Below are 87,637 nucleotides of genomic sequence, written 5' to 3'. Positions count from 1 at the left end.
GCCGACAGGCCTGCGTCTGTTCACCTCGCGGCAGTTCTGCCGCCTGGCGGACCTGGACATGCCTGGCGATCCGCAGGGTTATCCGACGGGCCTGGAGTTCGCCGACTACCTGGAAGGGTTCGCGGCTGCCAAGCGGGTGCGCGTGTCGTTCGCCAGCCGGGTGCTGCGTCTGGGCGCCGTCGCCGACGGCTTCGAGGCGATGCTGGACTCCGGCGACGTGCTGCGCTGCCGCAGTGTGATCAACGCCACCGGCTCCAACCAGGCGCCGGTGATACCGGGCTTTGCCCAGGCCCTGGGCGAGCAGGTGGTGCAACTGACGGCTGGACAGTTTCGCGATGCCGGCTGCATGCCCGCCGGGTCGCGCATTGCCGTGGTCGGCGATGGCGCCAGTGGACGCCAGATTGCCTTCGAGCTGGCGGCGCAGCATCGAGTGCTGCTGGCCTGTGGTCGCCAGCGCAAGCTGGTGCCCAACCGGGTCCTGGGCAAGGACGTGTTCTGGTGGCTGGACAAGGCAGGAATATTGTCGGCCCGTCACGACAGCCGGGTGGCCGCGATCATCCGCAAGCGCGACCCGATTCCGGTGGCCAGTGCCAATAACGCGGAGCTGGCGAAGTTGGGCGTGCAGCTAAAAGGCCGCGCCATCGATGCCGATGCGGCTGGCCTGAAGTTCCAGGACCAGAGCCACGAAGCGGTCGAGGCGGTGATCTGGTGCAACGGTTATCGGGAAGACACCAGTTGGCTGGCATTGCCCGGTGCAGACACCTTCGGCGCGCAGATCGGGCAGTTGGGAAAGACCGCGCAGCCGGGCTTTTTCCTGATGGGACGCAAGTGGCTCAGTTGCCGCGCCTCCGAACTCGTCGTGGGCGCCAATAACGATGCCGCCCGCGTCGTCGGCTATGTCCGGGCATATCTGGGCAATTAATCGAAGTTCATCTAAAGGATGAGTTGATCATGATAGGAAAAACGGTTGCCTGGATCGTCAGATCCAGGTTGTGGGTCCTTGTCGCCCTGAGTTTGGCCACCGTGCTGTTCGCCACCCAGGTCAGGAACCTGCAGATCGTCATCAATCCCAACACCATGCTGCCCCAGGCGCACCCGAGCGTGATCGGCACCAACCTGGCCGAAGCGCTGTTCGGCTCCAAGCATGTGGTGGTCATCGGCATCAGTCCGGCAGGCGGCGGCAGCGCGCTGACACCACGGATCCTCGGGACTCTCCAGCAGCTGTCGGAGGAAATCGCCGTGCTGCCCGGGGTCAAGGGACACACCCTGATGAGCGTCACGGCGGCCAAGGCCAGGTCGATCGAAGGCGGTGCCGACGAGATGCGCGTCGATCCGTTGCTGGACACCCCCATCGACGCCGACGCCATTGCACGCCTGCAGGCGCGCCTCGCCGGCAATCCGGTGTACCGCGGCACGCTGGTGGCGGAGGATGACAGCCTGGTGTCGCTGTCGTTCGCCATCCACGCCGACCAGGGCGGCTTCCGCAAGATCATGGACGGCGTGCAGAAGGTCATCGACACCCACCAGGCCAGCGATATCCGGATCACTGCCAGCGGCTCGCCGGTGTTCTTCGCGGCCGTGGAACGCTTCGCCCAGCGCATGGCCATCCTGTTTCCCATCGCCCTGGTGATCATCGGCCTGATCCACCTGGAGGCCTTCCGTACCGTGCAGGGCCTGGTCCTGCCGCTGCTGACCGCGGTGCTCGCGGTGATCTGGGGCCTGGGCATCATGGGCGCGGTGGGGGTGCCGATGGACGCTTTCAACGCGACCACGCCGATCCTGATCCTGGCGGTCGCCGCCGGGCATGCGGTACAGATCCTCAAGCGCTACTACGAGGAATACGACCGCCTCACCCACGGCGGCGCCACGGGTTCGCCGCAGCAGCTCAACGACCGTGCGATCGTCCAATCGCTGAGCCGGGTCGCCCCGGTGATGCTGACCGCCGGCGGAGTGGCGGCGCTGGGCTTCTTCTCCCTGGTGACGTTCGAGATCGCCACCATCCGCACCTTCGGCCTGTTCACCGGGCTGGGCATCCTCAGTGCACTGTTCATCGAGCTGACCTTCATCCCGGCCCTGCGCAGTTACCTGCCGGCGCCGGCGGTCAAGCCGCAGGCGGCCAAGGGGCCACGGGTCTGGGATCGCCTTGCCGACCGGCTGACCTCGCTGATCCTCAAGCGTCGCGGCCTGATCGTCGCGGTGTTCATGGCCACTGCGCTGCTATCGCTGCTCGGCCTGCAGTTCCTCAACAAGGAAAACTCCACCAAGAGCTATTTCGGCAGCGGCCTGGCGGTGTACCAGGATGACGAATTCCTCAATCGCAAGCTGGCCGGTACCAACACCCTCTATGTGGTGTTCCAGGGCGACCAGGTCGACAGCCTGAAGGACCCGCGCACCCTGCGCCTGATCGAAGACACCCAGCGTTTCATCGAAACCCTGCCGGATGTGGGCAAGACCACTTCCATCGTCGATTTCATCAAGCAGATGGGCCAATCGATGAACGAAGGCGATCCGCGCTACTACCGGGTGCCGGACTCCCGGGACATGGTGTCCCAATACCTGCTGCTGTACTCGATGTCGGGCGACCCCACCGATTTCGACGCCTACATCGACTACCAGTACCGCAATGCCAGCCTCATCGTCTGGACCCGCAACGACAGCAGCACCTACGCCGCCGGGCTGGTGGAGGCGATCCGCGGTTACGTGGAAGAGCGCCTGCCGCCTGGCGTCAAGGTGCAGATCGGCGGAAGCGTGCCGCAGTCCTCGGCCCTCAGCGAAACCCTGGTGCACGGCAAGATCATGAACATCCTGCAAATGATGGGGGTGATCTTCCTCGCCGGTGCCCTGGTGTTCCGTTCGCTGGTGGGTGGCCTGTACCTGGTGATCCCGCTGGCGGTCACCGTGCTGGTCAACCTGGGCGTGATGGGCGCCACCGGCATTCCGCTCAATACGCCTAACTCGGTGGCCTCGGCCATGGCCATCGGCATCGGTGCCGACTATGCGATCTACATCCTCTATCGCATGCGCGAGGAACTGCGCCGGCTCGGCGATTTCGACCTGGCCCTGCAGGAAACCATGCGCACGGCCGGCAAGGCGGTGGTCTACGTGGCCACGGCGATCGCCGGCGGCTACTCGGTGCTGATGCTCTCCTTCAACTTCTATATCCACATCTGGTTCGGCTTCCTCATCGTCCTGTCGATGATCGTCAGCGCGCTGTGCGCCCTGGTGTTGATCCCGGCGTTGATGAAGGCCTTCCCGCCCGCGTTCCTCAGAGACCACAGCATGAAGAAGCCCGTGTCCGGAGCCGTCCTGCCCTTGCTGTTGGTGGTTGCCTTCGGCCTGTTCCGGCCCGCCCCGGCCCAGGCCGCCGATGCCGAGCAGATCATGGCGCGCAGCTACCAGGCGACACGCATGGACAGCTCCCTGTCGCAGTCCACCTTCACCCTGACCAATGCCTCCGGCCAGGAGCGGGTGCGCAAGACCTTCGCCGCGACCCGCCTGCAGGACGACGGCACGCACAATCGCCGGGTGATCCGCTTCCTGTCGCCGGGGGATGTGCGCAATACCACCACGCTGATCATCGAAAAGGCCGCGCAGGATGATGTCTGGGTCTATCTGCCGACCTTGAAGAAGGCCCGGCGCCTGGCCAGCAGCAACAACAGCCGCAGCTTCGTCGGCACCGACCTGACCTACGGCGACCTGATCGGCCACAAGCCGCAGGACTGGACCCACCGTCTGCTGCGGGAGGAAAGCCTGGACGGCGTGCCCACCCAGGTGATCGAGTCGCTGCCGAAAACCGCGGAAATCGCCAGCAACAGTGGCTATTCCAAGCGCATCAGCTGGGTCGCCAACGACTCCTTCGTGGCGCTGAAATCGGAGCTGTACGACGCCGGCCAGGCGCTGCAGAAAACCGTGCTGAGCACTGAGCTGAAGCTGGTCGATCCGGCGCGGCAGAAGTACCAGCCCATGCTGGTCACGGTCAGCAATCACCAGACCGGCCACTCCACCAGCGTGCGCATGGACAGCTTCGAAGCCAACGTCGCGGTGAGCGACAACTACTTCAGCAACGGCTACCTCGAACGGCAAGAGTGAATCATGCGCGCCCATCTGCTTGTGTTGCTCGCCAGCCTCGGTGCCGCTCTCGACGCCGTGGCCGAGGCACTGCCGTACGGCGAATGCCGTACGGGCTACTGGTCGTCCAGCCGCAACCTGGACGACCGCGGGGATATCGCCAAGGGTACCTGCCTGGTCAACTGGAACCTCGACCTCGCCGAGCAGTTGCGCCTGGTGCTCGCCGGGCGTGCCGGGGTCGATGACAGCGCCAGGGCAGACGGCTACAGCGGCCGCCTGCGCGAGGGCTACCTCGAGACCGGCAACGATGCCTGGCGCTGGCGGGTAGGGCGGCAGATCATCGCCTGGGGTCGTTCCGACCGGATCAACCCCACCGATTACCTGTCGCCCCGCGATCTGACCCTGCTGGTGCCGGAGGACGACGAACAGCGCATGGGCATCAACGCCCTGCAGGTGCGTCACGACCTCGACGACAGCCTGTCGCTGACCGCAGTGGTGGCGGACTTCGATGCCAACCGCATGCCCACCGGGACCTTGCCGGCCAACCTCGACAAGCGCGACGAGCCCGATGCCCTCGAAGCGGCGCTGAAGCTGGACCACGCCGGCGACAGCCTCGACTGGTCGCTGTCCTGGTTCGATGGCTACGAGCGCGCGCCGCGTTACCAGGCGCTGCTGGCACCGGCGCCGCGCTTCATCAGCGCCTACGAGCGCAAGCGCGCCATCGGTGCGGACTTTGCCTGGGCCACGGGGGACTGGACGGTACGTGGCGAGTTCGCGCACGAGCGGCTGCACCTGGAGTGCTCCGGGTGCCGGGACGAACGGCGCAAGGTCAGCCGGATCGTGGTCGGTGCCGACCGCAACTTCGGCGACTCGGCGAACTTCAACCTGCAGTTGTTCGGAGTCTGGCGCGACTACCGCGAGCCTGCCGACAGCGGCATCCTGCGCCTGGTCGAGGAGGGTACCGACCGCCTCAACTCAGAATTCGGCCGGCGTGACTGGGGGCTGACGAGCAGGGTGTCCGACATGTTCTTCAACGAGCGCTTGAAGCTGGAAATGTCGGCGGTGCTCGACCTGACCGGCAGCAGTTACGTAGTGCGACCACGGGCCAGCTATTCGCTCACTGATTCGGTGAAGCTCGGGGCCGGGGTGGACCACTTTCATGGTGCCCGGCAGAGTTACTTCGGGGTGAGGAAGAAGAACAGCGTGACGTTCGTGGAATTGAGCCTGGTGTTTTGAGGCGGGATGACGCTGTAGCGCAGCGAGCACGACGCGTCCCCTGTGGGAGCGGGTTTACCCGCGATAGCTATGGTGAGTTCACCACTGCAATCGCGGCGGTTCGGCGCTCCGATGAACCCACAGAGGACACGTCGTTATTTTTCAACCTGATTGATGATTGCAGGCCTGGCTACCCGGTGCACCTTCGCGAATCCTGCGCACATTGTCGTTGAGCAGCTTGTAGAAGAAGTTGTGGTACAGCCAGCCCTTCACTCCGTTCAGGTTGGTCTTGTGCTCGCGGTAGAAATCATCCGGCGAGGCGTATAGCCCCAGCTCGCGGGCAATGCCCTCGCGCTGGATGTAGGTGTCGCGGCCGGTCCATTGCACGGCCGGTTCGGCCAGCGACGGGGTGGCCACGGCATAGCCGAGGAAGGCGTGCTGGCAGTTGCTGAACCTGTCCTGTACCGCGCGCAGGTACTGCTGGTCGAGAATCACCCCTTCCAGCACTACCCATTGCCCGTGCAGCTCGACCTCGACCCAGGTGTGGAGGATTTCCCGCGGCGCCATGAAGTACACGAACGCGGTCATCGCGCCTTTCTGCAGGCGCTTGTCGATGGTGAAGGCCCGCAGCCGGCAGGCAATGCCGAGGGCGCGGAGCAGGGCCATCAGCAGGTTGGACTTGGTGTTGCAGTGCCCCAGGCCCTCGGCAAGGATCGCCGAGGCGGGCAGGCTGTCGGCACCCGCGTTGTAACCGAACAGGATCTCGTCGCGGCAGAACTCGTAGACGGCACGGGCCGCCTGTTCCGCTGGCAATTGCCGCCAGCCGCGCGAGTCGATGAGGCGCGTGATCGCCGGTGCGTCGAAGTCGAGTATTTCAGTGCGTTGTAGATAGTCCTGTTGCGTGCGCATGGCAAAGCCTCCGTGTTTTCACCAAGGTTGGACCCTGTAGTTACTTCAGGGTCAAGCACGCTGTGCCTGCATATGCCCGAGGAACTGCCTGACCAACGGCCCGGCGTCGCGACGGTAGGCCATGGCCACTGTACTGACGCAGCCGGGATCGACCAAAGGGATGAACCGCAGCGAAACCGGGGCGATGTCCTGCATGCAGCGAGGCAGCAGCGCCACCCCGAAACCGGCCTGGATCAATTGCAGTTGAGTGGTCTTGCGCGACACCACCCGCGCCGGCCGCGGAAAGAATCCGGCTGCCATGCACAGTTCCGCCGACAGGTAGCTCAGGCCGCCACGCTGGCGATGCGGGATGGAAATGAAAGGCTGGTCCGACAGATCCGCCAGCCGGATGCTGTCGTGATGCGCCAAGGGATGGGTATCGGCGACCGCCAGCAACAGCGGTTCCTGGAACAAGGGCTCGACGCACAGGCCTTCATGCTGGCGTAGCACAGGCAAGCGCAGCAGGCCGATGTCCAGGCGTCCGTCGACCAGTTCTTCAAGCTGGCCCTCCGAGGAAAGCTGGGCTATCTCCATCGATACGCCAGGGTTGTCATGCAAATAGCTGCTGACCTGCTGCAACAAGGCCCCGGTCAATGGCACCGTGCTGGAATGACTCAGGCGCAGGCTGCCGCGCCGTCCCTGGCCGACGGCGCGGGCCAGGTCACTGGCCTTGTCCAGGTCCTGCAGCAGGTTGCGCGCCTTGGGCAGGAACGCCGTACCGGCAGCGGTCAGGCGTGGCAGTCGCGCGGTCCGTTCGAACAACGCGGTATCCAGTTGCTGCTCCAGTTCGCGAATCTGCCGGCTCAGGGCCGACTGGGCGATGTACAGGCGTTCGGCGGCGGCGCTGAAGCTGCCGCTTTCGGCGATTTCCACGAAGTAACGCAGTTGGCGGGTCGAGATCATGAGCTATGCCGTTTCGAGATGGCTAATGGCGATATTGCATATTAGTCGGCATGGCTCCGCACTGGTTAAGGTGCGCTGAAAACCAATCGAAGGTAGTGCCCCAATGCTCGCCGACCTGTTCGCCCAATTGCCGTTCTCCCTGCTCGACTGGCTGCCGATCCTGCTGGGTGTGGCGGCTGCCTACGTGGTCTTCGGCATCGCCGGATTCGGTACTGCGCTGGTGGCCGGCCCGATCCTGATCAACTTCATGCCGTTGTCGCGGATCATCCCGCTGCTGGTGCTGCTGGATTTCGTCGCCGCCTTTGGCAACTGGCTGCCGGCGCGCAAGGCGGTGAACAGGGGCGAGCTGCTGCGCCTGCTGCCGTTCATGGCCCTGGGCTGCACACTGGGCGTGGTGTTCCTGCTCAACCTGCATGCCGATGTGCTGATGCTGCTCATGGGCCTGTTCATCAGCGCCTACGCGCTGTACAGCCTGACGGTGAAGGTCAGGCCGGCGAACCTGGCGGCGGGCTGGTCGGTACCGGCGGGAACCGTGGGCGGGCTGTTCGGCGCGCTGTTCGGCAGTGGCGGCTTTCTTTATGCGCTGTACCTCAATGCCCGGCTGGACTCGACGGAGCAGGTGCGGGCGACCCAAAGCGCACTGATCAGTTGCAGCACGGTGGTGCGCCTGAGCCTGTTCCTGATCGCCGGGGTCTATGCCGACCTGCCGTTGCTGCTGCTGGCGGCGTGCCTGCTGCCGATGATGGTGCTCGGGTTGCGGGTAGGGCGGCGCCTGACCTTGAACATGTCGCGCGAGGCATTCGTGCGCCTGGTGACCTGGCTGGTGCTGGCCAGTGGGGTGGCGCTGATCGGGCGCTGGCTGAGTCAGGTAAACTGGTGACTTTGAGCCGACCCGACCGCCGTCATGATCACCCAGAGCATCATCGTTCCCCGAATGTCCTCCATCCCCGTGCACGAAGCCCGTGCCCGGGCCATCCTGCGCTGGCTGGTGCGCGAGAAGATCGTCGAGGAGGGCCTGAGCACCTGCGGCGGCACCGGCAACCGCATGGCCCATGCCATCGCCGAGGGCGCGTGCAAGGTGGTCGAGCGCCCCGAGCTGTTGCCGTTCGGCAAGCGGATCAACGGCCTGGAGATCATCACCAAGCGCTGCATCTATACGCCGTCGGTGGATTTCCTTGAGGAAGCGGGCTGCCCCGAGTGCCGCCGGGAGATCGGCGAGGCGCTGTTCGAAAGCCTCGAAGAGTGGATGCCAGCGCAGACCGATAACTTCACCTGTCCCGAATGCGGCCATGAAGACGATATAAACGGCTTTCTGTTTCTCCAGCCGTGTGCCTTTTCCAACCTGGGCTTCATCTTCAATGGGTGGGCCGATGCCGGTTTCAAACCGGCCTTCCTCGACGCCTTCGCCGACTGGCTCGACCAGCCGGTAGCCGTGGTGCGTGGAACGCTGTCGGGCAACTGACCGAAGGCCCATCTTTACATTGAGCGAAACGGCGCGCATGAGTATAATGGCGCGCTTCCATTTTTCCCGCCCGGGAGCCCCCGCGATGCTGCGTATCAGCCAAGAAGCCCTGACCTTCGACGACATTCTCCTTGTACCTGGCTATTCCGAGGTACTGCCCAACGAAGTCAGCCTCAAGACCCGTTTGACCCGTGGCATCGAGCTGAACATTCCGTTGGTCTCCGCCGCCATGGATACCGTGACCGAAGCCCGCCTGGCCATTGCCATGGCGCAGGAAGGCGGCATCGGCATCATCCACAAGAACATGACCATCGAGCAGCAGGCCGGCGAAGTCCGCAAGGTCAAGAAGTTCGAGGCCGGCGTGGTCAAGGACCCGATCACCATCGATGCCGAGGCCACCGTGCGTGACCTCTTCGAGCTGACCCGCCTGAACAACATCTCCGGCGTACCGGTGCTGCACAACGGCGACCTGGTCGGCATCGTCACTTCCCGCGACGTGCGTTTCGAAACCCGCCTCGATGCTGCCGTGCGCGACGTGATGACGCCGAAAGAGCGTCTGGTCACCGTGCGCGAAGGCGCCGACAAGAACGAAGTCCGCGAGCTGCTGCACAAGCACCGCCTGGAGAAGGTCCTGATCGTCGATGCCGACTTCAACCTGAAGGGCATGATGACCGTCAAGGACATCGAGAAGGCCAAGGCCTACCCGCTGGCGAGCAAGGACGACCAGGGTCGCCTGCGCGTCGGTGCCGCGGTCGGTACCGGCAAGGACACCGGCGAGCGCGTTGCCGCCCTGGTTGCCGCCGGCGTCGACGTGGTGGTGGTGGACACCGCCCACGGTCACTCCAAGGGCGTTATCGACCGCGTTCGCTGGGTCAAGGAGAACTTCCCGCAAGTGCAGGTGATCGGCGGTAACATCGCCACCGGCGCTGCCGCCAAGGCCCTGGCCGAAGCCGGCGCCGATGCGGTCAAGGTCGGGATCGGCCCGGGCTCCATCTGCACCACCCGTATCGTTGCCGGCGTCGGCGTGCCGCAGATCAGCGCCATCGCCAACGTCGCCGAAGCCCTAGAAGGTACTGGCGTTCCGCTGATCGCCGACGGTGGCATCCGCTTCTCCGGTGACCTGTCCAAGGCCATCGTCGCCGGCGCTTCGTGCGTGATGATGGGCTCGATGTTCGCCGGTACCGAAGAAGCCCCGGGCGAAGTCGAACTGTTCCAGGGGCGCTCCTACAAGGCCTACCGCGGCATGGGTTCGCTGGGCGCAATGGCCCAGGCACAAGGCTCCTCGGACCGCTACTTCCAGGACTCCTCGGCCGGCGCCGAGAAACTGGTACCGGAAGGTATCGAAGGCCGCGTCCCCTACAAGGGCGCACTGGCCGCGATCATCCACCAGCTGATGGGCGGCCTGCGTTCGTCGATGGGCTACACCGGCAGCGCCACCATCGAAGAGATGCGCACCAAGCCCGAGTTCGTGCGCATCACCGGTGCTGGCATGGCCGAGTCCCATGTGCATGACGTACAGATCACCAAGGAAGCGCCAAACTACCGCGTAGGTTGATGCTCCTGGCAACACCGTTCAGCGGGGCTGTTATCGAACAGCCCCGCGTCGTTTCCGATTACCACTGACGAGATTGAGTCATGGCCCTCGACATTCACGCTCACCGCATCCTGATTCTCGACTTCGGTTCCCAGTACACCCAGCTGATCGCCCGCCGCGTGCGCGAAATCGGCGTGTACTGCGAACTGCATCCGTTCGACATGGACGATGAAGCGATTCGTGCTTTCAACCCGCGCGGCATCATCCTCGCCGGCGGTCCTGAGTCGGTCCACGAAGCCAACAGCCCGCGCGCGCCGCAGGCCGTGTTCGACCTGAACGTGCCGGTGCTGGGCATCTGCTACGGCATGCAGACCATGGCCGAGCAGATGGGCGGCAAGGTCGAGGGTTCGGACCTGCGCGAGTTCGGCTACGCCCGTGTCGACGTGGTCGGCAAGAGCCGCCTGCTGGACGGCATCGAGGATCATGTCGATGACGACGGCGTGCTCGGCCTGGACGTATGGATGAGCCACGGTGACAAGGTCACCCGCATGCCGCAGGACTTCCACGTCCTGGCCAGCACTCCGAGCTGCCCGATCGCCGGCATGTTCGACGATGCCCGCGGCTACTACGGTGTGCAGTTCCACCCGGAAGTGACCCACACCAAGCAGGGCGGTCGCATCCTGTCGCGCTTCATCCTCGACATCTGTGGTTGCGAAGCCCTGTGGACCGCCTCGAACATCGTCGAGGACGCCATCGCCCAGGTTCGCGAGCAGGTGGGTTCGGCCAACGTCCTGCTGGGCCTGTCCGGCGGCGTCGACTCCTCGGTGGTCGCCGCGCTGCTGCACCGCGCCATCGGCGACCAGCTGACCTGCGTCTTCGTCGACAACGGCCTGCTGCGCCTGCACGAAGGTGACCAGGTCATGGCCATGTTCAAGGAGAACATGGGCGTCAAGGTCATCCGTGCCGACGCCGAAGCGCAGTTCCTCGGCAACCTGGCCGGCGAGTCCGACCCGGAGAAGAAACGCAAGATCATTGGCCGCACCTTCATCGACGTGTTCGATGCCGAGGCCAGCAAGCTGGAGAACATCCAGTTCCTCGCCCAGGGCACCATCTACCCGGACGTCATCGAATCGGCTGGGGCCAAGAGCGGCAAGGCCCACGTGATCAAGTCGCACCACAACGTCGGTGGCCTGCCGGAGGAAATGAACCTCAAGTTGGTCGAGCCGCTGCGCGAACTGTTCAAGGACGAAGTGCGCAAGATCGGCCTGGAACTGGGCCTGCCGTACGACATGGTCTACCGCCACCCGTTCCCGGGTCCGGGCCTGGGCGTGCGCATCCTCGGTGAAGTGAAGAAGGAATACGCCGACCTGCTGCGTCGTGCCGACCACATCTTCATCGAAGAACTGCGCAAGGCCGACTGGTACCACAAGACCAGCCAGGCTTTCGTGGTGTTCCAGCCGGTCAAATCGGTGGGCGTGGTCGGTGACGGCCGTCGCTACGCCTGGGTCGTCGCCCTGCGCGCCGTCGAGACCGTGGACTTCATGACCGCACGCTGGGCGCACCTGCCGTACGAGCTGCTGGAGACTGTCAGCGGCCGGATCATCAACGAAATCGAAGGGATTTCGCGGGTGACCTACGATGTGTCGAGCAAGCCGCCGGCGACGATTGAGTGGGAATGATCCCGCGTCCGGCATAGACCGGCATCAAGTGGTAAGAAATACCCCGGAAGCCCGCGTAAATGCGGGCTTTCGGCTTTTGGGGGCTGGGAGTTCGGGTAACGTTCTACATCGCCAGATCAGGCCTCAGGTCGCTAGTTACTGAATCGTTATCCCCCGAAACGCCTGAGGGTATCGATGGCACATCGCTTCTATGGCATCTTAGCAGGCACTTACGGCAGCGGAATTAGTAGCATTATGGAAAATGCCCCGTCGGCGGTGCCGCCCAGCTTCGCGGATATCCGCTCCCCGTTCATCGTAGCGGAGCAGGCCGCGCGAACGGCCTTTTTCAGGGCGCTTCGCAGGCAGACAGTCTCCAGGCCTGCGCCAATACTGTCCTCGATTGCATTGAAACCGCGCTGGGCGCACCTCTATTTCCCCTTGCAGGATGACCCCGTACTTGCCTATCAAGTGCGCTTGCCGCTGCACGCCAGTGTTGAGGCGTCTCGTGCCTGGATCAGCCGTGAGCGAAGGGCAGGTCATCAATTGTATGCCGTCGTACATGCCAAGCACGGCATGGTAGGCGCCTACGGTCTTCGGTGCTGGGGAGCGATCGGGTCGTTTCATTTCTGGCTGGGCAAGGCCTTTCGTGGTCGTGGTCATGGCCGCGCAGTTCTCGAACTGGTGCAGCGCAGCGCCGAAGCGCAAGGCATGAAAAGACTCTACAGCTCGGTGCTCGCCGACAACATATCCTCGCTTCGTGTGCTCTCTGCAGCAGGATTTCAGTGCCTGGACTCCGACCGGCAGGTCGGGCTTGCGCAAAGCGGTTGCTGGTATCGGTGCCTGGGAGGCAGCGCACCGATGATGGATGAGGCCGTGCTGCATGAAGAATGGGCGCTGCTGGCGGCGGCAGCCAGACGGGGACGCAACCATGATCCTTATCCGTGAGGCGCAGATAGCGCATCTCGCAGCGCACTGCCGCCGCCGAAAGATCGCCGGATTGTGCGATGCCTTGCGCGGTAGTTATCCCGAGCGATTGACGGCACTGAGCCCGATTGCGTTGTACCGACGGGTACGGCAGGCGGTAGCTCGGGCCGAAGAGTATGGATTGCAAGACAAGGACGATTGGTATCGCTACCTTGAGTTGGCGGTATTGCATGGCTGGGACTTCGATCAGCAACCTGCACTGGCATGGATGCACGAATACCTGATCGAGGAGCGTATCAGCTTGCCCTCCGCACGCTTGGCCAGGTTATGTGATCAACGTACGCAGCAGATCGAGCGCGATGCCCTCAACCGGGAAACCCGAGCCCGTTTCGCTCTGAGGCGCGCGGCGCGCGGGAGGCAGTCGAATGACCGATAGTGCGATACAAGCGTGCCCGCTTGGCGCTGGAGAGGTGGTCGAAGTCTGTGTCGTCGGCGCGGACCGCAAACCGCTGGCCGACATCGCCGTAGAACTGCAGCGGGCTCCTGACCAAGTGCTGCGCTTGTTGACCGGCAGCGATGGCTCGGCGCGTTTCGAGGGGCTGGAGGAGGGCGACTATAGCCTGTCCCTGTTCGAACTCGATCAGGATGCCTGGTCGCTCGCCGAGACTTCGGTTGTGGGCACGGCCGTGCAGGGAAACCCCAAGCCTGCTGCCTGGCAGAATCCTCCACAGGCATCCGTAGCATCTCCGATACGCCATACGATCAGTGCGGGGGAAAGCACGATCAGCCTGTCCGAGTTACATGGGCATTTTGCCCAGACGATCTGGGCCGATCCGGGCAATGAATCGCTGCGCCAAGGGCGTCAGGATATGAATGCATTGTTGCCGGGGGACGAATTGACGATTCCCGCCAGGCGGCGCAAGACGATTGCCGCAAGCATCGGCAAGCGCTATGTCCTGCAGCGCAAAGGCATACCGGCGATCTATCGCCTGCAGGTCCGGTCGGGTGGTCGTCCGGTGGGTCGATGTGCTTACTTGCTGACCGTGGACAAACACCTCGTGCTTGATGGATGGACGGACGATAACGGCGTGCTGGCCACCTGGTTGCCGGCGCAGAGCCGTGAGGGTGTACTGGAGATCCAGTCCAATGGTTACTGGAGTGATCTCACCTTGAGGTTGCGGTTTGGAGGCCTCGGGCCGCTGGAGGACGACCAGGGCGTCGCTCATCGTCTGGCAAATCTGGGGATACTTGTACGCCGTGAAGGAGCGCCATCGGCAGACGAACTGGAGGCAGCGGTACGGACGTTTCAGGGGCTTCAGGGCCTTGAGGTGACCGGGCGTATCGATAGCCTGCTCAGGGAGCGCCTGTATGCGGTGCACGATCAATCGTCGGATGACGTTGGGCAATAGAGGAGCGCTACCGGTTTGGATATATCCGATGAAGACAAAGAGCGTCTAGCCAGGCAACTCCAGCTCAATGGTTTCGTCGCTGGTGGGCTGTTCACACCTATGACGGATTCGACGGACATGGACACGGGGATGGAGGAAGAGGCGCTTGTTCACTCCGGACCCGGTCGGGCAATCGACACCGTCAATGTACCCGTTCCTCTCAGAATCCTGTTCATCGATATCGGTCAGGGTAACGCGACCCTGGTCATCGGGCCTGGCAATGAATCGATTCTGATCGACTGCGGAAGTGTTACAGAGGACGCGATAGCCGACGAACTGGTGATCAATGCCACGAAAGCGATCAACGGTTATCTCGAGAAGGAAAACCATCTCGATTACCTGATCATTTCGCACCCGGACAAGGACCATGTGAACAAGGTCGAGAAGGTGCTGCGCGGCTTCAGCATCGGCAAGGTATTGTGCGGTGGCCGAAACGTATCGAACTACAGCGGAAGCGGCAAAGGCGATCTCGCCGGTTTTCTCAAGGAGATCGACATCAAGCTGGTCGATTGCCTGATCAACGAAGGAGCTCTCTACTCCGAAGCTCCAAACCTGCCCGCTGACCAACGCCTGGTCCAGACCCGAACTCCCGGTTTCGACGTATTCATCGTCTGCGCCAACGCTCCGGTGGCCTCCGGGTCGACCATCAGCACCTTTCTCGAGCTCAACTCGGCAAAGCCGGGGACGGAGGCGAACTGTTCGAGCGTGGTGGTATGCATTCGCTACAAGGATCCCACCTACGACGGCGGCACATATGACCAGGTGCTGGTGTGTGCGGATGCCACCTTCTCGACCGAGTACCAGATTCTGGCGAAGTCGGGCTGGGCAGGTCACCTGCAGTCATTTCTGCTTTCCGGCGGGCATCACGGTAGCGCGGATTCTTTCTCGCCCAGGTTCCTCAGGGAGGTAAATGCTTCGTTCGTACATTTCAGCGCCAATATGCATGGTCGTTTCCGTCATCCGACCTGGGAAGTTGTCCAGCGTATCCTGACGCACTGTCCGAACGTCAAGACCACGACGTGCGAGCTGCACGAAATCGTGATCGGTTGCACCATGGCGGACAAGCCGTCCTCGCACAGCAGCAACTTGATGGAAGCGCCCACGCTGATCATGAGCCTGCTTGAAACGATGGATAAGGACAAAAAGAACGGCGCTACGGTGCTTGCGGAATACGTCAAGAGTCACACCGTGACGCCGTTTTCGCCGGTGTGGTTGCAGGACGTCAGCGTGGAGATCGTCGAGTACGTTGCACACGGCCGGAACCCGAGAATTATTTTTCGTAATCAGTTGCCTTCTACCTATCACGGCAAAGTTCTCGACACGATGCTGGAGGAGCAACGATTGCGTGCCGGTCTGACTTTCACCGACGCTCGTGATTCTGTTGTCTATTGGGACAGCAACCCGACCCACTTCGGACTTATCAGTAGCCTGCTTGGCGCCAATACTGGCGTTCATTGGGAGCTTTCGTTGCACGGCGATGGCCATACGGCGCCTGATATCACCAAGTACTGAATGCGGAGCCGAAAGCGTGGTGACCGGGTATTCGGTCACCCAAACACCGGATCCCCCCGCAACCGCTCCACCGCCATATCCACGAACGCCCGCACCTTCGCCGGCGCCTGTCGCCCCTCCGGATACACCAGGTGTATCGGCAACGGCGGCTCCTCGAAGTCCTCCAGCACCACCTGCAATTCCCCCTCCCGCAACGCCGGCCCGATCTGGTAATGCAGCACTCGGGTCAAACCCCACCCTGAACGCGCCGCATCGATCACCGCCTGGTTGGTATTGCACATCAGCACCGGGTCGATGGAGACTCGCTGTCCTCCGGCAAAGCGCCATTCCGGCAAAGCCCAGGAGCTGTTGGAGGCGACGATGCGGTGGTCCTTCAAGTCGGCGGGGGTTTGCGGTATACCGCGTTTCTCCAGGTAGCCCGGCGCGGCACAGATCACATGCCGTACCGCCCCGACCCGCACCGCGGTCAACCCGGAATCCGGCAGATGCCCGATGCGCACGGCCACATCGAGACCTTCCTCGACGATATTCACCTGGCGGTCGATGAACAGCGTGCGCGCGTGCATGCCCGGGTAGGCATCGAGGTATTCGGTGATGATCGGCAGCACATGCAACTGCCCGAAAAGGATTGGCGCGGTGATCGCGAGGGTGCCGGACGGCTCGCGGTAATGCCCGGCCGCTGCAGCCTCGGCTTCGGCGATATCGCCAAGGATGCGCCGGCAATCGGCGAGATAGCGCGCCCCGGCCTCGGTGGTCTTGACCGAGCGGGTGGTGCGCACCAGCAGCCGGGCACCGACCAGGTCTTCCAGCGCGGCGATGATCCGCGTGACCGCCGGGGCGCTCATATGCACCGCCCGGGCGGTCTTGGCGAAGCTCTCGGTTTCCGCCACCTTGACGAACACCCGCATTGCCAGCCAACGATCCATTGCGCTGTGTTTCCTTCGGTACGGTCGCGTGTCTTGAGTGTCTCCGGCAAGACCCGGGACACGGTCGGGGTGCCCGGGATTATGTGCCATTTCCTGGTCCGGTGTCCGCTTCAGAAACCAAAGTGGCTCAGGCCTGGATGATCGTCCGGCCGCCGGCCCAGCGGCCAGTGGAACCGGCGATCCTCCTCACGGATCGGCTGTTCGTTGATGCTGGCATGCCTGGCACGCATCAGCCCGTCCTCGGCGAACTCCCAGTTCTCGTTGCCGTAGGCGCGGAACCATTGGCCGCTGTCGTCGCGGTATTCGTAGGCGTAGCGCACGGCGATGCGGTTGCCGGTAAAGGCCCAGAGCTCCTTGATCAGGCGGTACTCCAGTTCGCGGTTCCATTTGCGGGTGAGGAAGGCCTCGGCGTCGGCGCGGTTGTTGACGAACTCGGCGCGGTTTCTCCAACGGGTATCCAGGGTGTAGGCCAGGGCGACCTTGGCCGCGTCGCGGCTGTTCCAGCCATCCTCGGCAAGGCGGACTTTTTCGATGGCGCTCTGTTCGGTGAACGGGGGCAGTGGTGGACGAGACATGGCAAGGCTCCTGAAACTGAGTGAATGAGACAAATCAAAGTGCAAGCTGGATCGGGTCCTCGCCGGCAGGTACCGCGCAGCAGACCAGGACTTCATCCTCGCCAACCTTGGCGGCGGGTTCCTTGATGTAGCTGACCGCGCCCTTGAGCAGGCGGGTCTTGCAGGTGCCGCAGTGACCTTCGCGGCAACTGAATTCCGGGGCGAGGCCGCGCGCTTCGGCCAGTTCCAGCAAGGTGCCGGAACCGGGTTCCCAGCGCGCTTCCTTCAATGAATCGATGAAGGTCACCGGTATCGATGTGCTGGCCGGCGCCAGGCCGGGCAGGGCGGTCGGCCGTGGTTCGGTGGAACGCTTGAGCGAGGCCGGCCCGAAGGCTTCGGCATGAATGCGCTCGTCCGCCACGCCGTATCCGCGCAGCCCGTCGTACAGCGACTGGCTGAAGGACGGTGATCCGCACAGGTAGAACGCGTAATCGCCGAACGCCAGGTGACGCGTCAGCAGTGGCATGTCGATCCGGCCGGCGGCGTCGTAATCGAGCCCTTCCTCGGCATCGCGGGTATCGCTGAGCACCCGTACCAGCGTGATGCCAAGCTCGCCCAGTTCCTGGTCGAACGCCCGCTCCTGTTTCGAACGTGCCGCGTAAAACAGCGTGACCGGGCGCATGCGCTGGGTACGCCGGCCTTCGAATGCCAGATGGCGTGCCATCGCCAGCATCGGCGTGATACCAACGCCACCGGCCAGCAGCACCACAGGGCGATCGCCACTGCCGTCGAGGGTGAAGTCGCCAGCCGGAGCCCGGGTTTCCAGGGTATCGCCTTGGTGCAGATGCTCATGCAGCCAGGTCGAGACCAGCCCGTCGCGTTTCACGCTGATGCGGTAGTGGCCGTCGGACGGCGCGGTCGACAGGGTGTAGGTGCGGATCAACGGCTTGTCCGCGCCCGGGATCGACACCCGTATCGGTAGATGCTGGCCTGCCAGGTGCGGCAGCAGGCCGCCGCCGTCCTGCGGTTCCAGGTAATAGGAATTGATCGACGCGCTTTCCCGTACCACCTGCGTCACCCTGAAACGCCGCCATTGGCTGGCGAGCGAGGCAACCCGTAGGCGTTCCTCCGTCCGCTGCCAGTCACCGGTCAACAGCGAGCTTTCGGCTTCGCCCTTGGCCCGGAACGTCCAGCGCAGGGCCAGGCCTGCCGGGCGCCGCACGATGCGCCGGGGCCTGAAGCTCCACAGGCGCTCCGCGCCCTGGAAAGCGGCGATTTCCGGTGACTCGAAGATCACCTCGGCATCGCCGGTCACCTGCAGCACATCGCCGTTTTCGTAGTCAACGAACAACAGCCCGGCCTTGCCGTTCAGATGGATATTGCCGAGGGTGGAAAAGAACAGGTTGCCGTTGAAGTCCGGGATGGTGAGCAGGCCGTCCTCGCCCACACGGACGAAACCGGGCTTGCCGCCGCGATGGGACACATCGACCTGGCGGCGCGCCTCGCGGTCGGCGTAGGTGGCGACGTAGAACGCATCGGCAGACTCGATCAACCGGCGCGCGGCGGCATCGAGTTGCGCAAGCTCCTCTAGCTGCCCCGAAAACGCAGCCTGCGGATCCCGGGCAAAGGAAAAGTCGCGCAACTGGATGTAGCGCGGGCAGTTGCCGAAGCTCTGGTCCACGTCGACCCGAAAGCCGGCGTCGAGACTGGACAACACCCCGTTCATGCGATTGCGCCGCCGGGTATGCAACTCGATGCCCAGCAGGCCGACCGCTGCGCCGTCGTGCATCCCGTGCCCGGCCGGATCCAGAGGGTCCGGTCGGGCCGCGATATCCAGGGTCGTGGGCGAGGGCGAGCTCATGAAGCCGGGCCGGCCTTCGAGTACGGTCGCCCAGGCATCGCCCTCGGCATCCACGCTGCCCAGCACCATGAAGGGCAGCCCGGCATAGAACGCGCGATGCTGGTCGGGCATGAAATCCCGCACCACGCGTTGGCCGACACCTTCCATGCGCTCGGCAACGCCGACTTTCTCCTGGATGAATTTCTCGCCTTCATGCCAGGTGGAGAGCTTTTTCAGGTGCTTGGCCATGTCGATTACTCCCGTGGATTGGGCAGGGGATCAGGCTCTCAGACCGGCCCGGCTCTGGGTGAAGGGCACGAAGCCGGGCAGCGCTTCGAAGCGGTTCAGGAAGGCATTGACGGCGGGGTAGCCGGACAGGTCGACATTGCCCTCCGGGGCCTGGGCCACATAGCTGTAGATCGCTACGTCGGCGATGGTCGGGTGGTCGGCGGCCAGCCAGTCGCGATCGCTGAGGTGCTGCTCCAGGCGTTCGAGCAGCAAATGGGCGCGGGCAATGACTTCCTCGGCGTTGAAGCTGGCGTTGAACACGGTGATCAGGCGTGCGGCGCAGGCACCGTAGGCCAGTTCGCCAGCGGCTACCGACAGCCAGCGCTGCACACGCGCAGCGCCCGGCGCATCTTCCGGCAGCCAGTCGGTGCGCCCGGCTTTCTTCGCCAGGTAGACCAGGATCGCGTTGGAGTCGGCGACCACGATCTCGCCATCTTCCAGCACCGGGATCTGCCCGAACGGGTTCAGGGCGAGGAACTCGGGTGACTTGTGCGCCCCAGCGGCCAGATCCACTTCGACCAGCTCGTGGTGCACGCCCAGCAGCGAAGCGAACAGTACGGCGCGATGGGCATGGCCCGAGAGGGGATGGTGATGAATCTTCATGGTCCGGCTCCTGACTGTAGTTATGCGGGGCGGGGTGATTCCCGATCCGTGATGACAGTGTGGAAGCGGATGCTTTTTGGCGGAATACGCTTTGTTCGCAGTTCTTTATTGCTTCAGGTGGAATAATCCCTCGCGGTGCCTGACCGATGTCATTGCCCTGTCCCGCGCCAAAGTGGGATGATTCGCAATTGCAATCACTTTCCGTGCAGAGTTCGCCACCCGTGTCCCCTCGACTTCTCCTCGCCGAAGACGACCTCAACCTGCGCCAGGACCTGCAGCGCCATTTCCTGCGTCGAGGCTTCGCGGTCCACGCCTGTGAAAACGGCAGCCAGGCGCAGGCTGTCCTTGAGCAGGGCGCATTCGACCTGGTCCTCCTGGACATCATGCTGCCGGGCATCGACGGCCTGAGCCTGCTCGATCAGCTACGCCGCGAGCAGGCCGTGCCGGTGATGCTGATGTCTGCGCTCGGCGCCGAGCAGGACCGCATCAGCGGCTTTACCCGCGGCGCCGACGACTACCTGCCCAAGCCCTTCAGCCTGGCCGAGCTGGATGCCCGGGTCGATGCCCTGCTGCGCCGGGTGGCGCTGGACCGGCGCACGACGGCGAGGGACGCCGTCCGGCTCGACGAGAATGGCCAGGACGTGGTGCATCGAGGTCGCCATGCCGGCCTGACCGCTTCCGAATACCGTCTGCTGGCGACCCTGCGCGCCCATCCCGGCGAGGCGCTGAGCAAGGCCTTCCTCTACCAGACCGTGCTGCATCGCGCCTATACCCGGCTGGACCGCGGCCTCGATGTGCACGTGTGCAACCTGCGACGCAAGCTGGCAGCCATCGGTGCCGTGCATGTGCAGATCCAGTCGGTGCGCAGCCAGGGCTACATCCTGGTGGAGACGGAGCCGTCCTGATGCGCCGCCATCCGCTGCTGTGGAAGCTCGCCCTGCTGCTGGTCGCCTTCTGCCTGCTGCTGACCTGGCTGATCTGGACCTGGGGCCTGTCGGTGGAACGCAGCAGCTACTTTCTCGGCTCGGCAGACCAGGAATACCTGGCGCGTTATGCCGCCGAGGCGGAACAGGCCTGGCGCGAGGGCGGTGCGCAGGGCGCCGAGGCATACCGCCGCACCCTGGCGAGCAGGGAAAATACCTGGGTCGCGCTGGTCGGGGCGGACCTGCAAAGCCTCGGCACCACAGCGTTCAGCGCCGAGGAAGCCAGCCACCTGACCTTCATGCGCAAGCTCGACTGGCCCATGAGCAGGCGCCTGCAGGACGAGTTGCCCTATGTCAGCATCGCCTTTCCCGAGCATCCCGAGACCGGGCGCCTGGTCATCCAGTTGCCGGAGCGCCTGCTGCCCACCGGCCTGACGCCCTGGACGCACCTGGTCACCCATGGCGTGGCGCCCGCGATGCTGGCCGTGCTTCTGGGCCTGCTGCTCTATCGCCTTCTGGTGGCGCCGCTCAATCGCCTGCGTGACCGCGCCGACGCCCTGCGTGCGGACGACCTGGACAGCCCCGGCCTGCCATTGCAGAACCGCCGCGATGAACTCGGCGAACTGGCCCAGGCCTTCGAGCACATGGCCGGGCGCCTGCGCCGCAGCCTGGAGCAGCAGCGCCTGTTGCTGCGCACCCTGTCCCATGAACTGCGCACACCGCTGGCGCGCCTGCGCATCGCCCACGACAGCGTCCTGCCGCCGGAGCAGTTGCGCGAGCGCCTGGTACGGGAAGTGGACGATATGCAGCGGCTGCTGGAAGACACCCTCGACCTGGCCTGGATGGACACGGAGAAGCCGCAACTGCCCAGCGAACCGGTGCAGATGCTCTCGGTGTGGGAAGCCCTGTGCGAAGACTGCTGCTTCGAAAGCGGCTGGGAGCGCGCGCGATTGCCCTGCGACCTGCCAGCCGACTGCTGGATCGAAGGCCATCTGGACAGCGTGGCCCAGGCGTTGGAAAACCTGCTGCGCAATGCAATCCGTCATTCACCGCCTGGTGGCACGGTGAGCTTCAGCGGGCAGCGCGAAGGCGGCTTCTGGCATTTCCAGCTGCGCGACCAGGGGCCTGGCGTGCCGGAGGCTGACCTGCAACGCATCTTCGAGCCTTACCAGCGCCTGGCCGGCAGCGGCGCCGGTTTTGGCCTGGGCCTGGCCATCGCCCGCCGCGCCATCGAATTGCAAGGCGGCCAGCTCTGGGCGAGCAACGCCAACCCGGGGTTGGTCCTGCATCTGCGAATGCCGGCGGCGGAATGTTTAGAAAGTTAATGCGCTTTACTCTCAATTAGCATTCATTATCATTCGTGATCTCTTGCATTCAGCGCCCGTCCCGGAGATCGATGATGTCGCCCCGCGCTTTCCCTAGCATTCCCTTCCTGATGTTGTCCGGTTGCCTGTTGTCCACCGCTGTGCAGGCGGCCAACGAGGCCGATGTGGTCGAGCTGCAGCCGCAGAACGTGGTTGCTACCGCACTGGAGGAAACCAAGCAGGCGCCGGGTGTCTCGGTGATCACTGCCGAGGACATCAAGAAGCGCCCGCCGGCCACCGACCTGTCGCAGATCATCCGCACCATGCCGGGGGTCAACCTGACCGGCAACTCTACCAGCGGCCAGCGCGGCAACAACCGGCAGATCGATATCCGTGGCATGGGCCCGGAAAACACCTTGATCCTGGTCGATGGCAAGCCGGTCGGCAGCCGCAGTTCGGTGCGCTACGGCTGGCGCGGCGAGCGCGATTCCCGGGGCGATACCAACTGGGTGCCGGCCGACCAGGTCGAGCGCATCGAGGTCATACGCGGCCCGGCAGCTGCGCGCTACGGTTCCGGGGCCATGGGCGGGGTGGTGAACATCATCACCAAGCAGGCCGGGGCCGAGACCCACGGCGACGTGACGGTGTACCAGAACTTCCCCAGCCACCGCGACGAAGGCGCCAGCAAGCGCATGACCTTCGGCCTCAACGGGCCGCTCACCGACACTCTCAGCTACCGGGTCTACGGCAATGTGGCCAAGACCGACGCCGACGACTGGGACATCAATGCCGGGCATGAATCCGCGCGCACCGGCAACCAGGCCGGTACCCTGCCGGCGGGTCGCGAAGGCGTGCGCAACAAGGACGTCAACGGCCAGTTGAGCTGGCACCTGACACCGGAGCAGACCCTGGAACTGGAAGCGGGCTTCAGCCGCCAGGGCAACCTCTATACCGGCGATACCCAGAACACCAACTCCAACGCCAACGTGAAGAGCATGCTCGGTCACGAGACCAACATCCTCTACCGGGAAAACTACGCCGTGACCCATCGCGGCGACTGGGACTTCGGCAGCACCATGGCCTACCTGCAATACGAGAAGACCCGCAACCAGCGGATCAACGAAGGCCTGGCCGGCGGCACCGAAGGCATCTTCAGCAACACCGACTTCTACACCTCGACCCTGCGCGACCTGACCGCCCACGGCGAAGTGAACCTGCCGCTGCACGCCCTGCGCGACCAGACCCTGACCCTGGGCGCCGAGTGGAGCCAGCAGAAACTCGACGACCCGAGTGCCAACACCCAGACCACCAGCGAAGGCGGCGCGGTCGGCGGGCTGAGCGGTACGGGGCGGGATACCGGCTCCCAGGCGCAGATCTTCTCGCTGTTCGCCGAGGACAATATCGAGCTGCTGCCCGGCACCATGCTCACTCCGGCGCTGCGTTTCGACCACCACAGCGTGGTCGGCGACAACTGGAGCCCGTCGCTCAACCTGTCCCACGCGCTGACCGATACCCTCACCCTGAAAGCCGGTATCGCCCGGGCCTACAAGGCGCCGAACCTGTACCAGCTGAACCCGGACTACCTGCTCTACAGCCGCGGCCAGGGCTGCTATGGGCAGAGCACCAGCTGCTACCTGCAAGGCAACGCCGACCTGAAGGCCGAGACCAGCGTCAACAAGGAACTGGGCATCGAATTCCAGCAGGACGGCTGGGTCGCCGGCCTGACCTACTTCCGCAACGACTACAGGAACAAGATCGAGTCCGGCCTGAGCCCGGTCGGGCAGGCCAGTGGTGGCACCGGCAGCTATGCCAACGCGGCGATCTACCAGTGGGACAACGTGCCCAAGGCACTGGTCGAAGGCCTGGAAGGCACCCTGACCATCCCGCTGACCGAGCAACTGAAGTGGAGCAACAACTTCACCTGGATGCTGCAATCGAAGAACAAGGAAACCGGCGAGACCCTCTCGGTGACGCCGAAGTACACCCTCAACTCGATGCTCGACTGGCAGGCCACCGACGACCTGTCACTGCAGGCCAGCGTTGCCTGGTACGGCAAGCAGACGCCCAAGAAGTATGACTACCACGGCGACCGGGTCACCGGTAACGCCAACAACCAACTGTCGCCGTATGCACTGGTCGGGCTGAGCGGGACTTACGCCTTCAGCAACAACCTGAGCCTGACCACCGGCGTCGACAACCTGTTCGACAAGCGCCTGTTCCGCGAGGGCAACGCCCAGGGCGTGAACAATATCGACGGGGCCGGCGCGGCAACCTACAACGAGCCGGGCCGGACCTTCTACACCAGCCTGACGGCATCGTTCTGATGAATCTGTCGCCATTGTTTCTTGGCCTGCTGTTGGTAGCCGGCAGCGCTGTGGCACGGCCGGAGCCGGAGCAGAAGATGCAGGCTGCGGTGTTGCAGACGCAGGGCGCGGCGTATCGCTTCAGCACCCTTGATCTTGATTCCGCCGATGGCCAGCGGCATTACCGGTTGTGGGTCGGCAAGCCGGCCCGGCCGGCGCCTGCGGCCGGCTACCCGGTGCTGTGGATGCTCGACGGCAATGCCGCGCTCAGTGCACTGGAGCCGGCAGAACTGGAAAGGCTGGCAGGCGGGCAGGCGCCGCTGCTGGTGGCGGTGGGGTACCGGACCGAGCAGCGCATCGAGCGTACTGCCCGGACCCGGGACTACACGCCATGGGTAGCGGGGCTGGAGGCGCAGGTCGATCCGCTGACCGGGCAGCCCAGTGGCGGCGTGGATGCGTTTCTCGATCTGCTGGTCGGGCGCATGCGGCTGGTGGTGGCCGGGGTGGCGCCGATCGATCCTCGGCGGCAGACATTATGGGGCCATTCCTACGGCGGGCTGGCGGTGCTGCATGCGCTGTTTACCCGGCCGGAGGCGTTCAGTGGCTACGCGGCGGCGAGTCCGTCGTTGTGGTGGCGGGACGGTGCAATCGTGGCCGAGGCCGAGGGTTTGGCCGGGCGCCTGGGCGACGCGCGGCCGAGGTTGCTGCTGATGCGCGGTACCGCCGAGCCGGCCCGGCCGCGTGCTCCGGGCGGCGCGGATAACGAAGGGCCGGCGCGGGCGCTGGTGGCGCAATTGCAGCAAGTGCCGGGGCTGGAGGTGAGTTACCAGCGCTTCGAAGGGCTGAACCATGGGCCGATGCTGCCGGCTTCGTTGCATCGGGTGATCGAAGGGATGTTTCACTAGATTTTTCTGTGCTGCTGAGGGCCTCATCGCCGGCAACGCCGGCTCCCACAGGGTCTGGCGGTGCACGCGATACCTGTGGGAGCCGGCGTTGCCGGCGATGAGGCCCTCAAGAGCAACACACTCCTGCGACAAGTCTTCACTTAATATTTCGCAAATGCGGGTGTATCGTATTCGCCCTTCACGCTGGCCCCTGCTGGCCAGTTGCTGTTTCCGCGAAGCCGAGGTGCCTGTCCCGATGTCCTTTACCCGTCGACAAATGCTCAAGGGCCTGACCGGCCTGGTGGTGGTTGGTCTTGGTGCCGGTGGTGCGGCCCGCTACTGGCTGGGCAAGGTCGAGGACGAGAATGCCGGGCACGACTACGAGCTGATCGCTGCGCCGCTGGACGTGGAACTGGTCCCCGGCTTCAAGACCGAGGCCTGGGCCTTCGGGCCGTCCGCGCCCGGTACCGAACTGCGGGTGCGCCAGGGCACCTGGCTGCGGGTGCGCTTCATCAATCACCTGCCGGTTGAAACCACCATCCACTGGCACGGCATCCGCCTGCCCCTGGAAATGGACGGCGTGCCCTATGTCTCGCAGTTGCCGGTCAAGCCCGGCGAGTTCTTCGACTACAAGTTCCGTGTTCCGGACGCCGGCAGCTACTGGTACCACCCCCACGTCAGCAGCAGCGAGGAACTGGGCCGCGGCCTGGTCGGCCCGCTGATCGTCGAGGAACGCGAGCCCACCGGCTTCAAGCATGAACGCACCCTGAGCCTGAAAACCTGGCACGTGGACGAGCAGGGCGCCTTCCTGCCCTTCAGCATCCCCCGCGAGGCCGCGCGCAACGGCACCGCCGGGCGCTTGATCACCATCAATGGCAAGGCCGACGCCGTGACCGAACTGCCCGCCGGCCAGGTGGTGCGGGTGCGCCTGCTCAACCTGGACAACACCTGGACCTATCGCCTGAACCTCAAGGGCAATTGCGAGGCGATGGTCTATGCGCTGGACGGCAATCCCGTCACCCCGCGGCCGCTGGAAGACGAGTACTGGCTCGGCCCGGGCATGCGCATCTGCCTGGCGATCCGCATTCCCGAGCCCGGCGAGGACATTTCCCTGCGCGATGGTTTCGTCCGTCTCGGCACCCTGCGCTCGGTGGCCAGCGCCGACAAGCCCGGTGACTGGCCGCCCGCGTTGCCGGCCAACCCCATCGCCGAGCCGGACCTGGAGAATGCCGAAAAGCTCAACTTCAATTTCGAATGGGCGGGCAAGGTCTCGGTGAACACCGACAACGGACGCCCGCCGAGCCTCTGGCAGATCAACGGCCAGGCCTGGGACATCACCGACAAGACCTGCGCCGACCGCCCCATCGCCACCTTGCAGAAGGGCAAGAGCTACATCTTCGAGCTGAAGAACATGACCCAGTACCAGCACCCGATCCATCTGCACGGCATGAGCTTCAAGGTGATCGCCTCGAACCGCCGGCAGATCGTCGAGCCCTGGTTCACCGACACCTACCTGCTGGGCAGGAACGAACGTGCCCAAGTGGCGCTGGTGGCGGATAACCCGGGGACCTGGATGTTCCACTGCCATGTCATCGACCACATGGAAACCGGCCTGATGGCCGCGATCGCGGTGGCCTGATGCGACCACGGATCATCGATCGCAGCCGCGACCAGGAATTCATGCGCCTGGCCCTGGAGCTGGCGGCGCAAGGCGCGGCGCTCGGCGAGGTGCCGGTGGGCGCGGTGCTGGTGCAGCACGGGCAGGTACTGGGGCAGGGTTTCAACCGGCCGATCACCGACAGCGACCCCAGTGCCCATGCGGAAATGGTCGCCATTCGTGCCGCGGCCAGGGCAGCGAGCAACTACCGCCTGCCCGGCAGCACCCTGTATGTCACCCTCGAACCCTGCAGCATGTGCGCCGGGCTCATCGTGCATTCACGGGTCGAGCGGGTGGTCTACGGCGCGCTGGAGCCGAAGGCGGGGATCGTGCAGAGCCAAGGGCAGTTCTTCACCCAGGGCTTTCTCAACCATCGGGTGATCTACGAAGGTGGGGTGCTGGCGGAGGAGTGCGGGGCGATTCTCAGCGAGTTCTTCAAGGCGCGCCGCGCAAAGGCCTGATTCAGCGCGTACCCTATGGGGTTTTAACCGCGATTGCGGTGGTGCGGCCACGAGAGTAATCGCGGGTGAACCCGCTCCCACAGGTTTCCTCGGCCAGCCGTAGATTTTGTGTTCGACAGCGTCACAGTGGGAGTCCGTGTCGCTCAGAGCTGAGGACTCTGCTCCGCCGGCTTGTCCTTGTTCACCCCCGGCACATGCAGGTTGCCCTCGGCGACCTGGCCTTCCAGTTGCGGCTGGGTCACCCAGGTGAGGATGTCGTAGTAGCGGCGGATGTTGGCGACGAAATGCACCGGCTCGCCGCCGCGGGCGTAGCCGTACTTGGTCTTGCTGTACCACTTCTTCTGCGCCAGGCGCGGCAGCATTTTCTTCACGTCCAGCCAGCGATTCGGGTTCAGGCCCTCGCGCTCGGCCAGCTTGCGCGCGTCATCCAGGTGGCCGCTGCCGACGTTGTAGGCGGCAAGGGCGAACCAGGTGCGGTCCGGTTCCTTGATCGAGTCGTCGAGCTGGTCCTTCACATAGGTGAAGTACTTGGCGCCGCCGCGGATGCTCTGCACCGGGTCGAGGCGGTTGGACACGCCCATGGCCTGGGCCGTGCGCTGGGTCAGCATCATCAGGCCGCGCACGCCGGTCTTGGAGGTGACCTCCGGTTGCCACATCGATTCCTGGTAGCCGATGGCCGCGAGCAGGCGCCAGTCCACCTGTTCCTGCTTGGCCGAGTTGCGGAAATGCTTTTCGAAACGTGGCAGGCGCTCCTGCAGGTGCTGGGCGAAGGTGTAGGCGCCGACGTAGCCGAGTACATCGACATGGCCGTAATAGCGATCCTTCAGGCGCTGCAGGGTCCCGTTCTTCTCGACCTTGTCGAGGAAGGCGTTGATCTCGTTGAGCAGGCTGGCGTCTTCGCCGGCGGCCACGGCCCAGCGCTGGTCGCGGGCATCGCCCAGGTCGAAGGCGACGCGCACGTTGGGGAAGTACACCTGGTTCATCGCCAGCTCGTTGGAGTCCACCAGGGTCAGGTCGATCTGGCCTTCATCGACCATGCGCAGCAGGTCGACCACTTCTACCTGGTCCGACTCCTCGTATTCCAGGCCGGGGTATTGCTTCTTCAGGTCCGCCAGCTGTTCGGCATGGCTGCTGCCCTTGAGCACCATGATGCGCTTGCCCACCAGGCCGGCGGCATTGGTGGGCCGGGTCTTGCCGTTGCGGTAGATGACCTGCGGGGTGACTTCCAGGTAGGGGTGGGAGAAGCGTGCCTGGGTCTTGCGCTGCTCGCTGCTGACCAGGCCGGCGGCGGCCAGCACCGGGCCGTTGGGCTGGCCGAGCCGGGTGAAGATATCGTCGAGGTTGTCGGCGGTCTCGATCTGCAGTTCGACGCCCAGGTCGTCGGCGAAACGCTTGACCAGCTCGTACTCGAAACCGGTTTCGCCGTTGCGGTCCTGGAAATAGGTGGCCGGGCTGTTGCGGGTTATCACCCGCAATACACCATCCTCCTTGATGCGTTCGAGGGTGCTGGGTTTTTCAACGCAGGCACCGAGCATCAGGAAGAGTCCTAGTGCGACGAGCCATTGGGCGCATCGCTGGCGCAGAACGGAGTGGGCAGACATAAGGTGCAGTATACGCAAAGGGCCTGCCGCGCCATATCTCGACAACAGATGGCTTGTCTGCTATCGCCCGCCGTGCTTGCGACTTTTCACCGCACTTCGGTCCCCCGGCGAAAGCGCCGACACGCCTGGAATGCGCTTGCCGACATGCGGATGGGCACGGATGCAGCGTTTCGGGTGCCTGACGCATCGGTTTAGGCTAGAATGCACGGCCTCCAAGCACACCCCCTTCTTGAGGCTGTCCCGACGATGTTGATCCTGCGCGGCGCTCCTGCCCTTTCTGCCTTTCGCCACGGTAAATTACTCGAGCAACTGAGCCAGAAAGTCCCCGCTGTTAATGGTTTGTACGCTGAATTCGCTCATTTCGCCGAAGTTGACGGCGATCTGACCGCCGACCAACAGCAAGTGCTTGCGCGCCTGCTCAAGTACGGCCCGAGCGTCCCGGTGCAGGAGCCTGCCGGTCGCCTGTTCCTGGTCATGCCGCGTTTCGGCACCATCTCGCCCTGGTCGAGCAAGGCCAGCGACATCGCCCACAACTGCGGCCTGGAAGTCGTTCGTCGCCTGGAGCGCGGCATCGCCTACTACGTTGCCGGTGAACTGAGCGATGCCGACGCCGCCAGCGTCGCCGAGCTGCTGCACGACCGCATGACCCAGATCGTGCTGGGCAGGCTGGAAGAGGCCGCCGGCCTGTTCAGCCACGCCGAGCCCAAGCCGCTGACCGCCGTGGACATCCTCGGTGGCGGTCGCGCCGCGCTGGAAAAGGCCAACGTCGAGCTGGGCCTGGCCCTGGCCGAAGACGAGATCGATTATCTGGTCAATGCCTTCCAGGGCCTCAAGCGCAACCCGCACGACATCGAACTGATGATGTTCGCCCAGGCCAACTCCGAGCACTGCCGTCACAAGATCTTCAACGCCAGTTGGGATATCGACGGCGAGAGCCAGGAAAAAAGCCTGTTCGGCATGATCAAGAACACCTACCAGATGCACAGCGAAGGCGTGCTGTCCGCCTACAAGGACAACGCCTCGGTGATCGTCGGTTCCGTGGCCGGGCGCTTCTTCCCGAACCCTGAAACCCGCCAGTACGGCGCGGTGCAGGAGCCGGTGCACATCCTGATGAAGGTCGAGACCCACAACCACCCGACCGCCATTGCCCCGTTCCCGGGTGCTTCCACCGGCTCCGGCGGCGAGATCCGCGACGAAGGCGCCACCGGCCGCGGTGCCAAGCCAAAGGCCGGCCTGACCGGTTTCACCGTGTCCAACCTGCGCATCCCGGGCTTCGAACAGCCGTGGGAAAAGCCGTACGGCAAGCCCGAGCGCATCGTCGACGCCCTGGACATCATGATCGAAGGGCCGCTGGGCGGCGCCGCGTTCAACAACGAGTTCGGCCGTCCGGCGCTGACCGGTTACTTCCGTACCTTCGAGCAGTCCATCAGCACCCCTCATGGCGACGAAGTGCGCGGCTACCACAAGCCGATCATGCTCGCCGGCGGCATGGGCAACATCCGTGAAGAGCACGTGCAGAAGGGTGAAATCACCGTCGGCGCCAAGCTGATCGTCCTCGGCGGCCCGGCCATGCTGATCGGCCTGGGCGGCGGTGCGGCCTCGTCCATGGCCACCGGCGCCAGCTCCGCCGACCTCGACTTCGCTTCGGTGCAGCGGGAAAACCCGGAAATGGAGCGTCGTTGCCAGGAAGTCATCGACCGTTGCTGGCAACTGGGCGACAAGAACCCGATCGCCTTCATCCATGACGTCGGTGCCGGCGGCATTTCCAACGCCTTCCCCGAGCTGGTCAACGATGGCGGCCGCGGTGGTCGCTTCGAACTGCGCAATGTGCCGAACGACGAGCCGGGCATGGCCCCGCACGAAATCTGGAGCAACGAGTCCCAGGAACGCTACGTGCTGGCCGTCAGCGCGGTCGATTTCGAGCGCTTCCAGGCCATCTGCGAACGCGAGCGCTGCCCGTTCGCGGTGGTCGGCGAGGCCACCGAAGAGCCGCAACTGACCGTTACCGACAGCCACTTCGGCAATACTCCGGTGGACATGCCGCTGGAAGTGCTGCTGGGCAAGCCGCCGCGCATGCACCGTTCGGTCACCCGCGAAGCCGAGCTGGGCGATGATTTCGACCCGTCGAAGCTTGAACTGGCCGACTCCATCGAGCGCGTCCTGCGTCATCCGGCCGTGGCCAGCAAGAGCTTCCTGATCACCATCGGCGACCGCACCATTACCGGCCTGGTCGCTCGCGACCAGATGGTCGGCCCATGGCAGGTCCCGGTGGCCGACTGCGCCGTCACCGCCACCAGCTTCGACGTCTACACCGGCGAATCCATGGCGATGGGCGAGCGCACTCCGCTGGCCCTGCTCGACGCTCCGGCGTCCGGGCGCATGGCGATCGGCGAGACCCTGACCAACATGGCCGCCTCGCGCATCGAGAAACTCTCGGATATCAAGCTGTCGGCCAACTGGATGTCGGCTGCCGGCCACCCGGGTGAAGACGCCCGTCTGTACGACACCGTCAAGGCCGTGGGCATGGAACTCTGCCCCGAGCTGGGCCTGACCATCCCGGTGGGCAAGGACTCCATGTCCATGAAGACCCGCTGGAGCGACGAAGGCGCCGAGAAGACCGTGACCTCGCCGCTGTCGCTGATCGTTACCGGCTTCGCGCCGGTGGTCGATGTGCGCAAGACCCTCACGCCAGAGCTGCGCATGGACAAGGGCGAAACCGACCTGATCCTGATCGACCTGGGCCGCGGGCAGAACCGCATGGGGGCTTCGATCCTCGCCCAGACCCACGGCAAGCTCGGTGCCCAGGCCCCGGACGTCGATGATGCCGAAGACCTGAAAGCCTTCTTCGCCGTGATCCAGGGCCTCAACGCCGATGGTCACCTGCTGGCCTACCACGACCGTTCCGATGGCGGCATGCTGGTCAGCGCCCTGGAAATGGCCTTCGCCGGGCACTGCGGCCTGAACCTGACCCTCGACACCCTGGCCGACAGCCGCGACGACGTCGCCGCCGTGCTGTTCAACGAAGAGCTGGGTGCGGTGATCCAGGTTCGCCAGGACGCCACTCCGGACGTGCTGGCGCAATTCAGCGCCGCCGGCCTGGGCGACTGCGTCGCGGTGATCGGCAAGCCGGTCAACAACGGCGAAGTGGCCATCAGCCTGAACGGCGAGATGCTCTTCGACGGCGACCGTCGCCTGCTGCAACGCGTCTGGGCCGAAACCAGCTACCAGATCCAGCGCCTGCGCGACAACGCCCAGTGTGCCGACCAGGAATTCGACCTGCTGCTGGAAGAAGAAAACCCGGGCCTGAGCGTCAAGCTGGGCTTCGACGTCAACCAGGACATCGCCGCGCCTTATATCAAGAAGGGCGTGCGTCCACAGGTTGCCGTACTGCGCGAGCAGGGCGTCAACGGCCAGGTGGAGATGGCTGCGGCGTTCGACCGCGCCGGCTTCAATGCGATCGACGTGCACATGAGCGATATCCTCGCCGGCCGCGTCGACCTCAACGCGTTCAAGGGCCTGGTGGCCTGCGGTGGCTTCTCCTACGGCGACGTCCTCGGCGCCGGTGAGGGCTGGGCCAAGTCGGCGCTGTTCAACGCCCGCGCCCGCGATGCCTTCCAGGGCTTCTTCGAGCGTACCGACAGCTTCGCCCTCGGCGTGTGCAACGGTTGCCAGATGATGTCCAACCTGCACGAGCTGATCCCGGGCACCGAATACTGGCCGCACTTCGTGCGCAACCGCTCGGAGCAGTTCGAGGCCCGTGTCGCCATGGTCGAGGTACAGAAGTCCAACTCGATCTTCCTGCAGGGCATGGCCGGTTCGCGCATGCCGATCGCCATCGCCCACGGCGAAGGCCATGCCGAGTTCTCCAGCGAGCAAGCCCTGCTCGAAGCCGACCTGTCCGGCTGCGTGGCGCTGCGCTTCGTCGATAACCACGGCAAGGTCACCGAGCGCTACCCGGCCAACCCGAACGGCTCGCCGCGCGGGATCACCGGCCTGACCAGCCGCGACGGTCGCGTCACCATCATGATGCCGCACCCCGAGCGGGTGTTCCGTGCGGTGCAGAACTCCTGGCGTCCGGACGACTGGAGCGAGGACGCCGGCTGGATGCGCATGTTCCGCAATGCGCGGGTCTGGGTGAACTGAGTTGTACAAACTCGCGTTCTTTGTCCCGCCAAGCCACCTCGACACGGTCAAGCAGGCCGTGTTCGAGGCCGGTGGCGGGCGGATCGGCGACTACGACTGCTGTGCCTGGCAGGTGCTGGGCCAGGGCCAGTTCCGCCCGCTGGACGGCGCAACGCCGTTCATCGGGCAGAGCGGGGTGGTCGAGTCGGTGGAGGAATGGCGGGTGGAACTGGTGGTGGCGGACGAGCTGATTCACCAGGTCGTTGGCGCGCTGAAGCACAGCCATCCCTATGAAACCCCGGCCTACGAGGCCTGGAAGCTCGCTGATCTCTGAAGGCTGCACGCGTCCCCTGTGGGAGCGGGTTCACCCGCGATTGCGATGGTGAATTCACTACCGTAATCGCGGGTGAACCCGCTCCCACAGAGGTTAGTGTTGTCCCTTCTTGCTGGTTACATTCGACCCAACGCTAACCTCCCGATCATGCCCCCCGGTCCTGAACAGCCCCAGGTCCACCGAAGCATCCCCATCCTCCAGTCCCATCGCACTCTCCTTGTAGGTCTTCACCAGATCCTCTCCCAACTCCACCGGAGCATTGGACAGATTGGTCCCTACCACCCGCCGGTAATCCCGTCCGCTCAGCGTTTCCTTGCTGACTTGCCCGCTGCCCAGTTCGACCTCACCCTTCGGCGCCCGCAGATCCGCACCCTTCAGGTGTACATCACCCGCGACCTCCAGATTGATCCCGTCTCGCCCGACCAGCCGGCTCGGCTCGGCAATGCTGTCGAGCTTGCGATGATCCACCTTCAGGTCCAGCGTTGGTGAAAAGCCCGGATCGACCTTCTGCACCGCCGACCCGACGCTCTTCTCCGCCTTGGCGCCCAGCGGCCCGCTGAACGACTTCACCGCATTGAGATAGCCCTGGGGATTCTTCTCCTGGCTCAGTCGTGCATCCACCTCGACTTTCAGGCCATTGACCCTATCCATCTGGCTCGCCACCAACAGGTCGCCGCCGATCTGGCCGTCGATGCGCCCGGCGTTCACGCGCACGCCCTTGAGTTGCATATCGTTGAGGCTGTCGAGGCTGAGCCGCTGCCCGGTCAGCTCGCTGTTGAGATGGCGCAGGCTGTCCAGTTGGTCCAGGGCGACCTGTGCCCGGCCGTGCAGGGCCTGCTTGTTATCGGCCTTGACCTCGGCGGGCGTCCTTGAGAACCCGGCACCGACCGTGAGCTTGAGATTGTCGCGTTTTTCCAGGTTCTGCCCCGACTCGGCCAGGACCCCGCCGTTCTCCGCCGAAACGATGATCTCCTTGGCCGAAGCCTTGACCCCTTGCAGGTGAATGGCCTGCTCGCTGCTGTCCTGGCTTTTCAAGGTCAAGGTGTTTTCTGCAGTCAGGACTGCGCCGGTGGCGGTGCTGCTGGTTTCATCCACCCGACCTGTCTCGAAGTGCCCGCCCAGCCCGCCACCGTGGCCGGCGTCGGCTTTCTTGACCAGCACTTCAGCGCCGCCACCGATGTTGCTGCCGGTCGCCCGATGGGTGTCAGTGGCAGCCAGCACGTTCAGCGTACCCTGCGCGTCCAGGACGATATCCGCAGGCTTGGCCTTCGGATCACCAATGCGCGTACCGACCAGGGCCATTTCGCCAGCGGATTTCAACTGCACCACGCCCTCCGTATCGATACTGCCGACCCGCGCCTGGCTGTCGCTGCTGTCGAGCTGCTTGTGGTCGAGATAGCCACGCAGCTCCAGGGCGCTGCCGCCCGGGGTGTTGCCGGCCTTGACCCAGCCGCTGCCGTCGGTCTGGCGCAGGCTGAGGGACTGACGGTCACTGGCCTGGGCGAAGGTCAGGTCGCCACCGGCCTCGACCGTTACCGCGCCCTTGCCGCCATTGAACGCGGTGCCTTCATAGGTCCCGTCGCTGCCCAGCTGGACCTGGATGCCCTGCTGGCCATACAGGCTGCCGGGCTGCGCAGTGATGCTCTGCGTCGTGCTGTCCAGCGAGCCGCCCTTGCCGGACAGGCGCACGGCGATGTCCTTGCCGGTGGCGGTTTCCACCCGCGCGGCGCCGCTGACGTCCAGGCGCTTCACCGTTTCCCGCGTGCTGTCCTGAGCTGCCGCGAATTGATGGTCCTGCACGTCGATCCGCACCTGTCCATTGCTGGCGTTGTACCGGGTGCCGGTGTCGTTCAGGGTGTCGGCCTTGACCTGGATGGCGCCGGCGCCCAGTTCGCTGACCGTGGCCGTTCCCGTGCGGCGGGTTTGCTGGCGGTTGAGATGGTCCAGCGACACGTCCACGCCCAGCGTCGGCGGGGCCAGGGCATCTTCCACCGAGCCTTGCTGGAAGCGCGCGGCCTCATTGCCGGTCCCCAGGTTCTCGATGGGCCGGGTCAGGTCGCGGACCTCCAGGCTCACGCCGGCGCGCCCGCTCCAGTCCTGGTTGCCTTCACGCACCTCGTGGACCTTGGCGGTCGCGCGGTTCTCCACCTGTTGGGCGTCCACCAGCAGCGTGCCACCTGCCTCGACCTTGGCCGCCTCATTGACCAGCGCCGGCGTCTTGATGCGGATATCGCCCGGAGCCTTCAGCTCGCTGGAGAGCGGATCCAGATTGATTTCCTCGCGGGTCTGCCGCTGATGGAAACCCTCGGGGCCGCTGCCGATGCGGTCCATGCCGCCGGTCACGCCGATGCCTCCGCCAACACTTGTGTCGCTGCGCTTGCGGGTCTGCTGGTTGCTCTGCGCGCCAAGGCTGACCTGCTGGCCATCGATCAGAAGGGCGCCCTGGCTGGCGGTGAGCTTCGAACTGTCGATCGCCACCGAGGCCTTGCCGTCGATCGCGATGTTGCCGGCGCTCAGTTGGCTGGGCGTGAGGGTGGTGGTGCTGTCGCTGCTGTCCTTGTGGGTCAGTTGGTAGCCTGCTGCAGCCCGGTACTGTTTCGAGCCCGGTTTGCCATCCGCGGCCTGCTGGGTCTCGCCGGCATTGGCATAGAAGCCGCGCGCCGACTCCTGGCTGGTGTCGAGGCGGGTTTCGCTGGCGGCGCTGATGTTCACGTCCTTCGTCGCCTCCAGTTTCAGGTCGCCGCCGGCCTGCAGTTTTGCGCCGATCACCTTCAGCTCATCGGCGCTGGCCAGGCGCAGGTTGCTGTCGGAGGCGACATCGCTGACCAGCACCGAGCTGCCGCTCTGCTGGCGCTCGCTGCCGTTCTTGATCAGGCCGAAGACCTTGCTGCCGCTGTGCTGGCTGCTACGCGCCGATGTGTCATAGGCAGGCTCGACGTTGAGCGCCGCCTTCTGGCTGACCAGCAGGGCGTCATCCTTGCTGGCGATGCGGCTGCCACTGACCTGGACCTGGTCGGCGACCACGGTCAGGGCGCCGCCGGAAACCACCTGGCTGCCGAGATTGCGGGTGTCGCCGCCCTGGCCGTTGTCGTGCGTGCCGAAGAAGCTGCCGGAAACCAGGTCGCCGCGGTACTGCTTGTTGCTTTCGCTGCGGTCCTGGCGTTCGCTGGTGATGTCCAACTGCGGCGCTTGCAGGGTCATGTCCTTGCCGCTGCGCAGGGTGCTGCCGGCCACACGCATTTCATCGCCGGCCTGCAGCTTCACCTTGCGCCCGGACAGCTCGCTGGGCAATGCGCTCTCGCGGTATTCACGGCTGTCCTTGTCGCCGCGCCAGAGGTGCTTGCGGTGGCGGACGGTTTCGTCGACGCGGACGCTTTCCAGCCCTGCACCGATATCCAGGCGGCCGCCGCTGCGCACGTCGAGGTCGCCGCCGGCCTTGACCTTGGCATTGCGCATCTGCAGGTCGGTGCCGGCCTGCAGGTCGATGCCGCTGCTGGAGGCCAGCTGGCTGCCGAGGTCCTTGCGCGTCGTGGTGGTGCGTTTGCGCTCGTAGGTCTCGGTAGTGACGAACCACCACTTCTTCTCGCGTTGCTCGTTTTCCTGCTTGATCTTCTCGCGGGTCTTGCTGTCGAGGACCAGGCGCTTGCCGGCCCGCCCTTCGACCCTGGTCGCGCTGGCGTCGATGGCGGTAAGGCGCAGGTCGTCCGTGGCGTCGAGTTCCAGCTTGCCCTTGCCGGCATCCAGGCGGCTTTGCCGGCGGGCGTTGCCGCTGATGTCGAGGTCACCGGCCGACTTCACGCTGATACCGTCACGGGCGGTCAGCGACGGCGCGGCGATACGCACCCCGGCGCCTTGGGCGGTGCTGATGATACGAATGCGTCCGGCGCTCATGGCGCCGAACAGGTTGGCGTCGATGCTCCCCGGTGTGCCCGGGAGGTGCTCGACGATCTGCCCGCTGGCGTGATCGATACGGTTGCGACCGGCGATCACGTCGAGGTCGCCCTTGGCATCCAGCAGGCCAGCGCTTTCGATGCGCGGGGCGATCAGGGCCAGCGCGCCTTCGGTAGTGCTTGCGCCGCGGACGCCGACGTTCAGTTCGCCAGCGCCAGTGCGGCTGTCGAGTTCACTCAGGCGCCCGTCCTCGATCATTGGGCGGCCCACCAGCAGCCCGGCCTTGGTGGTGTTGATGAAGCTGCCGCCATTGATGGTGATGCCGTTGGGGTTGGCGAGGATATAGTCCGCGGGGCGTCCAAAGATTTCCTGGGGACCTTCGATCACCGAGGACTTGCGGCTGATCACCTCGTTGAGGATGGTCGAGGCAGCCTGGCCCTGGAACTGCGGGTTGGCCCCCAGTTTTCCCGCGAGCTGCGACTGACCGGCCTCGAGGGCATTGTTCAGCACTACCCCGGGCTGGCCGACGTTGTAGTCGAGGAACTGGTTGTGCGACAGGCCGCTGGCCGAAGGCGCGACGATATCGATCACCGGTACGCCGTTTTGCGGGTTGATCGTCGGGGTGCCAGCGGGGCCGCTGGCAGGTTGCAGGGCCGGGTTGGCGAGGGCGCCAACTGGGGCCAGCAGGCTGGCGGTGATGGCCAGGCGCAGCAGGTTGGGGGTAAAGCAGGGTTGGGCTTGTTTCACGGTGCGGTCTCTCTCGGTGATGAGTCAGAAAACCAGGGTCAATTGCGCGCGCCAGTGGCCGGGCTCGAGGGCGTGGCGGGGCGTGTTGTCGTTGTGCAGGGCGCGCTGGTAGTCGAGACGCAGGCGGGCGTCGGGGCGGCTGAGCTCAAGTCCGGTGGACAGGCCCAGCAGGCGTTGCGAGGGGGCGCCATGGTCGAAGCGGCTCCAGCCGGCGTCGAGTCCGAGGAATGGGCGAATCTCCAGCGGCAGTGCGGTGTTCAGGGGCAGGCTTAGGGTGTTGCGCCAGACGGCGCCGCTGGAATCGGACACACCGCTGTCACGGAAGCCGCGCACGGCGGAGGCGTCGCCAATCGCTATGTGCTCCAGGGCAACGAGCGGATCGGGGCTGAATTGCAAGGCCAATTCGCTATCCCAGCGCCACCGCCGTCCGGGGTTCATGCTTTCGCGGCGCTGCCAGAGCGTGGCGCGGTACTTGCGGAACTGCGGCTCGGGAGAGCGGGAGTTGAACCTTTGCGTGTCGGCACCGAACCAGGTCAGACCCTGGCTGTAGCCGAGGGCGATGCTCCATATGGCATCGTCGCGCCAACTGAGGGTGACGTCGGCATCGACGACCGTGACGGTAGGGCTCTGGAACTTGATCCTGCTATGGGACAGTCGGGTGTCTGCGTGCTTTTGGCCCAGTTGAAGGCTGTAATCGAATTGCAGGGTGTTCAGGTAGCGGAAGGTGTTCTCCAGCTTGACGCTGTACAGGTCGATGCGGCCCTCGGTGACTCGATGCGAGGCGGGGAGTGGTGCTCGGTAGTGCAGGCGGACGGCGTTCAGGCTGAAGGTCCAGGGACCCTGTGGAATGCTGTAGCTCAGGCCAAGCCTATGACTGTTTCCGGGGCTGCCTGGCAGGCTGCTGGTGCTGTACAGCGCGAAAAAGTCGTTCTGTTCCAGGGGGCTGTCGATGCCCAGTTGCAGTCCGTGTTGGCCGCGACCCACCAGGGCATTGCCGTTATTGTCCAGGCTGCCCAGCAGGCGCAGGCGCGAAGTGCGGGCGCGCTGCGAACGGATCACCACGCGCGTCCCTCCGGGCATCGAGCCGGGTTCCAGGTCGGCGCTGAGATCGACGCTCTGCAGGCGGTTCATTTGCCACAGGCCTTGCTCCAGATCACCCAGCTTCAGCGGCTTGCCGAGCAGGTCGGGAAAGGCGCGGGACAGCGACAGGGGCAGGCTCGGGTCATCGAACTCCACCGATTCCACGAAACCTTCGACGATGATGATCTCGAGCGTGCCGTTCTGCGGTGGGCTGGCCAGGTAAGGCCGGCTACCCAGGTAACCCTGGGCGAGGTAAAGCCGGGTGATTCCCTTGAGCAACTCGTTGAGATGTGTCTCGGTCATGCAGGGGGGCAGCAGTGCGTCGAGACGTTGGCGCAGGGTTCGGCTTTTCAGCAGGGTACTTCCGGCCAGCTTCACCGTGCGGATCGGCCAGCAGTGAGCATTTCCGGAAATTGTCGGGGTGGGTTCGTCGGGTGCACCGATCGTTGGAGAGTCCAGCCGGCGCAGTTGTTGCTCGCGCCTGAGCTCGCGGGTTTCCTGCTCCTGCTCGCGCAGCAGTGGCAGCCCCGGGTTGGCCTGGGCAGTGGCGGGTCCTGGCAGCAGGGCGACAAGGATCACGGACGCCAGCAGGCACCTGCGTCCGAATAAACACGGCATGGCACGTCCCTATATTGTTGTTCTAGGACGGAGAGTCGTTATGAGGGAAAGGAATCTAGGGCACGGGGCATCCGTCTGGATGCTGGGGAAGTGCGCGAACTCGGGTGGGAAAAAGGCGGGGTTTGCTGAGGAAATTTCTGAGGGAGGTGAGTCGATAAAAAATCGAAAGTGCGGTGCGGACCCTGTGGGAGCGGGTTCACCCGCGATTGCGATGGCGACCTCGCTACCATAATCGCGGGTGAACCCGCTCCCACAGGGTCCGCGTCGTGCTTGAGATTTTCTTCAGGGCCGGATTTCGATCATGGTGCCGTCCTGCACCAGGTTCCACACTTCGCGCATGTCCGTGTTGCGCATGGCGATGCAGCCTTCGGTCCAGTCCAGGGTGTGGAACACTTCCTCGGGATATTCCCCGCCCAGCGGCGTGCCGTGGATCATGATCATGCCGCCCGGTTGCACACCTTCCCGCCGTGCCTTGGCCGCGTCCGTCACATTCGGATAGGACACGTGGATCGCCAGGTTGTAGCGGTCCGAGACCTTGCGCCAGTCCAGCCAGTAGAAGCCTTCCGGGGTGCGCTTGTCGCCTTCGCGCTCCTTGGCGCCCACGGGTTTCTTGCCGAGGGAGATGCGGTAGGTCTTCAGGGGTTCGCCATTGCTGATCAGCTCCAGGCGGCGCTGCGACTTGATCACCAGGACCTTGTCGATACGGCCCGGCGTGGGGGTTGTGGCGGGAGAAACCAGGGGCGCATCGTCCTTGACTACCGGTTTCCTGATGATGGTCTCGATATAGGCGGCCTGGGACAGCGAGGCAACACTCAGGCAGAAAAGGGCAAGCAACCAGCGCATTGAACGGTATCCCCGGAGAAGCAACTTCATGATTCGAGTGTGGTTGGCGGGGCGAAAGAAGGCGGCAGGCTATGGTTGCGCACCGGATAGTGCTGCTTTTCGCGGTCCCGATAGTAGCATTCTAGTGTGACGCGCACGGTGCGGAAAGCCAGCTCGTCCCACGGGATCTCGTGTTCCTCGAACAGGCGCACTTCGAGACTTTCGACGCCGATGTCGAAATCAAGATCGGCCAGTTCGCCGCGAAAGAACACGTGGACCTGGTTGATATGCGGCAGATCGTAGAGGTGATACAGGGTCAGCTCGCCCAGACGCGCGCAGGCTTCCTCGACGGTTTCCCGACGCGCGGCCTGCTCCATGGTCTCGCCGTTCTCCATGAAACCGGCCGGCAGCGTCCAGTAGCCCTTGCGCGGCTCGATCGCGCGGCGGCACAGCAGCACCCGGCTGCCATGATTGGGCAGCACGCCGGCCACGATATTGGGGTTCTGGTAGTGGATCGCCTGGCAGTGATCGCACACGTAGCGCAGGCGCGAGTCGCCTTCGGGAATACGCTGGGTCACCGGCTTGCCGCACGCACTGCAGTATTTCATGCTTATCTTCCTGTGGGTTGCGGCTATCTTCGCCTCCCGCTCCTGCGCCGGGCAAGGGCGATCGTCAGCGGGGCTTGGGCGCGGGACGGCTTTGGTGCATGATGCAGGACGATTCTGGAACGAGAGAGACCATGCTGGACGAGCTACTTCGCCGTGTGAGCAGTCACACACCGGGCACTTTGGAAACCGATCGTCGTTTTCCCGAGGCCGCGGTGCTGTTGCCCATCACCCGCAGCGAAGAGCCGGAGCTGGTCCTTACGTTGCGCGCCAAGGGCCTGTCCACCCACGGCGGCGAAGTGGCGTTTCCCGGCGGGCGACGCGACCCGGATGACCCTGACCTGGTATTCACCGCACTTCGCGAAGCCGAAGAAGAAATCGGCCTGCCACCGGGGCTGGTCGAGGTGGTCGGGCCGCTCAGCCCGCTGGTGTCCCTGCACGGCCTGAAGGTCACGCCGTATGTCGGGTTGATCCCCGATTACGTCGAATACCGGCCCAACGATGCCGAGATCGCCGCGGTGTTCACCGTTCCGCTGGAGTTCTTCCGCCAGGACCCGCGTGACCACACCCACCGTATCGACTACCAGGGCCGCAGTTGGTACGTGCCCAGCTACCGCTACGGTGAATACAAGATCTGGGGCCTGTCGGCGATCATGATCGTCGAACTGGTCAACCTGCTCTACGACGCGCGGATCAGCCTGCACCAGCCGCCCGAGCGCTTCACTCCACTCTGACGAGCGGGACCACCCGCCGCGCATCTACCGTGAGGATCCACGCATGAAATACCGTCTGGGCGACCTGCGGGTCGAAACCCACCCGCAAAGCTGGGTAGCGCCCAATGCCACGCTGATCGGCAAGATCCGCCTGCAGGCCGGGGCCAGCGTCTGGTTCAATGCGGTCCTGCGCGGCGACAACGAACTGATCGACATCGGCGAGAACAGCAACGTCCAGGACGGCACGGTGATGCACACCGACATGGGTTCGCCGCTGACCATCGGCCAGGGCGTGACCATCGGCCACAATGCCATGCTCCATGGGTGCACGGTGGGCGACTTCAGCCTGATCGGCATCAATGCGGTGATCCTCAACGGCGCCAGGATCGGCAAGCACTGCATCATCGGCGCCAATGCGCTGATCCCGGAAGGCAAGGAAATCCCCGACGGCTCGTTGGTCATGGGCTCGCCGGGCAAGATCGTGCGCGAGCTCACCGAGGCGCAGAAAAAGATGCTCGAAGCCAGCGCCGCCCATTACGTGCACAACGCCCAGCGCTACGCCCGCGACCTCGCGCCGCAGGAGGACTGATGAGCAGTTCAGTGGAAAAACCCGTGGCATCGCCTTGCGTCAGCATCTGTGCGCTGGACGACCACGATATCTGCACCGGCTGCCAGCGTACCGCCACGGAAATCACCCGCTGGGGGCGCATGGACAATGCCGAGCGGCGCCAGGTGCTGGCGCTGTGTCATGAGCGTGCCCTGGCTGCCGGGCTGATCTTCGGCCAGCCTGCCAAGGTCCGCTGATCCCCGGGACTTGGCCGCGCGGGGTCGGTGAAGTACCCTGTGCGGCTTGTCCACCGGTCACCTTCAATGTTCTTTCTCATCGCCTACATCGCCAGCGTGGTGCTGATCAACTACGCCTTCTCCAGTGCACCGCACCTGGATGTCATCTGGTCCGCCTGGGGCGGGCTGGTGTTCGTCCTGCGCGACATGGTGCAGACCCGCTACGGGCATGGCGCGCTGGTGGCCATGCTGGCAGCGCTGGTGCTGTCCTATGTCACTTCCGAGCCGGCCATCGCCCTGGCCAGTGCCACGGCCTTCGCCGTGTCCGAACTGATCGACTGGCTGGTGTTCAGCATCACCAGGCGGCCACTGCACGACCGTTTGTGGATCAGCTCGGCGCTGAGCATTCCCGTCGACACCTTCATCTTCTTCGGCATGATCGGCGCATTGACCCCGGCGGTAGTGGGGACGGCGCTGGCGTCCAAGTTCGCCGGTGTCACCGCCGTGTGGCTGGCGATGGCCTGGCGAGTACGCAAGAACGCAATCGCCAACTGAACCCTGCACTGAACCCTGTGGGAGCTGGCTTGCCAGCGATTTGGCCAGTCCTGACAACATCATTGCTCAAGCCGGCCCTATCGCTGGCAAGCCAGCTCCCACAGGGGTCTATGTCGCACTCCCGATCATTGCTCATGTAAAATACGCCCCTTTCGCTGGCCCGCACCGTGCTGGGGCGGTCCTGGATTTCTCTCCCTGAGGACCTGTGATGACTCGTATCGGAACTCCATTGTCGCCCACCGCGACCCGTGTACTGCTGTGCGGTTGCGGCGAGCTGGGCAAGGAAGTGGTGATCGAGCTGCAACGCCTGGGCGTTGAAGTGATTGCCGTGGACCGCTACGCCAACGCCCCGGCGATGCAGGTGGCGCACCGCAGCCATGTGATCAACATGCTCGACGGCGCTGCCCTGCGCGCGGTGATCGAGGCCGAGAAGCCGCACTACATCGTGCCGGAAATCGAAGCCATCGCCACCGCCACCCTGGTCGAGCTGGAAGCCGAAGGCTTCACCGTGGTGCCGACCGCCCGCGCCGCACAACTGACCATGAACCGCGAAGGCATCCGTCGCCTGGCCGCCGAAGAGCTGGACCTGCCGACCTCGCCGTATCACTTCGCCGACACCTTCGAAGACTACAAGGCCGCCGCCCTGGACCTCGGCTTCCCGTGCGTGGTCAAGCCGGTGATGAGTTCGTCGGGCAAGGGCCAGAGCCTGCTGAAAAGCGCCGACGACCTGCAGAAGGCCTGGGACTACGCCCAGGAAGGCGGCCGTGCCGGCAAGGGCCGGGTGATCATCGAGGGCTTCATCGATTTCGACTACGAAATCACCTTGCTGACCGTTCGCCATATCGGTGGTACCACCTTCTGCGCGCCGGTTGGCCACCGCCAGGAGAAGGGCGACTATCAGGAATCCTGGCAGCCGCAGGCGATGAGTCCGGTGGCCCTGGCCGAATCGGAGCGCGTGGCCAAGGCGGTCACCGAGGCCCTGGGCGGCCGTGGCCTGTTCGGCGTGGAACTGTTCGTCAAGGGCGACCAGGTATGGTTCAGCGAAGTGTCGCCGCGTCCGCACGATACCGGCCTGGTCACCCTGATTTCCCAGGACCTGTCGCAGTTCGCCCTGCACGCACGGGCCATCCTCGGCCTGCCGATCCCGGCGATCCGTCAGTTCGGCCCTTCGGCCTCGGCAGTGATTCTGGTGGAGGGCACGTCGCAGCAGACCGCCTTCGACAACCTCGGCGCGGCCCTGGCCGAGCCGGACACCGCACTGCGTCTGTTCGGCAAGCCGGAAGTCAATGGTCAGCGGCGCATGGGCGTGTGCCTGGCCCGTGACGAGTCGATCGAAGCGGCCCGGGCCAAGGCGACCCGCGCTTCGCAAGCGGTGAACGTCGAGCTGTAAGGCTCAAGCAAACGGGGCGGATCGCAGGGTCCGCCCCGTTTTTCGCTACAGATCCGAGTGCCGGGTTTCCTTCAGGCACAGCACGGCAATCAGGCTCAGCAGGGCCGCCGCCGAAACATAACCCCCCACCCAGCTCAAACCACCCATCACCACCAGTTTCTGCGCGAAGAACGGCGCGGCGGAGGCGCCGACGATGCCGCCCAGGTTGTAGGCCGCCGATGCGCCGGTGTAGCGCACATGGGTCGGGAACAGCTCCGGCAGCAGCGCGCCCATCGGGGCGAAGGTCACACCCATCAGGAACAGCTCGATGGCCAGGAAAAGTGCCACCCCGGCGGTGGAGCCCGAGGTCAGCAGCGGCTCCATGGCGAAGCCCGAGACGATGGCCAGCAGCGCACCGACGATCAGCACCGGCTTGCGCCCGTAACGGTCGCTGAGCCAGGCCGACAGGGGCGTGGCCAGGGCCATGAAGAGCACGGCGAAGCACAGCAGGCCAAGGAAGGTTTCCCGCGTGTAGCCCAGCGTCGATACGCCGTAGCTCAGGGAAAATACCGTGGAGATGTAGAACAGCGCGTAGCACACCACCATGGCCAGCGCGCCCAGCAGCACCGGCAGCCAGTATTGGGCGAACAGTTCGACCACTGGCATTTTCACCCGCTCGTGGCGGGCGATGGCCTTGGCGAAGACCGGGGTTTCTTCGAGCTTCAGGCGCACGTACAGGCCGACGATGACCAGCGCGGCGCTGAGCAGGAACGGAATACGCCAGCCCCAGGCACGGAAGTCCTCGTCGCTGAGGAGCATGGCCAACGCCAGGAACAGGCCGTTGGCGGCAAGGAAGCCGATGGACGGGCCCAGTTGCGGGAACATGCCGAACCAGGCGCGCTTGTTCTTCGGTGCGTTCTCCGTGGCCAGCAGCGCCGCGCCGCCCCATTCGCCGCCAAGGCCCAGGCCCTGGCCGAAGCGCAGCACGCAAAGCAGGATCGGCGCCCAGATGCCGATGCTGTCATGTCCCGGCAGGACCCCGATCAGCGTGGTACACACGCCCATCAGCAGCAGCGAGGCGACCAGTGTCGACTTGCGGCCGATGCGGTCGCCGAAATGGCCGAACAAGGCCGAGCCCAGTGGCCGGGCAAGGAACGCGATACCGAAGGTGAGGAAGGCCGACAGCATTTGTGCCGTGCCCGAGGTCTGCGGAAAGAATACCGGTCCGATCACCAGGGCGGCGGCGGTGGCATACACGTAGAAGTCATAGAACTCGATGGCGGTGCCGATGAAGCTGGCAGTGGCGACACGGGCAGGCGAGTTGCCGGACGGCACGGCGTCCGTCTCGTTGTAGGTGCTGCTGGTTGTCATCTGGTGAACCCCTGACGGTCGAGTGCTCTTCTGGCGACCTTGCCGGGTGAATGGCGAGGGGCCGGAGCGTATTTATAGGTATGACTCGCGTCGCCGAGCATACGCCCTGTCGGGGTGGGGGCGGGCGCGGGCACTGTTCGGGGTGTGAAGCAGTACCGGTAAAGCGCCATGCGGGCGGTGCGCAGTGGCCGCAAAGCGCCGGGTGCGGGTAGCGGGCGCGACGGCAGGGCTGGGTAAGCGTGTGTCGAGTATAGCCAGATTCGATACCGAATGTGTCTGGCTCGTGCGCCAGCGCTGCGGCGGATCAGGCCGCGGGGCGGGTGACGGTCCAGACCAGTATGCGGCTGGCGCGGTTGTCCTCGGTTTCGAGGATTTCCAGGCGATAACGGCCGATCTTCAGGCACACCGCACTGTCCGGAATGCTTTCCAGTGCTTCGGTCACCAGGCCGTTGAGGGTTTTCGGGCCGTCGCTGGGCAGGTGCCAGCCGAGACAGCGGTTCAGTTCGCGGATGGCGACGGCGCCTTCGATCACATAGCGTCCGTCGGCTTGTGGGTGGATATGCGGATTGTCGTGGCGATCCTGTTCCTCGAACTCGCCGACTATCTCTTCAAGGATGTCTTCCAGGGTGACGATGCCCTGCACTTCGCCGTACTCATCAACGACGATGCCCATGCGCCGCTGCTGCTTGTGGAAATTCAGCAACTGCAGTTGCAGCGGGGTGCTTTCCGGGACGAAGTATGGCTCGTAGCAGGCGGCCAGAAGGTTCTTGAAGGTCAGTTCTGCATTGGGCAGCAGGTGGGCGACGTGGCGTATGTTCAGCACCGCCTGGACCTGGTTGATATCACTGTGGAACACCGGCAGGCGCGTGTGCTTGCAGGCGATCAGGCGGGCAGTGATTTCTTCGATGGTCTCGTCGAGGTTGACGCCGTCCACCTCGCTGCGCGGGACCAGGATATGGTTGACCGTGATCTTTTCCAGGGCCAGCAGGCTGGCGGGCAGGGTGCGGGCGTCCGGTTTCTCGCTGTCCTGATCACTATCATCCGGCAGCGAATCGTCGGGCTGGTGGTGGTTGACCACCGCAGGCCTGACCGCGAATGGCCGTACGATCAGGCGGGCGATGCCGTCCAGCAGGCGGGCCAGGGGCTGCAGCAGGTAGAGCGGGAACCTGAGGATCATGCCGAGGCCGATGAACGCCTCCGGATTGCGCCGCGCCAGTTGCCGCGGCAGGTACTCGGCGCAGACCAGCAGGAGCAGGGCGGCACCCAGGCAGCCCAGCCAGAAACCGCGCTCGCCCTGGCAGTGCAGGCCGGCGAGGGCCGCGAGGGCGAGCACCAGCAATTTGCCGAGGGTGGCGCCGAGCACCAGGGCCTGCTCCGGAATGCTGTCGAGGGCTGGATGGCGATCCTGGTCGCGAACCCTGGCCAGGCGCTGGCGTGCACTATCAACCGCACTGAACAGTGCCGACCACAACAAGGCCAGGGCCAGTAGCCCGAATAGCGGAGCCAGCGGCAGAGTGTTCATCGATCGCTCGTCAGATATGCAGGATGAATTCGCGTACCAGCTTGCTGCCGAAGTAGGCCAGCATCAGCAGGCAGAAGCCGGCCAGGGTCCAGCGGATTGCCTTGTGTCCGCGCCAGCCCAGGCGGGTGCGGCCCCACAACAGGACGCCGAACACCACCCAGGCGACGCAGGACAGCAGGGTCTTGTGCACCAGGTGCTGGGCGAACAGGTTGTCCAGGAACAGCCAGCCGGACACCAGCGACAGCGAGAGCAGCCCCCAGCCGGCCCAGAGGAAGCCGAACAGCAGGCTTTCCATGGTCTGCAGCGGCGGGAAGTTGCGGATCAGGCCGGACGGATGCTTGTGCTTGAGCTGGTGATCCTGCACCAGCAGCAACAGCGCCTGGAACACCGCGATGGTGAACAGGCCGTAGGCCAGGATCGACAGGAGGATATGGGCGAGGATGCCGGGCTCTTCGTTGACCAGCGGCACCGTGCCGGACGGCGCGAACTGGGCGATCAGCGCGGTCAGCAGGCCGAGGGGGAAGAGCAGCAGGAGCAGGTTTTCCACCGGGATGCGCAGGCAGGCGATCAGGGTGATGGCGATCACGGCGGTGGCGATCAGGCTCGCGGCGCTGAAGAAGTCCAGGCTCAGGCCCAGGGGGGTAAGCAGTTGCCAGAACAGCGCGGTGCCCTGGGCGAGCACGGCCAGGGCGCCGAGCAGGCCGAGCAGCCGTTTGTCGGCCTTGACACCGCGGGCCAGGCCGGTGCCTTGGAGGATGATCGCGGCGGCGTAAAGGCAGGCGGCAATCAGGTTGGGTAGCAAGCTGGGTGACAAGGGGAGCATAAGTCCTGTTAGGCAAGCCCGAAAGTCGAGGAGTTTGGCATAGAACCCGGCCCCCTAGGAAGCATGGTGGTAGACGGCCGGTGCGCTCCGGTCCTGCACCATGGTGTGCGCTGGCGCGAGTCTTCGCTATAATCGCGCCCCTGTCCGTGCCCACGGCTGGCTAAACCCCGGTTCCACAGAGCCTGAAAGGATCCCCATGTTTGAAAACCTGACCGATCGTCTGTCACAGACGCTGCGCCATGTCACCGGCAAGGCCAAGCTGAACGAAGACAACATCAAAGACACCCTGCGCGAAGTGCGCATGGCGTTGCTCGAGGCCGACGTCGCCCTGCCGGTGGTCAAGGATTTCGTCAACAAGGTCAAGGAACGTGCTGTCGGTACCGAGGTTTCCCGCAGCCTGACCCCGGGTCAGGCCTTCGTGAAGATCGTCCAGGCCGAACTCGAAGAACTGATGGGCGCGGCCAACGAGGACCTGAGCCTGAACGCCGCGCCGCCTGCCGTGGTGCTGATGGCCGGTCTGCAGGGTGCGGGCAAGACCACCACTGCCGGCAAGCTGGCGCGCTTCCTCAAGGAGCGCAAGAAGAAGACCGTCATGGTCGTCTCCGCCGACGTCTATCGCCCTGCGGCGATCAAGCAGCTGGAAACCCTGGCCAACGACATCGGCGTGACCTTCTTCCCGTCCGACATCAGCCAGAAGCCCGTGGCCATCGCCGAAGCGGCGATCCGTGAAGCCAAGCTGAAATTCATCGACGTGGTCATCGTCGACACCGCCGGCCGTCTGCATATCGACGCCGACATGATGACCGAGATCAAGGACCTGCACGCTGCGGTCAAGCCGGTCGAAACGCTGTTCGTGGTCGACGCCATGACCGGCCAGGACGCCGCCAACACGGCCAAGGCCTTCGGCGATGCCCTGCCGCTGACCGGCGTGGTGCTGACCAAGGTCGACGGTGACGCCCGTGGCGGTGCCGCCCTGTCGGTGCGTGCCATCACCGGCAAACCGATCAAGTTCATCGGCATGGGCGAGAAGACCGAGGCCCTGGAGCCGTTCCACCCGGACCGTATCGCCTCGCGCATCCTCGGCATGGGCGACGTGCTCAGCCTGATCGAGCAGGCCGAGCAGAACATCGACAAGGCCAAGGCCGACAAGCTGGCCAAGAAGCTGAAGAAGGGCAAGGGCTTCGATCTCGAGGACTTCCGCGACCAGCTGCAACAAATGAAGAACATGGGCGGCCTCGGCGGCCTGATGGACAAGCTGCCGAGCATCGGCGGGGTCAACCTGGCGCAGATGGGCAACGCCCAGGGTGCGGCCGAGAAGCAGTTCAAGCAGATGGAAGCGATCATCAACTCGATGACCCCGGCCGAGCGCCGTGACCCTGACCTGATCAGCGGTTCGCGCAAGCGCCGGATCGCCATCGGTTCCGGCACCCAGGTGCAGGACATCGGCCGCCTGATCAAGCAGCACAAGCAGATGCAGAAGATGATGAAGAAGTTTTCTGCCAAGGGTGGCATGGCCAAGATGATGCGCGGCCTGGGCGGCATGATGCCCGGCGGCGGCATGCCCAAGCTGTAAACCCGATTCGCGGTGCGGCCTCGATTACCGGGGCCGCGCCCGGAACCCGCCTCGCGGCGGGGACATGGCCATCTCTATGAAGAGTGGCTTCATTGCAGATCTGTATGACAGGCAGGCGTTTGCCAGAAAAAAGGCATTTGCAAAAGCCCGTGTATTCCTTGAGAATATGCGGCCTTTCGGGTACCCGTACCCGTTTGGCCTATAGATTTGCAGCACCGACTACAGGAACGATGTTCACATGGTAACCATCCGTCTTGCCCGTGGCGGCTCCAAAAAGCGCCCATTCTACCACCTCACCGTGACCAACAGCCGCAATGCGCGCGATGGTCGTTTCGTTGAGCGTATCGGCTTCTTCAACCCGATTGCTTCGGGCGCAGAAGTCAAGCTGTCCGTAAACCAGGAGCGTGCCACCTACTGGCTGTCTCAAGGTGCCCAGCCGTCTGAGCGCGTTGCTCAGCTGCTGAAGGAAGCTGCCAAGGCCGCTGCCTGAGCAATATGAACGCGACGCCAGAAAATGCGGACGACCTGATCGTCGTCGGCAAGATTTTTTCGGTACACGGCGTTCGCGGCGAGGTGAAGGTGTTTTCCTTTACCGATCCGATCGACAACCTGTTGCAGTACCGCCACTGGACGCTTCGGCGCGAAGGCGTGGTCAAGCAGGTAGAGCTGGTCAAGGGCCGATCCGGTCAAAAGGATCTGGTCGCCAAGCTCAAGGGGCTGGACGATCGCGACGAAGCACGTCTTCTGAGCGGTTTCGAGATCTGTATCTCGAGAAGCCTTTTGCCCAACCTGGCCAACGACGAGTACTACTGGTACCAGCTCGTGGGCCTGAGTGTCATCAACCAGGACGGACAACTGTTCGGCAAGGTTGATCACCTGTTGGAGACCGGCGCGAACGATGTAATGGTGGTCAAGCCCTGTGCTGGCAGCCTGGATGATCGTGAACGGCTACTGCCTTATACCCGGCAGTGCGTGTTGGCAATCGACCTGGCGGCGAGTGAGATGAGGGTCGAATGGGATGCGGATTTCTAAGCGATGGCGAGCCTGCGCGTAGAAGTCATCACGTTGTTCCCCGAGATGTTCTCGGCCATCAGTGAGTACGGCATTACCAGCCGCGCGGTGAAACAGGGGTTGTTGCAACTGACCTGCTGGAACCCGCGGGACTACACCACGGATCGTCACCACACGGTGGATGATCGGCCTTTTGGCGGTGGTCCGGGCATGGTGATGAAGATCAAGCCTCTGGAAGACGCCCTGGTCGAGGCCAGGCAGGCAACCGGAGGAGCGGCGAAGGTGATCTACCTCTCGCCACAAGGCCGCAAGCTGAACCAGTCGGCGGTCAAGGACCTGGCAACCCATGAATCGTTGATTCTGATTGCCGGTCGTTACGAAGGCATCGACGAGCGCTTTATCGAGGCTCATGTCGATGAAGAGTGGTCGATTGGCGACTATGTACTGTCTGGCGGCGAGCTGCCGGCGATGGTCCTGATCGATGCGGTTACGCGGCTGCTGCCCGGAGCTTTAGGGCATGTGGACTCGGCGGAGGAGGATTCCTTCACCGACGGTCTGCTGGATTGCCCGCACTACACCCGACCCGAGGTGTATGCGGATCAGCGTGTACCCGACGTGTTGCTCAGTGGCAACCATGCACACATCCGGCGTTGGCGTTTGCAGCAGTCCCTTGGGCGGACCTGGGAACGACGCGCCGATCTTCTGGAAAGTCGCTCACTTTCTGGAGAAGAGAAGAAGCTGCTCGAGGAATACATCCGCGAGCGGGACGATAGTTAACGTATCGATGGTAAATCCGTGATTTGCCTTAGGAGCACAAGATGACCAACAAAATCATTCAGCAGATCGAAGCTGAGCAGATGAGCAAAGAGATCCCTACCTTTGCCCCGGGCGACACCATCGTCGTTCAGGTGAAAGTGAAGGAAGGCGATCGTTCCCGTCTGCAGGCGTTCGAAGGCGTTGTAATCGCCAAGCGCAACCGCGGTCTGAACAGCGCATTCACCGTTCGCAAGATCTCCAACGGTGTTGGCGTTGAGCGTACTTTCCAGACCTACAGCCCGCAAATCGACAGCCTGGCCGTGAAACGTCGTGGTGACGTGCGTAAAGCCAAGCTGTACTACCTGCGTGACCTGTCCGGTAAAGCAGCTCGCATCAAGGAAAAACTGGCCTGAGTCCAGTCCGACCTTTGCGAAAGAAAGGGCAGCCCTCGGGCTGCCCTTTTTGCATTCTGAAAGTCTGCGCGGACCCTGTGGGAGCGGGTTTACCCGCGATTGCAAGGGTGGCTGCACTACCGTAATCGCGGGTGAACCCGCTCCCACAGGGTCGCTTCTTGGCTTCGTCGCCATCGACGAGGATAAGCGTCCCATCTCAGTCCCGAGGCTGGATCAACGCCAGCAACGTCCAGCCGGTTCCCGGCCTGGGCTGGCTGTCCGGGCTGAACACATGCACCCAGCCCTGGGCATCCCGGGCGAACAACAGCGTCGCTCGCTCGCCATGCAGGGCCTGATAGGCCTCCCAGCCAAATGCCTCGGTCAGGTGCGTGCTGTACAGCTCGGCGCCCTGGTGCAACTGGTTGGCCAGTTGCACATAGGTCAGTGCCTGGCTGCCCAGGGCCTCGCCACGGTGTTCGTGACTGGCGCGGTGCTTGTCGCTGCGCCTGACCTCAAGGCCGCTGGCCAGAGCGAACAGGCGTTGCGGGCCGAACTCATGACGGAAGCGCATGCACGCCAGTGCATTCAGCTCGCCGGCGGGGGACAGCCCGAGCAGGTGCCCGAGGCCGACCAGATCCAGGTGGACTTCAGCATGTTGTGACGCCGGGTTGCCGAAATAGGTCGGTAGCCCGTCCATGCGCGCCGCGCAGATGTTCTCCCAGCTGGAGTCGGTCAGCAGTACCCGGCAGCCCATCTCCTGCAACGCCTTGCCGATGGCCCGCGCCGGCGGGTTGGCGCCGACGATGAGGAAACCGCTGGGCGCCGGGTCCGCCACTTTCAGCAGGCGCGCCAGGGGACGTGCCGTAGCACTTTGCAGGACCACGGTGCCGATGATCACGGCGAAGGTCAGTGGCACCAGGAGCAGGGCGCCTTCATGCCCGGCTTCATCCAGGCGGATGGCGAAGATCGCCGACACGGCAGCAGCGACTATGCCCCGCGGCGCTACCCAGGCCAGCAAGGCCCGCTCCCGCCAGGTCAGCGGCGATCCCCAGGTCGAAAGGGCGACATTCAGCGGCCGGGCTATCAACTGGATGACCAGCAGCAGAGCCAGCACTGCGGGGCCAAGGCCGAGCAGGGCGTTCAGGTCGAGACGCGCCGCCAGCAGGATGAACAGCCCGGAAATCAGCAGCACGCTGAGGTTTTCCTTGAAATGCAGGATCTGCCGCACATCCACGCCTTTCATATTGGCCAGCCACATACCCATGACCGTGACCGCCAGCAGCCCGGATTCGGCCATGACCTGGTTGGCCGCGACGAAAATCCCCAGCACCGCCGCCAGCGAAGCCAGGTTGTGCAGGTATTCCGGCAGCCATTGTTCGCGCATCACCTGGCCGAGCAACCAGCCACCCGCCGCGCCGAAGGCGCAACCGCAGAACAGCACCCCGGCGAAGGTCTTCAGGCTCTGGCTCAGGCCTTCGTCGGCAGCGCTGGCAATGATGAAGCTGTACACCACCACGGCCAGCAGTGCGCCGATCGGGTCGATGACGATTCCTTCCCAGCGCAGGATATTGGCGATGGTCGCCTTGGGACGCACTACCCGCAGCATGGGTACGATCACCGTCGGCCCGGTGACCAGGGTAAGGGTGCCGAACAGCACCGCCAGCGGCCAGTCGAAACCCAGCAGCCAGTGGGTGGCCAGGGCAATGACGATCCAGGTCGCCAGTGCGCCGAGGGTCACCATGCGCTGCACGACGGCGCCGATGTCGCGCCATTGCGAGAGGTGCAGGGTCAGGCTGCCCTCGAACAGGATCAGTGCCACCGCCAGGGATACCAGCGGCATCAGCAACGGGCCGAACATGGCCTGCGGATCGAGCCAGCCCAGCACCGGACCGACAAGGATGCCGCCAAGCAGGAGAAAGAGGATCGCCGGCAGCTTCAGGCGCCAGGCCAGCCATTGGCAGCCCAGTGCCGCCAGCCCTATGCCGCCAAAGGTCAGCAGGATCTGTTGCTCGCTCATTCGGATTTCCCTATGCCGGCATGGTTATGGAAGACTAGCGGTCTTTCAGCGTTTTCATCCTGTGTTTTCCGAGTTGTCATGCCCGCCATCGACCATCCCCTGATCGACCAGTTTCTCGATGCCTTGTGGCTCGAGAAAGGCCTTTCAGACAACACCCGTGCCTCCTATCGCAGCGACCTGGCCCTGTTCAACGGCTGGTTGCAGGACAAGGGCATCGCCCTGCCAGACGCCGGCCGCGAGCTGATCCTCGATCACCTGGCATGGCGCCTGGACCAGGGATACAAGCCCCGTTCCACGGCGCGTTTCCTCTCCGGTGCGCGTGGTTTCTATCGTTATTTGCTGCGGGAAAAGCTGATAGAGGTCGATCCGACCCTGCAGGTGGACATGCCGCAGTTGGGGCGACCACTGCCCAAGTCCTTGTCCGAAGCGGATGTCGAAGCCCTGTTGCGGGCCCCGGACCTCAGCGAAGCCATCGGCCAGCGCGACCGCGCGATGCTCGAAGTGCTCTACGCCTGTGGCCTGCGGGTGACCGAGCTGGTTAGCCTGACCCTCGACCAGATCAACCTGCGCCAGGGCGTGCTGCGGGTGATGGGCAAGGGCAGCAAGGAGCGCCTGGTGCCCATGGGTGAGGAGGCGGTGCTGTGGATCGAGCGCTACCTGCGCGATGGGCGGGCCGACCTGCTCAATGGGCAGCCCAGTGATGTGCTGTTTCCCAGCCAGCGCGGCGAGCAGATGACTCGCCAGACCTTCTGGCACCGTATCAAGCACCACGCGAAGGTCGCCGGTATCGGCAAGACGCTGTCGCCGCACACCCTGCGCCACGCCTTTGCCACCCACCTGCTCAACCACGGCGCCGACCTGAGGGTGGTGCAGATGCTCCTGGGCCATAGCGATCTCTCCACCACCCAGATCTATACCCATGTCGCCAAGGCCCGCCTACAGGAGCTGCATGCCCGTCATCATCCACGCGGCTAGCCGCTATTCGGCTTCTCGACGGCCCGTGTACAGGGCAGTGAATGTGGTAGTCTTTCAATGTTCACGTCCTGGGCCGGCGAAATCCCCGCGTTTTCAGCACGGGCGTCCCTATTCCGGTCCTATGCAAGGAGTTTTCCCCTCATGCGCTTGATCCAGACCCTCGCGGCCGCCGCCCTGGCGCTGGTCACCTCGTTCGCCGTGGCCGACGAGGCCGACAAGGCGATTCGCGACACGCTGAAGTCGCTGGCTTCCGACATCCCGGTGGAGAGCATCGACAAGAGCCCGTTCAACGGCCTGTACGAAGTCAAGCTGCAGGGCGGTCGGGTCCTGTATGCCAGTGCTGACGGCCAGTATGTGGTGCAGGGCAACCTGTACCAGGTCAAGGACGGCAAGCCGGTGAACCTCACCGAGAAGGCCGAGCGTGCCGGCATCGCCAAGACCATCAACGGCATTCCGACCTCGGACATGGTGGTCTATCCGGCCAAGGGCCAAGCCAAGTCGCATATCACCGTCTTCACCGACACCACCTGCCCGTATTGCCACAAGCTGCACGAGGAAGTCGCCGAGCTGAACAGGCTCGGTGTCGAAGTGCGCTATGTCGCCTTCCCGCGCCAGGGCCTCGGCTCGCCGGGTGATGAACAGCTGCAGGCGGTCTGGTGTTCCAAGGACCGCAACTCGGCCCTCGACAAGATGATCGGCGGCAAGGAAATCAAGGCCGCCAAGTGCGAGAACCCGGTGAGCAAGCAGTTCGCCATGGGTCAGTCGATCGGTGTCAACGGCACCCCGGCCATCGTCCTCGAGGATGGCCAGGTGATCCCGGGCTACCAGCCGGCCAAGCAAGTGGCCGCGCTGGCCCTGGCCGGCGCCAAGTAATGTAATCAATCAGTGGGCCGTCTTCATGGGGAGACGGCTTTTTTCACGGCTGGCCGAGGGGCTGGCCGTTCAATGGGGAGTTCACAGTGAAACCGGTCAAAGTAGGCATCTGTGGGTTGGGGACCGTCGGTGGCGGAACCTTCAATGTACTTAAGCGTAACGCCGAGGAAATCGCCCGCCGCGCCGGGCGTGGAATCGAAGTGGCACAGATTGCCATGCGTTCGCCCAACCCGAACTGCCAGATTACCGGTACCCCCATTACCGCTGACGTGTTCGAGGTAGCGAGCAACCCCGATATCGATATCGTCATTGAACTGATTGGCGGCTACACCGTGGCCCGCGACCTGGTGCTCAAGGCCATCGACAATGGCAAGCACGTGGTCACCGCGAACAAGGCGCTGATCGCGGTGCACGGCAACGAAATATTCGCCCGCGCCCGCGAGAAGGGCGTCATCGTCGCCTTCGAGGCGGCCGTGGCCGGTGGCATCCCGGTGATCAAGGCGATCCGCGAAGGCCTGTCGGCCAACCGCATCAACTGGGTTGCCGGCATCATCAACGGCACCGGCAACTTCATCCTTACCGAGATGCGCGAGAAGGGCCGTACCTTCCCTGACGTGCTGGCCGAAGCCCAGGCCCTGGGTTACGCCGAAGCCGACCCGACCTTCGACGTCGAAGGCATCGATGCCGCGCACAAGCTGACCATCCTCGCGTCCATCGCCTTCGGCATCCCGCTGCAGTTCGACAAGGCCTACACCGAAGGCATCACCCAGCTGACCACCGCCGACGTGAACTACGCCGAAGCCCTGGGCTACCGCATCAAGCACCTCGGCGTTGCACGCAGCACCGCCGCCGGCATCGAGCTGCGGGTACACCCGACGCTGATCCCGGCCGACCGCCTGATCGCCAACGTCAACGGCGTGATGAACGCGGTGATGGTCAACGGCGACGCCGCCGGTTCGACCCTGTTCTACGGTGCCGGCGCCGGCATGGAGCCAACTGCTTCCTCGGTGGTCGCCGACCTGGTGGACGTGGTTCGCGCCATGACTTCCGACCCGGAAAACCGCGTACCGCACCTGGCCTTCCAGCCGGACTCGCTGTCCGCCCACCCGATCCTGCCGATCGAAGCCTGCCAGACCGCGTACTACCTGCGCATCCAGGCCAAGGACCACCCGGGCGTACTGGCCCAGGTGGCGAGCATCCTCTCCGAGCGTGGCATCAACATCGAATCGATCATGCAGAAGGACGTCGAGGAACAGGACGGCCTGGTACCGATGATCCTGCTTACCCACGAGGTGCAGGAGCAGCGCATGAACGATGCCATTGTCGCCCTGGAAGCCCTGCAGGATGTGGTCGGCAAGGTCGTGCGGATCCGCGTCGAACAGCTCAATTAATCGTCTGCGGCGGGCCGAGGCCCGCCGCTTGAATCATAGGTTTGCCCAAATGCGCTATATCAGTACCCGTGGCCAGGCTCCTGCCCTGAATTTCGAAGACGTCCTGCTGGCGGGCCTCGCCAGTGACGGTGGCCTCTACGTTCCGGAAAACCTGCCGCGCTTCACCCAGGAAGAGATCGCTTCCTGGGCCGGCCTGCCGTACCACGAGTTGGCGTTCCGGGTGATGCGTCCGTTCGTTACCGGCAGCATCGCCGATGCCGATTTCAAGAAGATCCTCGAAGAAACCTACGGCGAGTTCGCCCACGCCGCAGTGGCACCGCTGCGCCAGTTGAACAGCAATGAGTGGGTGCTCGAGCTGTTCCACGGTCCGACCCTGGCGTTCAAGGACTTCGCCCTGCAACTGCTCGGCCGCCTGCTGGACCACGTCCTGGCCAAGCGCGGCGAGCGCGTGGTGATCATCGGTGCCACTAGCGGCGACACCGGTTCCGCGGCCATCGAAGGCTGCCGTCGCTGCGACAACGTCGACATCTTCATCCTCCACCCGCACCAGCGTGTGTCGGAAGTGCAGCGCCGCCAGATGACCACCATCATGGGCGAGAACATCCATAACATCGCCATCGAAGGCAACTTCGACGACTGCCAGGAAATGGTCAAGGCCAGCTTCGCCGACCAGGGCTTCCTCAAGGGCACCCGCCTGGTGGCGGTCAACTCGATCAACTGGGCGCGGATCATGGCCCAGATCGTCTACTACTTCCACGCGGCCCTGCAGCTCGGCGGCCCGGCCCGTTCCGTGGCGTTCTCGGTGCCGACCGGCAACTTCGGCGACATCTTCGCCGGCTACCTGGCGCGCAACATGGGCCTGCCGATCAGCCAACTGATCGTCGCCACCAACCGCAACGACATCCTGCACCGCTTCATGAGCGGCAACCAGTACGTCAAGGAAACCCTGCACGCGACCCTGTCGCCGTCCATGGACATCATGGTTTCCTCGAACTTCGAGCGCCTGCTGTTCGACCTGCACGGCCGCAACGGCGCGGCGATCGCCGAGCTGATGGCCAGCTTCAAGCAGGGTGGTGGCTTCAGCGTCGAGCAGGATCGCTGGACCGAAGCGCGCAAGCTGTTCGACTCCCTGGCCGTGGATGACGCACAGACCTGCGAAACCATCGCCGAGGTCTTCGCCCAGACTGGCGAAGTGCTGGACCCGCACACCGCCATTGGCGTCAAGGCCGCCCGCGAATGCCGCCGCAGCCTGGACACCCCGATGGTGGTGCTCGGCACGGCGCATCCGGTCAAATTCCCGGAAGCGGTGGAAAAGGCAGGTGTCGGCAAGGCACTGGAACTGCCAGCGCACCTGGCAGACCTGTTCTCGCGGGAGGAAAAGTGCACCGTACTGGCCAATGACCTGGGCAAGGTCCAGGCCTTCGTAAGCCAGCACGGCAATCGTGGCAAGCCGCTGTAAGCGGTACGCGGTGAAGAGAGCCCGTTCTCAGTGACGGGCTTTTTAATGCGTGAGTGCCGGCGAATCGCTGGCCTCATCACTGCGGTGCAGCGGTCCGGCAAGCCAGCCACACAAGGTGCGGCATTCACAGGACCTGTGGGAGTCCGCCCAGCCTTTCGGGCTGCGCTGTCGTACAGAGAACAGTTCCAAGGCACGACGCGTACCCTGTGGGAGCGGGTTTACCCGCGATTGCTATGGTGAATTCACCTACGTAATCGCGGGTAAACCCGCTCCCACAGGGGCCTTGCAAATCAAAGAGTTATGTCTTGTTCTATGAGCGCTGGCTTGCCAGCGATGAGGCCAAGCGCACAAGGCAGCCATTTCCTGATCTACCGTCAGATCCCCAGTCGGAAATATTCACCGTTCTTTCGGATTTTTCCTATAGGTCGCCTCGCACACTTTCCCTAGAGTCGCAGCTTCGTGCCATCACGGAGGCCTGCCCAATGCATTCGCTCAAGGTCCTGATCCTCGAAGACCATCCCTTTCAGCTCATGGCCCTGCACCAGATGCTCAATGCCAATGGCGTGTTCGATGTGCTTGTCGCCGAGTCGGTTGCGGCGGCCATGCAGATGCTGGAGCGCCGTGGTCCGGTAGACGTGGCGATCTGCGACCTGTACATGGACGGCCCGGACGGCCTGGCGCTGATCCGCTACCTGGCGCAACACCGACTGGCTTCGGCAGTGATCGTGCTCAGCGACGCCGAGCCGGCGCTGCTCGACAACATCGCCGAACTTGCCCCGCAACTGGGCCTGCGCCTGCTCGGCTGTGTGCAGAAACCGGCCAGCGGGGCGCTGCTGCATCGCTTGCTCAGTGATTACCTGGAACGCATCGGCGAACTGCCCGCGCCCGAAGCTACTGCACAAATCTTCGAACTGAACCGGCTTTCCCCGGAGCAACTGGCCCATTCCCGGGAGCAATGGAAAGTCCGCTACCAACCCAAGGTCGATGCCGGCGGCACCCTGTTGGGTGTCGAAGCCTCGGTACGCTGGCAACATCCGACCCTGGGCTCGCTCACCCCGGGCCAGTTCTTCGTCGCGCTGCAGGGCGCCGGGCTGCTGGAAATGCTGACCTGGCATGTGCTGGAAAAGGCCGTGGCACTCAGCGCGGCGATCCGCCTGGAAGACCGGCGACCGATGCCGGTGGCGGTGAACCTGCCTACGCCGAGCCTGCTCGACGATACGTTCGCCGAACGCTTGCGCGCCCTGCTGCTGCAGCATCGACTGCCGGCCAGTGCCTTGACCCTCGAACTCGCCGAATCCCACTGTGCCCATCTCGATGCGGTGCACTTGCAACGCCTGGCGGACCTGCGCCAGCTCGGCTGCAAATTGTGCCTGGACGGCTTCGGCCGTGGTGCCGCCAACCTCCGGCAACTGTTCGACCTGCCGCTCAGCGAGGTGAAGCTTCCCGGGGAGTTCGTCCGTGGCATGGCCGAGGATGGCAAGAAGGCAGCTGTGGTGGCCTCGGCCTTGATCCTGGCCCGGCGCAGCGCACTGGACGTGGTGGTGGAGGATGTCGACACCCTGGCCGACTGGCACGCCGCACAGGGGCTTGGCGGTTCCTGCCTGCAGGGCGGTTTCATCGCCTGGCCGATGACCGGCGGCGAACTGCTCCATTGGATCGATGCCCGCGGGCCTTCGACCAATGGCCAGCAAGGCGTCGCTTGAATCGTTAGTGGCTTTTTGATATTGCTGCGAGGGAGGGCAGTTCAAGCTGTCATCTTTGCCGGGCATGCTCCGGTGATCCCCTGGTGAAAGCCCGTGGTGTCGAACTTTTTCGAGATTGGCGGGGTCAGTCAAAGACCACTTGGTTCTAACGAGGTGAATAAGTGAACAAGATGGAATCTGTCAGCTTGTTGCTCAATGAAGCATTGGCACCTTATCAGGTCATCCTGGAGCCCTTGGGGACGGGCAGTTTCACGCTGTCGTTACGTGACGAGAACGGTTTTCAGATTTTGCAGCGCACCACACCGGCCGGCCAGTTGCAGGACCAGCGCCTGCTGGTGGACCTGGTAGACGGCCTGCAGCGCGACCTGCGCATCGCCGAGGGGCGCTTGCAGCCCTGCGTGATCGCCGCCTGGCAGCATGCCCGGCAGGGGCGCGAGTTGTCGGCCAGCCTGTAAGGGAACCTTTGGCGCAGACGACACTCAGACGTTATACAGGTGGCGAACTGGCATTTTGCTCCGATGCCAGCGCACCGCCTCTACGCAAGGCCATCCAAGGGCCAGCGTTTAACCCCGATCGGGCTCCCCACCGTTCGGGGTTTCTTTTTTCCCGCTACGGATGGTCCTCGACGAAGAAATGCCGCGCGTCCTCCAGGTAGCTCTTGCGGGTCTGTTCGTCGAGCCATGCGGCATACAGCGACGGCAGGCGTTGTTCGCGCATCTCCAGCAGCAAGCGGTCGATATGGCTGACGGCCTCGCGTCCTTGCGGGGTGTCGGAACAGCCAACATGGATGAACTGGTACTGGGCCATGCCCTGGATCGGATAGAAGGCCAGGTCGTCCAGCGGCTGGTCCGACTCGACACTGAGGTAACGGACTTCTGGCCAATAGCCCAGCAACCACTTCAGGCGCCCCAGATGCTGCATCTGCAACAGGCTGCGCATCGCGTCGTTGCCGTAATGCGCGGTCAGGGTGTCGGGCGGAGCGGCCTTGAGCAGCATGTCCACCGGCGGGCTGTAGCTACGTTCGGCGACCATGCCCAGGCGCGACGAGCCGCTGGCCAGCAGGCGCTGCAGATCGACCTTGCCGTCCACCAGGAACGGCTCGACCATCGCCGCATCCTGCTTGCGCACGATCAGGCCGTTGCTCAGGGTACCCATGCTTGGCACCGAGAAATAAATGAATTTCGCCCGCTCCGGGGTCCACAGCAGGGTCGGGTCGCAGGTGAAGCTGGGCTCGGCGAGCATCTGCATGGCGCGAGCCCGGTTGACCCGCAGGATGCTGTGGTCGTATTCGGGCATTTGCTCGATCAACCGGGCGAGCAGTTGATCCACCGCGCCCTGGCCCTTTTGCGAACCTTCGAAGATGGTCAAGGGCGGCAGGTCGCGCAACAGCCAGGTCAGGCGCTCCCTGGCTTCGATCACGCCGGAAATACCCAGCAAGGCCCCGAGCAGCAAGCCGAGGCCGGTACTGCGTAGCAGCGCTTTCAGATGGCACCCTGCTCGCGCAGCGCGCCGATCGCGGCCGGATCGTAGCCCAGGCCGGCGAGCAACTGGTCGGTGTGCTCGCCGAGCGTCGGTCCCACCCATTCGCTGGAGCCCGGTGTATCGGACAACTTGGGCACGATGCCCGGCATCCTGAAGGGCTTGCCGTCAGGCAGCTTCGCCTGCAGGAACATTTCGCGAGCGAGGTACTGCGGGTCGCTGAACATGTCTTCGGCGCTATAGATGCGGCTGGCGGGCACTTCGGCGTCGTTGAGGGTGCGCATCAGCTGTTCCAGCGGCACGCTGTTGGCCCAGCGGTCGATTACCCCGTACAGCTCGTCGCGCCGGGCATCGCGCCCATCGTTGCTGGCCAGCGTTGGATCCTCGGCCAGGTCGGCGCGGCCAATGGCGAGCATGAAGCGCTTGAAGATGGCATCGCCGTTGGCGCCGATCTGCACGTGCTTGCCGTCGGCGCTGGTATGGATGGAGGAGGGGGTGATGCCGGGCATGATGTTGCCGGTACGCTCGCGGATGAAGCCGAACACATCGAACTCCGGGACCATGCTTTCCATCATGGCGAAGATGGCTTCGTACAGTGCCACGTCCACTACCTGGCCTTCGCCCCCGTTGACCTCGCGATGTCGCAGGGCCATCAGGGCGCCGATCACACCCCACAGGGCGGCGATGGAGTCACCGATGGAAATCCCGGTGCGTACCGGCGGCCGGTCCTCGAACCCGGTGATATAGCGCAGCCCGCCCATGGATTCGCCCACTGCGCCGAAGCCCGGCTGGTCCTTCATCGGCCCGGTCTGGCCGAAGCCGGACAGGCGAACCATCACCAGCCCGGGGTTCAGCGCCTTGAGCACATCCCAGCCCAGGCCGAGCTTTTCCAGCACGCCGGGGCGGAAGTTCTCGATCAGGATGTCGGCGTCGGCGAGCAGGCGCTTGAGGATCGCAATGCCTTCGGGATGCTTGAGGTTGAGGGTCAGCGACTGCTTGTTGCGGGCCTGGACGAACCACCACAGCGAGGTCCCCTCGTACAGCTTGCGCCACTTGCGCAGCGGATCGCCGCCGTCCGGCGACTCGACCTTGATGACCTGGGCACCGAATTCGGCGCAGATGCGCGAGGCGAAGGGGCCGGCGATCAAGGTTCCGAGTTCGACGACTTTCAGACCGGCGAGGGGTTTGCTGGGCAGCGACATAAGGCATCCGGGGCAATGAACGGTGCGCTCGTTTTTATCACAGGGCGACAGGCGCAGATACTGTTGCAGCGCAGGATCGTGGCCGCGCGTCGTCGATTGCCGCCGCATCGGTTAGACTGCTCGACTTTCCCCGTTACCAGAAGCCCGTCCCCATGGCCCAGCCGTCCACCACCTACAAATTCGAACTGAACCTCACGGACCTTGACCGTGGCGTCTACGAGAGCGTCAAGCAGACCATCGCCCGCCATCCTTCGGAAACCGAGGAACGCATGGCCGTACGCCTGCTGGCCTACGCGCTCTGGTACAACGAGAACCTGTCGTTCGGTCGCGGTCTGTCGGATGTCGATGAGGCTGCATTGTGGGAAAAGAGCCTGGATGACCGCATCCTGCACTGGATCGAGGTCGGCCAGCCGGACGCCGAGCGCCTGACCTGGTGCTCGCGCCGCACCGAGCGCACCAGCCTGCTGGCCTACGGCAGCCTGCGCGTGTGGCAGAACAAGGTGGTGGATGCGGTGAAGAACCTGAAGAACCTGAATATCGCCGCCGTGCCCCAGGACGTCCTGGAAACCCTGGCCACCGACATGCCGCGCTCGATCAAGTGGGACGTGATGATCAGCGAAGGCACCGTCTTCGTCACCGATGATCGCGGGCAGCACGAAGTGCAGCTGGAGTGGTTGCTGGGCGAGCGCGGTTGAGCCATCAGTCCATGCGTATCGAACCCCGCTCGCTGCCCCCGACCCTGCCTTTCCTTGGCGACCTGCCGCCGCTGCTGACCCGCCTGTACGCCGCGCGCGGTGTACAGAGCGCCGAAGAGCTGGACAAAAGCCTGGCGCGGCTGTTGCCTTTCACCTTGCTCAAGGGCATCGACGCGGCGGTGGACCTGCTGGTGGAGGCCCTGGCCAAGCGCCAGCGCATCCTGATCGTCGGCGATTTCGACGCCGACGGCGCCACCGCCAGCAGTGTCGGCGTGCTCGGCCTGCGCCTGATGGGCGCGGCCCATGTCGATTACCTGGTGCCCAACCGCTTCGAATACGGTTACGGCCTGACCCCGGAAATCGTCGCCGTGGCCCTGCAGCGCACACCCGACCTGTTGATCACCGTGGACAACGGCATCTCCAGCGTCGAGGGCGTGGCGGCGGCGAAGGCCGCGGGGCTAAAGGTGCTGGTCACCGACCACCACCTGCCGGGCCACGAGTTGCCGCTGGCCGATGCCATCGTCAACCCCAACCAGCCAGGCTGCGGATTCCCGAGCAAGTCGCTGGCCGGGGTCGGGGTGATCTTCTACGTGCTGATGGCCTTGCGCACGCGTTTGCGTGGCCTGGGGCATTACGACAACACGCCGCAGCCGAACCTCGGCGAACTGCTCGACCTGGTCGCCCTGGGCAGCGTCGCCGACGTGGTGCCGCTGGATGCCAACAACCGCATCCTGGTGCACCAGGGCCTGGAACGCATCCGTGCCGGCCGCGCCCGTCCCGGGCTCAAGGCCATCCTCGAAGTCGCCCGCCGCGATCACCGGCGCATCACGTCTACCGATCTCGGTTTCATCCTCGGCCCTCGCTTGAACGCCGCCGGCCGTCTCGACGACATGAGCCTCGGCATCGAATGCCTGCTCTGCGATGACGAGGCCCTGGCCCGGGACATGGCGGTGCAACTGGACGAACTCAACCAGGACCGCAAGTCCATCGAACAGGGCATGCAGCGCGAGGCCCTGGCCCAGCTCAAGGACCTGCCGCTGGAGTCGATGCCGTTCGGCCTGTGCCTGTTCGAGGCCGACTGGCACCAGGGTGTGATCGGCATCCTCGCCTCGCGCCTGAAAGAGCGCTATCACCGCCCGACCATCGCCTTCGCCGACGCGGGCGAGGGCATGCTCAAGGGCTCGGCCCGTTCGGTGCCGGGTTTTCATATCCGCGATGCCCTGGATGCGGTGGCGGCGCGTCATCCGCAACTGATCAGCAAGTTCGGCGGCCACGCCATGGCGGCCGGGCTGTCCTTGCCCGCCGACAACTTCCCGGCCTTCGCCGAGGCCTTCGACGAAGAAGTGCGCCGGCAACTGCGCGAGGAGGACCTGACCGGTCGCCTGCTGTCCGACGGCACCCTGGCGGTCGAAGAGTTCCATCTCGAACTGGCCCGCGCCCTGCGCCACGCCGGGCCCTGGGGCCAGCACTTCCCCGAGCCGCTGTTCCATGGCGTGTTCCAGTTGGTGGAGCAGCGCGTCGTCGGCGAACGCCACCTCAAGGTGGTGCTCAAGAGCGAATGCGGCGCTGTCAAGCTCGACGGCATCGCCTTCGGCATCGACCGCGACGTCTGGCCGAACCCCACGGTGCGCTGGGTCGAACTGGCCTACAAGCTCGATGTAAACGAGTTCCGCGGTCAGGAAACGGTGCAGCTGATGATCGCGCATATGGAACCGCGCTGAATCTGGGGGTAGGAAACTGGTCTAGGCTTTGTAGGACCGGCACTGAGCCAAAGGGAAAAACGAGCGCTCGGTTCGGTCCACCATTCGGAGTCCTGGAGAGGTGCCCTCATGAGTCTGTTACTTGAGCCTTACACCCTGCGTCAGTTGACCCTGCCGAACCGTATCGTCGTCTCGCCCATGTGCCAGTACTCCAGCGTCGATGGCCTGGCCAATGACTGGCACCTGGTGCACCTCGGCAGCCGTGCGGTCGGCGGTGCCGGGCTGGTCATCACCGAAGCCGTTGCGGTCACCGCCGAGGGTCGCATCACCGCCCAGGACCTGGGCCTGTGGGACGATGCGCAAATCCCGCCACTGCAACGCATCACTCGTTTCATCGTGGCCCAGGGCTCGGTCCCGGGCATCCAGCTGGCCCATGCCGGGCGCAAGGCCAGTACCCATCGGCCGTGGATCGGCAAGCATGGCAGCGTCAAGCCCGAGGACGGCGGCTGGGTGCCGGTCGGGCCGTCGAAGATCGCCTTCGACCCGCAGCACACCACGCCCAGCGAGCTGAACGAGTCGCAGATCCGCGACATCATCGACGACTTCGTCGCTGCCGCCAAACGTGCGCTGGTGGCGGGATTCAAGGTGGTGGAGATCCATGCCGCGCATGGTTACCTGCTGCATCAGTTCCTCTCGCCGCTCAGCAACCAGCGGCGTGACAGCTATGGCAGTTGCTTTGAAAACCGTATTCGCCTGACCTTGCAGGTCACCGAGGCGGTGCGCGAGGTCTGGCCGGAGTCGCTGCCGCTGTTCGTGCGGGTTTCGGCGACGGACTGGGTGGAGGATGGCTGGAACCCGGATGAAACGGTGGAACTGGCCAAGCGCCTGAAAACCCTGGGTGCCGATCTGATCGATGTGTCGTCCGGCGGCACGTCCATGCATGCCGAGATCCCTACTGGCCCTGGCTATCAAACGCGTTTTGCGGAAAAAGTACGCAAGGAGTCGGGGATCGCCACGGGCACGGTCGGCATGATTACCGAGCCGGCCCAGGCCGAGCACATTCTGCGCACCGGGCAGGCCGACCTGATCTTCCTCGCCCGCGAGCTGCTACGTGATCCGTACTGGCCGCTGCATGCCGATGACGACCTGGGCGGCAACAAGGCGACCTGGCCGGCGCAGTACCAGCGAGCGACCAGCCGGGAGCAGCCGATTCATGAGTCTGATTTGAGGGATTGAACGCGTGAGGGGCAGGCCTTGTGGTCTGCCCCTTTTAAGCATGGGCCGCGTGATTCAGCACGTCACTCACCCACTGATGCTCTTGTTCTCCAGTTCTGCTTTGGCGGCGACGCTGCCGTGTAGAGTAGGTTCCAGTCGCAGGCTCAGCTTTCCCGGCGATTTGGCCATCAGCAGCAATGCAAATCGTCAGCTGAACTCGCCTACCGCCCGCCACGCCTCGTCTATCGCCGCATGCGCATACGCACTCCACGCCGCATCCGAGTTGGCGATGGTCACGTTGCCCAGCGGCTTGCGCGCCGTTTCCATCCACTTCTCGGTCTGCCCGGCATCATCGAACAGCGTATTGGTGAAGCACGCGTAGCCGTGGGACCAGCGGTTGACCGTGATCGCCAGGATGTCCTTGCGGTGATCGAAGCCACCCGGGCCCAGCATCCGCTGCAATTGATCCCTGAGTTGTGCCTCGAGCTGGTCGAAGCTTTGCGCATAAAGTTTCGCCCGCCCGGTGCGCGCCTGGTCGCGGGCGCTCATGCCGACGTTCGGCGTGGTCGGCACATACACCATGTGCAAGCCGATCGCCTTCGCCGGATCCCGCGGGTGCTCGTAGCCGCCCATGCTCACCGGGTAATCCAGCTTGATCCGGCTGTAGGGCTGGGTCGCCGCATAGATTTCGTGCACGCCGAGCGTGTGGAACGCCTGCCAGTTGCGCACCACCACCTTGGTGTACACCAGCGGGAACTTGACGTTCTGGCTCAGGGCATGGGCCTGTTCCGCCGGCAGGTCGCGCAGCAGGTAGGGGATCATCATGTTGTAGCAGGCCATCACGCAGTGCCTGGCCCGCACCTGGGCCAGTTGCCCGCCACGGCTGTAGCCGATGTTCACCCCGCCATCCACATTGCGCACGCTGACCGCCGTGCTGTTCAGGCGGATGCGCACCGGGTGCGCAGCCTGGTCCAGCTGGCTGTAGTCGAACTTCGCCAGGACGATATCCTCCATGCCCTTGCCCGGCGCCACCTGGGGAATCAGGTCGCGTACCAGCAGGCGCGCCAGCGAGGCGTTGCCATCGGGGAAGTGATAGATGTACGGCTCTTCCATCTCCGCCCGGGCTTCCTCGCTGATCGGCTCCAGGTTCATCGCGGCGAAGCCGGGGAAACCGAAGTTGTAGGCGTCATAGGCCGCCACCGCATCGATGCCCAGGGCCATGAAGTCGTTGGTGCGCCCCTGGAAGTAGGCCACGGCGACTGGCGACAGCCCCACGTCCTTGAGCAGGAAGTCGCGGTAGCTGGTGCTTTCCAGGTGTTTGGTTTTCTGTTCGAGACTCTTGCCGGCGAGGTAATCCCGGGGCGCTTCGTGCAGGTCGATCAGCGCCGCGCGATCCGCCTGCGGCAACGGGAAGTCGTTGATGAAGTCGCGGATCGAACGGGCATTCAGCCGGTCCGGGGCGATATCGTCGGCCACCATGGGCGTTGGGTCGCCGGTCACCAGCTTGTCCTCGCCAAAGGTCTCCTTGTCGAAGAACACTGCGCGGGACAGGTTCAGGTCCGGGTAGAAGTTGCGCTCGAACGCCGTTTCGAAGCGCTTGATCTCTACCCCCAGTGCCTTGAGCAGCCCGTTCACTTCCTGGCTGTACAGATGGTTCGGCGACTGGAACGCCTCGCTGCCGCCATAGCCGATGATCATCCGCCCGTCGGCGCTGAACTCGTTGCGCTTGGCGTGGCCGCCGAAGTCGTCGTGGTTTTCGATCACCAGGATCCGCGCCTGCGGATGTTTCCGGCGATAGAACCAGGCTGCCGACAGGCCACTGATGCCACCCCCGACCACCACCAGGTCGTACTGCTCGGCGATCGGCAGGGCGTCGGTGTCGAAGGTCTTTTTCTCCCAGCCCATCTGGTGCGCCACCTCGAAGGCGCCCGGGTGGCTGCCGCGCAGGCCGGTCAGGGAGGGCGGATAGTAGCGCCCGTCCGGAGCGGCCTGGAGAATCTGCAGCGGGGTCATTCCCGCTGCAATTCCGATGGCGACGCCGTTGAGGAAATCGCGTCGTGTGATCTGCATGAAAATCCCTTAGTGCTTGAACATCACATGGCGGATGCAGGTGTAGTCTTCCAGGCCGTACATGGACATGTCCTTGCCATAGCCGGAAAGCTTCTGGCCGCCGTGGGGCATTTCGCTGACCAACATGAAGTGCGTGTTGACCCAGGTGCAGCCATATTGCAGGCGAGCCGAAACGCGGTGGGCGCGGCCGACATCGGCGGTCCACAGCGAGGAGGCCAGGCCATAGTCGGAGTCGTTGGCCCACGCCAGCACCTGGGCTTCGTCGTCGAAGCGGGTGACGGAGACGACGGGCCCGAATACCTCGCGGCGCACGATTTCATCATCCTGCTGGGCGTCGGCCAGCACGGTCGGCTCGAAGAAGAAACCGTCACCCGGTACCGCCTTGCCGCCGGTGACCAGGCGGATATGCGGCTGGGCGATGGCGCGCTCGACGAAGCCGGCCACGCGGTCGCGGTGCTGGGCGGTGATCAGCGGGCCCAGTTCGGTCTCCGGGTCGTTCTGCAGGCCGTACTTGATGGTCGAGACCGCCGCACCGAGCTTCTCGACGAATTTCTCGTAGATGCCGCTTTGCGCATAGATGCGGCAGGCTGCGGTGCAGTCCTGGCCGGCGTTGTAGAAGCCGAAGGTGCGGATGCCGTCCACCGCCGCATCGATATCGGCGTCGTCGAAGATGATCACCGGGGCCTTGCCGCCCAGTTCCATGTGCATGCGCTTCACAGTGTCGGCGGTGCTGGAAATGATGTTCGAGCCGGTGGCGATGGAACCGGTCAGCGACACCATGCGCACCTTCGGATGGCTGACCAGCGGCGCGCCGACGCTCGGGCCCTTGCCGAAGACGATATTGAGCACGCCGGCCGGGAAGATCCCGTTGGCCAGTTGCGCCAGGCGCAGGGCGGTCAATGGGGTCTGTTCGGACGGCTTGAGCACCACGGTATTGCCGGCGGCCAGGGCCGGGGCGATCTTCCAGGCCACCATCATCAGCGGGTAGTTCCACGGTGCGATGGAGGCGATCACGCCCACCGGGTCACGACGGATCATCGAGGTATGCCCCGGCAGGTACTCGCCGGCCGCCGAACCATTGAGGCAGCGGCTGGCGCCAGCGAAGAAGCGGAACACATCGGCAATGGCCGGGATCTCGTCGTTCAGCGCGGCGCTGTAGGGCTTGCCGCAGTTGTCCGACTCCAGCCTGGCCAGCTCTTCGGCGTGGGCCTCGATGGCATCGGCCAATTTGAGCAGCAGGCCGGAGCGGTCCTTCGGCGCGGTCTGCGACCAGGCATCGAAGGCATGGTCGGCGGCGCGCACGGCGGCATCGACCTGGGCCGCGCTGGCTTCCTTGATGCTCACCAGGGTAGTCCCCAGCGACGGGTTCAGTACGTCATGGCTCGGGCCTTCGCCATCGAGCAGTTGGCCGTTGATCAGCAGTTGGGTGTGCATGAGTCAGTCCTCGTCAGGCAAGTCGGGGTTATTTGCCGCTGCCGGCAACGCTTTCGCCGCCGCGGGTCAGGTAGTAGGCGCCAAGGATCGGCAGCATGGTCACCATCATCACCAGCATGGCGACCACGTTGGTGACGGGCACGTCGCGCGGCCGGCTGAGCTGGTTTAGCAGCCAGATCGGCAGGGTGCGTTCGTGCCCGGCGGTGAAGGTGGTAACGATGATCTCGTCGAACGACAGGGCGAAGGCCAGCATGCCGCCGGCCAGCAGCGCCGAGCCGAGGTTCGGCAGGATGATGTAGCGGAAGGTCTGCCAGCCGTCCGCGCCGAGGTCCATGGAGGCCTCGATCAGGCTCTGCGAGGTACGGCGCAGGCGAGCGATCACGTTGTTGTAGACGATCACCACGCAGAAGGTCGCGTGGCCGACCACGATGGTGAAGATCCCCGGCTCGATGCCCAGGCTCTTGAACGCCGAGAGCAGGGCGATACCGGTGATGATGCCGGGCAGGGCGATCGGCAGGATCAGCATCAGCGAAATGCCTTCCTTGCCGAAGAAGCTGCGCCGGTACAGCGCCGCCGAGGCCAGCGTACCGAGCACCAGGGCGATCAGGGTGGCCAGGCAGGCAACCTGCAGCGACAGCTTGATCGACTCCAGCACGTCCGGCCGCGAGAAGGCCACGCTGAACCACTTCAGGGTAAAGCCCTGGGGCGGGAAGCTGAACGCCGCGTCCTCGGTGTTGAAGGCATAGAGGAAGATGATCAGGATCGGGAAGTGCAGGAACACCAGCCCGCCCCAGGCCGCGATACGCAGGCCCAGCGAAGCTTTTTCAGAGTGCATCGAAGGCCCCCAGGCGTTTGACGATGGACAGGTAGATGGCGATCAGCACGATCGGCACCAGGGTGAAGGCCGCGGCCATCGGCATGTTGCCGATCGCACCCTGCTGGGCGTAGACCATGCCGCCGATGAAGTAGCCGGGCGGGCCCACCAGTTGCGGCACGATGAAGTCGCCCAGGGTCAGGGAGAAGGTGAAGATCGAGCCGGCGGCGATACCCGGCACCGACAGCGGCAGGATCACCTGCATGAAGGTCTGCCGTGGCGTCGCGCCGAGGTCTGCCGAGGCGTGCAGCAGCGAGGGCGGCAGGCGTTCTAGCGACGCCTGGATCGGCAGGATCATGAACGGCAGCCAGATGTACACGAAGACCAGGAAGCGCCCCAGGTGCGAGGTCGACAGCGTGCTGCCGCCGACCCCGGGGATGTCGAGAAGGAATTGCAGCAGCGGTTCCAGGTGCAGCACCTGCACGAACCACTGGGCCACGCCGCCCTTGGCCAGCAGCAGGGTCCAGGCGTAGGCCTTGACGATGTAGCTGGCCCACATCGGCATCATCACCGCGATATAGAAGAACGCCTTGGTCTTGCCCGTGGTGTAGCGCGCCATGTAGTAGGCGATGGGGAAGGCCAGGGCGGCGCTGGCGATGGACACGGCGATGGCCATGGTCAAGGTGCGCACGATGATGTCGAAGTTCGCCGGGTTGAACAGCGCGGCGAAGTTGGCCAGGGTCAGGTCCGGCGTCACCGCCATGGTGAAGTCGTCGAAGGTGTAGAACCCTTGCCACAGCAGGCCCAGCAGCGAGCCGAGGTAGATCGCGCCGAACCAGATCAGCGGCGGTATGAGCAGCAGCGCCAGGTACAGGTTGGGCTTGCGGTACAGCAGGTTGGAGAAGCGCCGCATGGGCGATCCCGAAGACACGCGGGGTGCCGGTTTTTCCAGGGCCAGGCTCATCTCAGCGGCCCTCGCCCAGCACGGTTTCCTGCAGCGGCGTCATCGCCTCGCGGGCCCAGTGCGCGGCCAGGCGCTGGCCCGGCTGCAACTGGCCGGCGTCGGCCTGCCATTGGGTGTTGGCCTGGCTGACATTGAGCAACTGGCCATTGTCCAGTTTCAGTTCGTAGCGGGTGGCGCTGCCCTGGTACTGGATATCGTGGAGCACGCCGCTGACCTGGACCTGGCCGCTCACGGCCGAATCGCCCAGGCGGATATGCTCCGGGCGGATCGAGAAAGGCTGCGCGCTGCCACTCAACTGGCCGGCAAGATCGCCGCGCAGCACGTTGGACGTGCCGACGAACTCGGCGACGAAGGTGGTGGCCGGTTTCATGTAGAGGTTGCGCGGGGTGTCCACCTGCTCGATGCGACCGCGGTTGAACACGGCGACCCGGTCGGACATCGACAGCGCTTCGGTCTGGTCGTGGGTGACGAAGATGAAGGTAATGCCGAGCTGGCGCTGGAGCTTTTTCAGTTCGGTCTGCATCTGCTCGCGCAGCTTCAGGTCGAGGGCGCCGAGGGGCTCGTCGAGCAGCAGCACCCGTGGACGGTTGACCAGGGCGCGGGCCAGGGCCACGCGCTGGCGCTGGCCGCCGGACAGTTGCACCGGCTTGCGGCTGCCGTAGCCGCCAAGGGCGACCATCGACAGCGCTTCTTCGGCGCGAGCATGGCGCTCCTGCTTGCCGACACCCTTGACCTTGAGGCCGTAGGCAACGTTGTCCAGCACGCTCATATGGGGGAACAGGGCGTAATCCTGGAACACCGTGTTGACGTCACGCTGGTAGGGCGGCAGGCCGGCGGCCTCGGCGCCATGGATGCGGATCGAGCCGGCGCTGGGTTGTTCGAAGCCGGCGATCAGGCGCAGGCAGGTGGTCTTGCCCGAGCCGGACGGCCCGAGCATGGAAAAGAACTCGCCGTCCTGGATATCGATGGATACCCGGTCGACGGCCTTGACCTCGCCGAACAAGCGGGAAACCTGGGTGAACTGGACTGCAAGGGTCATGGTGCGGTGCTCCGGATAGGCGTGGGTGTGTGCAGCGGCCCAGGCCTGGACGACTGACGACGGTGGTACGTGTTTTTGCAGGCGAAGGGCTGATCGCGGACCCTGTGGGAGCGGGTTCACCCGCGATTGCGATGATGAATCCACTACTGCAATCGCGGGTAAACCCGCTCCCACAGGGTTAGGTGGCGCTCTGCCGAGGGCTAAGGCTTACCGCCCACCCATGATCGCGATGTAGTCCTGGGTCCAGCGGCTATACGGGACGAACTTGCCGCCCTCGGCCTGCGGGGTTTTCCAGAAGGCGATCTTGTCGAACTGGTCGAAGCCGTTGGTCTTGCAGCCTTCTGCTCCAAGCAGCTCGCTGCCGGTGCAGGCCGCCGGCACCGCCGGCAACGAACCGAACCACGCCGCCACATCGCCCTGGACCTTCGGCTGCAGCGACCAGTCCATCCACTTGTAGGCACAGTTCGGGTGCTTGGCCTCGACATGCAGCATGGTGGTGTCGGCCCAGCCGGTTGCGCCTTCCTTCGGAATCACCGACGCCACCGGCTGGTTGTCGGCCTTCAGGCCGTTGACCATGTAGCCCCAGGAGCTGGACGCGGCCACGCCTTCGTTCTTCACGTCGCTCATCTGCACCGTCGCGTCATGCCAGTAGCGGTGGACCAGCGGCTGTTGCTGGCGCAGCAGGTCGAGCACGGCCTTGTACTGTGCTTCGGTCAGCTCGTAGGGGTTGTTGATCCCCAGCTCCGGCTTGGCGGTCTTCAAGTACAGCGCCGCGTCGGCGATGTAGATCGGGCCGTCATACGCCTGCACCCGGCCCTTGTTCGGCTTGCCATCCGGCAGGTTCTGCGGCTCGAACACCACGCCCCAGCTGTCCGGCGCCTTGGGGAACACGTTGGTGTTGTACATCAGCACGTTCGGGCCCCACTGGTACGGGGTGCCGTAGACCTGCTTGTTGACCACGTACCACGGGCCGTCCTGCAGGCGCGGGTCGATATTCTTCCAGTTGGGGATCAGCGCCGTATTGATCGGCTGCACCCGCTTGCCGACGATCAGGCGCAGCGAGGCGTCGCCCGAGGCGGTAACCAGGTCGTAGCCGCCCTTGGCCATCAGGCTGACCATTTCATCGGACGTGGCGGCGGTCTTCACCGAGACCTTGCAGCCGGTTTCCTTCTCGAAGCCGGTGACCCAGTCGTAGGCCTTGTCGCTGTCGCCGCGTTCGATGTAGCCGGGCCAGGCGACGATATCCAGCTGGCCTTCGCCGGCACCCACGGCCTTCAGCGGTTCGGCGGCGTGCAGGCTGGCGCTGGCCAGCAGGGCGGTGCCCAGGGCACTGAGCAGGGCGGTCTTGTGCGCGAACATGGTGTTCCCTCTTGTTCAAATAGTTGTCGGGGCAGATTGGCAAACGGTGCAGCGATCCAGCGTTTTATTAGGTGATGCGAATCGGGTTCAGGCCAGGTGCTCGCCGTGGCGCGCCATGATGTGGCGGACCACGCTGTAGTCCTGCAGCGAGTCGCTGGACAGGTCCTTGCCGTAGCCGGAGCGCTTGAGGCCGCCGTGGGGCATCTCGCTGACCAGCATGAAATGGCTGTTGATCCAGGTGCAGCCGTATTGCAGGCGCGCTGCGATCTGCATGGCCTTGTCCAGGTCGCGGGTCCACACCGAGGACGCCAGGCCGTATTCGGAGTCGTTGGCCCAGTCCACGGCCTGGGACAGCTCGTCGAAGCGGGTCACCGTGACCACCGGGCCGAACACCTCGCGCTGGACGATCTCGTCGCGCTGCTGGCAACCGGCCAGGAGGGTAGGCTGGTAATAGTAGCCGGCCCCCGAATGCACGGCGGCGCCGGTGACCCGTTCGATGTGCGGCTGGCTCAGGGCGCGCTCGACGAAGCTGGCCACGCGGTCGCGCTGGCGGGTGCTGATCAGCGGGCCGATCTCGTTGTCGGCATCGCGCTTGCTGGCGAAGCGCAGGCTGCTGACCGCCCAGCCGAGCTCGGCTACCAGCTTGTCGTGGATACCGGCCTGGGCGTAGATGCGGCAGGCGGCGGTGCAGTCCTGGCCGGCGTTGTAGTAGCCCCAGGTGCGCACGCCCTCGACCACGGCCTTGAGGTCGGCATCGTTGCAGACGATCACCGGGGCCTTGCCGCCGAGTTCCAGGTGGGTGCGCTTGACGGTCCTGGAGGCGGCCTGAAGGATTTTCTGCCCGGTGACGATATCGCCGGTCAGCGAGACCATGCGCACCCGGGTGTGGCTGACCAGATGGCTGCCGACGCTTTCGCCGCCGCCGCAGACGATATTCAGCACGCCCGCCGGCAACAGCTCGGCAAGGGCAGGGGCCAGGGCCAGGATCGACAACGGGGTATGTTCGGAGGGCTTGAACACCAGGGTGTTGCCGGCCGCCAGCGCCGGGGCGATCTTCCACGCCGCCATCATGATCGGGTAGTTCCACGGCGCGATGGAGGCCACCACGCCCAGCGGATCGCGACGGACCATGCTGGTGTAGCCGGGTACGTACTCACCGGCCAGTTGCCCGGTCTGGCAGCGCACCGCGCCGGCGAAGAAGCGGAATACGTCGATGGCCGCCGGCAGATCGTCCTGGCGCGCCAGGTGCAGCGGCTTGCCGCAGTTCAGGGCTTCCAGGCGAGCCAGTTCGTCTGCCTGGCGCTGCAAGGCATCGGCGATGTTCAGAAGGATATTCGAGCGCTGTTGCGGCGTAGTCCGCGACCAGCCGGCGAAGGCACGATGCGCGGCCTGGATCGCGGTTTCCACCTGCTCGTTGCTGGCTTCGGCGATATGGGTCAGGACTTCGCCCGTGGCCGGGTTGAAGATCGGCTCGGCCAACCCCTCGCCGGCAACCAGTTCGCCGTCGATCAGCAATGCGGTGGAGAAGGTCGGGTGCGCGCCGGACATCGTGGAAGTTCTCTGTTGTTCTGTTTTTACGAACTGTCGCCCAGTACCAGTGGGCGATATTTCTTACAGAGCCTAGAGCGGAGCGCGCAGGTCGACAAATGCTAAATATTGAAGGGGCCGTTCGATTAAATCGAAAGCTTGCGCCCCGAGCCGGGTTCGCGGGCCACGGTCAGGAAGGGATCGACCAGCGCCGGCCGGGCCGTGCCACGGCGCCAGGCCAGGCCGATATCCAGGGTCTGGCTCAGGTCGGCCAGCGGCCGGGCCTCGATGATGTCGCCTTCCAGCGACCAAGGCCGGTAGGTCATGTCCGGCTGGATCGACACCCCGAGCCCCGCCGCCACCAGGCTACGCACTGCCTCGGTGGAGGCCGTGCGCAGGCTGATCTGCGCCTGCAGCCCCGCGCCGGACCACATGCGCCGGGCGTTCTGTTCCATTTCATCGACATTGAGCTGGATCAGCGGCTCGTTGGCGACATCGGCAAGGCTGATGCTGTCGCGCTCCAGCAACGGATGCTGGGCCGGCAGCCACAAGCGGTGGGGCGAGTGGGTCAGCACCTCGGTCTGCAGCGCCAGGCGGTCCTCGAGGTTGGACAGGATCAGCACCCCCACATCGATCTCGCCGGCCACCAGCAAGTGCTCGATATAGGGCCGTTCGTCCTCGGTCACGCGGATTTCCACATTGGGGTAGGCGCGCTGGAAACGGGTCAGCAGGTCGGCCAGGTAATAACCGGCAACCAGGCTGGTCACGCCGATGGTGAGCTGGCCGGCGACCTGGTCGGTGCTCTGTTGCAGGCTGCGCTTGGCGTTATCCACGGTAGCGAGGATCAGGTGCGCCTGGCGCAGGAATTGATGGCCCTGGTGGGTCAGGGTCATGCCCTTGGCGTGGCGGTTGAACAGGCTGACGCCGATCTCCTGCTCCAGTTGCTGGATGGCCAGGGTCAGGGTGGACTGAGAAATGAACACCGCCTGGGCGGCGGCGGAGATCGAACCGGTTTCCGCGACGGCGATGAAGTGGCGGATCTGGCGCAGGGTCATCATGGCGGTGGGCTTTATTGGTTTTTATGAGTGGTTGCCAGTCTATATCTTTTTTTTCGATGGGCAGAAGTGCAGAACGAATCCTGCAAGCAACTGCCCAACCGGCTATGGTGGGGGCTGGCTTCACCCATGACGGTCCACTGACGGGCCGATAAAAACAAAGAACACGGATATTCCCGATGCTTTTTCGCAACAACATCAACGCCCTGCGCGCGCTCGCCGTGATCGCCGTGGTGCTTTTCCATTTCCGTATTCCAGGCTTCGATGGCGGCTTTGTTGGCGTCGATGTGTTCTTCGTGATTTCCGGCTTCCTGATGACCGGCATCATCGTCGATGGCCTGCGCCGTGGCGACTTCTCCCTGCTCGGTTTCTATGCGTCGCGGGCACGGCGGATCATCCCGGCACTGGCGGTGTTGTGCCTGGCGCTGATGCTGTTCGGCTTCGTCTACCTGCCGCTGGACGATTACCGCGAGCTGTTGCGCACGGCAAAGAACAGCCTGCTGTTCACCTCCAACCTGCATTTCGCCGAGGATGGCGATTACTTCTCGGCACCGCTGCACGAGAACTGGCTGCTGCACACCTGGTCGCTGTCGGTGGAAATGCAGTTCTACCTGTTCTACCCGCTGTTGTTGCCGCTGCTGTTCCGCTGGCTGGGGGAACGCGCAATGGCCTGGACGCTGGCGCTGCTGGGCGGCGTTTCGCTGGCCGCTTCGGTGCTGCTGACCGAGAGCCATCCGGTGGCGGCCTTCTACCTGCTGCCGACCCGGGCCTGGGAAATGATCCTTGGCGGGCTGGTGTTCCTCTTTCCGCTGGGCCTCTCGCGGTTGGGGCGCGGCCTGCTCGAAGGCGCCGGCCTGGCGATGATCCTGATCGCGGTGCTGGCGTTTTCCGGCAGCGACCCCTGGCCGGGGCACCTGGCCCTGCTGCCTGCGCTGGGGGCGGCAATGGTGATCCAGGCCAACAGCAACTCGCTGTTCAGCCGGGTGGTGCCGCTGCAGTGGGTCGGGCGTATTTCCTACTCGGTGTACCTCTGGCACTGGCCGCTGGTGGTCTTCCTGTATGTCTGCGGGTTGCTCCACAGCACGCCCCACGTGCTCGTCGCGCTGCTGCTCACCCTGGCCCTCGGCTACCTGTCGTATCGCTGGGTCGAATCCAGCGTGGGGAAAGTCCGTCGGCCTTCGCGGGCCTTGCTCAAGCACTGCGGTATGGCGTTGGTGCTGGTGGTGGTGGCTTCGGCCGGGGGCTCGCTGGTGAAGAAATACCCGGCGCTGCGTTTCGCCTTCGAAGAGCACCAGCGGCCGGTCTACGCCAGCACGTTGTACACCCGTGAGTGCTACCCGGATGCGGCGGACCGCGACGTGGTGGACTGCCGGCTGGGCGAAGGCGAAGTGCGGGTGATCCTGTTCGGCGACAGCCATGCCGAATCGACTGCCGCTGCGGTGCAGATCGTCAACCGCGAGGCCGCGCTGTCCTGGTCCCGTGGTGGCTGCCCGACGCTGATGGACTTCCAGATGCAGGACCGCGAGCTGGAAAGCAAATGCCGCGCGTTCAACCAGCGCCGCTTCGAACTGCTCAAGCATGAATACCCCGGAGTACCGGTGGTGCTGCTCAGCCGTGCGGCGCTGTACTCGGACATCCGCCGGGAAAACCGCTTCCGCGTCTACTTCGACGGCCAGCGCCACCAGGACTCCGCCACCTTCGCCCGGCAATTCGATGCCGAGTACGCCCGCACCGTCTGCGCCCTGGCCGAACAACGCCCGGTGTACATCGTGCGGCCGATTCCGGAAATGCCGTTCAGCGTCTACAAAGGGCTGAATCTGCAGGCGCGTATCCTGGGCAGCACATCGGATATCTCGGTGCCGCTGGAGGCCTATCGCGAGCGTAACCGCCGGGCCAACGAAGCCATCGACTACGCGGCCGCCCGTTGCCAGGTGCAGGTGCTGGATCCGGCGCCGTGGCTATGCCCGGATGGAGCGTGCATGGGGTCGCTGGAGGGCAGGGCGTTGTACTTCGATGACAACCATCTGGTGGACTCGGGGAATCGGCAGTTGCAGGGGATGTTTCGTGGTTTTTTCTGACAGGAACCGATGAAAAAGTGTTGCCTACGCGCTGAAAAGTTCATCGATTTCCGACTTTCTTGTAGGCAATTTCCCAAGCATACTCCCCGGCCCGCTTTTTGGTTGCGTGGGGTGGAAAGGGTGCCTAGTCTGCGTCGGTCGTTGTTAGCGCAATGACCGGATTTAGCAGTCCGCCTCAGAATTCATCCGCAGCCAGCTTTTATGGCGGCTGTACGCGTGGGCACCTTCGGGTGCGCCGAGGTATGAGTTCTGAGCTCGGTCTGCTAACCCGTGTACAGTCGCCACCCTTCGTTTAGCAGCGAATCGTGGTTTCTCGATCCTCACCTCTCAGAGCTCGAAACCATGAAAAAAATCGTTCCTGATCCACCTTATGCGCTTTGCACCACACCCGGCCTGACCCGCGAGGAAGCCATGCAGCATGCGCTGAACCACCTCGAAAAGGCCCTCGCCGACGTATCCCTCCTACCGGCTCCACCCATGGAGCACCACCTGGAAATGCTTAACTACGCGCTGCTCAATCTGCAGATCAGCAAGGCGTTGATGACGGTGGCGGTGGCGGCTTCGACCTTGAGTGTTCAGGTCTGATCGACTGTTGTGTCCTTCAGGGCCTCAGAAACGATCGAGTCGATAGGGCTCGAGGTCCGGCAATCCCTCCACTCCGGACCCCATCAACCCGCCGATCATCTGCGCCGTCACCGCCGCCTGGGTCAGTCCCAGGTGCTGATGCCCGAACGCCAGCAGCACCCGTCCGTCACAAACCCGGTCGATCACCGGCAGCGAGTCCGGCAGCGAGGGCCTGAAACCCATCCACGGCGTGGCGTCGCGGGCGTCCAGTTCTTTCTTGAACAAGCCCCGGCTCAATCTCTGCAACTGCCAGGCCCGGTCCATGTTCGCCGGGCGCTCCAGCCCGGCGAATTCCACCGTGCCGGCCAGGCGCAGGCCTGCGGACATCGGGGTCATGATGAACTTGCGCTCCAGCGAGGTCACCGCGAACGGCAGGCGCCGGTGCTCATGGGGCAGCATCAGGTGATAGCCGCGCTCGGTATCCAGTGGCACGCGCTTGCCGGTCAGGGCCTGGATGAGCCGCGCCGAGTGCGCGCCGCAACTGACCAGCACCCGCGCGACGTCCAGCTCGCCCTGGTCGGTGGCGAGGCCGATGCTGTCCGCCTTCAACCGGGCACCCTGCACATCCCGTCGAATAAAGCGAACGCCTGCCGCCACGGCAGCGTCGTACAGCGCCATCACTGTGGCATGAGGATCAAGAAAATGCCCGGTGGCGGGGAAGAACAGCCCACCGCGCAGGTGCTCGCTCAACTGCGGTGCCGCCTGGCGAATGGCATCTGCCTGCCAGCGCTGCACCGGGACGTTCTGCCCCAGCATGCGTGCTTGCAGAGCGTCGAGGGCCGCAGCGGATTGCGGTTTTTCGAAGACCAGCAGCGACCCATCCTCCCGCAGCATTTCAGCCCGGCCCAGTGAACCGAGCAGGCGCCGCCACGCCTCCAGGCTGGCTTCGTTCAGGGCTCGGATGCCTGCGATGCTGCGGCGATACGGCGCCGGACGCAGGTTCAGCAGCAGGCGGACGAACCACGGTATGGCGCTGGGCAGGTACTTCCAGTCCAGGCGCAACGGCCCCATCGGGTCCATCAGCATGTTCGGCAAGCGCTTGAGGATCGACAGGTCGGCGATGGGAAACACCTGCTCGGTCGCCAGGTGCCCGGCATTGCCGAACGAGGCGCCCATGCCGGGCGCCTGGCGGTCGATCAGCACCACCCGCAGGCCTTGTCGCGCCAGTTGCAGGGCACAGGCGACGCCGACGATGCCGGCGCCGATCACAGCGATATCGAACTCGCGCGAAGCACAGGTCGTGACCATGTTTCAGGCTTCTCGCTGGCCATCGAGCAGCCGCCGCAGATGCAGCGGGTTGCCGTGTTGCAGGGCCACCGGCAGCAGGCTGTCGGGGAAGTCCTGGTAGCACACCGGGCGCAGGAAGCGCCGGATCGCCGCTGTGCCCACCGAGGTCGCGCGCGGGTCCGAGGTGGCCGGGAAGGGGCCGCCATGGACCATGGCGTCACAGACTTCCACCCCGGTCGGCCAGCCATTGACCAGCAGGCGCCCGGCCTTGCGCTCCAGCACCGGCAGCAGGGCGCGGGCCTGGTCGAGGTCGGCGTCGTCCAGGTGCAGGGTGGCGGTCAATTGGCCTTCCAGGTGTTCAGCGACCTCACGGATCTCCCGTTCATCTTCGCAGGTGACCACCAGCGACGCCGAACCGAAGACTTCCGCCTGCAGGCTCGGGTCGCCCAGGAAATCCCGGGCAGTGCTGACGAACAAATGGGCCTGGCACTGGTTGGGCCCTTCGGCAGGCGTGCCGGTGGCAGCGATATCGGCATGCGGATTGGCGTCCAGGGCCTCGATGCCACTGCGATAGGCGCTGTATATCCCGGGAGTGAGCATGGTTTGTGCCGGGCTCTGCCAGATGTGCTGCGCTGCGCTGGCGATGAAGCGGTCGAGGTCTGGCCCCTGGCGGGCAATGACCAGTCCGGGGTTGGTGCAGAACTGCCCGGCACCCTGGGTCAGCGACGCGACGAAGCCTTGCGCGAGGGTTTCCGCGTGGGCCTGAAGCGCTGCCGGGAAGAGGAACACCGGGTTGATCGAACTCATCTCGGCATACACCGGGATCGGTTCGCGCCGGGCCTGGGCGGCCTGGCACAGGGCGATGCCACCGCTGCGCGAGCCGGTGAAGCCCACGGCCTTGATTCGCTCGTCGCACACCAGGGCGATGCCCACTTCACGGCCGGAGCCGTAGAGCAGGGAAAACACCCCTTCCGGCAGGTTGCACACCTGCACCGCACGGGCCACGGCCTGGCCGACCAGTTCGCTGGTGCCCGGGTGGGCGCCGTGGGCCTTGACCACCACCGGGCAGCCGGCCGCCAGGGCCGAGGCGGTATCGCCACCGGCGACCGAGAAGGCCAGGGGGAAATTGCTCGCGCCGAACACCGCCACCGGGCCCAGCGGAACCTGGCGCTGGCGCAGATCGGCGCGGGGCAGTGGCTGGCGTTGGGGTTGGGCACTGTCGACGCGCACATCGAGCCATTCGCCGGCACGCACGGTACGGGCGAGGCTGCGCAACTGGCCGCAGGTACGACCGCGTTCGCCCTGCAAACGGGCGCGGGGCAGACCGCTTTCGGCCACGGCGCGGTCGATCAGCGCATCGCCGAGTGCTTCGATCTGCGCGGCGATGGTTTCGAGAAAGGTCGCGCGGGCCTCCAGCGAGGTTTCGCGGAAACGGTCGAAGGCTGCCCAGGCCAGGGCGCAGGCCTGTTCCACCTGGGCGAGGGTGCCGCCCGGATACAGCGGATCCAGCAGCAGGTTGGTGGCCGGATCGATCGCGCGGATCGCTTCGCGGCTACCGGTAACGGCCTGTTGGCCGATGAGCATCTTGCCTGTCAGGGTCATGGCGCCTCCTGGAAAAGGAATTCGGGGCCGGCGGCAGGCCGCCGGCCGGACAGCGGTGGGTCAGGCCAGGTTGTGCGTGCTCGACCAGTTGGCGTACCACTGGCGGAACAGGCTGTACTGGCTGTGCGCGTAGTTGCGCTGGGCGTCGCTGAGCACGTCGGTAGCGTTGAAGTGCAGGGTGTATTCCAGGTCGCCGTTGAGCACCATCAGGTACTTGTAATACAGCACCAGGTCGCAGCCTTCGTCGAAGGTGGACAGCACGTGCAGGGCTTCGGACAGCTCCAGCGCCCGGCTGCGGGCGACGGCATCGCCGCGGGCGGCACGCTTGCTCAGCTCGACCAGCAGCAGGACTTCGCGGGGCAGGGCGTTGCCGATCCCGGTGATCGCCCCGGTGGCCCCGCAGTTGACGAAGCCGTGCACCACCTGGGTATCGACGCCGGCCATCAGCACCACCTGGTCATCCTGGGAGGTGATGTGCTCGGCGGCGTAGCGCATGTCGGCGGCGCCGCCGAATTCCTTGAAACCGATCAGGCCGGGATATTTGCGGCGCAGCTTGAAGAACAGCTCGGCGCGCGTGGCGAAGCCGTAATAGGGGCTGTTGTAGATCACTGCCGGCAGGTTCGGTGCGGCTTCGAGGATGGCCGCAAAGTGGGCTTCCTGGGCCACCGGCGAGGCACCGCGGGACAGCACGCGGGGGATGACCATCAGGCCATGGGCACCGACCCTGGCGGCGTGGGCGGCATGGGAAACCGCTTCGCGGGTGTTGACCGCGCCGGTGCCGACGATGGTCGGCACCCCGGCCGCGACCAGGCGGGCCACGCCTTCCTGGCGCTCGGCCTCGGTCAGCAGCGGCCAGTCGCCCATCGAGCCGCAATACACCACGGCGCTCATGCCGATATCGATCAGTTCCTTGCCCTTGCGCACCAGGGCATCGAAGTCGGGTTTGCGCTCTGCGGTGCACGGGGTCATCAGGGCCGGGATGGTGCCGGTGAAGATGTTGCTGGTCATGGTGGTGGTCCTTTGGTTTTGTCAGGGTGACGCGGACCCTGTGGGAGCGGGTTCACCCGCGATTGCGGTGGTGGATTCACCATCGCAATCGTGGCGGTTCGGCGGTCCGATGAACCCGCTCCCACAGGTCCGCGCAAGTTCGGAGACTGGAGTTTCAAATGCCCCAGGCAAACGCATCCGCGTCATCGATCAGCAAGGTGCTGTCGGCGGTCATGAAGGCCTGCCCGGTGATGAACGGGCGAATCCTCTCGCCGTCCCGCTCGTAGCGGGCTTCGAAGCGGCTGCCGGTGATGCTCGCCTGGACCCAGGTCTGCCCGGGCTCCAGCGCGCCGTCGGCGGCCATGCAGGCCAGCTTGGCGCTGGTGCCGGTGCCACAGGGCGAGCGGTCGTAGGCCTTGCCCGGGCACATGACGAAGTTGCGGCTGTCGGCCGTGGCGTCGTCGGCGAACAGTTCGATATGGTCGATCGGCGCGCCGCCTTCGCCGGTGATGCCTTGCGCTTCCAGGGCCCGGAGCATCTTCCAGGTGAGGTCGGTGAGGTGCTCCACGTTGTCCAGGCGCAGGTCCTGGCCATGTTCGTAGACCAGGAAGAACCAGTTGCCACCCCAGGCGATATCGCCAAGGAAGTTGCCATGGCCCGGCACCGACACCTCGACCTGCCGGCGATAGCGGTACGACGGCACATTGCCCACGGTGACCCGGCCATCCTCGTGCAGGGTGGCGTTGACGGTGCCGACCGGCGTATCGATCCGGTGCTCGCCGGGCTGGATCAGGCCAAGGTGCTGCAGCGAGTTGACCAGGCCGATGGTGCCGTGGCCGCACATGCCCAGGTAGCCGGCGTTGTTGAAGAAGATCACGCCGCAGGTGGCATCCGCCGAGACCGGCGCGCAATGCAGCGCACCGACCAGCACATCGTTGCCGCGCGGTTCCAGCAGGCATGCGCGGCGCCATTGGTCGTGCTGTTCACGCAGGGTGTCGCGCTTTTGCGCCATGGTCGCCCCGGCGATCTCCGGGAAGCCTTCCAGTACCAGGCGCGTCGGTTCGCCGCCGGTATGGGAGTCGATCACGTGGATGCGTTTCATGAAGCTGTCCCCTTCATTGGATGGTTCGGTTCAGGACACCCGTGGGCTGACCACGAGTGGTGCATGTGGGCGCTCGTTCTCGGCTTCGCTTTCGTGGTCTTCGGCATCCACCTGCACCAGGTGCGCCGGAACGCCGGTCGCCGCGCCCCAGTAGTAGATGCCCAGGGCGCTGAGGGCGACGGCCAGGGTGTCGAACGGATGGCCGATGGCCCCGATGCCGCCGAAGCTGCCCAGCCAGGACAGCAGGATGGTCGCGGCGTAGAAGCCGATCAGCCAGGCCGAGGAACGCACCTGCTGGGCGATGCTCAGGTGCATGGTCGGTACGAAGCGACCGCACAGCAGGTAGATGACGAACATCAGGATCTGCAGGCTGAGCAGCCAGGACACGGTCTTCCAGCCGGACCAGTAGACGATCAGCGCGGCGATGATGAACGACAGCGGACCGAGCAGCGCCATGTGCCTGACCTTGAACGGGCGCACCAGCTCGGGGGCGTTGCGACGCAGGGCGGCGACGGTCACCGGGGCCACGGCGTAGCTGAGGATCAGCGCGGCGGACACCACGTTGATCAGCGCCTCCCAGGACGGGAACGGCAGGGTCCAGAACACCGACAGGCCGAAGGTCAGCCAAAGCGCCGGGCGCGGGATGCCGGACTTCTCGTCGATGCGGGTGAAGATGCTGAAGAAGGTGCCGGTCCGGGCCCAGCCATAGACCACCCGCGGGGTGGCGTTCATGTAGATGTTGCCGCAGCCGCTGGGGGAGATCACCGCATCGGCCACCACCAGCCAGGCCAGCCAGCCGACACCAAGGGCGATGGCGATATCGCGATAGGGCAGGGCCAGCTCCCGGGTCACGCCCGCCCAGCCGTTGGCCAGCATGTCGCTCGGCACGCCGCCGAGAAAGGCGATCTGCAACAGGGCGTAGATGGCCGTGGACAGCAGCACTGAAAGGATCAGGGCGATGGGGATGGTGCGTTGCGGGTTCTTCACTTCCGAGGCCACCGAGATGATCGGGGTCAGGCCCAGGTAGGCGAAGATGATGCCGCCGGCGGACACCGCCATTTCCACGCCCGACAGGCCGAACGGGGCGAAACCGTGGGCGCTGAAGTTGTCGGGTTTGAAGAAGGTGAACAGCACGCCGATCACCAGCAGCGGCACGATGAACTTGAAGATGCTCACCAGGTTGTTGGACTTGGCGAAGGTCTTCACGCTGTTGTAGTTCAGCACGAAGAACAGGCACAGCAGGCCGAACTGCACCAGCCAGCCGAGCAGGGTCGGGTCGCTGGAACCGCTCTTGGTCAGCTCCGGGAACCAGGCGGCGGCGTACTGGCGGGCGGCGACCACTTCGATGGCGACCAGGCTGGAAAAGGCGATCAGGGTGATGAAGCCCATCAGGTAGCCAAGCAGCGGACCGTGGGAATACACCGGATAACGCACCACGCCACCGGCCCGAGGCAATGCCGCGCCCAGCTCGCAGTAGACGATGCCCAGCAGCAGCACGGCGAAGCCGCCGAGCAGCCAGGAAAAGATCCCGGCGGGGCCGGCGATGGCAGACACATGGCTTGCTGCGAACAGCCAGCCGGAGCCGAATATCGCGCCCAGCCCGATAAAGGTGAGGTCTATCAATGACAGTTGTTTCTTGAACTTGCCTGACATGGCGGTGCCTTCTTGTGGGTTATTGGATAGGCAGGGTGGATGTCACTGTTAAAACAGGTTCGCGAGTTCTGGAGCGTTGTTCTCCGATACTTCCACTGCAATTGGCCGGTATATCTCCCGCCGCTGACAGTGCTATTGCCGATACGCCGCCGGTGCACTTCGACGACCCGGGCAATGCCCATACAGTGAACTCATCGAGGCCCTTGGCGCTTGATGTTTTTCTCCAGTGGAAATGACGAAATCGGCATAGTCAGGAAATTTCGACAAAGTTCTTGGGAAATTTCTGAAGCGTTGCAGGCCGCGCCCCGTCAGGTTTGGCGCGCTGCTCGACAGCCATGCCCGGCTGCGGCAAGCTGGCGTCCGGCTTGAAGTACGAGCGGATTTTTACCAGTCGGTCAGGAACCGGAGACACCCTCACGTGAACCCCAATGCATTTGCCATCCTGTTCCAGGGCAACGATCACTATCGACCCGCTACTATCGAGGAGTTGTTATCCGGGCTGGCCTGCCTGCTGCCGCTGTTCGACGCCATTCCCAATGCGACGATATTCATCAAGGATGTACAGGCGCGTTATTTGCTGGCCAATGCCGCGCTGGTTCAGCGTTGTGGCCTGAAAAGTTTGAAACCGTTGCTGGGCAAGACCAGTGCCGAAGTCTTTCCGGCGCAATTCGGGCCTGGTTATACCGATCAGGATCGGCGCGTCCTGCAGGAAGGGCGGGTACTGGAAGATCAGCTGGAACTGCACCTGTATGGCTCGCGCGAGCCGGGCTGGTGCCTGACCCACAAGCGGCCGCTGTTCAACCGCGAGGGGCAGATCATCGGTCTGGCCGGCGTATCGGTAGACCTGCAATCGGCCAGTTCCGCGCACCCGGCCTACGAGCGCCTGGGGGCGGTGGACGAATACATCCGCAGCCATTTCCATCGCCCGGTGACCTTGAGCGAACTGACCCGGATCGCCGGGATTTCCGTGGCGCAACTGGAGCGCTACTGCAAGCGGGTGTTCCACCTCACGCCGCGGCAGATGATCCACAAGGTACGCCTGGAACATGCGCACCGCTTGTTGTCGACGGGGCTGCCGATCACCGAGGTGGCCTTGCAGTGCGGGTACACCGACCACAGCGCGTTCACCCGGCAGTTCAAGCAGTTGACCGGGTTTACACCGAAGCAGTATCGGCGGGCGATGGGGTTGGGAGATTGAGGCCGCTACGGCCACTTGTGGCTGCTACCGGCCTCATCGCTGGCAAGCCAGCTCTCATAGAACAAAACATAACTCTTTGATTTGCAGGGACA

General features: G+C 64.5%; 71 protein-coding genes and 1 pseudogene. 41 read left to right on the top strand and 31 right to left on the bottom strand.

The features are described 5' to 3' along the window. From ACKLLE_RS23190 to ACKLLE_RS23180, 3 genes are all read left to right on the top strand, one after another. On the top strand, positions 1–922 hold a 922-nt coding region (locus tag ACKLLE_RS23190), incomplete at its 5' end, for an NAD(P)-binding domain-containing protein (RefSeq protein WP_420059173.1). A 101-nt stretch (positions 923–1,023) separates the two neighbouring features. Continuing rightward, positions 1,024–4,089 carry an outer membrane lipoprotein-sorting protein gene (locus tag ACKLLE_RS23185; protein ID WP_420059172.1) on the top strand — a complete coding sequence of 1,022 codons (3,066 nt, stop codon included), beginning with the start codon at positions 1,024–1,026 and terminating at the stop codon, positions 4,087–4,089. 3 nt (positions 4,090–4,092) lie between these two features. Further along, a complete protein-coding gene (locus ACKLLE_RS23180; protein WP_420059171.1) occupies positions 4,093–5,304 on the top strand; it encodes a DUF1302 family protein in 1,212 nt (403 codons plus the stop codon). A 141-nt stretch (positions 5,305–5,445) separates the two neighbouring features. Here the strand turns inward: ACKLLE_RS23180 and ACKLLE_RS23175 are convergent, their stop codons facing one another. After that, on the bottom strand, positions 5,446–6,192 hold the full coding sequence (locus tag ACKLLE_RS23175) for a transglutaminase-like domain-containing protein (RefSeq protein WP_064301683.1): 747 nt from the start codon (positions 6,190–6,192) through the stop codon (positions 5,446–5,448). 51 nt (positions 6,193–6,243) lie between these two features. Further along, positions 6,244–7,134 carry a LysR family transcriptional regulator gene (locus ACKLLE_RS23170; protein ID WP_064301684.1) on the bottom strand — a complete coding sequence of 297 codons (891 nt, stop codon included), beginning with the start codon at positions 7,132–7,134 and terminating at the stop codon, positions 6,244–6,246. 115 nt (positions 7,135–7,249) lie between these two features. Here ACKLLE_RS23170 and ACKLLE_RS23165 point away from each other — a divergent pair, with 115 nt between their 5' ends. The 8 genes from ACKLLE_RS23165 to ACKLLE_RS23130 all read left to right on the top strand — a co-directional run bounded on the left by ACKLLE_RS23165 (position 7,250) and on the right by ACKLLE_RS23130 (position 15,672). Beyond that, positions 7,250–8,014, top strand: a complete 765-nt coding sequence (locus tag ACKLLE_RS23165; RefSeq protein WP_420059174.1) for a sulfite exporter TauE/SafE family protein — start codon at positions 7,250–7,252, stop codon at positions 8,012–8,014. A gap of 24 nt (positions 8,015–8,038) precedes the next feature. Continuing rightward, positions 8,039–8,596, top strand: a complete 558-nt coding sequence (locus ACKLLE_RS23160; protein WP_420059170.1) for a sugar ABC transporter ATPase — start codon at positions 8,039–8,041, stop codon at positions 8,594–8,596. An 85-nt stretch (positions 8,597–8,681) separates the two neighbouring features. After that, positions 8,682–10,151, top strand: a complete 1,470-nt coding sequence (gene guaB, locus ACKLLE_RS23155) for an IMP dehydrogenase (RefSeq protein ID WP_009398329.1) — start codon at positions 8,682–8,684, stop codon at positions 10,149–10,151. Positions 10,152–10,231: 80 nt separating this feature from the next. Continuing rightward, positions 10,232–11,809, top strand: a complete 1,578-nt coding sequence (gene guaA / locus ACKLLE_RS23150) for a glutamine-hydrolyzing GMP synthase (RefSeq protein WP_064301686.1) — start codon at positions 10,232–10,234, stop codon at positions 11,807–11,809. 174 nt (positions 11,810–11,983) lie between these two features. Beyond that, positions 11,984–12,733: a GNAT family N-acetyltransferase gene (locus tag ACKLLE_RS23145; protein ID WP_420059169.1), complete on the top strand. Its 750-nt coding sequence runs from the start codon at positions 11,984–11,986 to the stop codon at positions 12,731–12,733. Then, complete coding sequence (locus tag ACKLLE_RS23140) at positions 12,717–13,148, top strand: hypothetical protein (RefSeq protein ID WP_064301688.1); 432 nt, start codon at positions 12,717–12,719, stop codon at positions 13,146–13,148. Before ACKLLE_RS23145 ends, ACKLLE_RS23140 begins: the two co-directional genes overlap by 17 nt. Continuing rightward, a complete protein-coding gene (locus ACKLLE_RS23135; RefSeq protein ID WP_064301689.1) occupies positions 13,138–14,121 on the top strand; it encodes a peptidoglycan-binding domain-containing protein in 984 nt (327 codons plus the stop codon). The genes ACKLLE_RS23140 and ACKLLE_RS23135 overlap by 11 nt, the downstream gene beginning before the upstream one ends. A gap of 15 nt (positions 14,122–14,136) precedes the next feature. Continuing rightward, positions 14,137–15,672: a ComEC/Rec2 family competence protein gene (locus tag ACKLLE_RS23130; RefSeq protein ID WP_420059168.1), complete on the top strand. Its 1,536-nt coding sequence runs from the start codon at positions 14,137–14,139 to the stop codon at positions 15,670–15,672. Positions 15,673–15,707: 35 nt separating this feature from the next. Here ACKLLE_RS23130 and ACKLLE_RS23125 read toward each other — a convergent pair whose 3' ends face one another. The 4 genes from ACKLLE_RS23125 to ACKLLE_RS23110 form a co-directional block, all read right to left on the bottom strand. Continuing rightward, positions 15,708–16,598 carry a LysR family transcriptional regulator gene (locus ACKLLE_RS23125; RefSeq protein WP_064301691.1) on the bottom strand — a complete coding sequence of 297 codons (891 nt, stop codon included), beginning with the start codon at positions 16,596–16,598 and terminating at the stop codon, positions 15,708–15,710. Positions 16,599–16,708: 110 nt separating this feature from the next. Next, positions 16,709–17,173 carry a nuclear transport factor 2 family protein gene (locus tag ACKLLE_RS23120; RefSeq protein ID WP_009403547.1) on the bottom strand — a complete coding sequence of 155 codons (465 nt, stop codon included), beginning with the start codon at positions 17,171–17,173 and terminating at the stop codon, positions 16,709–16,711. A gap of 34 nt (positions 17,174–17,207) precedes the next feature. After that, the gene (locus ACKLLE_RS23115) at positions 17,208–19,241 is read right to left on the bottom strand and encodes a 2Fe-2S iron-sulfur cluster-binding protein (protein WP_420059167.1); all 2,034 of its coding nucleotides are present in this window, start codon (positions 19,239–19,241) and stop codon (positions 17,208–17,210) included. Between the two features lie 30 nt (positions 19,242–19,271). Then, on the bottom strand, positions 19,272–19,883 hold the full coding sequence (locus tag ACKLLE_RS23110) for a glutathione S-transferase family protein (RefSeq protein ID WP_420059166.1): 612 nt from the start codon (positions 19,881–19,883) through the stop codon (positions 19,272–19,274). Positions 19,884–20,104: 221 nt separating this feature from the next. Between ACKLLE_RS23110 and ACKLLE_RS23105 the strand changes: the two genes are divergently transcribed. From ACKLLE_RS23105 to tadA, 6 genes are all read left to right on the top strand, one after another. Further along, positions 20,105–20,788 (top strand): response regulator transcription factor, encoded by a 684-nt coding sequence (locus ACKLLE_RS23105; RefSeq protein WP_420059165.1) that lies wholly within the window; start codon positions 20,105–20,107, stop codon positions 20,786–20,788. Then, a complete protein-coding gene (locus tag ACKLLE_RS23100) occupies positions 20,788–22,131 on the top strand; it encodes a HAMP domain-containing sensor histidine kinase (RefSeq protein ID WP_420059164.1) in 1,344 nt (447 codons plus the stop codon). Before ACKLLE_RS23105 ends, ACKLLE_RS23100 begins: the two co-directional genes overlap by 1 nt. A 74-nt stretch (positions 22,132–22,205) precedes the next feature. Beyond that, on the top strand, positions 22,206–24,434 hold the full coding sequence (locus tag ACKLLE_RS23095; protein WP_420059163.1) for a TonB-dependent siderophore receptor: 2,229 nt from the start codon (positions 22,206–22,208) through the stop codon (positions 24,432–24,434). Beyond that, on the top strand, positions 24,434–25,318 hold the full coding sequence (locus ACKLLE_RS23090; protein ID WP_420059162.1) for an alpha/beta hydrolase: 885 nt from the start codon (positions 24,434–24,436) through the stop codon (positions 25,316–25,318). Before ACKLLE_RS23095 ends, ACKLLE_RS23090 begins: the two co-directional genes overlap by 1 nt. Positions 25,319–25,553: 235 nt before the next feature. Further along, the gene (locus ACKLLE_RS23085; protein ID WP_420059161.1) at positions 25,554–26,936 is read left to right on the top strand and encodes a multicopper oxidase family protein; all 1,383 of its coding nucleotides are present in this window, start codon (positions 25,554–25,556) and stop codon (positions 26,934–26,936) included. Next, entirely contained in the window at positions 26,936–27,415 is a 480-nt protein-coding gene (tadA, locus tag ACKLLE_RS23080) for a tRNA adenosine(34) deaminase TadA (protein WP_064301699.1), read from the top strand. The genes ACKLLE_RS23085 and tadA overlap by 1 nt, the downstream gene beginning before the upstream one ends. 143 nt (positions 27,416–27,558) lie before the next feature. Here the strand turns inward: tadA and mltF are convergent, their stop codons facing one another. After that, positions 27,559–29,016 (bottom strand): membrane-bound lytic murein transglycosylase MltF, encoded by a 1,458-nt coding sequence (mltF, locus tag ACKLLE_RS23075; protein ID WP_064301700.1) that lies wholly within the window; start codon positions 29,014–29,016, stop codon positions 27,559–27,561. A 246-nt stretch (positions 29,017–29,262) separates the two neighbouring features. Between mltF and purL the strand changes: the two genes are divergently transcribed. Both purL and ACKLLE_RS23065 read left to right on the top strand, forming a co-directional pair. Continuing rightward, positions 29,263–33,159 (top strand): phosphoribosylformylglycinamidine synthase, encoded by a 3,897-nt coding sequence (purL, locus tag ACKLLE_RS23070; RefSeq protein WP_420059160.1) that lies wholly within the window; start codon positions 29,263–29,265, stop codon positions 33,157–33,159. Position 33,160: 1 nt separating this feature from the next. Next, positions 33,161–33,472, top strand: coding sequence for a YqfO family protein (locus ACKLLE_RS23065; protein ID WP_420059159.1), 312 nt, complete (start codon positions 33,161–33,163; stop codon positions 33,470–33,472). Between the two features lie 93 nt (positions 33,473–33,565). Here ACKLLE_RS23065 and ACKLLE_RS23060 read toward each other — a convergent pair whose 3' ends face one another. The 4 genes from ACKLLE_RS23060 to ACKLLE_RS23045 form a co-directional block, all read right to left on the bottom strand. Beyond that, on the bottom strand, positions 33,566–38,110 hold the full coding sequence (locus tag ACKLLE_RS23060) for a hemagglutinin repeat-containing protein (RefSeq protein ID WP_420059158.1): 4,545 nt from the start codon (positions 38,108–38,110) through the stop codon (positions 33,566–33,568). Positions 38,111–38,134: 24 nt separating this feature from the next. Next, a complete protein-coding gene (locus ACKLLE_RS23055) occupies positions 38,135–39,769 on the bottom strand; it encodes a ShlB/FhaC/HecB family hemolysin secretion/activation protein (protein ID WP_420059157.1) in 1,635 nt (544 codons plus the stop codon). A gap of 321 nt (positions 39,770–40,090) precedes the next feature. After that, a complete protein-coding gene (locus tag ACKLLE_RS23050; protein WP_420059156.1) occupies positions 40,091–40,651 on the bottom strand; it encodes a L,D-transpeptidase family protein in 561 nt (186 codons plus the stop codon). A 26-nt stretch (positions 40,652–40,677) separates the two neighbouring features. Further along, on the bottom strand, positions 40,678–41,238 hold the full coding sequence (locus tag ACKLLE_RS23045; RefSeq protein WP_064301705.1) for an NUDIX hydrolase: 561 nt from the start codon (positions 41,236–41,238) through the stop codon (positions 40,678–40,680). A 131-nt stretch (positions 41,239–41,369) separates the two neighbouring features. On the opposite strand from ACKLLE_RS23045, the gene ACKLLE_RS23040 reads away from it, so the two are divergent. The 5 genes from ACKLLE_RS23040 to purT all read left to right on the top strand — a co-directional run bounded on the left by ACKLLE_RS23040 (position 41,370) and on the right by purT (position 44,676). Next, positions 41,370–41,969, top strand: coding sequence for a CoA pyrophosphatase (locus ACKLLE_RS23040; RefSeq protein WP_064301706.1), 600 nt, complete (start codon positions 41,370–41,372; stop codon positions 41,967–41,969). Between the two features lie 43 nt (positions 41,970–42,012). After that, positions 42,013–42,537, top strand: a complete 525-nt coding sequence (locus ACKLLE_RS23035) for a gamma carbonic anhydrase family protein (RefSeq protein ID WP_009403573.1) — start codon at positions 42,013–42,015, stop codon at positions 42,535–42,537. Beyond that, positions 42,537–42,752, top strand: coding sequence for a DUF1289 domain-containing protein (locus ACKLLE_RS23030; protein ID WP_420059155.1), 216 nt, complete (start codon positions 42,537–42,539; stop codon positions 42,750–42,752). The genes ACKLLE_RS23035 and ACKLLE_RS23030 overlap by 1 nt, the downstream gene beginning before the upstream one ends. Positions 42,753–42,818: 66 nt before the next feature. Further along, on the top strand, positions 42,819–43,286 hold the full coding sequence (locus ACKLLE_RS23025) for a 7-cyano-7-deazaguanine/7-aminomethyl-7-deazaguanine transporter (protein WP_064301708.1): 468 nt from the start codon (positions 42,819–42,821) through the stop codon (positions 43,284–43,286). A 208-nt stretch (positions 43,287–43,494) separates the two neighbouring features. Then, positions 43,495–44,676: a formate-dependent phosphoribosylglycinamide formyltransferase gene (gene purT / locus ACKLLE_RS23020; RefSeq protein ID WP_009403583.1), complete on the top strand. Its 1,182-nt coding sequence runs from the start codon at positions 43,495–43,497 to the stop codon at positions 44,674–44,676. 45 nt (positions 44,677–44,721) lie between these two features. On the opposite strand, the gene ACKLLE_RS23015 is transcribed toward purT, so the two are convergent. The 3 genes from ACKLLE_RS23015 to ACKLLE_RS23005 form a co-directional block, all read right to left on the bottom strand. Further along, the gene (locus ACKLLE_RS23015; protein ID WP_420059154.1) at positions 44,722–46,026 is read right to left on the bottom strand and encodes an MFS transporter; all 1,305 of its coding nucleotides are present in this window, start codon (positions 46,024–46,026) and stop codon (positions 44,722–44,724) included. 304 nt (positions 46,027–46,330) lie between these two features. Then, positions 46,331–47,548 (bottom strand): transporter associated domain-containing protein, encoded by a 1,218-nt coding sequence (locus ACKLLE_RS23010; RefSeq protein ID WP_420059153.1) that lies wholly within the window; start codon positions 47,546–47,548, stop codon positions 46,331–46,333. A 10-nt stretch (positions 47,549–47,558) separates the two neighbouring features. Beyond that, entirely contained in the window at positions 47,559–48,371 is an 813-nt protein-coding gene (locus ACKLLE_RS23005; RefSeq protein ID WP_009403588.1) for a cytochrome C assembly family protein, read from the bottom strand. Positions 48,372–48,567: 196 nt separating this feature from the next. Here ACKLLE_RS23005 and ffh point away from each other — a divergent pair, with 196 nt between their 5' ends. The 5 genes from ffh to rplS all read left to right on the top strand — a co-directional run bounded on the left by ffh (position 48,568) and on the right by rplS (position 52,124). Continuing rightward, positions 48,568–49,944, top strand: a complete 1,377-nt coding sequence (gene ffh / locus ACKLLE_RS23000; RefSeq protein WP_009403590.1) for a signal recognition particle protein — start codon at positions 48,568–48,570, stop codon at positions 49,942–49,944. A 238-nt stretch (positions 49,945–50,182) separates the two neighbouring features. Beyond that, positions 50,183–50,434 carry a 30S ribosomal protein S16 gene (rpsP, locus tag ACKLLE_RS22995; RefSeq protein WP_009403592.1) on the top strand — a complete coding sequence of 84 codons (252 nt, stop codon included), beginning with the start codon at positions 50,183–50,185 and terminating at the stop codon, positions 50,432–50,434. Between the two features lie 5 nt (positions 50,435–50,439). Then, complete coding sequence (gene rimM / locus ACKLLE_RS22990) at positions 50,440–50,976, top strand: ribosome maturation factor RimM (RefSeq protein ID WP_064301710.1); 537 nt, start codon at positions 50,440–50,442, stop codon at positions 50,974–50,976. Between the two features lie 3 nt (positions 50,977–50,979). Beyond that, positions 50,980–51,732, top strand: coding sequence for a tRNA (guanosine(37)-N1)-methyltransferase TrmD (gene trmD, locus ACKLLE_RS22985; RefSeq protein WP_009403594.1), 753 nt, complete (start codon positions 50,980–50,982; stop codon positions 51,730–51,732). A gap of 41 nt (positions 51,733–51,773) precedes the next feature. Beyond that, positions 51,774–52,124 carry a 50S ribosomal protein L19 gene (gene rplS / locus ACKLLE_RS22980; RefSeq protein WP_009403595.1) on the top strand — a complete coding sequence of 117 codons (351 nt, stop codon included), beginning with the start codon at positions 51,774–51,776 and terminating at the stop codon, positions 52,122–52,124. A 196-nt stretch (positions 52,125–52,320) separates the two neighbouring features. Here the strand turns inward: rplS and ACKLLE_RS22975 are convergent, their stop codons facing one another. Then, positions 52,321–54,120 (bottom strand): cation:proton antiporter, encoded by a 1,800-nt coding sequence (locus tag ACKLLE_RS22975; RefSeq protein WP_420059152.1) that lies wholly within the window; start codon positions 54,118–54,120, stop codon positions 52,321–52,323. 78 nt (positions 54,121–54,198) lie between these two features. On the opposite strand from ACKLLE_RS22975, the gene xerD reads away from it, so the two are divergent. The 6 genes from xerD to ACKLLE_RS22945 all read left to right on the top strand — a co-directional run bounded on the left by xerD (position 54,199) and on the right by ACKLLE_RS22945 (position 60,976). Further along, entirely contained in the window at positions 54,199–55,095 is an 897-nt protein-coding gene (gene xerD, locus ACKLLE_RS22970; protein ID WP_420059151.1) for a site-specific tyrosine recombinase XerD, read from the top strand. Between the two features lie 141 nt (positions 55,096–55,236). Further along, on the top strand, positions 55,237–55,968 hold the full coding sequence (dsbC, locus tag ACKLLE_RS22965; RefSeq protein ID WP_420059150.1) for a bifunctional protein-disulfide isomerase/oxidoreductase DsbC: 732 nt from the start codon (positions 55,237–55,239) through the stop codon (positions 55,966–55,968). Between the two features lie 86 nt (positions 55,969–56,054). After that, the gene (locus ACKLLE_RS22960; protein WP_009403600.1) at positions 56,055–57,359 is read left to right on the top strand and encodes a homoserine dehydrogenase; all 1,305 of its coding nucleotides are present in this window, start codon (positions 56,055–56,057) and stop codon (positions 57,357–57,359) included. Positions 57,360–57,408: 49 nt separating this feature from the next. Next, on the top strand, positions 57,409–58,818 hold the full coding sequence (thrC, locus tag ACKLLE_RS22955) for a threonine synthase (RefSeq protein ID WP_009403601.1): 1,410 nt from the start codon (positions 57,409–57,411) through the stop codon (positions 58,816–58,818). A 482-nt stretch (positions 58,819–59,300) separates the two neighbouring features. Beyond that, a complete protein-coding gene (locus ACKLLE_RS22950; RefSeq protein ID WP_420059149.1) occupies positions 59,301–60,521 on the top strand; it encodes an EAL domain-containing response regulator in 1,221 nt (406 codons plus the stop codon). Between the two features lie 161 nt (positions 60,522–60,682). Then, positions 60,683–60,976 carry a DUF3509 domain-containing protein gene (locus ACKLLE_RS22945; RefSeq protein ID WP_420059148.1) on the top strand — a complete coding sequence of 98 codons (294 nt, stop codon included), beginning with the start codon at positions 60,683–60,685 and terminating at the stop codon, positions 60,974–60,976. 154 nt (positions 60,977–61,130) lie between these two features. Here the strand turns inward: ACKLLE_RS22945 and ACKLLE_RS22940 are convergent, their stop codons facing one another. Both ACKLLE_RS22940 and ACKLLE_RS22935 read right to left on the bottom strand, forming a co-directional pair. Further along, on the bottom strand, positions 61,131–61,973 hold the full coding sequence (locus tag ACKLLE_RS22940; RefSeq protein ID WP_420059147.1) for a TIGR02285 family protein: 843 nt from the start codon (positions 61,971–61,973) through the stop codon (positions 61,131–61,133). A gap of 29 nt (positions 61,974–62,002) precedes the next feature. Beyond that, positions 62,003–63,202 carry a CaiB/BaiF CoA transferase family protein gene (locus ACKLLE_RS22935; RefSeq protein WP_009403609.1) on the bottom strand — a complete coding sequence of 400 codons (1,200 nt, stop codon included), beginning with the start codon at positions 63,200–63,202 and terminating at the stop codon, positions 62,003–62,005. Positions 63,203–63,354: 152 nt separating this feature from the next. Between ACKLLE_RS22935 and ACKLLE_RS22930 the strand changes: the two genes are divergently transcribed. The 3 genes from ACKLLE_RS22930 to ACKLLE_RS22920 all read left to right on the top strand — a co-directional run bounded on the left by ACKLLE_RS22930 (position 63,355) and on the right by ACKLLE_RS22920 (position 66,833). After that, entirely contained in the window at positions 63,355–63,897 is a 543-nt protein-coding gene (locus ACKLLE_RS22930; protein WP_420059146.1) for a YaeQ family protein, read from the top strand. 11 nt (positions 63,898–63,908) lie between these two features. Next, entirely contained in the window at positions 63,909–65,618 is a 1,710-nt protein-coding gene (recJ, locus tag ACKLLE_RS22925) for a single-stranded-DNA-specific exonuclease RecJ (RefSeq protein WP_064301717.1), read from the top strand. A 108-nt stretch (positions 65,619–65,726) separates the two neighbouring features. Next, positions 65,727–66,833, top strand: a complete 1,107-nt coding sequence (locus ACKLLE_RS22920) for an NADH:flavin oxidoreductase/NADH oxidase (RefSeq protein WP_009403615.1) — start codon at positions 65,727–65,729, stop codon at positions 66,831–66,833. Positions 66,834–66,867: 34 nt separating this feature from the next. Here ACKLLE_RS22920 and ACKLLE_RS22915 read toward each other — a convergent pair. From ACKLLE_RS22915 to ACKLLE_RS22875, 9 genes and pseudogenes are all read right to left on the bottom strand, one after another. After that, a pseudogene (locus tag ACKLLE_RS22915) lies at positions 66,868–66,986 on the bottom strand (toxin-antitoxin system HicB family antitoxin); the annotation flags it as partial. A gap of 33 nt (positions 66,987–67,019) precedes the next feature. Next, a complete protein-coding gene (locus ACKLLE_RS22910; RefSeq protein ID WP_420059145.1) occupies positions 67,020–68,882 on the bottom strand; it encodes an FAD-dependent oxidoreductase in 1,863 nt (620 codons plus the stop codon). 9 nt (positions 68,883–68,891) lie between these two features. Further along, positions 68,892–70,316: a gamma-aminobutyraldehyde dehydrogenase gene (locus ACKLLE_RS22905; RefSeq protein ID WP_064301719.1), complete on the bottom strand. Its 1,425-nt coding sequence runs from the start codon at positions 70,314–70,316 to the stop codon at positions 68,892–68,894. A gap of 28 nt (positions 70,317–70,344) precedes the next feature. Then, positions 70,345–71,151 carry an ABC transporter permease gene (locus ACKLLE_RS22900; RefSeq protein ID WP_009403624.1) on the bottom strand — a complete coding sequence of 269 codons (807 nt, stop codon included), beginning with the start codon at positions 71,149–71,151 and terminating at the stop codon, positions 70,345–70,347. Then, a complete protein-coding gene (locus tag ACKLLE_RS22895) occupies positions 71,141–72,094 on the bottom strand; it encodes an ABC transporter permease (RefSeq protein ID WP_420059144.1) in 954 nt (317 codons plus the stop codon). The genes ACKLLE_RS22900 and ACKLLE_RS22895 overlap by 11 nt, the downstream gene beginning before the upstream one ends. 1 nt (position 72,095) lies before the next feature. Further along, complete coding sequence (locus ACKLLE_RS22890; RefSeq protein WP_420059143.1) at positions 72,096–73,133, bottom strand: ABC transporter ATP-binding protein; 1,038 nt, start codon at positions 73,131–73,133, stop codon at positions 72,096–72,098. Between the two features lie 207 nt (positions 73,134–73,340). Further along, on the bottom strand, positions 73,341–74,492 hold the full coding sequence (ydcS, locus tag ACKLLE_RS22885) for a putative ABC transporter substrate-binding protein YdcS (RefSeq protein WP_064301721.1): 1,152 nt from the start codon (positions 74,490–74,492) through the stop codon (positions 73,341–73,343). Between the two features lie 87 nt (positions 74,493–74,579). After that, complete coding sequence (locus ACKLLE_RS22880) at positions 74,580–76,040, bottom strand: gamma-aminobutyraldehyde dehydrogenase (protein WP_420059142.1); 1,461 nt, start codon at positions 76,038–76,040, stop codon at positions 74,580–74,582. 125 nt (positions 76,041–76,165) lie between these two features. Continuing rightward, positions 76,166–77,077, bottom strand: a complete 912-nt coding sequence (locus ACKLLE_RS22875; RefSeq protein WP_009403633.1) for a LysR family transcriptional regulator — start codon at positions 77,075–77,077, stop codon at positions 76,166–76,168. A gap of 176 nt (positions 77,078–77,253) precedes the next feature. On the opposite strand from ACKLLE_RS22875, the gene ACKLLE_RS22870 reads away from it, so the two are divergent. Together ACKLLE_RS22870 and ACKLLE_RS22865 are read left to right on the top strand one after the other, a co-directional pair. Beyond that, complete coding sequence (locus ACKLLE_RS22870; protein ID WP_420059141.1) at positions 77,254–79,152, top strand: acyltransferase family protein; 1,899 nt, start codon at positions 77,254–77,256, stop codon at positions 79,150–79,152. A 342-nt stretch (positions 79,153–79,494) separates the two neighbouring features. Continuing rightward, positions 79,495–79,737: a hypothetical protein gene (locus ACKLLE_RS22865; protein ID WP_420059140.1), complete on the top strand. Its 243-nt coding sequence runs from the start codon at positions 79,495–79,497 to the stop codon at positions 79,735–79,737. 24 nt (positions 79,738–79,761) lie between these two features. Here the strand turns inward: ACKLLE_RS22865 and ACKLLE_RS22860 are convergent, their stop codons facing one another. The 5 genes from ACKLLE_RS22860 to ACKLLE_RS22840 form a co-directional block, all read right to left on the bottom strand. Then, on the bottom strand, positions 79,762–81,024 hold the full coding sequence (locus ACKLLE_RS22860) for an NAD(P)/FAD-dependent oxidoreductase (protein ID WP_420059139.1): 1,263 nt from the start codon (positions 81,022–81,024) through the stop codon (positions 79,762–79,764). 3 nt (positions 81,025–81,027) lie between these two features. Then, positions 81,028–82,605 (bottom strand): aldehyde dehydrogenase (NADP(+)), encoded by a 1,578-nt coding sequence (locus ACKLLE_RS22855; protein ID WP_420059138.1) that lies wholly within the window; start codon positions 82,603–82,605, stop codon positions 81,028–81,030. A gap of 60 nt (positions 82,606–82,665) precedes the next feature. Beyond that, positions 82,666–83,613, bottom strand: coding sequence for a dihydrodipicolinate synthase family protein (locus ACKLLE_RS22850; protein ID WP_420059137.1), 948 nt, complete (start codon positions 83,611–83,613; stop codon positions 82,666–82,668). Between the two features lie 154 nt (positions 83,614–83,767). Continuing rightward, entirely contained in the window at positions 83,768–84,694 is a 927-nt protein-coding gene (locus ACKLLE_RS22845) for a 4-hydroxyproline epimerase (protein ID WP_420059136.1), read from the bottom strand. A gap of 30 nt (positions 84,695–84,724) precedes the next feature. Beyond that, entirely contained in the window at positions 84,725–86,347 is a 1,623-nt protein-coding gene (locus tag ACKLLE_RS22840; protein ID WP_420059135.1) for an APC family permease, read from the bottom strand. Positions 86,348–86,765: 418 nt separating this feature from the next. On the opposite strand from ACKLLE_RS22840, the gene ACKLLE_RS22835 reads away from it, so the two are divergent. Further along, positions 86,766–87,545 (top strand): AraC family transcriptional regulator, encoded by a 780-nt coding sequence (locus tag ACKLLE_RS22835; RefSeq protein ID WP_064301731.1) that lies wholly within the window; start codon positions 86,766–86,768, stop codon positions 87,543–87,545. Positions 87,546–87,637 lie beyond the last annotated feature (92 nt).

The sequence above is a fragment of the Pseudomonas bharatica genome, from assembly GCF_048586865.1.
GTDB classification, from domain to species: Bacteria; Pseudomonadota; Gammaproteobacteria; order Pseudomonadales; family Pseudomonadaceae; genus Aquipseudomonas; species Aquipseudomonas bharatica.
The sequence above is the reverse complement of the archived record's forward strand: the minus strand, read 5'-3'. Positions and strand labels throughout refer to the sequence as shown.

What these genes read in the sequence shown, in the direction of transcription:
- rpsP (WP_009403592.1), top strand. Translation starts at nt 50,183, where the DNA reads ATGGTAACCATCCGTCTTGCCCGTGGCGGCTCCAAAAAGCGCCCATTC.
- ACKLLE_RS23120 (WP_009403547.1), bottom strand. Translation starts at nt 17,173, where the DNA reads ATGTCTCGTCCACCACTGCCCCCGTTCACCGAACAGAGCGCCATCGAA.
- rimM (WP_064301710.1), top strand. Translation starts at nt 50,440, where the DNA reads ATGAACGCGACGCCAGAAAATGCGGACGACCTGATCGTCGTCGGCAAG.
- trmD (WP_009403594.1), top strand. Translation starts at nt 50,980, where the DNA reads ATGGCGAGCCTGCGCGTAGAAGTCATCACGTTGTTCCCCGAGATGTTC.
- ACKLLE_RS23180 (WP_420059171.1), top strand. Translation starts at nt 4,093, where the DNA reads ATGCGCGCCCATCTGCTTGTGTTGCTCGCCAGCCTCGGTGCCGCTCTC.
- ACKLLE_RS23100 (WP_420059164.1), top strand. Translation starts at nt 20,788, where the DNA reads ATGCGCCGCCATCCGCTGCTGTGGAAGCTCGCCCTGCTGCTGGTCGCC.
- purT (WP_009403583.1), top strand. Translation starts at nt 43,495, where the DNA reads ATGACTCGTATCGGAACTCCATTGTCGCCCACCGCGACCCGTGTACTG.
- ACKLLE_RS23125 (WP_064301691.1), bottom strand. Translation starts at nt 16,598, where the DNA reads ATGGATCGTTGGCTGGCAATGCGGGTGTTCGTCAAGGTGGCGGAAACC.
- ACKLLE_RS23015 (WP_420059154.1), bottom strand. Translation starts at nt 46,026, where the DNA reads ATGACAACCAGCAGCACCTACAACGAGACGGACGCCGTGCCGTCCGGC.
- ACKLLE_RS22890 (WP_420059143.1), bottom strand. Translation starts at nt 73,133, where the DNA reads ATGACCCTTGCAGTCCAGTTCACCCAGGTTTCCCGCTTGTTCGGCGAG.
- xerD (WP_420059151.1), top strand. Translation starts at nt 54,199, where the DNA reads ATGCCCGCCATCGACCATCCCCTGATCGACCAGTTTCTCGATGCCTTG.
- ffh (WP_009403590.1), top strand. Translation starts at nt 48,568, where the DNA reads ATGTTTGAAAACCTGACCGATCGTCTGTCACAGACGCTGCGCCATGTC.
- ACKLLE_RS23170 (WP_064301684.1), bottom strand. Translation starts at nt 7,134, where the DNA reads ATGATCTCGACCCGCCAACTGCGTTACTTCGTGGAAATCGCCGAAAGC.
- ACKLLE_RS22920 (WP_009403615.1), top strand. Translation starts at nt 65,727, where the DNA reads ATGAGTCTGTTACTTGAGCCTTACACCCTGCGTCAGTTGACCCTGCCG.
- recJ (WP_064301717.1), top strand. Translation starts at nt 63,909, where the DNA reads ATGCGTATCGAACCCCGCTCGCTGCCCCCGACCCTGCCTTTCCTTGGC.
- ACKLLE_RS23085 (WP_420059161.1), top strand. Translation starts at nt 25,554, where the DNA reads ATGTCCTTTACCCGTCGACAAATGCTCAAGGGCCTGACCGGCCTGGTG.
- ACKLLE_RS22975 (WP_420059152.1), bottom strand. Translation starts at nt 54,120, where the DNA reads ATGAGCGAGCAACAGATCCTGCTGACCTTTGGCGGCATAGGGCTGGCG.
- ACKLLE_RS22850 (WP_420059137.1), bottom strand. Translation starts at nt 83,613, where the DNA reads ATGACCAGCAACATCTTCACCGGCACCATCCCGGCCCTGATGACCCCG.
- ACKLLE_RS22840 (WP_420059135.1), bottom strand. Translation starts at nt 86,347, where the DNA reads ATGTCAGGCAAGTTCAAGAAACAACTGTCATTGATAGACCTCACCTTT.
- ACKLLE_RS23045 (WP_064301705.1), bottom strand. Translation starts at nt 41,238, where the DNA reads ATGAAATACTGCAGTGCGTGCGGCAAGCCGGTGACCCAGCGTATTCCC.
- ACKLLE_RS23090 (WP_420059162.1), top strand. Translation starts at nt 24,434, where the DNA reads ATGAATCTGTCGCCATTGTTTCTTGGCCTGCTGTTGGTAGCCGGCAGC.
- dsbC (WP_420059150.1), top strand. Translation starts at nt 55,237, where the DNA reads ATGCGCTTGATCCAGACCCTCGCGGCCGCCGCCCTGGCGCTGGTCACC.
- tadA (WP_064301699.1), top strand. Translation starts at nt 26,936, where the DNA reads ATGCGACCACGGATCATCGATCGCAGCCGCGACCAGGAATTCATGCGC.
- ACKLLE_RS23135 (WP_064301689.1), top strand. Translation starts at nt 13,138, where the DNA reads ATGACCGATAGTGCGATACAAGCGTGCCCGCTTGGCGCTGGAGAGGTG.
- ACKLLE_RS22860 (WP_420059139.1), bottom strand. Translation starts at nt 81,024, where the DNA reads ATGGTCACGACCTGTGCTTCGCGCGAGTTCGATATCGCTGTGATCGGC.
- ACKLLE_RS23145 (WP_420059169.1), top strand. Translation starts at nt 11,984, where the DNA reads ATGGCACATCGCTTCTATGGCATCTTAGCAGGCACTTACGGCAGCGGA.
- ACKLLE_RS23030 (WP_420059155.1), top strand. Translation starts at nt 42,537, where the DNA reads ATGAGCAGTTCAGTGGAAAAACCCGTGGCATCGCCTTGCGTCAGCATC.
- ACKLLE_RS22935 (WP_009403609.1), bottom strand. Translation starts at nt 63,202, where the DNA reads ATGTCGCTGCCCAGCAAACCCCTCGCCGGTCTGAAAGTCGTCGAACTC.
- ACKLLE_RS22895 (WP_420059144.1), bottom strand. Translation starts at nt 72,094, where the DNA reads ATGAGCCTGGCCCTGGAAAAACCGGCACCCCGCGTGTCTTCGGGATCG.
- ACKLLE_RS23010 (WP_420059153.1), bottom strand. Translation starts at nt 47,548, where the DNA reads ATGAACACTCTGCCGCTGGCTCCGCTATTCGGGCTACTGGCCCTGGCC.
- ACKLLE_RS23110 (WP_420059166.1), bottom strand. Translation starts at nt 19,883, where the DNA reads ATGAAGATTCATCACCATCCCCTCTCGGGCCATGCCCATCGCGCCGTA.
- ydcS (WP_064301721.1), bottom strand. Translation starts at nt 74,492, where the DNA reads ATGTTCGCGCACAAGACCGCCCTGCTCAGTGCCCTGGGCACCGCCCTG.
- mltF (WP_064301700.1), bottom strand. Translation starts at nt 29,016, where the DNA reads ATGTCTGCCCACTCCGTTCTGCGCCAGCGATGCGCCCAATGGCTCGTC.
- purL (WP_420059160.1), top strand. Translation starts at nt 29,263, where the DNA reads ATGTTGATCCTGCGCGGCGCTCCTGCCCTTTCTGCCTTTCGCCACGGT.
- ACKLLE_RS22930 (WP_420059146.1), top strand. Translation starts at nt 63,355, where the DNA reads ATGGCCCAGCCGTCCACCACCTACAAATTCGAACTGAACCTCACGGAC.
- ACKLLE_RS22910 (WP_420059145.1), bottom strand. Translation starts at nt 68,882, where the DNA reads ATGCAGATCACACGACGCGATTTCCTCAACGGCGTCGCCATCGGAATT.
- ACKLLE_RS22905 (WP_064301719.1), bottom strand. Translation starts at nt 70,316, where the DNA reads ATGCACACCCAACTGCTGATCAACGGCCAACTGCTCGATGGCGAAGGC.
- ACKLLE_RS23040 (WP_064301706.1), top strand. Translation starts at nt 41,370, where the DNA reads ATGCTGGACGAGCTACTTCGCCGTGTGAGCAGTCACACACCGGGCACT.
- thrC (WP_009403601.1), top strand. Translation starts at nt 57,409, where the DNA reads ATGCGCTATATCAGTACCCGTGGCCAGGCTCCTGCCCTGAATTTCGAA.
- guaA (WP_064301686.1), top strand. Translation starts at nt 10,232, where the DNA reads ATGGCCCTCGACATTCACGCTCACCGCATCCTGATTCTCGACTTCGGT.
- guaB (WP_009398329.1), top strand. Translation starts at nt 8,682, where the DNA reads ATGCTGCGTATCAGCCAAGAAGCCCTGACCTTCGACGACATTCTCCTT.
- ACKLLE_RS23160 (WP_420059170.1), top strand. Translation starts at nt 8,039, where the DNA reads ATGATCACCCAGAGCATCATCGTTCCCCGAATGTCCTCCATCCCCGTG.
- ACKLLE_RS22855 (WP_420059138.1), bottom strand. Translation starts at nt 82,605, where the DNA reads ATGACCCTGACAGGCAAGATGCTCATCGGCCAACAGGCCGTTACCGGT.
- ACKLLE_RS23025 (WP_064301708.1), top strand. Translation starts at nt 42,819, where the DNA reads ATGTTCTTTCTCATCGCCTACATCGCCAGCGTGGTGCTGATCAACTAC.
- ACKLLE_RS22845 (WP_420059136.1), bottom strand. Translation starts at nt 84,694, where the DNA reads ATGAAACGCATCCACGTGATCGACTCCCATACCGGCGGCGAACCGACG.
- rplS (WP_009403595.1), top strand. Translation starts at nt 51,774, where the DNA reads ATGACCAACAAAATCATTCAGCAGATCGAAGCTGAGCAGATGAGCAAA.
- ACKLLE_RS23035 (WP_009403573.1), top strand. Translation starts at nt 42,013, where the DNA reads ATGAAATACCGTCTGGGCGACCTGCGGGTCGAAACCCACCCGCAAAGC.
- ACKLLE_RS23005 (WP_009403588.1), bottom strand. Translation starts at nt 48,371, where the DNA reads ATGCTCCCCTTGTCACCCAGCTTGCTACCCAACCTGATTGCCGCCTGC.
- ACKLLE_RS22900 (WP_009403624.1), bottom strand. Translation starts at nt 71,151, where the DNA reads ATGCACTCTGAAAAAGCTTCGCTGGGCCTGCGTATCGCGGCCTGGGGC.
- ACKLLE_RS22880 (WP_420059142.1), bottom strand. Translation starts at nt 76,040, where the DNA reads ATGTCCGGCGCGCACCCGACCTTCTCCACCGCATTGCTGATCGACGGC.
- ACKLLE_RS23050 (WP_420059156.1), bottom strand. Translation starts at nt 40,651, where the DNA reads ATGCGCTGGTTGCTTGCCCTTTTCTGCCTGAGTGTTGCCTCGCTGTCC.
- ACKLLE_RS23140 (WP_064301688.1), top strand. Translation starts at nt 12,717, where the DNA reads ATGATCCTTATCCGTGAGGCGCAGATAGCGCATCTCGCAGCGCACTGC.
- ACKLLE_RS22870 (WP_420059141.1), top strand. Translation starts at nt 77,254, where the DNA reads ATGCTTTTTCGCAACAACATCAACGCCCTGCGCGCGCTCGCCGTGATC.
- ACKLLE_RS22875 (WP_009403633.1), bottom strand. Translation starts at nt 77,077, where the DNA reads ATGATGACCCTGCGCCAGATCCGCCACTTCATCGCCGTCGCGGAAACC.
- ACKLLE_RS23095 (WP_420059163.1), top strand. Translation starts at nt 22,206, where the DNA reads ATGTCGCCCCGCGCTTTCCCTAGCATTCCCTTCCTGATGTTGTCCGGT.
- ACKLLE_RS22865 (WP_420059140.1), top strand. Translation starts at nt 79,495, where the DNA reads ATGAAAAAAATCGTTCCTGATCCACCTTATGCGCTTTGCACCACACCC.
- ACKLLE_RS23175 (WP_064301683.1), bottom strand. Translation starts at nt 6,192, where the DNA reads ATGCGCACGCAACAGGACTATCTACAACGCACTGAAATACTCGACTTC.
- ACKLLE_RS22950 (WP_420059149.1), top strand. Translation starts at nt 59,301, where the DNA reads ATGCATTCGCTCAAGGTCCTGATCCTCGAAGACCATCCCTTTCAGCTC.
- ACKLLE_RS23115 (WP_420059167.1), bottom strand. Translation starts at nt 19,241, where the DNA reads ATGGCCAAGCACCTGAAAAAGCTCTCCACCTGGCATGAAGGCGAGAAA.